At 64.5% G+C, this 96,515-nt stretch carries 98 protein-coding genes and 2 pseudogenes (1 of these 100 running past the window's edge); 52 read left to right on the top strand and 48 right to left on the bottom strand.

The annotated features are described in order from the left end of the window. Positions 1 to 116: 116 nt before the first annotated feature. Positions 117 to 530 (bottom strand): annotated as a pseudogene (locus ABLE85_RS21760) (recombinase family protein); the annotation flags it as partial. 172 nt (positions 531 to 702) lie between these two features. Between ABLE85_RS21760 and ABLE85_RS21755 the strand changes: the two are divergent. The 3 genes and pseudogenes from ABLE85_RS21755 to ABLE85_RS21745 all read left to right on the top strand — a co-directional run bounded on the left by ABLE85_RS21755 (position 703) and on the right by ABLE85_RS21745 (position 2,381). Further along, positions 703 to 1,041 (top strand): hypothetical protein, encoded by a 339-nt coding sequence (locus ABLE85_RS21755; RefSeq protein WP_348794803.1) that lies wholly within the window; start codon positions 703 to 705, stop codon positions 1,039 to 1,041. A gap of 128 nt (positions 1,042 to 1,169) precedes the next feature. Beyond that, positions 1,170 to 1,661 (top strand): annotated as a pseudogene (locus ABLE85_RS21750) (IS3 family transposase); the annotation flags it as partial. Between the two features lie 384 nt (positions 1,662 to 2,045). Further along, on the top strand, positions 2,046 to 2,381 hold the full coding sequence (locus ABLE85_RS21745; RefSeq protein ID WP_348794802.1) for a hypothetical protein: 336 nt from the start codon (positions 2,046 to 2,048) through the stop codon (positions 2,379 to 2,381). Positions 2,382 to 2,465: 84 nt separating this feature from the next. Here the strand turns inward: ABLE85_RS21745 and ABLE85_RS21740 are convergent, their stop codons facing one another. Next, positions 2,466 to 3,758, bottom strand: coding sequence for an NCS2 family permease (locus tag ABLE85_RS21740; protein ID WP_348794801.1), 1,293 nt, complete (start codon positions 3,756 to 3,758; stop codon positions 2,466 to 2,468). 383 nt (positions 3,759 to 4,141) lie between these two features. On the opposite strand from ABLE85_RS21740, the gene ABLE85_RS21735 reads away from it, so the two are divergent. Then, positions 4,142 to 4,342 carry a hypothetical protein gene (locus ABLE85_RS21735; protein ID WP_348794800.1) on the top strand — a complete coding sequence of 67 codons (201 nt, stop codon included), beginning with the start codon at positions 4,142 to 4,144 and terminating at the stop codon, positions 4,340 to 4,342. Between the two features lie 93 nt (positions 4,343 to 4,435). Here the strand turns inward: ABLE85_RS21735 and ABLE85_RS21730 are convergent, their stop codons facing one another. From ABLE85_RS21730 to hemC, 6 genes are all read right to left on the bottom strand, one after another. After that, entirely contained in the window at positions 4,436 to 5,155 is a 720-nt protein-coding gene (locus ABLE85_RS21730; protein WP_348794799.1) for a glutamine amidotransferase, read from the bottom strand. Positions 5,156 to 5,160: 5 nt separating this feature from the next. Further along, on the bottom strand, positions 5,161 to 5,646 hold the full coding sequence (locus ABLE85_RS21725; RefSeq protein WP_348794798.1) for a TerB family tellurite resistance protein: 486 nt from the start codon (positions 5,644 to 5,646) through the stop codon (positions 5,161 to 5,163). Between the two features lie 102 nt (positions 5,647 to 5,748). Continuing rightward, complete coding sequence (locus tag ABLE85_RS21720) at positions 5,749 to 7,323, bottom strand: heme biosynthesis protein HemY (RefSeq protein ID WP_348794797.1); 1,575 nt, start codon at positions 7,321 to 7,323, stop codon at positions 5,749 to 5,751. 13 nt (positions 7,324 to 7,336) lie between these two features. Further along, the gene (locus tag ABLE85_RS21715) at positions 7,337 to 8,710 is read right to left on the bottom strand and encodes a phage tail protein (protein WP_348794796.1); all 1,374 of its coding nucleotides are present in this window, start codon (positions 8,708 to 8,710) and stop codon (positions 7,337 to 7,339) included. A gap of 98 nt (positions 8,711 to 8,808) precedes the next feature. Then, a complete protein-coding gene (locus ABLE85_RS21710; RefSeq protein WP_348794795.1) occupies positions 8,809 to 9,534 on the bottom strand; it encodes a uroporphyrinogen-III synthase in 726 nt (241 codons plus the stop codon). Beyond that, entirely contained in the window at positions 9,535 to 10,464 is a 930-nt protein-coding gene (gene hemC / locus ABLE85_RS21705; protein ID WP_348794794.1) for a hydroxymethylbilane synthase, read from the bottom strand. A 103-nt stretch (positions 10,465 to 10,567) separates the two neighbouring features. Between hemC and tsaD the strand changes: the two genes are divergently transcribed. The 6 genes from tsaD to ABLE85_RS21675 are packed head-to-tail and all read left to right on the top strand — an operon-like array spanning position 10,568 to position 14,489. Next, on the top strand, positions 10,568 to 11,653 hold the full coding sequence (gene tsaD / locus ABLE85_RS21700; RefSeq protein ID WP_348794810.1) for a tRNA (adenosine(37)-N6)-threonylcarbamoyltransferase complex transferase subunit TsaD: 1,086 nt from the start codon (positions 10,568 to 10,570) through the stop codon (positions 11,651 to 11,653). Then, positions 11,650 to 12,633, top strand: coding sequence for an NAD(P)H-dependent glycerol-3-phosphate dehydrogenase (locus ABLE85_RS21695; protein WP_348794793.1), 984 nt, complete (start codon positions 11,650 to 11,652; stop codon positions 12,631 to 12,633). The genes tsaD and ABLE85_RS21695 overlap by 4 nt, the downstream gene beginning before the upstream one ends. 20 nt (positions 12,634 to 12,653) lie before the next feature. Continuing rightward, a complete protein-coding gene (locus tag ABLE85_RS21690) occupies positions 12,654 to 12,950 on the top strand; it encodes a YciI-like protein (RefSeq protein ID WP_348794792.1) in 297 nt (98 codons plus the stop codon). An 11-nt stretch (positions 12,951 to 12,961) separates the two neighbouring features. After that, on the top strand, positions 12,962 to 13,387 hold the full coding sequence (locus ABLE85_RS21685; protein ID WP_348794791.1) for an EVE domain-containing protein: 426 nt from the start codon (positions 12,962 to 12,964) through the stop codon (positions 13,385 to 13,387). Continuing rightward, positions 13,342 to 14,031, top strand: coding sequence for a methyltransferase (locus tag ABLE85_RS21680; protein ID WP_348794790.1), 690 nt, complete (start codon positions 13,342 to 13,344; stop codon positions 14,029 to 14,031). The genes ABLE85_RS21685 and ABLE85_RS21680 overlap by 46 nt, the downstream gene beginning before the upstream one ends. Positions 14,032 to 14,081: 50 nt before the next feature. Continuing rightward, positions 14,082 to 14,489, top strand: a complete 408-nt coding sequence (locus ABLE85_RS21675) for a DUF1761 domain-containing protein (protein ID WP_348794789.1) — start codon at positions 14,082 to 14,084, stop codon at positions 14,487 to 14,489. Between the two features lie 23 nt (positions 14,490 to 14,512). On the opposite strand, the gene ABLE85_RS21670 is transcribed toward ABLE85_RS21675, so the two are convergent. Then, positions 14,513 to 15,091 carry a L,D-transpeptidase gene (locus ABLE85_RS21670; RefSeq protein ID WP_348794788.1) on the bottom strand — a complete coding sequence of 193 codons (579 nt, stop codon included), beginning with the start codon at positions 15,089 to 15,091 and terminating at the stop codon, positions 14,513 to 14,515. A gap of 98 nt (positions 15,092 to 15,189) precedes the next feature. On the opposite strand from ABLE85_RS21670, the gene ABLE85_RS21665 reads away from it, so the two are divergent. Beyond that, complete coding sequence (locus tag ABLE85_RS21665; RefSeq protein WP_348794787.1) at positions 15,190 to 15,873, top strand: response regulator transcription factor; 684 nt, start codon at positions 15,190 to 15,192, stop codon at positions 15,871 to 15,873. 69 nt (positions 15,874 to 15,942) lie between these two features. Beyond that, the gene (locus tag ABLE85_RS21660) at positions 15,943 to 16,398 is read left to right on the top strand and encodes a cyclic nucleotide-binding domain-containing protein (RefSeq protein WP_348794786.1); all 456 of its coding nucleotides are present in this window, start codon (positions 15,943 to 15,945) and stop codon (positions 16,396 to 16,398) included. Positions 16,399 to 16,415: 17 nt separating this feature from the next. Here the strand turns inward: ABLE85_RS21660 and ABLE85_RS21655 are convergent, their stop codons facing one another. From ABLE85_RS21655 to ABLE85_RS21625, 7 genes are all read right to left on the bottom strand, one after another. After that, positions 16,416 to 17,222 carry an exodeoxyribonuclease III gene (locus ABLE85_RS21655; RefSeq protein WP_348794785.1) on the bottom strand — a complete coding sequence of 269 codons (807 nt, stop codon included), beginning with the start codon at positions 17,220 to 17,222 and terminating at the stop codon, positions 16,416 to 16,418. A 120-nt stretch (positions 17,223 to 17,342) separates the two neighbouring features. After that, positions 17,343 to 18,011, bottom strand: coding sequence for an outer membrane lipoprotein carrier protein LolA (locus ABLE85_RS21650; RefSeq protein ID WP_348794784.1), 669 nt, complete (start codon positions 18,009 to 18,011; stop codon positions 17,343 to 17,345). A gap of 117 nt (positions 18,012 to 18,128) precedes the next feature. Then, positions 18,129 to 20,780 (bottom strand): DNA translocase FtsK, encoded by a 2,652-nt coding sequence (locus ABLE85_RS21645; protein ID WP_348794783.1) that lies wholly within the window; start codon positions 20,778 to 20,780, stop codon positions 18,129 to 18,131. A gap of 253 nt (positions 20,781 to 21,033) precedes the next feature. Beyond that, complete coding sequence (locus ABLE85_RS21640; protein ID WP_348794782.1) at positions 21,034 to 22,173, bottom strand: porin; 1,140 nt, start codon at positions 22,171 to 22,173, stop codon at positions 21,034 to 21,036. Between the two features lie 455 nt (positions 22,174 to 22,628). Continuing rightward, complete coding sequence (locus ABLE85_RS21635; protein WP_348794781.1) at positions 22,629 to 23,984, bottom strand: ammonium transporter; 1,356 nt, start codon at positions 23,982 to 23,984, stop codon at positions 22,629 to 22,631. Positions 23,985 to 24,069: 85 nt separating this feature from the next. Then, on the bottom strand, positions 24,070 to 24,408 hold the full coding sequence (locus ABLE85_RS21630) for a P-II family nitrogen regulator (protein WP_348794780.1): 339 nt from the start codon (positions 24,406 to 24,408) through the stop codon (positions 24,070 to 24,072). 218 nt (positions 24,409 to 24,626) lie between these two features. Beyond that, positions 24,627 to 25,502 carry an acyl-CoA thioesterase II gene (locus ABLE85_RS21625; RefSeq protein WP_348794779.1) on the bottom strand — a complete coding sequence of 292 codons (876 nt, stop codon included), beginning with the start codon at positions 25,500 to 25,502 and terminating at the stop codon, positions 24,627 to 24,629. A gap of 103 nt (positions 25,503 to 25,605) precedes the next feature. Between ABLE85_RS21625 and ABLE85_RS21620 the strand changes: the two genes are divergently transcribed. Together ABLE85_RS21620 and ABLE85_RS21615 are read left to right on the top strand one after the other, a co-directional pair. Further along, a complete protein-coding gene (locus ABLE85_RS21620; protein ID WP_348794778.1) occupies positions 25,606 to 26,853 on the top strand; it encodes a ubiquinone biosynthesis hydroxylase in 1,248 nt (415 codons plus the stop codon). 102 nt (positions 26,854 to 26,955) lie between these two features. Beyond that, positions 26,956 to 27,393 carry an OsmC family protein gene (locus tag ABLE85_RS21615; protein WP_348794777.1) on the top strand — a complete coding sequence of 146 codons (438 nt, stop codon included), beginning with the start codon at positions 26,956 to 26,958 and terminating at the stop codon, positions 27,391 to 27,393. 167 nt (positions 27,394 to 27,560) lie between these two features. On the opposite strand, the gene ABLE85_RS21610 is transcribed toward ABLE85_RS21615, so the two are convergent. From ABLE85_RS21610 to ABLE85_RS21600, 3 genes are all read right to left on the bottom strand, one after another. Beyond that, the gene (locus tag ABLE85_RS21610) at positions 27,561 to 28,067 is read right to left on the bottom strand and encodes a hypothetical protein (protein ID WP_348794776.1); all 507 of its coding nucleotides are present in this window, start codon (positions 28,065 to 28,067) and stop codon (positions 27,561 to 27,563) included. A 112-nt stretch (positions 28,068 to 28,179) separates the two neighbouring features. Beyond that, on the bottom strand, positions 28,180 to 29,247 hold the full coding sequence (locus tag ABLE85_RS21605) for a TraB/GumN family protein (protein WP_348794775.1): 1,068 nt from the start codon (positions 29,245 to 29,247) through the stop codon (positions 28,180 to 28,182). 69 nt (positions 29,248 to 29,316) lie between these two features. Beyond that, a complete protein-coding gene (locus tag ABLE85_RS21600; RefSeq protein ID WP_348794774.1) occupies positions 29,317 to 30,258 on the bottom strand; it encodes a tyrosine recombinase XerC in 942 nt (313 codons plus the stop codon). Between the two features lie 115 nt (positions 30,259 to 30,373). Here ABLE85_RS21600 and rimM point away from each other — a divergent pair, with 115 nt between their 5' ends. From rimM to leuC, 8 genes are all read left to right on the top strand, one after another. Continuing rightward, entirely contained in the window at positions 30,374 to 30,994 is a 621-nt protein-coding gene (rimM, locus tag ABLE85_RS21595; RefSeq protein ID WP_348794773.1) for a ribosome maturation factor RimM, read from the top strand. Beyond that, positions 30,991 to 31,719 carry a tRNA (guanosine(37)-N1)-methyltransferase TrmD gene (trmD, locus tag ABLE85_RS21590; RefSeq protein WP_348794772.1) on the top strand — a complete coding sequence of 243 codons (729 nt, stop codon included), beginning with the start codon at positions 30,991 to 30,993 and terminating at the stop codon, positions 31,717 to 31,719. The genes rimM and trmD overlap by 4 nt, the downstream gene beginning before the upstream one ends. Before the next feature lie 193 nt (positions 31,720 to 31,912). Further along, positions 31,913 to 32,437 carry a 50S ribosomal protein L19 gene (rplS, locus tag ABLE85_RS21585; RefSeq protein WP_348794771.1) on the top strand — a complete coding sequence of 175 codons (525 nt, stop codon included), beginning with the start codon at positions 31,913 to 31,915 and terminating at the stop codon, positions 32,435 to 32,437. A gap of 87 nt (positions 32,438 to 32,524) precedes the next feature. Then, a complete protein-coding gene (locus ABLE85_RS21580) occupies positions 32,525 to 33,346 on the top strand; it encodes a class I SAM-dependent methyltransferase (protein WP_348794770.1) in 822 nt (273 codons plus the stop codon). Positions 33,347 to 33,472: 126 nt separating this feature from the next. Beyond that, complete coding sequence (locus ABLE85_RS21575; RefSeq protein ID WP_348794769.1) at positions 33,473 to 34,270, top strand: transporter substrate-binding domain-containing protein; 798 nt, start codon at positions 33,473 to 33,475, stop codon at positions 34,268 to 34,270. Positions 34,271 to 34,335: 65 nt separating this feature from the next. After that, positions 34,336 to 35,154, top strand: a complete 819-nt coding sequence (locus ABLE85_RS21570; RefSeq protein WP_348794768.1) for an amino acid ABC transporter permease — start codon at positions 34,336 to 34,338, stop codon at positions 35,152 to 35,154. Beyond that, positions 35,151 to 35,786, top strand: coding sequence for a class I SAM-dependent methyltransferase (locus tag ABLE85_RS21565; protein ID WP_348794767.1), 636 nt, complete (start codon positions 35,151 to 35,153; stop codon positions 35,784 to 35,786). Before ABLE85_RS21570 ends, ABLE85_RS21565 begins: the two co-directional genes overlap by 4 nt. Before the next feature lie 269 nt (positions 35,787 to 36,055). Then, positions 36,056 to 37,465 carry a 3-isopropylmalate dehydratase large subunit gene (gene leuC / locus ABLE85_RS21560; RefSeq protein ID WP_348794766.1) on the top strand — a complete coding sequence of 470 codons (1,410 nt, stop codon included), beginning with the start codon at positions 36,056 to 36,058 and terminating at the stop codon, positions 37,463 to 37,465. Positions 37,466 to 37,491: 26 nt separating this feature from the next. Here leuC and ABLE85_RS21555 read toward each other — a convergent pair whose 3' ends face one another. Then, on the bottom strand, positions 37,492 to 37,809 hold the full coding sequence (locus ABLE85_RS21555; RefSeq protein WP_348794765.1) for a hypothetical protein: 318 nt from the start codon (positions 37,807 to 37,809) through the stop codon (positions 37,492 to 37,494). A gap of 226 nt (positions 37,810 to 38,035) precedes the next feature. Between ABLE85_RS21555 and ABLE85_RS21550 the strand changes: the two genes are divergently transcribed. Next, complete coding sequence (locus ABLE85_RS21550) at positions 38,036 to 39,223, top strand: GGDEF domain-containing protein (RefSeq protein ID WP_348794764.1); 1,188 nt, start codon at positions 38,036 to 38,038, stop codon at positions 39,221 to 39,223. 15 nt (positions 39,224 to 39,238) lie between these two features. Here ABLE85_RS21550 and ABLE85_RS21545 read toward each other — a convergent pair whose 3' ends face one another. Further along, positions 39,239 to 39,586, bottom strand: a complete 348-nt coding sequence (locus ABLE85_RS21545; RefSeq protein WP_348794763.1) for a hypothetical protein — start codon at positions 39,584 to 39,586, stop codon at positions 39,239 to 39,241. Between the two features lie 144 nt (positions 39,587 to 39,730). Here ABLE85_RS21545 and ABLE85_RS21540 point away from each other — a divergent pair, with 144 nt between their 5' ends. The 7 genes from ABLE85_RS21540 (at position 39,731) to msrA (ending at position 45,331) form a co-directional block, all read left to right on the top strand. Beyond that, positions 39,731 to 40,105, top strand: coding sequence for a hypothetical protein (locus tag ABLE85_RS21540; protein WP_348794762.1), 375 nt, complete (start codon positions 39,731 to 39,733; stop codon positions 40,103 to 40,105). A gap of 288 nt (positions 40,106 to 40,393) precedes the next feature. Continuing rightward, positions 40,394 to 40,798 (top strand): succinate dehydrogenase, cytochrome b556 subunit, encoded by a 405-nt coding sequence (gene sdhC / locus ABLE85_RS21535; RefSeq protein ID WP_348794761.1) that lies wholly within the window; start codon positions 40,394 to 40,396, stop codon positions 40,796 to 40,798. Positions 40,799 to 40,800: 2 nt separating this feature from the next. Further along, the gene (gene sdhD, locus ABLE85_RS21530) at positions 40,801 to 41,184 is read left to right on the top strand and encodes a succinate dehydrogenase, hydrophobic membrane anchor protein (RefSeq protein WP_348794760.1); all 384 of its coding nucleotides are present in this window, start codon (positions 40,801 to 40,803) and stop codon (positions 41,182 to 41,184) included. A gap of 3 nt (positions 41,185 to 41,187) precedes the next feature. Next, on the top strand, positions 41,188 to 43,026 hold the full coding sequence (sdhA, locus tag ABLE85_RS21525; protein WP_348794759.1) for a succinate dehydrogenase flavoprotein subunit: 1,839 nt from the start codon (positions 41,188 to 41,190) through the stop codon (positions 43,024 to 43,026). Between the two features lie 15 nt (positions 43,027 to 43,041). Further along, positions 43,042 to 43,821 (top strand): succinate dehydrogenase iron-sulfur subunit, encoded by a 780-nt coding sequence (locus tag ABLE85_RS21520; RefSeq protein ID WP_280820935.1) that lies wholly within the window; start codon positions 43,042 to 43,044, stop codon positions 43,819 to 43,821. A 173-nt stretch (positions 43,822 to 43,994) separates the two neighbouring features. After that, positions 43,995 to 44,630 carry a DUF480 domain-containing protein gene (locus ABLE85_RS21515; RefSeq protein WP_348794758.1) on the top strand — a complete coding sequence of 212 codons (636 nt, stop codon included), beginning with the start codon at positions 43,995 to 43,997 and terminating at the stop codon, positions 44,628 to 44,630. An 86-nt stretch (positions 44,631 to 44,716) separates the two neighbouring features. Beyond that, on the top strand, positions 44,717 to 45,331 hold the full coding sequence (gene msrA, locus ABLE85_RS21510) for a peptide-methionine (S)-S-oxide reductase MsrA (RefSeq protein ID WP_348794757.1): 615 nt from the start codon (positions 44,717 to 44,719) through the stop codon (positions 45,329 to 45,331). Between the two features lie 59 nt (positions 45,332 to 45,390). Here msrA and lpdA read toward each other — a convergent pair whose 3' ends face one another. The 11 genes from lpdA to ABLE85_RS21455 all read right to left on the bottom strand — a co-directional run bounded on the left by lpdA (position 45,391) and on the right by ABLE85_RS21455 (position 58,292). Beyond that, on the bottom strand, positions 45,391 to 46,794 hold the full coding sequence (gene lpdA / locus ABLE85_RS21505) for a dihydrolipoyl dehydrogenase (protein ID WP_348794756.1): 1,404 nt from the start codon (positions 46,792 to 46,794) through the stop codon (positions 45,391 to 45,393). 21 nt (positions 46,795 to 46,815) lie between these two features. Then, positions 46,816 to 47,571 carry an SDR family oxidoreductase gene (locus tag ABLE85_RS21500; protein WP_348794755.1) on the bottom strand — a complete coding sequence of 252 codons (756 nt, stop codon included), beginning with the start codon at positions 47,569 to 47,571 and terminating at the stop codon, positions 46,816 to 46,818. Continuing rightward, complete coding sequence (locus ABLE85_RS21495) at positions 47,568 to 47,999, bottom strand: VOC family protein (protein WP_348794754.1); 432 nt, start codon at positions 47,997 to 47,999, stop codon at positions 47,568 to 47,570. The genes ABLE85_RS21500 and ABLE85_RS21495 overlap by 4 nt, the downstream gene beginning before the upstream one ends. A gap of 147 nt (positions 48,000 to 48,146) precedes the next feature. After that, a complete protein-coding gene (gene odhB / locus ABLE85_RS21490) occupies positions 48,147 to 49,397 on the bottom strand; it encodes a 2-oxoglutarate dehydrogenase complex dihydrolipoyllysine-residue succinyltransferase (RefSeq protein WP_348794753.1) in 1,251 nt (416 codons plus the stop codon). A gap of 30 nt (positions 49,398 to 49,427) precedes the next feature. Next, the gene (locus tag ABLE85_RS21485) at positions 49,428 to 52,418 is read right to left on the bottom strand and encodes a 2-oxoglutarate dehydrogenase E1 component (protein WP_348794752.1); all 2,991 of its coding nucleotides are present in this window, start codon (positions 52,416 to 52,418) and stop codon (positions 49,428 to 49,430) included. Positions 52,419 to 52,571: 153 nt separating this feature from the next. Next, entirely contained in the window at positions 52,572 to 53,474 is a 903-nt protein-coding gene (sucD, locus tag ABLE85_RS21480) for a succinate--CoA ligase subunit alpha (RefSeq protein ID WP_348794751.1), read from the bottom strand. Between the two features lie 4 nt (positions 53,475 to 53,478). Further along, complete coding sequence (gene sucC, locus ABLE85_RS21475) at positions 53,479 to 54,675, bottom strand: ADP-forming succinate--CoA ligase subunit beta (protein ID WP_348794750.1); 1,197 nt, start codon at positions 54,673 to 54,675, stop codon at positions 53,479 to 53,481. Positions 54,676 to 54,685: 10 nt separating this feature from the next. Continuing rightward, positions 54,686 to 55,654 carry a malate dehydrogenase gene (gene mdh, locus ABLE85_RS21470; RefSeq protein WP_348794749.1) on the bottom strand — a complete coding sequence of 323 codons (969 nt, stop codon included), beginning with the start codon at positions 55,652 to 55,654 and terminating at the stop codon, positions 54,686 to 54,688. A 228-nt stretch (positions 55,655 to 55,882) separates the two neighbouring features. Beyond that, positions 55,883 to 57,070: a cell division protein ZapE gene (gene zapE / locus ABLE85_RS21465; RefSeq protein ID WP_348794748.1), complete on the bottom strand. Its 1,188-nt coding sequence runs from the start codon at positions 57,068 to 57,070 to the stop codon at positions 55,883 to 55,885. Positions 57,071 to 57,150: 80 nt separating this feature from the next. Then, positions 57,151 to 57,696, bottom strand: a complete 546-nt coding sequence (locus tag ABLE85_RS21460) for a protease inhibitor Inh/omp19 family protein (protein ID WP_348794747.1) — start codon at positions 57,694 to 57,696, stop codon at positions 57,151 to 57,153. A gap of 155 nt (positions 57,697 to 57,851) precedes the next feature. Beyond that, positions 57,852 to 58,292 carry a hypothetical protein gene (locus ABLE85_RS21455; protein ID WP_348794746.1) on the bottom strand — a complete coding sequence of 147 codons (441 nt, stop codon included), beginning with the start codon at positions 58,290 to 58,292 and terminating at the stop codon, positions 57,852 to 57,854. 143 nt (positions 58,293 to 58,435) lie between these two features. Here ABLE85_RS21455 and ABLE85_RS21450 point away from each other — a divergent pair, with 143 nt between their 5' ends. From ABLE85_RS21450 to ABLE85_RS21420, 7 genes are all read left to right on the top strand, one after another. Continuing rightward, positions 58,436 to 59,485 (top strand): MBL fold metallo-hydrolase, encoded by a 1,050-nt coding sequence (locus tag ABLE85_RS21450; protein ID WP_348794745.1) that lies wholly within the window; start codon positions 58,436 to 58,438, stop codon positions 59,483 to 59,485. A 77-nt stretch (positions 59,486 to 59,562) separates the two neighbouring features. After that, on the top strand, positions 59,563 to 60,081 hold the full coding sequence (locus tag ABLE85_RS21445; protein WP_348794744.1) for a DNA starvation/stationary phase protection protein: 519 nt from the start codon (positions 59,563 to 59,565) through the stop codon (positions 60,079 to 60,081). 93 nt (positions 60,082 to 60,174) lie between these two features. Continuing rightward, the gene (gene dapF / locus ABLE85_RS21440; protein ID WP_348794743.1) at positions 60,175 to 61,059 is read left to right on the top strand and encodes a diaminopimelate epimerase; all 885 of its coding nucleotides are present in this window, start codon (positions 60,175 to 60,177) and stop codon (positions 61,057 to 61,059) included. Further along, entirely contained in the window at positions 61,059 to 62,342 is a 1,284-nt protein-coding gene (gene mtaB / locus ABLE85_RS21435) for a tRNA (N(6)-L-threonylcarbamoyladenosine(37)-C(2))-methylthiotransferase MtaB (protein ID WP_348794742.1), read from the top strand. Before dapF ends, mtaB begins: the two co-directional genes overlap by 1 nt. 11 nt (positions 62,343 to 62,353) lie before the next feature. Continuing rightward, on the top strand, positions 62,354 to 64,105 hold the full coding sequence (gene ftsY, locus ABLE85_RS21430; RefSeq protein WP_348794741.1) for a signal recognition particle-docking protein FtsY: 1,752 nt from the start codon (positions 62,354 to 62,356) through the stop codon (positions 64,103 to 64,105). A gap of 33 nt (positions 64,106 to 64,138) precedes the next feature. Further along, on the top strand, positions 64,139 to 64,786 hold the full coding sequence (locus tag ABLE85_RS21425; RefSeq protein WP_348794740.1) for a septation protein A: 648 nt from the start codon (positions 64,139 to 64,141) through the stop codon (positions 64,784 to 64,786). A 248-nt stretch (positions 64,787 to 65,034) separates the two neighbouring features. Continuing rightward, positions 65,035 to 65,196, top strand: coding sequence for a hypothetical protein (locus ABLE85_RS21420; RefSeq protein ID WP_348794739.1), 162 nt, complete (start codon positions 65,035 to 65,037; stop codon positions 65,194 to 65,196). Positions 65,197 to 65,263: 67 nt separating this feature from the next. On the opposite strand, the gene ABLE85_RS21415 is transcribed toward ABLE85_RS21420, so the two are convergent. The 4 genes from ABLE85_RS21415 to ccmA all read right to left on the bottom strand — a co-directional run bounded on the left by ABLE85_RS21415 (position 65,264) and on the right by ccmA (position 67,438). Then, positions 65,264 to 65,845: a DsbE family thiol:disulfide interchange protein gene (locus tag ABLE85_RS21415; RefSeq protein WP_348794738.1), complete on the bottom strand. Its 582-nt coding sequence runs from the start codon at positions 65,843 to 65,845 to the stop codon at positions 65,264 to 65,266. Next, a complete protein-coding gene (ccmD, locus tag ABLE85_RS21410) occupies positions 65,842 to 66,012 on the bottom strand; it encodes a heme exporter protein CcmD (protein WP_348794737.1) in 171 nt (56 codons plus the stop codon). The genes ABLE85_RS21415 and ccmD overlap by 4 nt, the downstream gene beginning before the upstream one ends. A gap of 155 nt (positions 66,013 to 66,167) precedes the next feature. Further along, positions 66,168 to 66,833, bottom strand: a complete 666-nt coding sequence (gene ccmB, locus ABLE85_RS21405; RefSeq protein WP_348794736.1) for a heme exporter protein CcmB — start codon at positions 66,831 to 66,833, stop codon at positions 66,168 to 66,170. Further along, entirely contained in the window at positions 66,833 to 67,438 is a 606-nt protein-coding gene (ccmA, locus tag ABLE85_RS21400) for a heme ABC exporter ATP-binding protein CcmA (RefSeq protein ID WP_348794735.1), read from the bottom strand. The genes ccmB and ccmA overlap by 1 nt, the downstream gene beginning before the upstream one ends. Positions 67,439 to 67,718: 280 nt before the next feature. Between ccmA and acnA the strand changes: the two genes are divergently transcribed. From acnA to ABLE85_RS21385, 3 genes are all read left to right on the top strand, one after another. Continuing rightward, a complete protein-coding gene (gene acnA, locus ABLE85_RS21395; protein WP_348794734.1) occupies positions 67,719 to 70,409 on the top strand; it encodes an aconitate hydratase AcnA in 2,691 nt (896 codons plus the stop codon). A 211-nt stretch (positions 70,410 to 70,620) separates the two neighbouring features. After that, positions 70,621 to 71,400, top strand: a complete 780-nt coding sequence (locus ABLE85_RS21390) for a DUF1223 domain-containing protein (RefSeq protein WP_348794733.1) — start codon at positions 70,621 to 70,623, stop codon at positions 71,398 to 71,400. 506 nt (positions 71,401 to 71,906) lie between these two features. Then, positions 71,907 to 72,296, top strand: coding sequence for a DUF2794 domain-containing protein (locus tag ABLE85_RS21385; RefSeq protein ID WP_348794732.1), 390 nt, complete (start codon positions 71,907 to 71,909; stop codon positions 72,294 to 72,296). A gap of 27 nt (positions 72,297 to 72,323) precedes the next feature. On the opposite strand, the gene ABLE85_RS21380 is transcribed toward ABLE85_RS21385, so the two are convergent. The 4 genes from ABLE85_RS21380 to ABLE85_RS21365 form a co-directional block, all read right to left on the bottom strand. Beyond that, positions 72,324 to 72,893, bottom strand: coding sequence for an N-acetyltransferase family protein (locus ABLE85_RS21380; RefSeq protein WP_348794731.1), 570 nt, complete (start codon positions 72,891 to 72,893; stop codon positions 72,324 to 72,326). A gap of 127 nt (positions 72,894 to 73,020) precedes the next feature. Next, entirely contained in the window at positions 73,021 to 73,800 is a 780-nt protein-coding gene (locus ABLE85_RS21375; RefSeq protein WP_348794730.1) for a Bax inhibitor-1/YccA family protein, read from the bottom strand. Between the two features lie 229 nt (positions 73,801 to 74,029). Continuing rightward, positions 74,030 to 76,579, bottom strand: a complete 2,550-nt coding sequence (locus ABLE85_RS21370; RefSeq protein WP_348794729.1) for an ABC transporter permease — start codon at positions 76,577 to 76,579, stop codon at positions 74,030 to 74,032. Positions 76,580 to 76,590: 11 nt separating this feature from the next. Next, a complete protein-coding gene (locus ABLE85_RS21365) occupies positions 76,591 to 77,292 on the bottom strand; it encodes an ABC transporter ATP-binding protein (protein WP_348794728.1) in 702 nt (233 codons plus the stop codon). Positions 77,293 to 77,353: 61 nt separating this feature from the next. Here ABLE85_RS21365 and ABLE85_RS21360 point away from each other — a divergent pair, with 61 nt between their 5' ends. Together ABLE85_RS21360 and thpR are read left to right on the top strand one after the other, a co-directional pair. Further along, entirely contained in the window at positions 77,354 to 77,995 is a 642-nt protein-coding gene (locus ABLE85_RS21360; protein WP_348794727.1) for an arylesterase, read from the top strand. A 105-nt stretch (positions 77,996 to 78,100) separates the two neighbouring features. Next, positions 78,101 to 78,697 carry an RNA 2',3'-cyclic phosphodiesterase gene (thpR, locus tag ABLE85_RS21355; RefSeq protein ID WP_348794726.1) on the top strand — a complete coding sequence of 199 codons (597 nt, stop codon included), beginning with the start codon at positions 78,101 to 78,103 and terminating at the stop codon, positions 78,695 to 78,697. Here thpR and ABLE85_RS21350 read toward each other — a convergent pair. Continuing rightward, the gene (locus ABLE85_RS21350) at positions 78,601 to 79,119 is read right to left on the bottom strand and encodes a low molecular weight protein-tyrosine-phosphatase (protein WP_348794725.1); all 519 of its coding nucleotides are present in this window, start codon (positions 79,117 to 79,119) and stop codon (positions 78,601 to 78,603) included. The genes thpR and ABLE85_RS21350 overlap by 97 nt on opposite strands. 53 nt (positions 79,120 to 79,172) lie before the next feature. Here ABLE85_RS21350 and ABLE85_RS21345 point away from each other — a divergent pair, with 53 nt between their 5' ends. From ABLE85_RS21345 to ABLE85_RS21325, 5 genes are all read left to right on the top strand, one after another. Beyond that, positions 79,173 to 79,469, top strand: a complete 297-nt coding sequence (locus ABLE85_RS21345) for a 4a-hydroxytetrahydrobiopterin dehydratase (protein ID WP_348794724.1) — start codon at positions 79,173 to 79,175, stop codon at positions 79,467 to 79,469. 60 nt (positions 79,470 to 79,529) lie between these two features. Then, positions 79,530 to 79,883 (top strand): YkvA family protein, encoded by a 354-nt coding sequence (locus ABLE85_RS21340; protein WP_348794723.1) that lies wholly within the window; start codon positions 79,530 to 79,532, stop codon positions 79,881 to 79,883. Positions 79,884 to 80,190: 307 nt separating this feature from the next. Next, the gene (locus ABLE85_RS21335; protein ID WP_348794722.1) at positions 80,191 to 80,694 is read left to right on the top strand and encodes an invasion associated locus B family protein; all 504 of its coding nucleotides are present in this window, start codon (positions 80,191 to 80,193) and stop codon (positions 80,692 to 80,694) included. A gap of 207 nt (positions 80,695 to 80,901) precedes the next feature. Then, positions 80,902 to 82,134: a 23S rRNA (adenine(2503)-C(2))-methyltransferase RlmN gene (gene rlmN / locus ABLE85_RS21330; RefSeq protein WP_348794721.1), complete on the top strand. Its 1,233-nt coding sequence runs from the start codon at positions 80,902 to 80,904 to the stop codon at positions 82,132 to 82,134. Next, complete coding sequence (locus ABLE85_RS21325) at positions 82,131 to 82,637, top strand: hypothetical protein (protein WP_348794720.1); 507 nt, start codon at positions 82,131 to 82,133, stop codon at positions 82,635 to 82,637. Before rlmN ends, ABLE85_RS21325 begins: the two co-directional genes overlap by 4 nt. Here the strand turns inward: ABLE85_RS21325 and ABLE85_RS21320 are convergent. Further along, positions 82,618 to 83,259, bottom strand: a complete 642-nt coding sequence (locus ABLE85_RS21320; RefSeq protein ID WP_348794719.1) for a LysE family translocator — start codon at positions 83,257 to 83,259, stop codon at positions 82,618 to 82,620. The two genes, ABLE85_RS21325 and ABLE85_RS21320, sit on opposite strands and share 20 nt — an antisense overlap. Positions 83,260 to 83,426: 167 nt before the next feature. Here ABLE85_RS21320 and ABLE85_RS21315 point away from each other — a divergent pair, with 167 nt between their 5' ends. Then, entirely contained in the window at positions 83,427 to 84,647 is a 1,221-nt protein-coding gene (locus tag ABLE85_RS21315) for an argininosuccinate synthase (protein ID WP_348794809.1), read from the top strand. Between the two features lie 111 nt (positions 84,648 to 84,758). On the opposite strand, the gene ABLE85_RS21310 is transcribed toward ABLE85_RS21315, so the two are convergent. Further along, a complete protein-coding gene (locus ABLE85_RS21310) occupies positions 84,759 to 85,574 on the bottom strand; it encodes a lytic murein transglycosylase (protein ID WP_348794718.1) in 816 nt (271 codons plus the stop codon). A 1,238-nt stretch (positions 85,575 to 86,812) separates the two neighbouring features. Between ABLE85_RS21310 and ABLE85_RS21305 the strand changes: the two genes are divergently transcribed. Together ABLE85_RS21305 and ABLE85_RS21300 are read left to right on the top strand one after the other, a co-directional pair. Beyond that, a complete protein-coding gene (locus ABLE85_RS21305) occupies positions 86,813 to 87,481 on the top strand; it encodes a TetR/AcrR family transcriptional regulator (protein ID WP_348794717.1) in 669 nt (222 codons plus the stop codon). Between the two features lie 256 nt (positions 87,482 to 87,737). Then, positions 87,738 to 87,998 (top strand): hypothetical protein, encoded by a 261-nt coding sequence (locus ABLE85_RS21300; RefSeq protein ID WP_348794716.1) that lies wholly within the window; start codon positions 87,738 to 87,740, stop codon positions 87,996 to 87,998. 107 nt (positions 87,999 to 88,105) lie between these two features. Here the strand turns inward: ABLE85_RS21300 and ABLE85_RS21295 are convergent, their stop codons facing one another. After that, the gene (locus ABLE85_RS21295) at positions 88,106 to 90,616 is read right to left on the bottom strand and encodes an EAL domain-containing protein (RefSeq protein ID WP_348794715.1); all 2,511 of its coding nucleotides are present in this window, start codon (positions 90,614 to 90,616) and stop codon (positions 88,106 to 88,108) included. 359 nt (positions 90,617 to 90,975) lie between these two features. On the opposite strand from ABLE85_RS21295, the gene ABLE85_RS21290 reads away from it, so the two are divergent. Together ABLE85_RS21290 and ABLE85_RS21285 are read left to right on the top strand one after the other, a co-directional pair. Then, the gene (locus ABLE85_RS21290; protein ID WP_348794714.1) at positions 90,976 to 91,884 is read left to right on the top strand and encodes a bestrophin family ion channel; all 909 of its coding nucleotides are present in this window, start codon (positions 90,976 to 90,978) and stop codon (positions 91,882 to 91,884) included. Positions 91,885 to 92,077: 193 nt separating this feature from the next. Next, a complete protein-coding gene (locus tag ABLE85_RS21285) occupies positions 92,078 to 92,956 on the top strand; it encodes an ADP-polyphosphate phosphotransferase (RefSeq protein ID WP_348794713.1) in 879 nt (292 codons plus the stop codon). Positions 92,957 to 93,062: 106 nt separating this feature from the next. On the opposite strand, the gene rpsP is transcribed toward ABLE85_RS21285, so the two are convergent. The 4 genes from rpsP to ABLE85_RS21265 form a co-directional block, all read right to left on the bottom strand. Continuing rightward, positions 93,063 to 93,443, bottom strand: a complete 381-nt coding sequence (gene rpsP / locus ABLE85_RS21280; RefSeq protein ID WP_348794712.1) for a 30S ribosomal protein S16 — start codon at positions 93,441 to 93,443, stop codon at positions 93,063 to 93,065. Positions 93,444 to 93,495: 52 nt separating this feature from the next. Further along, positions 93,496 to 93,831: a chorismate mutase gene (locus ABLE85_RS21275; protein WP_348794711.1), complete on the bottom strand. Its 336-nt coding sequence runs from the start codon at positions 93,829 to 93,831 to the stop codon at positions 93,496 to 93,498. Positions 93,832 to 93,839: 8 nt separating this feature from the next. Next, positions 93,840 to 95,435, bottom strand: a complete 1,596-nt coding sequence (gene ffh, locus ABLE85_RS21270; protein ID WP_348794710.1) for a signal recognition particle protein — start codon at positions 95,433 to 95,435, stop codon at positions 93,840 to 93,842. A 631-nt stretch (positions 95,436 to 96,066) separates the two neighbouring features. Then, a protein-coding gene (locus tag ABLE85_RS21265) for an aspartate-semialdehyde dehydrogenase (protein WP_348794709.1) crosses the window boundary here: on the bottom strand, positions 96,067 to 96,515 show its 3' end. The gene runs 586 nt beyond the window's last position; only the last 449 of its 1,035 coding nucleotides appear in the window; its start codon lies off the right edge, out of view — the gene reads right to left on this strand; it ends in the stop codon at positions 96,067 to 96,069.

Raw genomic sequence — 96,515 nt, 5'->3', positions numbered from 1 at the left:
TGAGACCAAAACCACGAAGGAGAAAAGCAGGACCTTGACCACCACCACCGAACCGAAACATACCTGAAAGGCGGGTCAATTCTCGGCGGAAATCCCGGGTCAGTTCCTGGCGGAAATCAACAGACACTTGACCGGCTCACCTGTAGCGCCTCGGCTATGGCGTCGGCGGACTTGCCCTGCGCCTTGAGAGCCAGGACCTCAGCCGATTTCCGGCGAGCGGTCGGCGCTCTGCCCCTGTATTTGCCGTCAGCCTTCGCCTTGGCGATGCCCTCGCGCTGCCGCTCAAGCATCAGGTCACGTTCAAACTCTGCAATGCCCGCCAACATCGTCAGCATCAGCTTGCCGGTGGCAGTGTTGGTATCCATCTGCATGGAGAGAATGCGCAGCGTTACGCCCTTGGCCTTCAGGCGCTCGGTGATGTCCAAGAGGTCAGCCGTCGAACGAGCCAAGCGGTCAGGCTTGGTGACGATCAGCGTGTCGCCTTCGCGCACATAGTCCAGTGCAGCCTCTACCCGCAACCGTCAGGTTTCCCCCCGCAGGCGACGGCACTCAAACATGCATGCGCTCTCTGTTTCCTCACATGTACAGGCGAGTTTATCCCGAATTGATTTTCACACTCGCAAACGCAACGATTAGCGCGTTGTGAATGCAGTCGCACCACAACAGTCCTCTCCTGATACTCGCTTCATGAAAGGGAACGTTATGAAAAAGCTCCTGCTTACAGCTACCGCACTTATCGCGATGACTGCTTTCGCTGCTGCCGGTGGTAGCGACAACGGCAACGGCAACGGCAACGGCAACTGGGGCTCCAACAACGGCAACTGGAACGGCAACTTCAACGACGGCAGCCACAACGGAAACGGAAACGGCAACGACAACTGGGGCTCCAACAACGGCAACTGGAACGGCAACTTCAACGACGGCAGCCACAACGGAAACGACAACGGCAACCACAACTGGGGCTCGCGCAACGGCAACTGGAACGGCAACGATAACTACGGCAGCCACAACGGAAACTACAACGGCAATCACAACTTCTAAGTCAGCTTACGAACGTGGCCGTCGTCCGGTTCCAGCCTGACGGCGGCCTCAGACCGGTAGTCATTGCATCCTTCGAATTCGCTGCCAGCCGTTAGGCGGCCGAGGCCCGGTGATTGGTTCGCCCTGGCGATCTGGACGTTCCTGAGAATGTCCTGCGCAAATGGGTCAAGGAATGTGGTGCTGATCCGACGCAGGCCTTGCCCGGCCATGGGCAGATGAAACCGGAGCAGCTTGAGGTTGAGAGGCTGCGCCGTGAGGCCGCGAAGCTGGAGGCGGAACGCGATATCCTAAAAAGGGCCGCGGCCTACTTTGCAAGGGACGCGATATGAAGTTCGCTTTATTGCAAAGCACCGTTCGATCTGGCCGGTGGCATGGCTCTGCGAAGCGCTGGATGTATTCTCGATGAGCCGATCCGGCAACGTCTGGGCCAACGCTGCCATGGAGAGTTTCTTCTCCTCGCTGAAAACCGAGAGGACGGCACGGAAGGTCTACAGACCCGCGACGACGCCAAGGCGGATATGTTCGACTACATCGAACGCTTCTACAACCCGAAGCGTCGCCACTCCACGCTGGGCTATCTCAACCCGAACGCGTTTGAAAACAAGGTGGGTTTAGCCTAACTCAGCGCCCGAAAAACCGGCAGCAGGCCATAGCAAAATCTATTTGAAATAGCGCAAGAAAAATCCTTTGAAGGATACCCCCTCCGCTCCACCAGCGGATCAAATTCTGTTCATGAATGTCACCTGCCAGACGCCAAGCAAGACTTGGCCGTCGCTATCGGCACGCCAAACTGAGCACTCATTACCAACCGAGACGAGACACCTGAAGTTTCGTTTACTGCCCCGCGCGTCGAGTGTGACAGAACTTCATAGACTACTTCGGAATGTTACTTGGTCAAAAAGGGGGCGTAGAGCTGGCTGGGACAATTTCATGCATTCATATTGTATTCATCTTCCGTCAGCATATAAGCAACCGGCCCAATTTCGGGTAGGAGCATGAATATTATGGGGTTTTTGAAATTTGCGGCGGTATTCGCCGCAGCAGGTTTTGTTTCGGTGGGGGTTGCCAAGGCTGACGATCTGGTCTTCACGCTCAAGAACGGCACCAACTCGGTGCTGACCGAGTTCTATACGTCTCCGGTCAACGTCAACGAGTGGGAAGAGGACGTTTTGGGCAGGGACGTTCTCAATCCCGGCGAGAGCGCGCGCGTGACCATCGCCGACGGCCGCAAGGTCTGCAAATACGATATGAAGTTCGAGTTCTCCGAGGATTCCGACCTGGACACGACCACCGATACGCAGGACCTCTGCGAACTCGGCGAATACACGATCACCGAGTAACGTGATCGGTCCGGCAGGATGACCAGGGGCCGCTTTGCCGGCCCCTTCTTAATTTGGCGCCTGCTTCGAGAGCTTGCCCCGCCCCTATGTCGGGAAAAATGCGAAGCGCACGATGAAAAGCGCCGCGACGAGCCAGGTCGCCGGATGGACCTGTGCGGGGCGACCGGTCAGGGTCTTCAGCGCCGCATAGCTGATGAAACCGAAGGCGAGGCCGTTGGCGATCGAATAGGTGAAGGGCATCACCATCGCCGTCAGCGCCGCAGGCGTGGCCTCGGTGATGTCGCCCCATTCCACGTCGACCAGCTCCCGCGCCATGAGGCAGGCCACGTAGAGCAGCGCCGGTGCCGTCGCATAGACCGGCACGTCCGCCGCCAATGGCGAGAAGAACAGCGAAGCCACGAAAAGCACCGCGATCACCAGCGCCGTGAGGCCGGTGCGGCCGCCGGCCTGCACGCCGGCAGCGCTTTCCACATAGGCGGTCGTGCTGCTGGTGCCCAGCAGCGAACCGGCCACGATGGCCGTGCTGTCGGCCAGAAGGGCGCGACCCAGGCGATTGGGCTTGCCTTCCTCGATCAGCCCGGCGCGCTTGGCCACGCCGATCAGCGTGCCGGTGGCGTCGAACACCTCCACCAGGACGAAGACCAGGATGACGTGCAGGAGCCCGGTGTGCAGCGCCCCGGGAATGTCCAGCTTCAGGAATGTCGGCGCGATGCTCGGCGGCATGGAGACGACGCCGTGGAACCCGCTTATGCCGAGCGCCATCGACAGCGCGGTGATCACCAAGATGCCGATGAGGATCGCGCCGCGCACCCTGAGGCCGTCGAGGGCGGCAATGATGAAGAAGCCGAGAATGGTAAGCAGGGGCCCCTTCTGGGTCACGTCGCCCAACGCCACGAAGGTCGCTTCGTTGGCCACGACGATGCCGGAACTCTTCAGCGCGACGATGCCCAGGAACAGGCCGATGCCGGCGGCAACCGCGCTGCGCATTGAGTGGGGGATGCCCGCGATCAGCCAGCTGCGCACGCCGGTAAGCGTCAGGATGAGGAAAATGACGCCCGAAATGAAGACCGCGCCAAGCGCCTGCTGCCAGGAAAAGCCCAGCCCCGCCACGACCGTGAAGGCGAAGAAGGCGTTGAGCCCCATGCCCGGTGCCATGCCGATCGGCCATTTCGGCAAGAACGCCATGATCGCGGAGCCGAGCGCCGCGGCAAGACAGGTGGCCACGAACACCGCGTTGCGGTCCATCCCCGTCGTGGACAGTATCGAGGGGTTGACGAACATGATGTAGGACATGGTCAGGAAGGTGGTGATCCCCGCGATCACCTCGGTCCGAATCGACGTGCCCTGCGCCTTCAGGTCGAAAAACTCTTCCAGCATGGCCTTCCCCTCCGTCGCGCCTGCCTGCCGGCCTTTGCCCAGATTCAAACCTGTTCGTTCAAAAGCGGCTGCCTGTTTTCGTCGGCCAGAGTCAGCCAACTGTAACCGAAATCGTCATGGTTGCGTAGCAATGCATAGGTCGAAGGAACTGCGAGCCATCTTTGCCAAGGGAACCCTTCGGACGCTCGCGGCTTATCTCTGCATTGGTGCGCCGGAATCATCCGCGTTGCTCGTGACGAGGAAGAGGAGGTCTCCGGCGGGACCTGTTGCTGGAGCTGATAGCACCACGATCCCGCGGACTCATCGAAGAAAATACTGCTGCCACGCCGCCGTCAGGACGCCGGGCCCAGCGCGCACCTCGGGAAACGCCAGAGGGAAAAGTCATGAACACGCTGCAGTTCGCTGTTTGCCTGATTGTTTGCGCGCTCGCCGGAACCGTCATCGGCATGGCCTTGAGCAGCCCCAATCTCGGCTTCGTCATCGGCCTGGCGACCGGTGCGGCGATCGCCGGGGTTCTCATCGCGCTCGGCGGCGACTTGGGCACTGATATCGATGGGAGCCAGCCACCCGACAGCATGCTTTAGAGCGAGATGCTTTTCCCTGGATCGCTATCTCGCTCCAGCTTTTTCAAACGCATGATCTTGCCCGGAAAGTCTGCACCTTTGCGGGATGATGCCTTAAGCCTGCTCAGGCCGACCGACGATCATGTGTAGGAACTCCGCCAGCCAGCGCTTCAGGTGCATGTCCCAGATCAGCCGGCCGCCAAGATGGTCGCGGCCTTGCTGCGCGCCCGGAAGCTCGAAGCGATGGGCCCCGTGCACCACCCAGCGATGCATCATGATGCGGGTGAGTTCGGCGTGAAACTGGATGCCCCAGGCGTTGCTGCCATAGCGAAACGCCTGGTTCGGATAGGTTTCGGCGGTCGCCAGCAGGGTGGCTCCCGAGGGCAGCGAAAAGCCCTCGCGGTGGAACTGATAGACCATCTCCGGCCAGTGCATCAGCTTCCTGCCCTCGTCGGTCGCTTTCAAAGGGTACCAGCCGATCTCAACCAGTCCCTCGTGATGTCCCTCGACCTTGCCGCCGAGATGGTTGACCAGCATCTGCGCGCCAAGGCAGATGCCGAGAAAGGGGCGGTTCTCCTTCAGAGGCACCGACAGCCAGTCCGTCTCACGACGGACGAATTCATCGCTGTCGTTGGCGCTCATCGGGCCGCCGAAGACCACGGCGCCGGCATGGCCGTCCAGCGTTTCGGGCAAGTCGTCGCCCAGCGCCGGCCGCCTGATGTCGAGATCGAACCCGTTTTCCAGAAGCAGATGACCGACCCGCCCGGGGCTGGAGCTTTCCTGATGCAGTACCACGAGGATTTTCGGTCGGCGGCTGGGATGCATGGGCGGCATGGAGACTATTCGTCCGACCTGCCGCTGGTAGCCTTGGCCGCTGTCTCAGCGACCTGCCGGCGCATGGCGATGCGGTCGTGTCGATCGACGCCGATCAGCTCTGCCACCCGCCAGATGACGTTGTCTTCCAGCTCGTGCAGTTCGCCGTCCGCATAGACGACCTCCCACATCAGCCGGATGAACTCGACACGGCCGGCCTCATCGAGATGCCGGTTGAGGACGCTGGTGAAAGCGTAGAGATCGATGGCCTCGTCGTCGGCCTGCTTTCCGGCCGCGACCAGCGCCGCGAGCTCATTGCCGCTGACGCCATAGGCTTCGGACAGAACCTGCTTCAGCCGCTCCCATTCGATGTCCTGGCTCACGCCGTCCGCGCTCATGACGTGATAGAGCAGTGCGGCGGCCGCCACACGCGGGTCATCGGCACTGAGCGTGACGGTTCCGGAGATTCCGGCAGGCAGGTCCTTCAGAAAGGACAGAATGCGTTCGAACATTCCTATTTCCCGTGAGTCGGCCCGAAGCTAGCGCGAGCCCAGCGCGCCTGTCCATCGCGACGCGAGGCACGAAGCGAAAATCCTGTCCGTGACACCCCGTCTTCAGAACAAACGGAAGCGCCGCTGCGATTGTTCCGCCTCCTCCGGGTTGACGCCCGGATCGTCGGGCAGCCGGGTCGGCCGCGGCTCTTCGTCCTCTGTCACGGCATCCGTCACCGGCGGGGCGGCGGCTTCCTGTCGCTTCCTCGGTTCGGCTTTGGGCGGTGGCGGCTTGCTCTCGCCCAGCTCGGACGCGAGCTCGACCATGTCAGCGTCCGGCTTGCTCGGAGCCTCGATCGCGGGCCGGACGGCCTGCGATACTTCCTCGTCCTGCTCGATCAGCTGGCCCAGCCGCTCGACCGGAACCCGCCATTCGAAAGCGTCGATCTTGCCGGTTACCGGCGAGGCCGGCGCCCAGCGCTCGGAGGCAAAGCCGTCGGCCACCCATGCCGGGTCGCGCGACGCCCGCATCGCCTTGGCAAGAAGCTGGCGCACCTTACCCTGATCGCTCGTCTCGGCCTCCTCGATGTCGGCCAGCAGCAGATAGGCGCTTTCGCGCGGCTGCATGCGGATAGCGGCCTCTGCCTCCTCGCGCGCAATCTTGTATTCGCCGGCATCGAGCGCGGCACGCGCCACGGCAAGAGACGATTCAGGGTGATTCTGCTTGAGCGACTGCAGCCGGCGCGCCCGCGACAGGCGGTCAAGCACGGCATCACCCGGACGTGCGTGGACGTAGAGATCGGCGAGCTCCGGATGCGGCTCCGCCTTCCAGGCTGTCTCGATGATCCTGGAGCCCTTGCGGATGTCGTCCTGCCGGAACAGTGCGCGCGCGGCAATCATGGCCGTCGGCGCGAACTCGGGCGCCAGCCGGTTGGCCTCCAGGGCCGCCTGCCTCGCTGCGGGGAGGTCCGAGTCTAGGGTGGACATCGCCTTGGCCGTGAGCAGCACCGCGCGGCGGCGATTGGCGGCGGACGGGTCGATGTGGCGGGTGGATTTCTGCGCCTCGACGAGCTTCAGGGCGCCGTCCCAGTCGCCGCGCTCGACCTTCTCCTCCTGCGTCGATTCCGACGCCCAGCCAAGCTGCGGCGCCACGTCGGCCGCGCGGCTGGCATAGTGCCTTGCCGCCTCGCGATGCCCCAGCCGCTCGGCCTCGAGATAGAGGCCGCGCAATCCGAGAAGCCGCATTTCGGGATCGTCCAGCATCATCTCGAACTTGCTGCGCGCCGCCTCGTGATCGCCTTCCAGAAGCGAAGCCTGCGCGTCGAGCAGCTGGACCAGCGGCTCCTGGTCGGAGCGGATCAGCTTGGCCGCCTGCCTGTTCATCTTGCGCGCCAGCGCGGCGTCTCCGGCCCCGGCCGCGATCATGCCGGTCGACAGAGCCTGGTAGCCGCGATCGCGGCGGCGCACGCGAAAATAGCGCGCAATGGTGTAGGGGCTGTTCCAGATCGACTTGGTCAGCCACCAGAGCAACATCATCGCCGCCACGATGGCCGTCACCGCAACGGCCGCGACGATGAGCTTCACTTCATACTGATAGCCGTTGAAGGTGACGATCATGTCGCCCGGCCGGTCGGCAAGCCAGGCAAAGCCCAGCCCCAGCAGGAACACGACCAGGAGGAAGAGGAGGATACGGATCATCGGCCTTTCTCCCCTAGCCCTTCATCGCGCCGGCAACCGCCTCGTCGACCAGCTTCTGCGCCTGGGCGCGGGCGCGGACCTTCTCGGCAAAGGCGGCGCCCGCCTCCTTGGCCGGCTCGGGCAGGGAGTCGTACTCGGCCAGCGCCTTGTCGAGCTCGCCCGACTTCAACTCGAATTCCATGCGCGCCGCCGTCTCCGGGACACCGCTGCCCTCGACCGGACCGACCGGCCGCACCGTGACCAGCGATTGGGCACTGTTGAGCAGCCTGTCGAACAAGCCTGCCTTCTCATCGACCGGCTTGCCGGCTGCGATCATCGCCTTCACCGCCGCATCGGCCTCGCCGAGGATTTCCGTCATCGTCGGCACGCCGGACTGCGCATAGGCACGCAGGGCGTCGAGGCCGGGCGCATTGGGCGACAACGCGGCAAAGGTCTCCAGCTCCGCCTCGAACGGCGCGCCGCGCTCGACCGCCGACTTGAGCGCCGAAGCGGCGATGGCCAGCGCCACCTTGGGCTGCCCTGCCTGCGCCTCGACCTTGCCGGACAGGTCGGTGACCTTCTGTTCCAGCGCGGAAAGCTTGCCATTGCTCGCGGCGATCGCTTCGCCATTGGCCTTTTCCAGCGCCTCGAGGCTGGCTATGCGCTCGCCAAGCGCGGTGATATCGCCGGAAGCTGCCTGAGCCGCACCCTGCTCGCGCAGCGCGGCGATCTCGGCCTCCATATCCTTGATGCGGCCGTCCAGCGCCTCCACCGCGTTCCCGCTGCCCGACGAAGCCTCGACAGACTGGCGCAGGCTGGAGATGTCCGCCTTCACCTCATCGAGCGACCTGGTCACCGCCTCGATCTCGCCGGTCGTACGCGCGTCCGGCTGGCCGGCGGCACCCTTCAGTGTGTCGATATCCTGACGCATCCCGGCAAGCTCGGCACGCAGCGCATCCAGCGCCGGGGCCGTCGCATCGCTCGTGCCGGGAGCCGGCAGCACGCCGCCATATTGCAGCGCTCCCGCACCGGCAACCGCGATCAGCCCTCCGACCAGGCCGGCGACCAGCGGCGGGAAGCCTCCGCGCCGGGTTTCCGGCTGCTCGACCGAAGGCCCTGCCCAGCGCCTTTCTCGCGCAGCTTCGCCGGCTTCCGGGGCGGCACTGGCGGCAGCGCGCTCGCTCGCAGGTGCCGCGGATTCGGTCTGCAGATCGGGCTTGCTCGGGGCGTCCGGCGCCTCGGCGGTCTTTTCAGCCATCGTGGAATCCTGTGTCGTGGGGGTCTCGGGCTGCGCCTTGGACGGCTCGTCCTGCGGGTCGGAAATGCGCGAGACCGCGCCCGGTTCCAGCTCGATTGTCACCGGTTCCCGATGCGTCTTCGAGTGCCGCGTACTCGGCGTCTTGACCATGTGAGAACTCCGCAATGATTGTCGATTTCAAAAATTCCCAGGCGCGAGACCGTGGAAGGGATCAGTACCACACCAGCGGGGCGTGAAAAGAGGCGCGGTCATGAAGCGGTCCCGCAGACGGCCGTCAGAAGCGCCACCAGCGCTTCCTCGGACGGCTCATCCGCCACGAAAATCCTGTCGGTCTGCGCGCCCTGCAGAGCATCGGCGACCCGGCCGGACAGGCACAGGCAGCGTGTCGACGTAAGCCGCGAATCGCCTTTCGCGAGAGCCGAAAAAGCCTCGGCGGCCTTGGCCGAATAGAGCAGAACCGCATCGACCGAACCATCCTTCGGAAGCACGGAAAGAGTTTCGGCCGACTGGTCGGCAAGGCAGGTGTCGTAGGTCTCGACGACATGCGGCCTGTATCCTGCCTCCGTCAGGCGCCGTTCGAAATCGGGCAGCCGCACGCGGCCGGTCAGATAGGCGATGCGTGCCCCCACGGGCAGTTCAGCGGCGATCATGGCCGCGAGGCCGACGGCGTCACCCGGGCCTTCCGTGACAAGCCGGAAGCCCGCCTCTCGCGCCGCCTTGGCCGTCTTTCGGCCTACCGCGAAGCAGCGCCTCGCACTCAGGGCGGCGGTCAGCTCAGCCGACGCATGCCGAACGGCATTGGCGCTGGTGACGGCAACTGCGTCTATGTGATCCGGGAGCGCAGTCGCGTCAACGGCAAGCGGCTGGGTCCGTGAAAGCGGAAGAACGATCGGCGAAAATCCCGCCGCTTCGAGCCGTCGCGCCGTGGCCGACGCGGCAGGCTCAGGCCGTGTCACGAGGACGCGGCCGCCCATTCAGCCCCAGCCCTCGAAGAAACGCGTGCCGGCCCTGTCGCGGACCTCTTCGCCAGCAGCGCGGCCGATCGCCTCGGCATCCGTCGCCTTGCCTTCGGCTCGCACCTCGTGCGCTTCCTGACCGTCGAGGGATAGGATGATGCCGCTGAAATACAGTCGGTCGCCGTCAACGACGGCATGGCCGGCGATGGGCGTGCGGCAGGACCCGTCGAGCACGCGCAGATAGGCGCGCTCGCAGGCAAGCGCATATCCGGTAGGTTCGTCATGGATCGGCGCGAGCATCTGCTTTACCCACGCATCCGCGGAGCGGATCTCGATGCCGATGGCGCCCTGGCCGGGCGCCGGTGGGAACATTTCCAGCGACATCAGGTCGGTGATGACATGCTCCATCCCGAGGCGGCGCAGGCCCGCATTGGCGAGCAGCGTGCCGGCGGCGATGCCCTCCTCCAGCTTGCGCAGACGCGTCTGCACGTTGCCGCGGAAGATCACCACATCGAGGTCGGGCCGCATGCGCCGGATCAGCGCCTGGCGCCGAAGCGAGGCGGAGCCGACGACGGCTCCATGCGGCAGTTCGGCAATGGAAGGCGCGAGCTTGCCGATGAAGGCGTCACGCGTGTCCTCGCGCGGCAGGAAGGTCGAAACCTCGAGGCCCTCGGGAAGAACCGTCGCCATGTCCTTCGAGGAATGGACGGCAATGTCGATTCGGCCGTCGAACAGGGCCTCCTCGAGTTCCTTGGTGAAGAGGCCCTTGCCTCCCACCTCAGAAAGCGGACGATCCAGGATGCGGTCGCCCGTCGTGGTCAGCGGCACGATCTCGAAGGCTTCTTCGCCCAGGCCGTGCGCGGCCATCAGCCTGGCGCGGGTTTCGGTTGCTTGCGCCAATGCCAGCGGGCTGGCGCGTGTTCCGATTTTCAAGGCTTTTGTTTGCATGGCGCTCGGTCCGTGATACCCACCCGGCGAACGGGAATGTTTCTTCCCCCAATCCTCCTATCGGGGAAATCACGGTCGGGCAATGCAACCAAATGACGCCATGATCCGCGTGCTCGGGATCGAGACAAGCTGCGACGAGACGGCTGCGAGCGTAGTCGCGCTCAGCGAAGGCTCGGCGCCGCGGATCTTGTCCAACGTCGTCCTGAGCCAGATCGAGGAGCACGCGGCCTTCGGCGGCGTGGTGCCCGAGATCGCGGCGCGCGCCCATGTCGAGGCGCTGGACGGCATCGTGGAGGCTGCGCTGGCCAAGGCGGGAACGGATCTGGCCGAGATCGATGCCGTCGCCGCCACCGCCGGGCCCGGGCTCGTCGGCGGGCTGATCGTCGGCCTGATGACCGCAAAGGCCATCGCCGCCGCTGCCGGCAAGCCGCTGATCGCGGTCAACCATCTCGAGGGCCATGCCCTGACGGCGCGGCTCACCGACCAGCTTTCGTTCCCCTATCTGCTGCTGCTCGTCTCCGGCGGCCACACGCAGATTCTGCTCGTGCGCGGCGTCGGCGACTACCAGCGCTGGGCCACGACCATTGACGACGCGCTGGGCGAAGCCTTCGACAAGACCGCCAAGATGCTCGGCCTGCCCTATCCGGGCGGCCCGAACGTGGAAAAGGCCGCGGCAAGCGGCGATGCCGCCCGCTTCGCCTTCCCCCGGCCGATGAAGGGCGAGGCGAGGCCGGACTTTTCGTTCTCGGGGCTGAAGACCGCGGTGCGGCAGGCCGCGACCGCAATCGCGCCGCTGACCGACCAGGATGTGGCCGACATCTGCGCCTCCTTCCAGGCGGCGGTTTCGGATGCGCTGGGCGACCGTGTCGGCCGGGCGCTGGCACGATTCCGCGAGGAATATCCCGGCGCGAAGACTCCGGCACTGGTCGTCGCCGGCGGCGTCGCGGCCAACCGGGCGATCCGGGCAACGCTGGAGACGCTTTGCCAGGATCACGGCTTTTCCTTCGTGGCGCCGCCGCATGAATTGTGCACCGACAATGCGGCGATGATCGCCTGGGCCGGCATTGAACGCATGCGTACCGGGCTGGTAGAGCCCGGAGCGATGGATTTCGTGCCGCGTTCGCGCTGGCCGCTCGACAGCGTGTCGGCGCCGGTGGTGGGCTCGGGCCGGCGGGGAGCAAAGGCGTGAAGGAATATCGCATCACGGTTCTGGGCGGCGGCGCCTGGGGAACGGCACTTGCCCTGACCATGGCCCGCGGCGGCAATGCGGTGCGCCTGTGGGCTCGCGACGCGGCAATGGTGGCGGCAATCCGGCAAGGCGAAAATCCTCGCTACCTGCCAGGAATGCGCCTCGAGCCGCCGCTGGATGCCACCACGGATCTCGACGAGGCACTGCGCGGGGCCGACTGCGTGCTGGTGGTCACGCCGGCGCAAGTTCTGCGCGCAGTTCTGACCCAGGCCAAACCGCATATGCCGGCCGGCGTGCCGCTCGTGCTCTGCGCCAAGGGCATCGAGCGCGACACCGGCACGCTGCTGTCGCGGATCGCGGAAGAGCTTGTCCCAGGCAATCCGGTCGCCGCCCTTTCCGGCCCGAGCTTCGCAACGGACGTGGCGCGCGGCCTGCCCACGGCAGTGGTGATCGCCGCGGGCGAGGAAAAGCTGGCGGCAGCACTTGCACAGCGCTTCTCGACCGAGAGCTTCCGCTGCTATTCGACCGACGATCTTGTCGGCGTCGAGCTCGGTGGTGCCCTGAAGAACGTTTTTGCCATTGCCGCGGGCGCCGTGACTGGGGCCGGACTGGGCGCAAGCGCCCAAGCTGCGATGGTGACGCGCGCCTTCGCCGAGTTGCGCCGCATCGGCGCGGCCTTCGGCGTGCGGCCGGAAACGCTGATGGGGCTTTCGGGCTTCGGCGACCTGATGCTGACCTGTTCGTCGGCGCAATCGCGCAACTTCTCCTACGGACTGGCGCTGGGGCGCGGCGAGTCACTTGCCGGCCGGCCGCTGGCCGAAGGCGTCGCCACGGCCGCGATTGCCGCGCGGATTGCCCGGGAGCTGGGCATCGACGCGCCGATCACCACCGCCGTTGCGCAGATCCTCGAAGGCGCGCTCACCATTCACGAAGCGGTCTCTGCGCTGATGTCGCGTCCGCTGCGCCCCGAAGCTGAGTAAGGAAACAGGAGCGGAATACCATGCTGTTTGCGTTCATCTGCAAGGACAAGCCGGACCATTTGCAGCTTCGGCTCGATGTGCGGCCCGATCACGTCGCCTTCCTGAACGGCCTCAACGCCGACGGCACGCTGAAATTCGCCGGCCCTTTCCTGGATGACGACGGGAAGCCCTGCGGCAGCCTGGTGGTGATCGAGGCCGCCGACAAAGCGGCCGCTGCCGACCTGGCGGCACGGGACCCCTACGCGAAAGCCGGGCTGTTCGATACGGTCGAGATCCGCCCCTGGAACTGGGTGTTCAACAATCCGGCAAGCGCCTGAGGACGCACGACATGAACTATTGGCTGTTCAAATCCGAGCCGTTCAAGTTCTCCTTCGACATGCTCAAGGCGCTTGGAGGCAAGGGCACCCAATGGGACGGGGTGCGCAACTACCAGGCCCGCAATAACATGCGCGCCATGCAGATCGGCGATCTCGGCTTCTTCTACCACTCCAACGAGGGGCTCAATGTCGTCGGCATCTGCGAGGTCTGCGCGCTTGCCCATCATGACACCACCACGGAAGACCCGCGCTGGGAATGCGTCGACGTCCGCGCCGTGCGTGATATGCCGCGGCCGGTGACGCTGGCCGACGTGAAGGCCAATCCGAAGCTTGAAAAGATGTCGCTGGTGACCTCGATGCGCCTGTCGGTGCAGCCGGTAACCGCCGACGAATGGCAAGAGGTCTGCCGTATGGGCGGCCTCGATCCCGCGCCGTGACGCCCGCGGAGGCCGAAAGATTCATCCGCGCCAACACCGAACTGATGGCGCCGCCTCACGTGCCCGAGATCCGGTTGCATCTCGCACACGAAGCGCATGAGCTGTGGGAAAAGACCGAGGAAGAGCTGGCCGAGATCGGTCTTCCTCCGCCGTTCTGGGCCTTTGCCTGGGCGGGCGGACAAGGGTTGGCCCGCTACATCCTCGACAATCCCGATTCGGTTCGGGGAAAGCGCGTGCTGGATTTCGCATCCGGCTCCGGCCTGGTGGCCATAGCCGCGGCCATGGCCGGCGCGCGCGAAGTGATCGCTGCCGACATCGACCGCTTCTGCGAAGCAGCCGTAACGCTGAACGGCGCGGCCAACGGCGTTTCGCCGCGTTTCGTCGGCAGTGACACGATCGGCACCGATGGCGGCTGGGAAGTGGTTCTGGCCGGCGACGTTTTCTATCAGAAGGACTTCGCCGAACGGCTGGTCGAATGGTTTTCCGCCCTGCGCCGACGCGGGGCCGATATTCTCGTCGGCGATCCCGGCCGCTCCTATCTTCCGAAGGAACGGCTCGACCCACTTGCCGCCTACCAGGTGCCGGTCACCCGCGCCCTGGAGGACGCCGAGGTCAAGCGCACCACGGTCTGGCGCTTCGGTTGACGGCCACTTCCAGACGGCGTTCAATCAAAATGCTGTAGCGGGAGGACATCATGAACTTTGCCGGCGTGAACTATCTGGCGATCCTTGTCGCGGCAATCGCCGCCTTTGCGTTCGGAGCGGTCTATTACGGCGCCTTGAGCAAGCCGTGGATGAAGGCTGCACGGATCGATCCGACGACGGCCAAGATGTCCCCGGCACTCTTCATCACCAACTTCTTTTGCGAACTGATCATGGCCTGGGTACTCGCGGGTGTCCTCGGGCACCTCGGTGCCGGTGAGGTCACTCTCCAGAACGGCCTGATTTCAGGCCTGTTCGTGTGGCTGGGCTTCATCGCCACCACGCAGGCGGTGAATCACCGCTACCAGGGATTCGGCTGGAGCCTCACGATCATCGACGGCCTTCACTGGCTCGGCGTCACCCTCATCATGGGCGCGATCCTCGGCTGGTGGGGCGTCTGAGCGTCCGGCCGGACTGCTTCGAGCTAACGCACCACCCTCAGCACTGTCCGGCCCGAAAGATACGGCAGCAGCCGTGCCATCACCCTGGCGGTCACCGCCACGCACCCCTGCGTCGGCGTGAAGCCGGGCCGGGCAAGGTGGAAGAAAATGGCGCTGCCGCGCCCGCGACGACGCGGGCGGATGTTCCAGTCGAGAACCAGGCAGGCATCGTAGAGCCGGTCGTCGCGCCGCATGTGCTCATGGCTCGCGGCATAGGGCAACCGGACGGGGCGATTGTAGTTGCGGTCGTCCGGCACCTCGCACCAGCCCAGCGAGGCATCGATCTCCTGCATCGCCAACCGCGTCCGCTTGCCCGTGAAATGGTCTCGCCGGAAATAACCCGACAGGATGCGCATCGCCGCCAGAGGCGTGCCGCCGTCGCCCTCGCGCTTGTTGGCCGTGATGCCCCCGCTCCCGAGCGCGCAGGGAAACACCGTGCCTGCGACATTCAGCAACCCCTGCGAAGGGTGTCCCGGGCGGGCGCGAACCGTCAGAACCCGGATTTGGTGCGGGATTTTTGCATATGCCTCATTGCGCTCATGTTTTTTGGAGTATGATTGCATATGGAACAAATCACCGTGATTGGCTGTTCTGGAGGCTAGGTTCCGCATAAACGATCGCTGGTCAACAGAATTAATCATTGAAAACAACGGATTGATCCATGAGCACGCGAACCATCCTCATCGTCGACGACGACGAAGACCTGCGCACCACCCTGGTCGAGCAACTTTCGCTCTACGAGGAGTTCGATGTTTTGCAGGAATCCGCCGCCTCCAAGGCCATTGCGGTCGCCCGTGGCGGCCTCATTGACCTACTGATCATGGACGTCGGCCTGCCGGACATGGACGGCCGTGAAGCAGTGAAAATCCTCCGCAAGGGCGGCTACAAGGCGCCGATCATCATGCTGACCGGGCATGATACTGATTCGGACACGATCCTCGGCCTGGAGGCCGGCGCCAACGACTATGTGACCAAGCCGTTCCGCTTCGCCGTGCTGCTTGCCCGCATCCGCGCGCAACTGCGCCAGCATGAACAGAGCGAGGACGCCACATTCTCGGTCGGTCCCTACACCTTCAAGCCCAGCCAGAAGCTGCTTCTGGATCAGCGTGGGGCCAAGGTACGCCTGACCGAAAAGGAAGCCTCGATCATCAAATACCTCTACCGCGCCGACCAGAAAGTCGTCACCCGCGACGTCCTGCTCGAAGAGGTCTGGGGCTACAATTCCGGCGTGACGACGCACACGCTGGAGACGCATGTCTACCGACTGCGCCAGAAGATCGAGCGCGATCCTTCCAATGCGGAAATTCTTGTGACAGAAAGCGGCGGATACAAGCTGGTTCCCTGACCGGTTTGCGGTTGGGGGGACCGCATAAACGTAAGCGGGGGAACGCCAGCCCGAGGACTTGGGGACGTAATGGCGCTGGATGACGACATCCGCACTCTCTCCAGCGTGAAGCTTTTCGAGGGCTTCACGCAGGAGCAACTGCGCCTGCTCGCCTTCGGCACCGAATCGATGCACCTCGCGGCCAACCGCAAGCTCTACCTCGAGGAAGACGAGGCCGATTCCGCCTATGTCGTCGTCAGCGGCAGCATCATCCTGTTTCGCGAAAGTGACGAAAATCGGACGCCGCTGGCGATCGTGAAGCCTGGCTCCATCCTGGGCGAACTGGCCCTGATCGCCGACACCAGGCGCCTGACCAGCGCGGCCGCCGCCACCGATTCGGAAGTGCTGCGGCTCAACCGGAAAATGTTTCACCGCATGCTCGAGGAATATCCCGAGCTCGCCATCCGCCTTCACCGGCACATAGCCGACGAATTGCAGGCGCTGATTCGGCGCATCGAGGAACTGGCGCCGCGCTTCACGCCCTGATTCGGGCTGGCCGACTGCTAGTCCAGATTGAAGCGCGCGATCACCGGCACATGGTCGGACGGCCGCTCCCAGCCGCGCGCCTCGCGCAGAATCTCGATGCCGTTCAGGCTCGACGCGAGATTTTCCGACGACCAGACGTGGTCGAGCCGGCGGCCGCGATCGGAAGCTTCCCAGTCCTGGGAGCGATAGCTCCACCAGGTGTAGATCTTCTGCTCATAGGGAACGTTCAGCCGCATCAGGTCGACCCAGTTGCCGGCCTTGCGCATCGCCTCGAAATTCTCAGTCTCGACGGGGGTATGGCTGACGACTTTCAGGAGCTGCTTGTGCGACCAGACGTCGTGCTCCAGCGGCGCAATGTTGAGATCGCCGACCAGGATCGAGCCGGACGTTTCGTCATGGTCGGCGCGGATCGCGTTCATCTCTTCGACGAAATCGAGCTTGTGGCGGAACTTCGGGTTGATCTCGGGATCGGGCTCGTCGCCGCCGGCCGGCACATAGAAATTATGCAGCAGCACATTTTTGCCGCCCGAGGCAAACCGCACCGACAGATGGCGACAATCGCCCATGGTGCAGAAATCGCGTTTCTCGACCAGCTCGATCGGCCGGCGGGCGACAGTGGCCACGCCATGGTAGCCCTTCTGGCCACTGATCGCCAAATGCTCATAGCCGAGCTTGCGAAAAGCCGCCGAGGGGAACTGGTCGTTCGGACATTTGGTCTCCTGCAGGCACAGGATGTCCGGCGCCTTCTCGAGCAGGAACCGCTCGACCAAAGGCATGCGCAGGCGAACGGAATTGATGTTCCAGGTGGCGATCGACAGAGACATGAAGAATCCGGTTTCGGGAAAGACGCTCCGGAAACTGGCAGGCAAGGCCGGCAATTACAAGCGCAGCCACCCTACAGCTTGGCGCAGGCGCTGCTGTCCACAGCTTCCGGCCGTGTCAGGTCACTGCCTGGTCTTGCGATTGACTTCGAGATTGCGCCGGTAGTCGATCTTGAACAGGGCCTCGTCGATCTTCACGCCCTCCTGGACATTGAAGATCATCACCGTGGTGTCCTTGCCCTGGGCGTCGGTGATGGTCCACTGGCGCAGCTCATAGCTCTTCGGATCGAACATCATCGTGATCTTCGAATTGCCGAAGACCGACTTGTCGGCGAGCTGGATCGTGGTCAGGTCGTCCTCTTCCTTGACGTTCTTGACCTTGTCGCCGGACAGGTCGATCCGATCGTCGAGCAGCAGCTTCAGCGGCGTCTTCGACAACGGATAGAGATCCATCGTGTTCATCTTCTTGTTGTCGAGAACGACCGACTCGCCGTCCGAAATGACCTTGAAGCCGGACGCGCCATCATAGTTGAAGCGAATCTTGCCGGGCCGCTCGATGTAGAACTTGCCGCCGGTCTGTTCGCCGCGCGGGCCGAACTGCACGAACTCGCCGGTCATGGTGCGCACTCCGGCAAAGTGATCGGCAATCTTCTGGGCCGTGTCGGTCGGCGTAGCCTGCGCGAGCGCATCGAAGCCGGGAAGCGCGGCCAGACAGAATGTGGCACTGGCGATGCAAAGGAACCGGCGGCGCGCCCTCTGCGTCCAGGTCGGGGTCAAAGCGTCTTTGGTCATGCCGGTCTTCACTTTCGATTGCGTCGTTACGTTCGACGACGGATAGCCGCGTAGTTGGGCTGAAGTTTGGCCTTTGCAAGGGCTGGCGGTCAAACTCGTTCAGCCGCCGGACCGGCTTCACATCTTGTCCTCATCCGTCGGGACCAGGATCTCGCGCTTGCCGGCATGGTTGGCCGGGCCGACGATGCCTTCCTGCTCCATCCGCTCGATGATCGAGGCGGCGCGGTTGTAGCCGATGCCGAGGCGACGCTGGATGTAGCTGGTCGAGGCCTTGCCGTCACGCAGCACCACCGCCACCGCCTGGTCGTAGGGGTCGTCCGAATCCTCGAAGTTGCCGCCCCCGCCGCCGCCCTTGGACGACGATTCTGCTTCGTCTTCGCCGTCGTCCTCGGTGATGGCGTCGAGATATTGCGGCACGCCCTGTAGCTTGAGATGCGCCACCACCTTCTCGACCTCGTCATCGGAGACGAAGGGCCCGTGCACGCGCTGGATGCGGCCGCCGCCGGCCATGTAGAGCATGTCGCCCATGCCCAGAAGCTGCTCGGCGCCCTGCTCGCCCAGAATGGTGCGGCTGTCGATCTTCGAAGTGACCTGGAAGGAGATACGGGTCGGGAAGTTGGCCTTGATGGTACCGGTGATGACGTCGACCGACGGACGCTGCGTGGCCATGATGACATGGATGCCAGCCGCACGTGCCATCTGCGCCAGGCGCTGCACGGCGCCTTCGATGTCCTTGCCGGCGACCATCATCAGGTCGGCCATCTCGTCGATGATGACGACGATGTAGGGCAGCGGCTCGAGGTCCAACTCTTCCGTCTCGTAGATCGCCTCGCCGGTCTGGCGGTCGAAGCCGGTCTGCACGGTGCGGCTGATCTGCTCGCCCTTCTTCTTGGCCTGCGCGACGCGGGCGTTGAAGCCGTCGATGTTGCGCACGCCCACCTTGGACATCTTGCGGTAGCGGTCCTCCATCTCCCGCACGGTCCATTTCAGCGCCACCACCGCCTTCTTCGGATCGGTGACGACCGGCGTCAGAAGGTGCGGGATGCCGTCATAGACCGACAATTCCAGCATCTTCGGGTCGATCATGATCAGGCGGCACTCTTCCGGCGTCATGCGGTAGAGCAGCGAGAGGATCATGGTGTTGATGGCCACCGACTTGCCCGAGCCGGTGGTGCCAGCCACCAGCACGTGCGGCATCTTGGCGATGTCGACGATGACCGCCTCGCCGTTGATCGTCTTGCCGAGCGCCAGTGCCAGCTTCGCCTTGGTCTGCTCGAAGTCGCGGCTGGCGAGGATTTCGCGCAGATAGACGGTTTCGCGCTTGGCGTTGGGCAGCTCGATGCCGATCGCGTTGCGCCCCGGCACGACGGCGACGCGGGCCGCGATAGCGCTCATCGAGCGGGCGATGTCGTCGGCGAGGCCGATGACACGCGAGGACTTGATGCCCGGCGCCGGCTCCAGCTCATAGAGCGTGACGACGGGGCCCGGCCGGACGTGGATGATCTCGCCCTTGACGCCGAAGTCTTCCAGCACGCCCTCCAGCAGCCTCGCATTCTGCTCGAGCGCATCCTGCGACAGGGTGGGGTCGCGCGAAATGTTCTTCGGTTCGGCGAGGAAGTGGAGCGACGGCATCTCGAAAGCATTGGAGCCGATCAGCGAAGCCTGCGCCTCGCGTTGCGCGCGCGCGCCCAGCGCCGGCCGCGGCGCGGGGCTTCCCACCCGAGCGCTCGCCATGGCAGGAGCGTTCGATGGCGAGCGGAAATGCTGCACCATCGTCGCCTGGGCGCGCGGCGCGGCGGCGATGATGCCGTCCGGCACGAAGTCGAGTTCGTCCTCGTCCTGCTCCTCGTCGTCGGAATGGGCGGCGGCCGCGCGGTCGGCGACCATGGAGGCAAAGAATTCGGGCTCCACGCGCGCCCTGCCCTGGGGGCTGACCCGCGCCTCGGCCCGTTCGGCAACCTCGACCCTCTCGGCGGCGCGGCGCCACGCGCTCTCCGGCTGCGGCGCGGCGCGGCCATAACCGTCGCGCGACCCGCGACGGGCCGAGTGGCGATGCAGGAATGCCCTGAACGACAGCCACCAGTGGGTGACCGCGCCAAGGGCCAGAATACCCTCGTCCTCATCGTCCTCGTCGACAAGGGATGCGAGGTCGCGCTCGCGCTGTTCCTTTTCGGCCTGCTCTTCAAGCGCAGAATCTCGCTGCCGCAACAGCAGCCCGGAACCATATCCGAAAAGCCACAGCGCCGGCACAGCCAACGCCGCAGCGACTGAAGTGCCCACCCATCCGGCCGGATAGCCGCCAGTCAGCATGCCCGGGATCTTCAGCACCATGTCGCCAAGCACCCCGCCGAGCCCGCTGGGCAGCGGCCAGGTCGGTGGCGGTGTGGTGCAGCCTGCAATTGCGGCCGAGAGAAGCGACGCGCCGAACCAGGCGAAGGCACGGCGCGGCATGCGGTCCACGCCGCGCGCTGTCATCAGCAGAAAGCCCCAGACCACCGCCGGCACCAGTGCCGCGACCGAGGACAGGCCGTAGAATTGCATGGCAAGGTCGGAGAAGACCGCACCCGGATAGTCCATCGCATTTGTGACGGGATTGTCGGTGGCGTGGCTGAAGCTCGGATCGGCCACGTTCCACGTGCCGAGGCTGGCAAGCGCGAAGGCGACGAAGCCGAACAGCGCCAGCCCCACCAGCCGCGCGGCCTGCCGCCACACGAAGTCCTTCAGGCCGTGCCCCGTGTCGGTCAGCGCCAATTGTGTGGCCGAACGCATGTTGCTTCCCCGTCCGAAATGAAGATGCCACGGCACGAACGCACCTTGGCCAGAGTCGGCCGTCAGATTACCGGCGGGAAGGTTAAGGCGGCATTAACCATGGGCGGAAACGATTTCCAGGCTGTGCCAGCGCGGTCTCACATCCGCGGCTTCAGGATCGCCGAGGGTCAGGCGGACCCCAACAGAACATTCTTGCAAACAAAAAAAACCCGGCGGTTGCCCGCCGGGTTTCTCCAACCGACTGATGAGTCGATTAGAACGAGCGCTGGAAGCGAACCATGCCGCTCCAGGCGTTTTCGTGCACGCGATCACCAGCGGCGTTATTCCAGCGATACCGCTTGTAATCCACTTCCGGGGTGATCGTGAGGCCCGGGACGATCGTGTAGGCGACGTTGGCAGCCACGGCAGTCTCCTGCGCGAGCGTCTCGCCGTCGTCGTTGGTCCACTTGTCGCTACCCTTGTCGTAGGACACCTGCAGGTTAGCCGCGAGCTTGTCGTTGAACTGGTAGGTGGCGCCGCCCCAGACAGCCCACTTGCCGTTCCACGACTTGTAGAAGCTGTTGGAGATGTTCTTCTCGGTGCCGTAGCCGCCCATCACGAAGAGCGAGAGCTGCTCGGTCGCGTTGACATCCAGGCGAACCTTGCCGGCCCACTCCTTGAACACCGAGTCATAGCCGACGACGCCGGAGACGCCGCCCCAGCCCTGGGTGTAGGAAGCGCCTGCGACCACGTGCGGAGCATAGGTGTCGAGCGTGTAGATGTCGTTGCCTTCTTCAAGAGCGACGGCAGCCGAGAAGCCGTTGCCACCGGTGAAGGTGTAGGCGATCTGGTGCGTGTCGAACGGGCCATAGGCAACCATGTCGTCGGCAATCACGCCGCCGGCATAACCGGTGAGCGTCGAGAACAGCGAGTCGGTCTTGCCGACGCGGAAGCCGCCGAGCTCGATGTAGGCGTGCTCGATGCCGAGGCCGGTGGCGGTATCGGTGACGCGATCCTCGCCAACAGCGATCGTCTTCCAGTCGTAGTCGACGTGCATGTAGCCGCGCAGGGTGCCGAGTTCGGTTTCCGAACGGGCATCGACCTTCAGGGCTGCACGGGCGCGCTTGTAGTAGGTGTCGTGGGTCTTGTCGCCATCGAGCTTGTCGATCACGTTGTTCAGACCGCCATAGCCAGTGCCGGACTTGCCGAGACGAGCGTCGTAACGGATGTAGCCGCCGACCTTGAGGCAGGTCTCGGTGCCCGGGATGTAGTAGAAGCCGGCGCCGTAGACGTCGCAAATGCGGACGTATTCCATCGGCTCGGGTTCAGCGACGACAACAGCGTCGGCGGCGCGAGCGCCGGAAACTGCGGCGAGAGCCGCAGCGGAGCCGAGAAGAAGACTCTTAATGTTCATTTCCGATTCCAATCAAAGTGCATTTCATAATTAGCCGGAGCCATGCCCTGGAGGACAACCTGACCCAGGCCGGTTTGGTGAGGAACGCCAGGGATGTACGCTCCTCGCGCCACAGATCGCCCGCCGCACCGGTGCACTCAACTCGCAAATGTGATTTTGGCCGCCACATTGAGGCCCTATCCGAGGCAACTGTTGCACAAATGTCATAATTCGGAGCTTGGCCGGGGGTGGTCGTTAACAATCATTAACGAATTTGGGCCTTCCGGCAGCCGAGCGCCACGTTCTGAGGGAGGCAACGGGGCGATTCGAATCGTCGGAATGACGGGAGCTCCCGCCATCGGGGACCGCGCGTCGCACAAACGGAGGGCCGGACCGACTGGAGCTCCAGGGCGTGGCAGGACCGCTGGGTGAGCCACGACGGGACTTTTTCCCGGCGGACAACCGCCGGGACGTTCTCACGAGTGGTAGGCCACCTCGCCATGCGACGACAGGTCGAGCCCCTGCGCTTCCGCTTCGGCACTTGGGCGCAGGCCGATAACCGTGTCGACGATCTTGTAGAGTATGAGCGAGCCGATGCCGCACCACGCGTAGGTGATCAGCACTGCCAGGATTTGCGTCGAGACCTGGCCGCCCATCGTCACCCCATTGGCATAGCCGACGCCGCCCAGTGCCGTGGAGGCGAAGATGCCTGTACCGATCGCGCCTACGGTTCCGCCAATACCGTGAACGCCGAACACGTCGAGCGAGTCGTCGTAGCCGGCCTTTACCTTCACGACGGTCACGAAAAAGTAGCAGCAGACGCTTGCGATGGCGCCAAGCACGATCGCTCCGACCGGGCCGACGAAGCCCGCCGCCGGCGTCACCGCCACGAGGCCGGCGATCATGCCCGAGGCCGCGCCCAGCATCGACGCCTTGCCGCGGACGAGCGCCTCGACCACCGACCAGGCGATGATTGCGCCGGCCGTCGCGGTAAAACTGTTGGCCATGGCAAGAGCCGCGCCGCCATTGGCCTCGAGGTTGGAACCGGCGTTGAAGCCGAACCAGCCCACCCACAGGATCGAGGCGCCGACCATGGTCAGCGTCATCGAATGCGGGGCCATGTTGTCGCGGCCGTAGCCGTTGCGCTTGCCCACCAGCAGGGCCCCAACGAGCGCGGCGATGCCGGCGTTGATGTGCACCACCGTGCCGCCGGCGAAATCGAGCGCGCCCCAGCCGAAGAGCAGGCCGTGCGAATCCCAGACCATGTGGGCGATCGGGAAGTAGACGAAGGTCACCCACAGTGCCACGAACAGCACCACGGCCGGGAAGCGGATACGTTCGGCAAAGGCACCGATGATCAGCGCCGGCGTGATGCAGGCGAAGGTCATCTGGAAGCAGATGTACACCAGTTCGGGAATGACGACGCCGTTGGTGAAGGTGGGCACCGTGCTATGGGGTGTGACACCTGCGAGGAACGCTTTGCCCAGCCCGCCCCAGAACGGGTTCGTTCCGCCGCCGAAGGCGACCGAATAGCCGTAGAGGACCCAGATCACGATGACGACGGCGACGATCATCGTGCACTGCATGAGCACGGAAAGCATGTTCTTGGCGCGCACCAGCCCGCCATAGAACAGCGCAACCCCCGGTAGCGTCATGAACAGCACCAGCACGGTCGCAGCCAGCATCCAGGCGGTGTCGCCCTTGTCGGGCACCGGCCCGGCGGCTGTCGCTGCCTCCTGCGCGAAGGCCGAATGCGTGCCCAAAGCGCCGAGCGCGAGCAACCCCAAGGCGGCAGTGCGCCCCAACTGCGCAAGGTAAGGTGGAATTTTCATCGAAATCTCCATCGGTTACGTGTTGGCGGGCGGAATTGATTTCGGGGCGGCCAGGCGACCCGTGAGGAAGGCGCGCTTCGAAAGCTCAGAGCGCATCGGCATCGGTCTCGCCGGTGCGGATGCGCACGGCCTGGTCTATGCCGAAGACAAAGATCTTGCCGTCGCCGATCTGGCCGGTCTTGGCCGCGGCGACGATGGCCTCGACCGTCTTGTCGACCATGTCGGTAGGCACCGCGACCTCGATCTTGACCTTGGGCAGGAAGCTGACCGCGTATTCGGCACCGCGGTAGATTTCCGTATGACCCTTCTGGCGTCCGTAGCCCTTGACCTCGGTAACGGTCAGGCCTTCGACGCCGACGGCGGTCAGTGCTTCGCGGACCACGTCGAGTTTGAACGGTTTGATGATGGCCATCACGATTTTCATCGGCTTCACCCTTTGCTGGTGCGGAGTTCCGCAGTTGCACGGCATCACCGGCTGGCCAGGCACAACCGGACGTACCCAGGGTAAATCAAGCTCCGTGCCAATTCGGCCAGCGCCCATCAAGTTATTGAAATCTATGGATATGGCATTCCATCGCCGCCGGAATCTGGAAAAGGGCGGCGGGAGCGATGCTTATAAATTAGGCGATATGAAAAAAGTGCCTATTTTGCAGGCGGATGTCGCAGCCGGATCAGGCCCTCCTGGGCCACCGAAGCAATCAGCGTGCCGTCCTGCCCGTAAAGCGCACCGCGCGTGAACCCGCGCGCGCCGGAGGTCGAAGGGCTGTCCTGGGTGTAGAGCAGCCAGCCGTCGAGCAGATGCGAACGATGGAACCACATCGCATGATCCAGGCTCGCGGCCTGGATGTCGCGATCGAAGACCGCCCGGCCATGCGCAAAGGTGGAGGTGTCCAGCAGCGTCATGTCCGACAGATAGGCCAGCACGGCCGCCTGGGTCGCGCGGTCGGCCGGCACCGGCCCCGTGGTGCGGATCCAGATCTTCTGCTCCGGCGCCAGCTTCTCGCGGCTGGTGTAGTGCTTCAGCATCACCGGCTTCATCTCGACCGGCCGGTCGCGCTCCCAATAGCGGCGGATTCCCTCCGGCACGGCGTCGCCGAACCTTGCGATCAGCTCCTGCTGGGTGCCGAGCGTCTCGGGCGCGGGGACGTTGAGCGGCATCGGCATCTGGTGATCCAGCCCGCCCTCGTCGAACTGGAAGGAGGCCTCCAGCGAGAAGATGGCCTGGCCGTGCTGGATAGCCACGACGCGGCGCGTGGCGAAGCTGGCGCCGTCGCGGATGCGGTCGACCTCGTAGACGATCGGCACCTTGGTATCGCCCGGCCGCATGAAATAGCCATGCAGCGAGTGGACGTGGCGGTCGGGCGCAACGGTGCGCTGGGCCGCAACCAAAGCCTGTGCGATGGTCTGGCCGCCGAACACGCGCTGCCAGTCCGATTGGGGGCTGCGACCACGATAGAGGTTGTGTTCCAGCTCCTCGAGGTCGAGAATGGCGAGAAGCTCTTGCATGGCCGCCGTCATGTTTCGCACCTTTCCCACACGCGAACGGGAACGGTTTCCAACGGACGTCCGGCCAAGTCAAGGCAACCGACAGATGAAGGCGCAAGACCCGGAGGACAGGGCGATGGTCGAGAGAGAATCAGCTGCCGCAAGGCACCCCATGCTCGATGTGCTGATCGCCGGTGCCGGCTATGTCGGCCTCGCGGCCGCGGTGTCGCTGAAGCAGGCCCGGCCCAACCTGGCCGTGGCCGTGGTCGACGCGGCTCCCAAGGACGTCTGGCAGCGCGACACCCGCTCCTCGGCGGTCGCCGCAGCGGCCTGCCGCATGCTCGGCCAGCTCGGCTGCTGGGACGAGATCCAGCCCGAAGCGCAGCCCATCACAGACATGCTGATCACCGATTCGCGCACCGCCGATCCGGTGCGCCCCGTCTATCTGACCTTCGACGGCGAGGTCGCTCCGGGCGAGCCCTTCGCGCACATGGTGGCCAACAAGGTGATCAACGCGGCTCTGCGCCGCCGCGCCGGCGAGCTCGGCATCGACATCATCGAGGGGGTGGCGGTCCAGGCCTTCGAGACCGGAATCGCCAGCGTCGCGATCCATCTTGCCGACGGCACCTCGCTCGACGCCCGGCTGCTGGTTGCCGCCGACGGCGTCAATTCCCGCTTGCGGGACATGGCCGGCATCAAGACGGTCAGATGGGAGTATGGGCAGTCCGGCATCGTCTGCACGGTCGCGCATGAGCGGCCGCACAACGGCCGCGCCGAGGAGCACTTCCTGCCGGCGGGCCCCTTCGCCATCCTGCCGCTCACCGGCAACCGCTCCTGCATCGTCTGGACCGAGCGCACCGAGGATGCCGACCGGCTGGTCGCCACGGATGAACTGGTGTTCGAAACCGAGCTCGAACACCGCTTCGGGCTGAAGCTGGGCGAGTTGCGCGTCGAGGGCAAGCCGCGCGCCTGGCCGCTCGGCCTGATGCTCGCCCGCGATTTCGTGGCGCCGCGCTTCGCGCTGGCCGGCGATGCCGCCCACGGCATTCACCCCATCGCCGGCCAGGGCCTCAACCTCGGCTTCAAGGATGTCGCCGCCCTCGCCGAAACCATCGTGGAAGCCGATCGCCTCGGACAGGACATCGGCGCGCTCGACGTGCTGCAGCGTTACGAGCGCTGGCGGCGGTTCGACACGGTGTCGATGGGTGTCACCACGGACGTGCTCAACCGCCTGTTCTCCAACGACTTCGGCCCGCTGCGCGCCATGCGCGACTTCGGGCTCGGTCTGGTCGACCGCATGCCGCCGCTGAAATCCTTCTTCATCCGGCAGGCGTCCGGCCTCACCGGCGACATGCCGCGGCTGCTCAAGGGCGAGGCGATTTAGACAAAAGAGCTTTCGCCAAAATCCTCATAGCCTCAGTCGCCGCAGGCCCTATATTCGCGGGGTCGCCGCACGCGCGGCCCGTCACAGAGAGGGAGGATAATCATGCATCGTCAAGCAACCGCCATCTGGAAAGGATCGCTGACCGAGGGAAGCGGCACGCTCGAAACCCAAAGCGGCGCATTCAACGTAGCACCCTATTCGTTCAAGGGCCGGTTCCAGGATGAGAGCGGCAAGTCCGGTACCAATCCGGAGGAACTGATCGCGGCCGCGCATGCCGGCTGCTTCGCCATGCAGCTTTCGTATTTCCTGGCAGAGAACGGCACACCGGCCGAGAAGCTCGACGCCAAGGCCGTGGTCAGCTACGGCCCGGCAGCGGACGGAGGCTTTGAGATCACCGAGAGCGCACTGACGCTGATAGGCACGGTGCCGGGCATCGACGCGGCGAAATTCAAGGAGCTCGCCGATCAGGCGAAGGCCGGCTGCCCCGTCTCCAAGGCGCTCGGCGCAATCAAGATCACGCTGGATGCGCGACTGGCCTGAAAATCATCTGGCATTTGCTTTTGAGGACGCCCGCAGGCGTCCTCATGGATATCCGCCGTGCAACCGGCCGAGAACAGGCGCGGTTCTTTCACAAGACGGCTTCCCGATAGCCATCGCGGCCCGTCAGACGACAGGCCGCGGGCTTCAGTGCTGCGCGACGCCCGGCATTACTGGGCCGGGGCTGGCTGCGTAGGTGACGGAGCCGGCTGCGCGGGTGTCGGGGCAGGCGCGGGAGCGGTCGACTGCGGCGCGGGCGCGGCCGGTGCCTCGGGAGCAGCCTGCGGCGTCGGCGTTGCCGGGGCAGCAGGAGTTGTCGCTTCGGGCGGCGTAGCCGGAGTTGCAGGAGCATTCGCGCTGGGAGCCGGAGCCGCCGGCGCCTTGGTCTCGGGCGCGGGTGCGGGTGCGGGCGCGGTCGTAGACTGACCCGTCGTCGGCTGGCCGGCCGGCTCGACGGGCGTATTCGACTTGCCGGGGAAGAATATGAAATAGGCAATCACGGCAAGCACGACCACGATCGCGGCGATCAGCGCCCCGCTGCCGCCGGAACCGGACGGTGTAGGACGGTCATCGAGCGGAGGCTCGGGCGAATTGCTCGGGTTCGATCGGGAGCCGCCGGGCGCGGGGGTCAACGGATCATTCAGACTTGGATCCGGAATACGGTCGGACTTAGCCATGATAGCTCTCCGTCAGTTGCACGGAGAATAAACGATCAAGGTGCGGTTTGGTTTCACTTCCGGGCCAGAGGGCCCCGATTCGCAAGCCGGGACGCGCCGATTTCGGCTGGCGTCAGTCGATCACAGTGACCTTGTAGCCGTCGTTGCGCAGCAGGGCGATCAGTCCGTCGGAGCCAGGCAGATGCATCGCTCCGACCGCGATGAAGGCGCTGCCGCGCGCAAGGATGGGTTCGGCGTGCTCCGCCATGGTCCGGTTGCGGGCCTTGATCATCGCCTCGTCGAAGGCAGCGTAACCGTCATCGCCGTTCGCTTCGTTCGGCAACACCGCGCGGAACAACGGCCAGAACATGCCCGTGTCGCCCCGCTCGTAGAGCACGATCATGGTCTCGATGACATCGTCCATCCGGTCGCCGAGTTTCAGCGTGTCGACAAGGCCCTTCATGTGAAAATCCATCGGCAGCGAGGCCATGGCTCGCAGCTGGTCGGCGACGGTCTCCAGCCCCTCGAGTTCCTTGCCGGAGGTTTTCGCATCCTGGGCGAGCTTGATGTCGAGAACGGGCGCCCCGGCAGCCTTGCGGGAAAACTCGCATGCGGGAAGCGCTACCATCGCCGACAGCATCCACGGCTTCATCTTGGAGACGCTTGCAGGCGGAATGCCGCGCGCGTCGAGCGCCTTGTCCACGAGCGCCGCGTCTTCCGGCGACAGCAGCGACGTCAGCGTCGTGCTGTCGGTGAACATGGTCAGGTCCGGTTCCTTCATGATGGCGGCCACCATCTTGGACTGGTCCAGCACTTCCGTCGTCTCGATGACCACCGTGCCCGACGCGTCGAAGGCTTTTTGCGCGGCCGGCGTAAGCGTGGTCACGCGCGGATCGGTCATGTGCATGGTGCCGAACAGGAAGGACGGTTTCTCATCCCCCTTCTCGATCTTCCACAACAGCCCCTTGCCGTTCGGGGTTTCGGCAGCCTCGGCCGCGATCTTCTCAACCAGCGCCGGATCGCTCTTCTGAAGCGCCGCCAGCATGTCGCTGCCCTTGCAGGCCGACGCCTCGGCATGCGCCTTGCCCATGGTGAGCATGATCATGACGAGGAAGGAAATGAAGAACAGCACGTTGAGCGCCGCAAGCAGCAGCAGGGCCTTGTGCGCGATACGATCAGCAATGGCGACAGCGCGTTTCATGCCTTGATCGTTAAACGCAAAATACGGCCAAACCGTTAACTGTCGCTGCCAAATTGTCGCGTAGCGCCATCAGGCGCGCGGGTGTGCGGCCTCGTAGATGTCGAGGAGCCGCGCGGTGTCCACGCCGGTGTAGATTTGGGTGGTCGACAGGCTGGCATGGCCGAGCAGTTCCTGGATGGTGCGCAGGTCGCCGCCGCGTCCGAGCAGATGGGTGGCGAAGGAATGGCGCAGCGCATGCGGCGTCGCCGTATCGGGCAGGTTGAGCGCAGGGCGCAACTTCTGCATCTCGCGCTGGATGATCGCCGGATTGAGCGGGCCGCCGCGCGCACCGCGAAACAAAGGCGCATCCGCTCCGAGGTGATAGGGGCACAGCTTCCGGTACTCGGCGACCGCCGCCAGCGCCACCGGCAGCACGGGAACAAGCCGCGTCTTGCCGCCCTTGCCGGTGATCCGCAGCACCGTGTCGTCGGGCACGTTGAGATCGCCGCCGCTGAGGCCTAGCGCTTCCGAGATGCGCAGGCCGCAGCCATAGAGCAGGGTCAGGACTGCTGCATTGCGGGCGGCTATCCACGGCTCATCTGCAAGCTGCTCGCCGGCGGACACGACGCGCTTGGCGTCCGACGCCGTCAGCGGCTTGGGCAATGATTTCGGCTGCTTGGGCGCGCGCAAGGCCGCCGCGCCCGCGGCATTGGCGAGGTTGCGGCGCTCCAGGAAGCGCAGGAACGAGCGCACCCCGGCAAGCCCGCGCCCCAGCGTGCGCGCACCGGCTCCGTCGCCGCGGCGCGCAGCCAGGAATGCGCGCAGGTCGGCGGGCCGCAATTCCTTGATGTCCGCAAGGCCGGGCGCGCCGCCGCAATGGCCGGTGAGAAACTGGAAGAACTGGCGCGTGTCGCGCTCATAGGCGTCCACGGTCAGGGCCGAAAGCCGGCGCTCATGCGCCAGCGTCTTCAGCCAGGTTTCGCGGGCCTGCTGAAGGTCTGGTCTGGCAGAGATAAGGAATTCCTGCTGCATGGGCTTCCGGAGAATCTGTTCGTGCCATGCTGAGGCCTGCCGGTTAGCAACGGGTGAAGGCGTCGTTGAAATCGGCGAACGGCAGGGATAGAGACGGGCAAAGGACAAAACACCCATGCCCAAGCCTGAAAATCCCATCCAGATGGCCGTGATCGGCGCCGCCCACGGCATCAGGGGCGAACTGCGCGTGAAAACCTTCACCGCCGACCCGCTGGCGCTCGGCGACTATGGCCCGCTCTACTCCCGCGACGGACGCGCCTTCGAAGTCATCGACATCCGGCCAGCGAACACCGTTGTGATCGTGCGTTTCAAGAACGTCAAGGACCGCAGCGCGGCCGAGGCACTCGCGGGAACCGAGCTTTTCGTCGACCGCTCCGCATTGCCCGATGACGAAGACGATGACGAGTTCTACCACGCGGACCTGATCGGCCTTGCCGTGCAGGACGAGACCGGCGCCACGATCGGCAAGGTCACGGCGGTGCATGATTTCGGCGGCGGCGACATCCTCGAGATCGTCCATGAGGGCAGGAAGGGCGTGCTTATCCCCTTCACCCAGGCGGCGGTGCCTGACATCGACGTGAAGGCCGGGTTCCTGCGCGTCGACACGGCCTGTGCCGGGCTGATCGAGGACGCCAGCGAAGAAGGCGCGGAACAGGGGCAGGACGCTTCGCCGAAGCACGGGGGCGCCGGAAAAGATCGGCCGCGCGGTCCCAAGGATGCCGGAGGCAACCGGTGAGCGGTTTCCGCGCCTCAGTCCTGACGCTCTACCCGGAAATGTTTCCCGGCGCGCTCGGCCTGTCGCTGGCGGGACGCGCGCTCGAGCGTGGCGACTGGTCGCTGGAGGCCGTGCAGATCCGCGATTTTGCGACCGACAAACACCGGACCGTGGACGACACACCGGCTGGCGGCGGCGCGGGCATGGTGATGCGCGCCGACATACTCGCCAAGGCGATAGACGCCACCGCCCCGTCTGACGACCCGCGCCCGAAGCTTTTGATGAGCCCGCGCGGAAAGCCCCTGACGCAGGAAAGGGTGCGCGAACTGGCGGCCGGGCCCGGCGCGGTGATTCTGTGCGGCCGTTTCGAGGGCGTCGACCAGCGCATCATCGAGGCGCGCGCCCTGGAGGAAGTGTCGATCGGCGACTTCATCCTCTCCGGCGGCGAACCCGCCGCGCTGGTGCTGCTGGACGCGGTCGTTCGGCTATTGCCTGGCGTGATGGGCAACAACAGCTCCGGCGACGAGGAGAGCTTCGAGAACGGTCTGCTCGAACATCCGCATTATACGCGCCCGCAGGAATTCGAGGGACGGACGATCCCGGAGGTGCTTACCTCCGGAAACCACGGCAAGATTGCCGCTTGGCGACGCGCCCAGGCCGAGCTTCTGACCAGTGACCGGCGTCCGGACCTGTTCTCGGCCCACGAAAAGGCCATAGAGGGCAAAAAACCTGCACCCAAGAGGTGACAATCCGCACGGAAGCGTGTATGTGCGCCCCGCAACTGGGAGTATGATACTCCTTTAGCCCGTCAACAAAGACGGTGAAATCGCCCCTGCCTCGGCTTCTCGGCGAGAAGCAAAGGCATAGCCAAGCGGTCTTCGAACTGGGTGGCAAGTGCCGGGCGCTCTGGCTGTTGAGAACGAAGAAGAGGTTACTGCGATGGATATCATCCGTCAGCTCGAGGCCGAACAGGCCGCCAAGATCGAAGCTAAGCGCAAGCTCCCCGAATTCCAGCCGGGCGACACCGTCCGCGTCCTGGTCCGCGTCACCGAAGGTACGCGCACCCGCGTCCAGGCCTATGAAGGCGTCGTGATCGCGCGTTCGGGCTCCGGCTTCCAGGAAAACTTCACAGTCCGCAAGATCTCCTACGGCGAAGGCGTGGAACGCGTGTTCCCGGTCTACTCGCCGATGGTCGAGGGCGTGGAGATCGTGCGCCGCGGCAAGGTTCGCCGCGCCAAGCTCTACTACCTGCGCGATCGTCGCGGTAAGTCGGCCCGTATTTCGGAAAACACCGGCGTGCGCGCCCGCAAGCTGAACGATGCCGAGCGCGAAGCGCTGAACGCCGAGAAGGCGCGTATCGAGGCCGAGAAGATCGCCGCCGCCGAGGCGCTGGCCGCCGAGAAGGCTGCTCAGGAAGCTGCCGAGAAGAAGGCTGCCGCCGAGGCCGAGAAGGCCGCCGAATAGTCTTCTGCGGAAGATTGTGGTTTTGGAAAAAGGCGGCTTCGGCCGCCTTTTTTCGTCTGACGCTCATGTCCAAGGGGGAGGAGAACGATGAGCGAGTTTGCCAAGGCCAATCTGCGCAACTGGGACAATCGCGCCGAGCTCCATTCGTCCGACAAGACCGGCAGCTACCGGATAGCCCGGGTCCTGGCCGGCGGCTCATCGCTGCATCCGCTGGAAGCCAGCGAGATCGGCGAAGTGACGGGCAAGGACATCGTCCATCTGCAATGCCACATCGGCCTCGACACGTTGAGCCTCAAGCACCTCGGGGCCGGAAGCGTGACCGGCCTCGACTTTTCGCCGAAGGCGATCGCCGCGGCACGAGCTTTCGCGGAGCAGGCGGGAACCGCAGCGCGATTCGTGGAGGCCTCCGTCTATGACGCACCGCAGGCGCTGGGCGAAACCTACGACATGGTCTTCGTCACCTGGGGCGCCATCAATTGGCTGGACGACATCTTTCGCTGGGCGGCGGTGGTATCGGCGCTGCTGCGGCCGGGCGGCCGGCTCTACCTGCTCGAGGGTCATCCGCAGCTCAATCAGGTCGAGGCGCGCAACGGCAGCCTTGAGCTGGCCTATCACTGGCGCACCCCTATGGCCGAGCCGCTCACCTGGGACGACGCCCAGACCTACACCGGCGACGACCGGCCGTTGACGCATACGCGCTGCTACGAGTGGATTCATCCGCTCAGCGACATCATCAACGCGCTGATCAGGGCCGGATTGAGCATCGACCACCTCAACGAACACGAGATCGTTGTCTGGCGGGCTTTCGCGGATGTGGTCGAACTGGGCGAAGACCAGTTCGGACTGCCGGACGGCTACCCGAAAATCCCGATGTCGTTCTCCATCGGAGCAACGAAGCGCGGGGGATAGCGAAACCTTTTCGTGCCCCTCACGGCACGAGAGCAAAGCCGTCTCTTGCAAGCCGTGGGCAGTTGGCTAATCTTGCGCGAAATCCTGCCTTTTCGATCCAAAAACATTTCCGAACTGGAGCGCCTCATGAACAGGTTCAAATTCGCACTGGCCGGGCTGCTGGCTTGCGTCCTCGCACCCGCGGCAGCAAACGCCGAAACGCTGCCCGATCTCGGCGGAAAGACGGTGACGGTGGTGACTGAAAACGCCTATCCGCCGCTGCAGTTCGTCGACCCCAAGACGGGCGAGCAGATCGGCTGGGAATACGACGCCATGAACGAGATGGCCAAGCGCCTGAACATCAAGGTCGAGTACCAAAACACCTCCTGGGACGCGATGATCCAGGCCGTGTCTGACGGGCAGTACAATATCGGCATGACCGGCATCACCATCAAGGAAGACCGCAAGGAGAAGGTCGACTTCTCCGATCCCTACATGCGCTCGCAGCAGTTCATGCTGGTGCGCGGCGACGAGAGCCGCTTCAACGACGCCAAGAGTTTCGCGGCACTCAACGACGGCCTGGTCGGCGCGCAGCCCGGCACTTCTCCCTTCTACACAGCCGTCTACGAAATTCTGGACGGCAACGAACAGAACCCGCGCATCAAGCTGTTCGAAACCTTCGGCGCGACCGTGCAGGCCCTGAAGTCGGGCGACGTCGACCTGGTGCTGACCGACAGCGTGGCTGCAAAGGGCTATGTCGATTCGTCAAACGGCGCCCTGAAGGTGGTGGGCGAGCCGCTCGGCACGGAGGATTTCGGCTTCATCTTCCAGAAAGGCTCCGACCTTGTCGCGCCGATCAACGCGGCAATCGCATCGATGAAGGATGACGGCACGATCGATGCCCTGAACAAGAAGTGGTTCCTCGACTACAAGATGGGCGAGTGACGGACCAAGCGAAGGCCGGGCGGTTTCGGCAAAGGCGCCGAACCTCCCGGCCTTCGCGTTTTCAGATGCATCTGCTCTCCACGACTTCGTCCGAGAAGAAAGAGTTCCCCTGGTGGCTGGCCATCGCGGCGGCGATCGCTGTCGCGGCGGCTATCTTCGTCGCCACCACCGAGATCTACAGCCAGGTCTTTTCGACGGTCGCCAAGGGTATCGGCATCACCGTCTTCGTCACCCTGGTCGGCTTCAGCCTTGCCTCGATACTCGGGCTCGGCATCGCCCTGATGGGCCTTTCGGGCTCCGTCTGGCTTCGTCAGATCTCCCGCTTCTATGTGGAGATCATCCGCGGCGTGCCGATCCTGGTGCTGCTGTTCTGGATCGCCTTCGTCGGAGCGCCGGCCTTCGTGGCCGGATGGAATGCCGCCATGGCCCCGTTGCACGAGGCGGGCCTAGGCTCACCGCTTCAGGTGCGCGACGTCTCGCTGCTCTGGCGCGCCATCATGGCGCTTACCATCGGCTACTCGGCCTTCATTTCCGAAGTGTTCCGCGCCGGCATCCAGTCGGTCGATGCCGGCCAGATCGAGGCCGCCAAGGCGCTCGGCCTGACACGTTTCCAGCGCTTCCGCCTGATCATCCTGCCGCAGGCGATCCGCACCATCCTGCCCCCGCTCGGCAACGATTTCGTCGCGATGGTCAAGGATTCTTCGCTGGTCTCCGTGCTGGGCGTGGCCGATATCACCCAGATGGGCAAGGTCTACGCCTCCGGCTCCTTCCGCTTCTTCGAGACCTATTCCATCGTCGCCTATATCTATCTCGTGCTCACCGTCGGCCTGTCGCTTACGTTGAGGGCGCTGGAACGGCGGATGCGCAAGGGGCACCGGACATGAGCCAACACCGCCACAGCGAAGGGCTGGAACAGGTTTACGCCGCACGCAACGAGGCCGAGCTGACGCAAGCCTACGCGGCTTGGTCGAGCGACTATGACCGAGAGACAGCCGCCTCGGGCTATTGCCTGCCATTCATGATCACCGCCTGGGTCGCCCGGCATGTGCGGCCGGCCGCCGGCCCGGTTCTCGATGCCGGCTGCGGCACCGGCCTCTCCGGCGCCTATCTGCAGGCGCTCGGCTATTGCGACATCGAAGGCCTCGACTTCTCGCAGGACATGCTGGCGATCGCGCGGGCACGCGGCGCCTATGGCGCGCTGACCGAGGCAGCACTTGGCGGCCCGCTGCCCTGGCGCGACGGCCACTTCGCCGCCTTCTTCTCGACCGGCGTCTTCACCGAAGGCCATGCCCCTGCTTCCAGCCTCGACGAGCTAGCGCGGATCACGCGCGCCGGCGGCCATGCCATCTTCACGGTGCGCGACGTGGTTCTGGACATGGGCGGCTTCCGCGCCAAGTTCGCCGAGCTGGAACAGGCCGGACGCTGGCGCCCTGTCGAGGAAAGCCCGTGGTTTCGCGCCTTCGCGGTCGACGAACCGGATGTCCTCGTCAAGGCCTTCGTCTTCGAGATCTTGTGAGGCGGGCGGCAAGTGCCGCGCTCGCGCCGACGTGACGAGGCTGCCAATTGCCGATCGGCCAAAATGTTGGTATGAGCGCGGCCATGGAAGAGCTCTTTGGAGATCCGGCCTACAAGGGTTTCGTGCTGCAGGACCACAAGCGCCTGCCGAGCCGATTCTTTGCGCGGATTTCCGGCGCGCAGACCAGCCGCCTATCCTGAGCGGACCAGGTTCCCGGCCTTTTGACGCCGGTTCATTCCAGTTTTCCGCTCTATCCAGGGATTTAGACAATGAGCGCACCTCGCACCCTCTACGACAAGATTTTTGACGACCACGTTGTCGACCGTCAGGACGACGGCACCTGCCTGCTCTACATCGACCGCCATCTGGTGCACGAAGTGACGAGCCCCCAGGCCTTCGAAGGCCTGCGCATGTCGGGCCGCAAGGTTCGCCACCCCGAGCGCACGCTCGCCGTCGTCGACCACAACGTGCCGACCTCGCCCGATCGCAAGAACGGCATCAAGAACGAGGAAAGCCGCATCCAGGTCGAGGCGCTGGCCAAGAACGCCGCCGACTTCGGCGTGGAATATTATTCGGAGAATGACGTCCGCCAGGGCATCGTCCACATCGTCGGCCCTGAGCAGGGTTTTACCCTTCCGGGCATGACCATCGTCTGCGGTGACAGCCATACCTCCACCCACGGCGCCTTCGGCGCGCTGGCGCACGGCATCGGCACCTCCGAGGTCGAGCACGTGCTGGCCACCCAGACGCTGATCCAGAAGAAGGCCAAGAACATGCTGGTGCGCGTCGACGGCCAGCTGCCGGCCGGCGTCACTGCCAAGGACATTGTGCTCGCCATCATCGGCGAGATCGGCACCGCCGGCGGCACCGGCTACGTCATCGAATATGCTGGCGAAGCGATCCGCTCGCTGTCGATGGAAGGCCGCATGACCATCTGCAACATGTCGATCGAAGGCGGCGCCCGCGCCGGCCTGATCGCGCCGGACGAGACCACCTTTGCCTATGTGAAGGACAAGCCGCGCGCCCCGAAGGACAAGGCCTGGGACATGGCGCTCGACTACTGGAAGACGCTGCACACGGACGAAGGCGCGCATTTCGACAAGGTGGTCGTGCTCGACGCCGCCAAGCTGCCGCCCATCGTGACCTGGGGCTCCTCGCCCGAGGACGTCGCTGCCGTCACCGGCGTCGTGCCGAACCCGGATGACATCGCCGACGAGAACAAGCGCAACTCCAAGAAGCGTGCGCTCGAATATATGGGCCTCACCGCCGGCACCAAGATCACCGACATCGCGATCGACCGTGTCTTCATCGGCTCCTGCACCAACGGCCGCATCGAGGATCTGCGCGAAGTGGCCAAGGTTGTCGAGGGCAAGAAGGTTGCTTCGACCGTTTCGGCCATGATCGTTCCGGGCTCCGGCCTCGTGAAGGAACATGCAGAAGCCGAGGGGCTCGACAAGATCTTCATCGAGGCCGGCTTCGACTGGCGCGAGCCCGGCTGCTCGATGTGCCTGGCCATGAACGACGACCGGCTGAAGCCGGGCGAGCGCTGCGCCTCGACCTCGAACCGCAATTTCGAGGGCCGTCAGGGCTTTAAGGGCCGCACGCATCTGGTGTCGCCGGCGATGGCGGCTGCAGCGGCAATCGCCGGCCATTTCGTCGACATTCGCGACTGGAACTGACCAGCGCCGACTCGCTCCGGGCGATGCTAGTCGCCCGGATCGAACCTTCTTACGAGTTCGTGGAACTCGTCGCGAATGCCCGGCTGGTCCTCGGGCACGATAAGCGCAAGATGGCGTTTGTCGAACAGCGCAAACCATTCATCCCAATCGATCAGTTCGATGCCGCCGGTCGCTTCGGAGCGTTCGGGTTGGTCTTCGTCCTCATAGGCGGATTGTCCGAATACGATGCGCAGCACCGGTTCGTTGCCGGCCGACGTCGCTTCCTGAAGCGCCGGGCTCCCGGCGCGGGCCGCAACCCAGTCCCGGATTGCCTCGTGATCGACAAGCATGACGGTCTTGGCCATGACAGGGTCTCCTCGTTCGACTCGCAACGCGGAGAGCCCGGGGCGGTTCCGACGATTTACCGTCGAAATTAGCTCGGCCGTTAACGGCTTTTTCGTGCAAATGTGATTGAGTGCCCCTTCCGATGCAGCCGCTCCGGCCACCTGATGCCGGCACGAGGCAGCACGGGAACACATGCTTTCGGTTCCTCGACGAGGAACGAAGCCGTGCGCTTAGGGGGCGCAGCCAATGAGCGGAGCAGTCGTTGTCCTGGCTGTCAATCTGATTGTCGCCGGCCTCCTGTCCGCCTCCTTTGCCATGGTCGCCGTCTACGATCGCAAGCAGTTCGCGGCTCGCTGGATGGCCGTCGCCTACGGGCTCGGCGTCATCTATTTCTGCACCGAATTCCTGATCGCGAAGCTGGGCGCGCCGCGCCCCGTCGTCGTCTTCTCCTTCTCGCTTTGCCTTGCGGCAATGCTGATGTTCAATGTCGGCATCGCGCGCAAATACCAGGTCCCAGTTCCCTGGCGGCTGTTGAGCGCGGTCTTTCTCGTTTCGGTCGTGGCCTGCGACGCCATACAGGACATGCCCCGCACGTCGTTCGCCCGGATGATGGTCTATCAGGCGCCCTATTTCGCGACTGAAGTCATCGGCGCCTGGATCGTCTGGTCGGCGCGTTCGCGCAGGTGGCTCGACACGCTCATGATGTTTCTGCTGGCCGCGAGCTCGCTGCAGTTCCTGAGCAAACCATTCCTCTCGGATATGCTGGGTGGAACGGGTGCCACCGCGCAGCACTATCTCGCCACCAGCTATGCGCTCATCTCGCAATCCCTAGGCACAGTGTTTGCCATCGCCAACGCCCTGCTTTTCCTGGTGATCCTGGCACGCGACGTGATTGCCGACGTCACCGTGCTGTCTGAAACGGATTCGCTTTCCGGCCTGCTCAACCGCGGCGGTTTCGAGCGCTACGCCAATGCCGTCCTGCGCCAGGAAGCACGAAAGGGGCCGCTCGCGCTGGTCATTTGCGACCTGGACCACTTCAAGGCTATCAACGACACCTTCGGCCATGCTTCGGGCGACAAGGTGATCAAGACCTTTGCGCGCTTCCTGCGCGCCGCCGCCGCCGATCACCACGTCGCCGGCCGCATCGGCGGTGAGGAATTCGCCATCATCCTGCCGGGCACCAACCTCACCGCGGCACGGTTGTTTGCCGAAGGTGCTCGAAGCGCGTTTTCCGCGTTGCCGGTCGACGGTTTGCCGGAAGGCCTGCGCTTTACCGCCAGCTTCGGCGTCAGCGAATTGGCGCCCGGCGACGATCTTTCGGAACTCCTGTCGCGTGCCGACAAAGCCCTCTACGAAGCCAAGAGGGATGGCCGCGATTGCGTGCGGACAACATCGCTGCCAGCCGACGGCCGGCGTGCGTTCAGGTCCTCTTGAGCCTGCCGGCCCCGATCAAAGGCAAGGGCCGCCCTGGAATGGAATGGCGCCCTGGTCGAAGCCGTACATGTAGCTGCGCCCTTTAATCAGGACAGGCCCCTGAAAGCACTCTTGCATCGCCAGCGCAGGATCAGAGTCCGGGTAGATCATCCCGGGTTCGTGTGAACGAGAGAATTGGGCAGCCTTTCGGGCGAGGTGCCCCTGTCCGACGACGATCCGCTTGTATCCGGCGGCGCTGTCGACAATCAGGTTGCCAAAAGAATCGGCATAGATGTGATCTCCCGCAGCCGCAGGCGCCGCAAAGGCGACCAGACCGGCCAGGACTGCAGGCATCAGGCTCGTTTTGATTTTGCTCCGACGCATGGGCGTAACCTCCCGCAATCAGCATCAACCATTTCTTAACCTTTGTTAAGCCCCTTGCATCGACAGCCCCTCGCCCGGAACGGATTCGAGGCGCTCCAGCCGTCGTGGTTGATCTGGCGCTGCCTAACCGGATAGTTTGCGCATATGAATCAGCGAAGACTCGACGGCGGCGCGATCCTGCGCTCGGCACTGGTCCTGAGCCCGCTTTTGCTCGCAGCCTCGTGCGTCTCGGAAAGCAACGCCGGCGGCGCAGCCCCCAAGGTGAGCGTTGCCTACGACGCCGACACGCCGCAGCCGAGCCACGCCACCTACAGTTGCGGCGCGGGCCGCGCTATCACAGTCGATAATTTCCGCACCTCGGTCCAAGTCGTCGACCCAGAAGGCGACAGCGTCGAACTGCCGGCATCTCCTGCCACCCAGCAGTCGCGCTATGGCCAGACGCCCTACGCGCTGGTTCTGGACGGGAACGAGGCGCTCTACATGAAAAGCGGCAAGCAGCCATTGAACTGCCGACGCTGACAGCACTGATTCGGGGCATGGAGTGTGCGGTGCAACACGTAGCCCGAAATCCGGCCGCATACTCTCGGGGATTTCGGCGCAACATGGGCCTTCCGCCCGCTTCAATCGATTGAAGCAAGCGCCATTGCTTGACCGTCTGGCGGTTTGAGCCAAATACGCGGCGTGAAACGATTATCCTACTTTGACGCGGTGCAAAAACCGCATTAGAACGCGGCTAACCTAAGTCGCATTCCGCGAAGGGCATGCCGTTTTTGCGCATCGGAATGTCCGGCGCCGGAAAGGGGAGCCATGAGCAAGATACCAGCCACCCAAGCAAGGCCTCTGTCGCCGCATCTGACCATCTACAAGCCGCCGATCACCATGACGACGTCGATCCTGCATCGCATCACTGGCGGCGCACTCTATGTCGGCACACTGCTGGTCGCCTGGTGGTTGATCGCGGCCGCGACATCGGAAAGCTATTTCGATTTCGTCAACTGGATCTTCGGCACCTGGATCGGCCGCCTCGTCCTGTTTGGCTATACCTGGGCGCTGATGCTTCACATGCTGGGCGGCATCCGCCACCTGGTCTGGGATATGGGCGCCGGCCTCGAAAAGCACACGGCTTCCAAGATCGCCTGGGCCACCGTCGTCGTGTCGGTCGTGCTGACATTGGCGATATGGATCATCGGCTACATGGTGCGGGGAGCCTGATCATGTCGGACATGCGTACTCCTCTCAAGAAGGTCCGCGGCCTGGGCTCGGCCCACGAAGGCACCGACCATTTCTGGCGCCAGCGGCTGACAGCGGTCGCCAACGTACCGCTTACGCTCTTTTTCGTCGGGCTTCTGATTGCGCTCAACGGCGGCGACTATGTCCAGGTGCGCACGGTGCTCGCCAATCCCTTCGTGGCGTTGATCCTGATCGCGATGCTGCTGTCGGCGCTCTATCACATGCGGCTCGGCATGCAGGTGATCATCGAGGACTATGTCCATGGCGAGGGCAGCAAGCTCGTCCTGCTCATGCTCAACACGTTTTTCACGATCGCGGTTGGCGTTGCTTCGGTTTTCGCCCTGCTCAAACTAGCATTCGGGGGCTGACCAGTGGCCAAGGACAACAAAGGCACGGCATCGGCAGGCAAGAACTACACCTATGTCGATCACAAGTTCGACGTGGTCGTCGTGGGTGCGGGCGGCTCCGGCCTGCGCGCAACGCTCGGCATGGCCGAGCAGGGACTGAAGACTGCCTGCATCACCAAGGTTTTCCCGACCCGCTCGCACACGGTCGCGGCACAGGGCGGCATTGCCGCTTCGCTGTCCAACATGGGCCCCGACAACTGGCAGTGGCACATGTACGACACCGTCAAGGGGTCGGACTGGCTCGGCGACGTCGACGCCATGGAATACATGGTGCGCCAGGCACCGGCCGCCGTCTATGAGCTCGAGCACTACGGCGTGCCCTTCTCGCGCACCGAGGAAGGCAAGATCTACCAGCGCCCCTTCGGCGGCCACATGCAGAATTTCGGCGACGGCCCGCCCGTGCAGCGCACCTGCGCGGCCGCTGACCGCACCGGCCACGCCATCCTGCACACGCTCTACGGCCAGTCGCTCAAGAACAACGCACAGTTCTTCATCGAGTATTTCGCGCTCGACCTGATCATGACCGACGGCGTCTGCACCGGCGTCGTGGCCTGGAATCTCGATGACGGCACCATCCACCGCTTCGCGGCCAAGATGGTCGTGCTTGCGACCGGCGGCTATGGCCGCGCCTATTTCTCGGCGACCTCCGCCCACACCTGCACCGGTGACGGTGGCGGCATGGTGGCGCGCGCCGGCCTGCCGCTGCAGGACATGGAATTCGTGCAATTCCACCCGACCGGCATCTACGGCTCGGGCTGCCTCATCACCGAGGGCGCCCGCGGCGAAGGCGGCTATCTGGTCAACTCCGAGGGCGAGCGCTTCATGGAACGCTACGCGCCGTCGGCCAAGGACCTTGCCTCGCGCGACGTGGTTTCGCGCTGCATGACGCTGGAAATCCGCGAGGGTCGCGGCGTCGGCAAGAACAAGGACCACATCTACCTGCACCTCGACCATCTCGATCCGGCGGTTCTTCACGAACGCCTGCCGGGCATCTCGGAGAGCGCAAAGATCTTTGCCGGCGTCGATGTGACCCGCGAGCCGATCCCCGTGCTGCCGACCGTGCACTACAACATGGGCGGCGTTCCCACGAACTATTGGGGCGAGGTGCTGAACCCGACCGCGGACAATCCCGATCGCGTGCAGCCCGGCCTGATGGCCGTGGGCGAAGCCGGCTGCGCCTCGGTGCACGGCGCCAACCGCCTGGGCTCCAACTCGCTGATCGACCTGGTCGTGTTCGGCCGCGCCGCGGCAATCCGCGCCGGCGAGGTGATCGACCGCGCCGCCCCCATTCCGGCGATCAACGAACAGGCCGTCGAGAAGATCATGGATCGCTTCGACCGGCTGCGCCACGCCAATGGCGGCACGCCGACGGCAGTGCTGCGCGAGAAGATGCAGCGCACCATGCAGGAAGACGCCGCCGTGTTCCGCACCCAGGAATCGCTGGAGCAGGGCTGCCAGCGCATGTCGGCGCTGTGGGGCGAGCTGAGGGACATCAAGGTCACCGACCGCTCGATGATCTGGAACTCCGATCTCGTCGAGACGCTGGAGCTGGAAAACCTCATGGCCAACGCGCTGCCCACCGTCTATGGCGCCGAGGCCCGCAAGGAGAGCCGCGGTGCGCATGCCCGCGAGGACTTCCCCTCGCGTGACGATGCGAACTGGCGCCAGCACACGCTGGCCCATGTCGCCGAGGACGGCAAGGTGACCCTGAATTACCGCCCGGTGCACACCGAGACGCTGCTGCCGGAATCGGAAGGCGGCATCAGCCTCGCCAAGATCGCGCCCAAGGCGCGCGTGTACTGATCGAGGGAGATCGAGATGGTTGAACTGGCTCTTCCCAAGAACTCCCAGATCAAGCAGGGCAAGACCTGGCCGAAGCCCGAGGGCGCGACCAACCTGCGCGAGTTCCGCATCTATCGCTGGTCGCCGGACGACGGCGAGAACCCGAGTATCGACACCTATTTCGTCGACATGGACGATTGCGGGCCGATGGTTCTCGACGCGCTTCTGTGGATCAAGAACAAGATCGACCCGACGCTGACGCTGCGCCGCTCCTGCCGCGAAGGCATCTGCGGTTCCTGCGCCATGAACATCGACGGCTCGAACACGCTGGCCTGCACCAAGGGCTGCGACGACATCTCCGGAGCGGTCAAGATCTACCCGCTGCCGCACATGCCGGTGGTGAAGGACCTGGTGCCCGACCTCACCAACTTCTACGCCCAGCACCGCTCGATCGAACCGTGGCTGAAGACGGTGTCGCCGGAGCCGGCCAAGGAGTGGTTGCAGAGCCATGAAGACCGCGCCAAGCTCGACGGGCTCTACGAGTGTATTCTGTGCGCCTGCTGCTCCACTTCCTGCCCGAGCTACTGGTGGAACGGCGACCGCTATCTCGGCCCGGCTACGCTCCTGCAGGCCTATCGCTGGCTGATCGACAGCCGCGACGAAGCGACCGGCGAACGCCTCGACAACCTCGAGGATCCGTTCCGCCTCTATCGCTGCCACACCATCATGAACTGCGCGCAGACCTGCCCGAAGGGTCTTAATCCCGCCAAGGCGATTGCGGAGATCAAGAAGATGATGGTGGAGCGCCGGGTCTAAGACCCACGCCCCCTTTCCGGCCGAGCGGCACGGATTTGAACCGATGAAGCGCGATGACCAACCGTCATCGCGCTTCTTTTTTGCCTAAGCACGATCCTTTCCGATAGCCGCAAGTTCTCGCTCGCTTTGCGACAACGTTGTTGCCAAGGCCATTTTGTGCCAATAGCTGCGGCATGGAACCCACGACAGACCTCCCCGTTCTTACCCCTATCGAAGCCCGCGTGCTTGGCTGCCTGATCGAGAAGAAGGAGCTGACGCCGGACGTCTATCCGCTGACCCTCAATGCCGCCCACGCCGCCGCCAACCAGAAGACGGCGCGAGAGCCGGTCATGGCGCTGGAGCAGGTAGAGGTCCATCGGGGGCTCAAGACCCTTGAGCAGAAGGGCCTGGTGCGCCAGGTCTTCGGCTCGCGGGTCGAGCGCTACGAGCATCTTGCAGCGCAGCGCTTTTCGCTGACTTCGCCGCAGATCGCCATTTTGGGCCTGCTGCTTCTGCGCGGGCCGCAGACTGCCGGGGAGCTTCTGGCGCGCAGCGAGCGCATGGCGCGCTTCCAGTCGATGGAAGATCTACGCCAGGAACTCGACATGCTGATTAGCAAGCGCCCGGCGCTGGTGCAGGAAATCGGCCGCGGCCCCGGCCAGCGCGAGGACCGCTATGCCCATCTCCTGAGCGGACCTATCGATGTTGCCGCCCTTGCGGCTCAACGCGGCCCGTCGGCCATGCCTGCGTCGGACATCGAGGCGCGGCTGCAGGCGCTGGAGGAAGAGGTCGCGACCTTGCGCGCTCGCCTCGACGCGCTGGGTGCCTGATCGGGCGCCACTCGACCGAATCACGCTGGCTTGATTTTGAAACCTCTTGCGGCTCGGCTACGTGTCAGCGCAGGAGGATTTTTTCGATGCTCGCCAAGTCCGTCATCCTCAGCGCCTTCGCTCTGGCCGCAGTGCTGGCGACGCCGGCCGATAGCGCCCTGGCGAAGACCCAGACCGCCATCTTCGCCGGCGGCTGCTTCTGGTGCGTGGAAAGCGATTTCGACCACGTGCCAGGCGTAGTCTCGACCACCTCCGGCTATATCGGCGGCTCCAACGACCATCCGACCTATGAGAACCACACCGCCGCCGGCCACCGCGAGGCGGTGAAGATCGAATTCGACGACTCGAAGACCAGCTACGCCAAGCTGCTCGACGCCTTTTGGCACTCGGTCGACCCGACCGATGCCGGCGGTCAGTTCTGCGACCGCGGCCACAGCTATACGACCGCGATCTACGCGGTCGACAAGGACCAACTCACGGAAGCAGAAAAATCGAAAGCCGCGATCGAGACTGAGCTCAAGAAGCCCATCGCCACCGAGATCGTCATGGCGCCGACCTTCTGGCCGGCGGAGGACTATCACCAGAACTATTACAAGAAAAACCCGATCCGCTATCGCTACTACCGCTACGCCTGCGGTCGCGATGCGCGCGTGGATGAGGTGTGGGGCAACGCCGCGCACCAGGGCATTGCAGTACACTGACCCGACAAATGAAAACGGGCGCCTTAGGCGCCCGTTTCATCTTCGCTCAATTTTTGCGATCAGATGTGGATCGGCTTGAAGAAGGTCGCCAGGGCGGCTTCCTTGACCGCTTCCGACATGGTCGGGTGCGCGTGGCAGGTGCGGGCAAGGTCTTCCGCCGAGCCGCCGAACTCCATCAGCACCGCCGCTTCGTGGATCATCTCGCCGGCGCCGAAGCCGACGATATGGGCGCCAAGCACCTTGTCGGTCGCCTTGTCGGCCAGGATCTTCACGAAACCATCCGTGTGCAGCATGGCGCGCGCGCGGCCATTGGCAGTGAAGGGGAACTTGCCGACCTTGTAGTCGACGCCGGCCTTCTTCAGTTCTTCCTCGGTCTTGCCGACGGAAGCCACTTCCGGGCTCGTGTAGACCACGCCGGGGATGACGTCGTAATTCACATGGCCGGCCTGGCCGGCGATGATTTCGGCCACGGCCACGCCCTCGTCCTCGGCCTTGTGCGCCAGCATCGGTCCGTCGATGACGTCGCCGATCGCATAGATGCCCGGCACGTTGGTCTGGAGATGCGCGTCGATCTTCACGCGGCCGCGCTCGTCCATCTCCACGCCCGCCTCCTTGAGGCCCAGCCCGTTCGTGTAAGGGGCGCGGCCTGTGGCCACCAGCACGACATCGGCCTCAATGGTCTCGGCGTCGCCGCCCTTGACCGGCTCGAAGGTCACGCTCGCGCCCTTGGAAGTCTTTGCCACGCCCGTCACCTTCGAGCCGAGCTTGAAGGTGAATCCCTGCTTGGCCAGCATGCGCTGGAACTGCTTTGCCACCTCGCCGTCCATGCCGCCGAGGATGGTGTCGAGATATTCGACCACGGTGACCTTGGCGCCCAGACGCGCCCAGACCGAGCCGAGCTCCAGGCCGATGACGCCGCCGCCGACCACGATCAGGTTCTCCGGCACCTTGTCGAGCGACAGCGCGCCGGTGGAGGAGACGATCACCTTCTCGTCGAAATCGACCTTGACGCCCGGAATGCCGGCGACGTCCGAACCGGTGGCAATGACGATGTTCTTCGTCTCGATCTCCTGCACGCTACCGTCTTCGTCAGTGACAGAAACCTTGCCGGCCGACACGACCTTGCCGGTGCCGCGGAAGCTATCGATCTTGTTCTTCTTGAACAGGAAGGCGACGCCGTTGACGTTGGCCGCCACCGTCGTGTCCTTGTGCGCCAGCATCTTCTTCAAGTTGAGCTTCGGCTCCACCTCGACGCCCAGCGTATCGAAGGAATGGCTAGCCTCGGCGAATATCTCGGATGCATGCAGCAGCGCCTTGGAGGGGATGCAGCCGATATTGAGGCAGGTGCCGCCGAAGGTTTCGCGCTTCTCGACCACGGCCGTCTTCAGGCCGAGCTGTGCAGCCTTGATGGCGCACACATAGCCGCCCGGGCCCGATCCGATCACCACAACATCATATGCCATTTCTTCTTCCTTCAGCTGCTGTCAGCGTCCGCCGCTTACGTTCAAAATTCCGCCCGTCGTGTAGGATGCCTCGTCCGACAAGAGCCAGAGCACGGCCTGGGCGACTTCCTCTGCCTTGCCTTCCCGCTTCATCGGTACGAAGCCGCGTATCGCCGCGATGCGATCCGGCTGACCGCCGGAGGCATGGATCTCGGTGTCGATGATGCCCGGCCGCACGGCATTGACGCGCACGCCCTCGCCCGCGACCTCGCGAGAAAGGCCGGTTGTAAAAGTATCGATCGCGCCCTTGGAGGCGGCGTAGTCGACATATTCGCCCGGCGAGCCGAGCTGTGAGGCGGCCGAGGAGATGTTGACGATCGCACCGCCCTCCCCGCCGTGCAGCGTCGACATGCGCTTCACCGCCTCGCGGGCGCAGAGCATAGAGCCGATGACGTTGATGCGCATCATGCGCTCCAGCCGCGCAGCACTCATCTCGTCGACGCGCGCTTTCATGTCGACGATGCCGGCATTGTTAACGAGCGCGTCAAGCTGTCCGAATGCACGGTCAACCGCCTCGAACATTGCGACGACATCGGCCTCGCTGCCGACATCACCCCGGATGGCGATCGCCTGGCCACCGCCGGCTTCTATCTCCCGGACAACCGCTGTGGCCGCAGCCTCGTTGGAGGCATAGTTGACCGCCACGCGGTAGCCTGCCTTCGCGGCCTGTCGGCAGATGGCCGCGCCAATGCCGCGCCCGCCGCCTGTCACCAGCAGAACCCGTCCCGTTGCCGTCATGACTGGGATGTTCCCAGCGGCGCGTTGAAGGCCCAGACATGACCGAAGGGATCGGTGATCTTGGCGTAGCGCGCACCCCAGAACATGTCGGCCGCTGGCATGGTCACCTTCGCGCCGGCTTCAACCGCCTGCTCGACCGCGCGATCGACATCGCCGGGCTTGGGCAGGTTGATGTTGATGGTCAGCCCCGCGCCGCCGCGGCTCGTCGGCGACAGCACATCGCTGGAAAACTCGGGGAACTCGTCGTGGAGCATCACTTCCGAGCCGAACATGGAGAGGTTGGCGTGCAGCACGCGCACACCGTCCTCGGCCATCTGCTCGTAGGTCTCGACCGCGTCGAACGCCTTCTCGTAGAAGGCAATCGCCTCACGACCACCCTTGACGCACAGATGCACCTGAATGGGGGGAATGTTCGGTTCGAAGGCCATGGGTCCGCTCCTTTCGGCGGCAGCCTAACGCATGGCCCCACAAACCGAAATCGGTTTTGCGCAAGGGAGCCATGCGCCGTTTCGAGATACGCAAGCGCCTCGATGCCCTGCATGACAAGGCATCCGCGCTTCGTAGGAAAGCGGAACTTAGAGGTCCAGCACCAGGCGTTCCGGATCCTCCAGGCTTTCCTTGACGCGCACCAGGAAGGTCACGGCTTCCTTGCCGTCGACGATGCGGTGATCGTATGAAAGCGCCAGATACATCATCGGACGGATGACGATCTGCCCGCCGACCACCATCGGCCGCTCCTGGATCTTGTGCATGCCGAGGATGCCCGACTGCGGCGCATTGAGGATCGGCGTCGACATCAGCGAGCCATAGACGCCGCCATTGGAGATGGTGAAGGTGCCGCCCTGCATGTCGGCGACCGAGAGCTTGCCGTCGCGCGCGGCGATGCCGAGGCGGCCGATTTCCTTCTCGATCTCGGCGATCGACATCTGGTCGGCGTTACGCACCACCGGCACCACGAGGCCCTTCTCGGTGCCCACAGCCACGCCGATATGGGCGTAGTTCTTGTAGATGATGTCGGTGCCGTCGATCTCGGCGTTGACCGCCGGGATTTCCTTCAGCGCATGCGTCACGGCCTTGGTGAAGAAGCCCATGAAGCCGAGCTTCACGCCGTGCTTCTTCTCGAACACGTCCTTGTACTTGGAACGCAGGTCCATCACCGCCTTCATGTCCACCTCGTTGAAGGTGGTGAGCATGGCGGCGGTCGACTGGGCGTCCTTCAGGCGGCGCGCAATCGTCTGGCGCAGCTTGGTCATGCGCACGCGCTCCTCGCGCACCTCGTCGCCGGCCGGCGACTGCGCACGCGCGACAACCGGTGCCGGTGCCGCTGCAGGGGCGGCAGGAACCGCCGTAATGCCCTTGGCGATCGCGTCGAGCACGTCGCCCTTGAGCACCTGTCCACGCTTGCCGGATCCGGCGATCTGGTCGACAGCGAGATTGCTTTCGGCGATCAGCTTGGCCGCGGCCGGCGCGGGCGGCATCTTGCGCTCTTCGATCGGGCTCGAGCCGGCGATCTTCGCGGTCTTTTCAACCGCTTCGCTCACGGTCGACGCCCCGGCCGCACCTGCGGCCTGCGCCACTGCGGCACCGCCATTTGCGGAAATCGTGCCGAGGAGCGCATTGACGCCCACTGTCTCGCCTTCCTTCGCAGCGATCTCCTGCAACTGGCCGGCAGCAGGAGCCGGCACTTCGATCGTCACCTTGTCGGTCTCGAGCTCGACCAGCGGCTCGTCGGCGGCGATCGCGTCACCCACCTTCTTGAACCACTTGCCGATGGTCGCCTCGCTGACGGATTCGCCGAGGGTCGGGACGCGGATTTCGGTAGCCATTTTTGCCTATCCGTTTTCTGAACTGAGAGATTATTCGCCGAGTGCGTCGTCGAGAAGCGCACGGAGCTGCTCGAGATGCTTGGACATCAGGCCGGTCGCCGGCGATGCCGATGCCGGGCGGCCGGTGTAGCGCACGCGCTGATGCTTGGCGTCGATATGCGCCAGCACCCATTCCAGATACGGGTCGATGAACGACCACGCACCCATGTTCTTGGGCTCTTCCTGGCACCACACCATCTCCGCGCCGCGGAAGCGCGAAAGCTCGGTGATGAGCGCCTTGGCCGGGAACGGGTAGAGCTGTTCGACGCGCAGCAGATATATGTCGTCGATGCCGCGCTTCTCGCGCTCCTCGTAGAGGTCGTAATAGACCTTGCCTGTGCACAGCACGACGCGGCGGATCTTCGAATCCTTCTGCAGCTTGATCGGCTGGTCCTTGAGGTACTGCGCATCGTCCCACAGCAGGCGGTGGAACGAGCTTTCGCCCGACAGTTCGGCCAGCGTCGACACAGCGCGCTTGTGGCGCAGCAGCGACTTGGGCGTCATCAGGATCAGCGGCTTGCGGAAGTCGCGCTTCAGCTGCCGGCGCAGGATGTGGAAGTAGTTAGCCGGCGTCGTGCAGTAGGCCACCTGCATGTTGTCTTCCGCGCAGAGCTGCAGGAAGCGCTCCAGGCGCGCGGACGAATGCTCCGGGCCCTGCCCTTCATAGCCGTGCGGCAGCAGGCAGACGAGGCCCGACATGCGCAGCCATTTGCGCTCGCCCGACGAGATGAACTGGTCGAACACCACCTGCGCGCCGTTGGCGAAGTCGCCGAACTGGGCTTCCCAGAGCGTGAGCGCCTTCGGATCTGCGAGGCTGTAGCCGTATTCGAAGCCGAGGACCGCTTCCTCCGAAAGCATCGAGTTGATGACTTCGTAGTTCGCCTGGGCGGGCGACAGGTTGTTGAGCGGGATGTAGCGGCTCTCGTCGCGCTGGTCGTAGAGCACCGAATGGCGCTGCGAGAAGGTGCCGCGCTCGGAATCCTGGCCCGAGAGGCGGACCGGGTTGCCGTCGAGCACGATCGAGCCGAAGGCCAGCGCCTCGGCCGTCGACCAGTCGAGCCCCTCGCCCGATTCGATCATCTTGCGCCGCGCGTCGAGGAAGCGGGCGATGGTGCGGTGCGCCTCGAAGCCGGCAGGCACCTCGGTCAGCTTCTTGCCGATCTCCTTCAGCGTCTTGACCGGCACGGCGGTCTTGCCGCGACGCAGTTCGTCCTGATTGTCGGCAGCCCTGAGCCCCGACCAGGCGCCGTCCAGCCAGTCGGCCTTGTTCGGCTTGTAGGCCTGGCCGGCCTCGAACTCGGCTTCGAGATTCGCGCGCCAGTCGGCCTTCATCTTCTCGACTTCGGCTTCCGTCACCAACCCCTCGGCGATCAGCTTCTCGGCATAGAGCTGCGTCGTCGTCTTATGGACGCGGATGTTGCGATACATGATCGGCTGCGTGAACGCCGGCTCATCGCCTTCGTTGTGCCCGAATCGGCGATAGCAGAGCATGTCCACAACCACCGGCTTGTGGAACTTCATGCGGAACTCGGTCGCCACCTTGGCGGCAAAGACCACGGCTTCCGGATCGTCACCGTTGATGTGGAAGATCGGCGCCTCGATCATCTTGGCCACATCCGACGGATAGGGCGACGAGCGCGAGAAGCGCGGATTGGTGGTGAAGCCGATCTGGTTGTTGATGATGACGTGCAGCGTGCCGGCGACCCGGTGGCCGCGCAGGCCCGAAAGCCCAAGGATTTCGGCAACCACACCCTGGCCGGCGAAAGCCGCGTCGCCATGGATGAGCAGCGGCAGCACCTGGGCGCGCACGTCCAGCGGCACGATTTCGTGGCGCGGGTTCCGGCCGTAGAGCTGGTCCTGCTTGGCACGCGCCTTGCCCATTACGACGGGGTCGACGATTTCCAGATGCGAGGGGTTGGCGGTCAGCGACAGGTGCACCTTGTTGCCGTCGAACTCGCGGTCGGAGGAAGCGCCGAGATGGTACTTCACGTCGCCCGAACCTTCGACGTCGTCCGGCGCGTAGGAGCCGCCCTTGAATTCGTGGAAGATGGCGCGGTGCGGCTTGGCCATAACCTGCGACAGCACGTTGAGGCGGCCGCGGTGCGCCATGCCCAGCACGATCTCCTTCATGCCGAGCTGGCCGCCGCGCTTGACGATCTGCTCCAGCGCCGGGATCAGCGACTCGCCGCCGTCGAGGCCGAAGCGCTTGGTGCCCTTGTACTTGACGTCGATGAACTGCTCGAAGCCTTCCGCTTCGACGAGCTTGTGCAGGATCGCCTTCTTGCCCTCGGCGGTGAAGGCGATGCCCTTGTCCGGCCCCTCGATGCGCTCCTGGATCCAGGCCTTCTCCTCGGGGTTGGAGATATGCATGAACTCGACGCCGATCGTCGAGCAGTAGGTGCGCTGCAGGATGTCGAGCATTTCGCGGATGGTCGCGTATTCCAGCCCGAGCACATGGTCGATGAAGATCTTGCGGTCGTAGTCGGCCTCAGTGAAGCCGTAGGACGCCGGCGAAAGCTCGTTGTAGTCCTCGATTGGCTTGGCGATGCCGAGCGGATCGAGCTGCGCGTGCAGATGGCCGCGCATGCGATAGGCGCGGATCATCATGATGGCGCGCACCGAATCGCGGGTCGCCTGCAGCACGTCGAGATCGGACAGGACCGCGCCCTTGGCGACGGCCTTATCCTTGACCTTCTTCTCGATGGTCTTTTCGACGAGGCCCCAATTGCCGTCCAGCGCGGATACCAGCTCGCCATTGGCCTGGAGCGGCCAGCTCGGCGTGGACCAGGACGCGCCGCGCGCATTCTTCCGGACATCGCCGGCATCGTCCTTCAGCGACGCAAAGAACTGCTGCCATTCCGGATCGACCGACGTCGGGTCTTCCTCATAGGCGGCATAGAGCGCATCGATATAGTCGGCGTTGCCGCCATAGAGGAACGAGGTGAGGGAAAATTGATCGTTGGCCTGATCTTGTCGCGCCATTTTATCTTCGGAGCCCCTGGCTCCGTCTCCTTGCCTTGCCTGCGGCGATGCCGCGAACGAACGGTTGCCCGTCCTTCCTTTCCCTCGAATGTGCCGGGCTGATGACCGTCCGGCACATTCGTTCAGCCCGTCGCTGTCGCTCGGGGCGTCCGCCTAGCCCTTGATCGCCTCGACCAGCGTGGTGCCGAGCCGGGCAGGCGACGGCGACACGCGGATGCCCGCGGCTTCCATCGCCGCGATCTTGTCTTCCGCGCCGCCCTTGCCGCCGGAGATCACCGCGCCGGCATGGCCCATGGTACGGCCGGGAGGGGCGGTGCGCCCGGCGATGAAGCCGGCCATCGGCTTCTTGCGGCCGCGCTTGGCCTCGTCGATCAGGAACTGGGCTGCATCCTCTTCGGCCGAACCGCCGATTTCGCCGATCATGATGATGGACTTGGTCTCATCGTCGGCCAGGAACATTTCGAGCATGTCGATGAATTCCGTGCCCTTGACCGGGTCGCCGCCGATGCCGACAGCGGTCGACTGCCCGAGCCCTGCATTCGTCGTCTGGAACACCGCCTCATATGTAAGCGTGCCGGAGCGCGAAACAACGCCGACGGAACCCTTGCGGAAGATGTTTCCGGGCATGATGCCGATCTTGCATTGGTCGGGCGTGACGATGCCGGGGCAGTTCGGCCCGATCAGGCGCGACTTGGACTTTTCCAGCCGGGCCTTGACCTTGACCATGTCGGCGACCGGGATGCCTTCGGTGATGCAGACGATCAGCGGGATCTCGGCCTCGATCGCCTCGATGATCGCGGCGGCCGCCCCTGCCGGCGGCACGTAGACCACGGAAGCGTTGGCGCCCGTGCGCTCCTTGCCTTCGGCAACGCTAGCGAAAATCGGCAGCGTCTCGCCCTTGGCGCCGGTCCAGTTCTCGCCGCCCTTCTTGGGGTTGATGCCGCCGACCATCTTGGTGCCGTGATAGGCCAGCGCCTGCTCGGTGTGGAAGGTGCCGGTCTTGCCGGTCAGGCCCTGCACCAGAACCTTGGTGTTCTTGTCGATCAGAATGGACATGGGCTCAGTTTCCCTTCACCGCCGCGACGATCTTCTTGGCGGCGTCGTCGAGATCGTCGGCGGAAATGACGTTCAGCCCACTCTCGTTGATGATCTTCTTGCCAAGCTCGACATTGGTGCCTTCGAGGCGAACGACCAGCGGCACCTTGAGGCCCACTTCCTTCACCGCCGCGATGACGCCCTCGGCAATGACATCGCACTTCATGATGCCGCCGAAGATGTTGACCAGGATGCCTTCGACCGCCGGGTCGGCGGTGATGATCTTGAACGCCGCCGTCACCTTCTCCTTGGAGGCGCCGCCGCCGACATCGAGGAAGTTCGCCGGTTCCGCGCCGTAGAGCTTGATGATGTCCATGGTGGCCATCGCCAGGCCGGCGCCGTTGACCATGCAGCCGATATTGCCGTCGAGAGCGACATAAGCGAGGTCGTACTTCGACGCCTCGATCTCCTTGGCGTCCTCTTCGGTCGTGTCGCGCAGCTCGAGCACGTCGGGGTGGCGGAACAGCGCGTTGTTGTCGAACGACACCTTGGCGTCGAGCACGCGCAGGCGCCCGTTGGTCATGACGATCAGCGGGTTGACCTCGAGCAGACTCATGTCCTTCTCGACAAAGGCCTTGTAGAGGGCCGGGAACAGCTTTTCGCCGTCCTTGGCCGCCTCGTCCGAGAGCTTCAGCGCTTCGTTCAGCGCCTTCACGTCGGCCGCGGTCACGCCCGTGTCGGGATCGATCGCCACCGTGATGATCTTCTCCGGCGTGTCGTGGGCCACCTGCTCGATGTCCATGCCGCCCTCGGTGGAAACCACGAAGGCGACGCGGCCGACGGTGCGGTCGACCAGGATCGAGAGGTAAAGCTCGCGCGCAATGTCGGCGCCGTCCTCGATGTAGAGGCGGTTGACCTGCTTGCCGGCCGGGCCGGTCTGCTTGGTCACCAGCGTGTTGCCGAGCATTTCCTTGGCGTTGGCCACCACTTCTTCGATAGACTTGGCGAGCCGGACGCCGCCCTTGGCGTCAGGCGAAAGCTCCTTGAACTTGCCCTTGCCGCGGCCGCCGGCATGGATCTGGCTCTTCACCACATAAAGCGGCCCGGGCAGCCTCTTGGCCGCAGCTTCCGCTTCATCGGCGCTGAAGATGGCAACGCCATCGGCCACAGGCGCGCCGAATTCCTTCAGCAGCGCCTTGGCCTGATATTCGTGGATGTTCATCGACCGACCCTTACTTGTTGCCGAGGTTCGGGGCGATCGCGACGCAGGCTTCGCAGAGCCCCTTCACTGCATCGACGGACTTCTCGAACATCTTCTGCTCGTCCTTGTTGAAGTCGAGCTCGACGATGCGCTCCACGCCGTTGGCGCCGATCACCACCGGCACGCCGACATACATGTCCTTGATGCCGTACTGGCCGCTGAGGTAGGCCGCGGAGGGCAGCACGCGCTTCTTGTCCTTGAGGTAGCTCTCGGCCATGGCGATGGCAGAGGCGGCCGGCGCGTAGTAGGCCGAGCCGGTCTTGAGCAGGCCGACGATCTCGCCGCCACCCTTGCGGGTGCGCTCGACGATGGCGTCGAGCTTTTCCTGGCTGGTCCAGCCCATCTTGATGAGGTCCGGCAGCGGGATGCCGGCGACGGTCGAGTAGCGCACCATCGGCACCATATCGTCGCCGTGGCCGCCGAGCGTCATGGCGCTGACGTCCTCGACCGAAACCTTGAACTCTTCGGCCAGGAAGTAGCGGAAGCGCGCGGAGTCGAGCACGCCGGCCATGCCCACGACATGGCTCTTGGGCAGGCCGGAGAACTTCTGCAGCGCCCAAACCATGGCGTCGAGCGGATTGGTGATGCAGATGACGAAGGCGTTGGGGGCATACTTCTTGATGCCGGCGCCCACCTGCTCCATGACCTTGAGGTTGATGCCCAGGAGGTCGTCGCGGCTCATGCCGGGCTTGCGCGGCACGCCGGCGGTAACGATGCAGACATCCGCACCCTCGATGCCGGCATAGTCGTTGACGCCGACATAGCTGGCGTTGAAGCCGTCCACGGGCGAGGACTCGGCAATGTCCAATCCTTTGCCCTGCGGGATGCCTTCCGCGATGTCGAACAGAACGACATCGCCGAGTTCCTTGAGACCGATCATGTGGGCGAGCGTGCCGCCGATCATGCCGGAACCGATGAGGGCTATCTTGTTGCGTGCCATGTGAGGATATTTTCCCTTTGCTGGACCGGACGCGACGGCGCCGGCGGAGAGCGTTTAGGCCAGATTGAACAGGGTTATGTAGCCAGAATTCCGACGGCTGAAATAGCCTCGCGGCTGAAAAAATTCAACCGATTATTTCGACCTCAAGTATTTCAATCGTTTAGAAGCAAATTGACTTACGTAAACGTCAAACTTTTACCCGATTTATTCGGTCGGAATTGCGAGGTTTTACCGGCTGGCCGCATGCGCTCCGCCCTGGGCATGGCGTGCAGCCCAGCCGTCGAGCCAATCGCGGCTCTGCATCTCCATCAACCGCGACACGGTGCGGTCGAACTCGAAGGCCTCGGTGCCGCGTTTGCCCGCATAAAGCGCATGCGGCGGCGCCGCGGCGCTGAGGACCAGCCGGATATGCTGATCGTAGAGCGTGTCGATCAGCAGAATGAAGCGCTTGGCCTCGTTGCGCTTGCCCTCGGCCAGCACCGGCACATGATCGAGGAAGATCGTCGAGTAGCGCCCGGCGATGGCCAGAAAATCGCGCGCGCCGTGCGGGTGCTCGCAAAGATCGGCAAAGGTGAAGCGTGCCGCATCATCCGTGGCCAGCGGCACCGGAATATGGCGCCCCTTGACCGTCAGCGTCGCCGGCGCGACCACGCGCCCCTGCGTGACCGCCTGCCAGGCCTCGTCCATCTGCCGGTCGGCCTGCACGCCTGCCGGCGTCAGGTAGACCGGCATGCGGTTGAGCTTTTGCAGGCGGTAGTCCTTGTCGGCATCGAGGTCGAGCACTTCGACATGCCGCTTCAGCAGGTCCACGAAGGGCAGGAACAGGCCGCGATTGAGGCCGTCGCGGTAGAGGTCGTCGGGCGCGACGTTCGAGGTCGCCACCAGAACCACGCCGTTGGCGAAAAGCGCAGAGAACAGCCGCGACAGGATCATCGCATCGGCGATGTCGGTGACGGTGAACTCGTCGAAGCACAGCACCCAGGCCTCTTCGGCCAGCGCCGCGGCCACGGGCGGGATAGGGTCGTCCTGCCTGGTCTCGCCGTTCTTGCGCGCCAGCCGGTGCTTCTGGATGCGGTCCTGCGCCTCGGTCATGAAGTCGTTGAAATGCATGCGGCGCTTGCGCCGCGCCGGGACGAGCTCGAAGAACATGTCCATCAGCATCGTCTTACCGCGGCCGACGTCGCCGTGGATGTAGAGCCCCTTCACATGGGCGTGGCTACGCTTCTTGCCGAACAGCCAGCCGAGGGCACTCGACTTCTGCGCCAGCCTCTTGGCGCAGAGCTCGTCGATCAGTCGATCGAGCGCCGCAACGATCCCCTCCTGCGCGGGATCGCGGGCAATCGCCTTCGTCTCCACAAGGTGGTCATAGCGCTGCCTGACGGTGGCACGCGTCTGAATACCGTCACGCAGATGCATCGATTACGTCTCTGAAGCTTGCTACCAGGTTGAGAACGGCGTGGCGAATGGGACGACAGCGCCCACGCCTCGCCTGTCCCTTATCTGCTCAACGAGACCGGAAGGCCGCTCTCGGTCTGGCCATCGAATTTTTCCGGACCCGACGAATAGAGCCGCGCCAGCGTACCGCCATTCTCATCATAGAGGGTAAGCTGCTTGCCGGATACGCTCCAGGACTTCACGCCATCGATCGGCGCGGGGCAGCGCAGCGGACCGGCGCGGTAACCCTGGCCGAACTTGGTCTGCGGGGTCGCCACCCGGCAGCTCTGGCCGCCGACGCTGGCGTTCCAGACGCCGGCGACGCTGCCGGCCGTCAGGTCGGGCGCATTTGAGGCGGAGCCGGAACTCGGCGGCAGGGCAGCCATCTGGGTGTCGTTGTCGGTGCCGGGTGCTGCGGGGAACTGCGAGGGATCTGCAGCGCCCGGAGACATCGGCGGCGGAAGCTGGCCGCTGGTCACCTGGCCGGCCGGTGCAGCTATCAGTGGCGCGGGCTGCGTGTCCACCGGAGACCATCGCGAACTTTGGCACCCGCTTGCCGCCAACGCTACCAGCGATACGGCCAACAGGCCAGTTCTCGAAAAAATCATGCCACACCTCCGTGGGAAACGGCCGTGCCGTCCATCAACTCATCACGCCACTCACATGACGATGTTGGCGATATTTCAACCGCATATGGTTAAAATACGGTTTGCGGAAGAGAACTGTTGCAAAAATGCCTCAACCTCCCCGCCCAGGAGGGCCGTTAAGCGCCGATCGGCAGGCTCGGCACGAAGACGTAGCCGCACGGTCCCACCAGATGGCATTCGCGCAGCCCGTGAGGCTTGTCGACAGACCCTGAGAGGACGATGTGGTCGTGCTGACGCGCCAAGGCTTCGGCCCGATCGGGATCAGTCCCGTAAAGCCGGATTTCCAGGCCCGCGCCCCGTGTTTCAACGCCTGCGATGACGCCGGTCATGGGATTGTCGCGATAGCTGTGGTCGGCATGAAGCATGAACACCGACCCGAGCAGCCGCACGGCCGCGAAATCCTCGTCGGAATAGACGAGGGTTGCGCCCAGCACGTCGCGGCAGAACATCGCCATCGGCTCGATCTCGTCGACCAGCAGGTTGATGCCGACCCCTGTCGGCAGGGAGCGGCCGAAATCGTCCGCTGCCATCCATGGTTCCTTGGTGCGCTTCTTCACCTTCCCTTTCCTTCCGGCATGTCGAGCACAGACTAGCAAATTCGGGCTGCCGTAATTGGTCTTTCCGCCTGCAAATGCTTGCGCCAGCGGCCGGCATCCCTATCTTTGGCTGCGAACCCGCCTCGGGCGCAGTGCCCGCGTGAATGACGATCGGTCCCGCAATGGCGAAGAAGCCGAAAGCCGCCAATCTTTACTACCAGGGCCCCGCGAGCGATCACTTCGACGGCCGCCGCTTCTTCAATCCCAACGGCAAAACGCCGGCCGGCTATTCGGCCTTGCTGAAGTGGCAGCTTGGCAAGCGCCGCACCAAGTGGCCGGCATCGTGGCCGAGCCCATTCGCAGCGGCAAAGCCCGAGCCGCAAATCAACGGCGGCGGCCTCCGGGTCACCATGGTCGGCCACGCCTCGCTGCTGATCCAGACCGCCGGCCTCAACATCCTCACCGACCCGGTATGGTCGGCCCGCGTGTCGCCCCTCTCCTTCGCCGGGCCGAAGCGGGTAAACCCGCCCGGCATCGCGTTGGGCGACCTGCCGCCCATCGACCTCGTGCTCGTCAGCCACAATCACTACGACCACCTCGATCTCGCCACGCTGAGGCGGCTGCATGCGGCTTACGACCCGCTGGTCATCACCCCGTTGGGCAACGACGCGATCATCCGTGGAAGGGTGCCCGACATGCGCGTCTGCACCGGCGACTGGGGCGACCGGTTCGAGCTGGACGGAGTCGCGATCCACCTCGAGCCAGCCCATCACTGGTCGGCACGCGGCACCAAGGACCGGCGCATGGCGCTGTGGTCCGGCTTCGTCGTCGAGACCTCGGCGGGCAAGATCTATTTCGCTGGCGATACCGGATTTCACGACGGTATCAACTACCGGCACGTCGCCGAAAAGCATGGCGGCGTGCGGCTGGCCATCCTGCCCATCGGCGCCTATGAGCCGCGCTGGTTCATGGCCCCGCATCACCAGAACCCCGACGAAGCGGTTCGCGCCATGCTGCTGTGCAACGCTGCCTTCGCCGCCGGCTGCCACTGGGGCACGTTCCACCTCACCAACGAACCGATCGAGGAACCCCGCGCCAAGCTGCTGGAAGCGCTCGACGCCCACGACGTTTCCCGCGAAAAATTCCGCGCCATGGTGGCCGGCGAGGTCTGGGATATACCGCTGGAAGAGAAAAGACCGCTCCCGGCAGGATGAGCTGGCTCCTCGCGGGAACAGACTTCGGGCGTCTGCATTTCTGGGTGGTAACGAACTCGCTACAGGGAGCGTCCACCATGCCGGAAGCCAGCACCGCCAAGACCCGCCGCAAGGCCCCGCTCACCACGCCGACCGGCCTCGGCGACAATGCGCGCCGCGACATCACCGGGGCGCTCAACGCGCTCGTGGCCGATGTCTTTGCTCTTTACCTGAAGACCAAGAATTTCCACTGGCATGTCAGCGGCCCGCATTTTCGCGACTACCACCTGCTGCTCGACGAGCATGCCGAGCAGATCTTCGAAATGACCGACGATTTGGCCGAACGCGTCCGCAAGCTGGGTGGCACCACGATACGCTCCATCGGCCATATTGCTCGCCTTCAGCGCATCGATGACAACGACGCCGACTTCGTCACGCCCCAGGACATGCTGAGCGAGCTGCGCGAGGACAACGAGGCCCTAATCGCCAGCATGCGCAGCGCCCATGAACTCTGTGACGACGAGCGCGACGTCGCCACGACGAGCATCCTGGAAACTTTCATCGACGAGGCCGAGCGCCGCACCTGGTTCCTGTTCGAGGCGAGCCGCAAAATATAGGCATGGCAAACAAGGCCCAGTGGAGGGCGCGGGATCAGGCCGGCCGCCCTTCTCCACTGGTAATTCGCCGTCGTTTCCGCCATATAGGCCGCAATGGATAATGGAACACCCTTCGCCAAGATGAACGGACTCGGCAACGAAATCGTCGTTGCCGACATGCGTGGCCGCGCGGATCGCGTGACACCGGCAGCGGCTGTCGCGCTGAACGCCAATCCGGCGACCAAGTTCGATCAGATCATGGCCATCCACGACCCGCGCACGCCGGGCACGCACAACTACATAGAGATCATCAATTCGGACGGCAGTCTCGCGCAGGCCTGCGGCAATGGCACAAGGTGCGTGGTGCAGGCGCTGGCCGCGGAGACCGGGCAGAAGATCTTCACCTTCGAGACCGTGGCAGGCATCCTCAATGCCGAGGAACATGCCGACGGGCTGATCTCGGTCGACATGGGTGTGCCGCGCTTCGGCTGGGAGGACATTCCGCTTGCCGAGGAGTTCCGCGACACCCGCATGATCGAGCTGCAGATCGGCCCCATCGATGCCCCGGTGCTGCACTCGCCCTCGGTTGCCTCGATGGGCAATCCTCACGCCATCTTCTGGGTCGATCGGGACGTCTGGTCCTATGAACTGGAGCGGTTCGGGCCCCTGCTCGAAAACCACCCGATCTTTCCCGAGCGCGCCAACATTTCCATCGCGCAGGTGACCTCGCGCGAAACGATGAACCTGCGCACCTGGGAGCGCGGCGCCGGCCTGACGCTGGCTTGCGGATCGGCCACCTGCGCCGCCGCCGTGTCGGCCGCGCGCACCGGCCGCACCGGCCGCGCCGTCACGGTTACGGTGCCGAGCGGCGGCAGGCTCAAGATCGAATGGCGCGACGACGACCATGTCGTCATGACTGGCCCGGCGGAATGGGAATTCTCAGGGACCTTCGACCCCGCCACCGGCGCGTGGCAGCGCGACCAGCAGGACGTCGCCTGATGGGTATCGACATCGTCACCTTCGGCTGCCGGCTCAACACCTATGAGTCGGAAGTGATGCGCCGCGAGGCGGAGGCCGCCGGGCTGGGCGCGCTGAAGAACGGCGCCGTCATCTTCAACACCTGCGCCGTCACGGCGGAAGCCGTGCGCCAGGCCAAGCAGTCGATCCGCAAGGCGCGGCGCGAAAATCCCGATGCGCGCATCATCGTCACCGGCTGCGCCGCGCAGACCGATCCCGACGCCTTCGCCGCCATGGGCGAGGTCGATCTCGTGCTCGGCAACGAGGAGAAGCTGAAGGCGCACAATTACCGCGCGCTGCCCGATTTCGGCGTCAACGACACCGAGAAGGCGCGCGTCAACGACATCTTTTCCGTGCGCGAGACGGCGTCCCACATGGTCGACGCCATCGAGGGCCGGGCGCGCGCCTTCGTTCAGGTGCAGAACGGTTGCGACCATCGCTGCACCTTCTGCATCATCCCCTACGGGCGCGGCAACTCGCGCTCGGTGCCGATGGGCGCAGTGGTCGAGCAGGTCAAGCGGCTCACCGGCAACGGCTATGCCGAGGTGGTGCTGACCGGCGTCGACATGACCAGTTTCGGCGGCGACCTGCCGGGCGCGCCAAAACTCGGCAAGCTGGTGAAGACGATCCTGCGCCAAGTGCCCGAGGTACAGAGACTGCGGCTGTCGTCCATCGATTCCATCGAGGCCGACGACGACCTCATGGACGCGATCGCCACCGAAAAGCGGCTGATGCCGCATCTGCACCTGTCGCTGCAGGCGGGCGACGACATGATCCTGAAGCGCATGAAGCGGCGCCATCTGCGCGACGATTCCATCCGCTTCTGCGAGGAGGTGCGGCGGCTGCGCCCTGACATCGTCTTCGGCGCCGACATGATCGCCGGCTTCCCGACCGAAACCGAGGCGATGTTCGAGAATTCGCTGAAGATCGTTGAAGAATGCGGGCTGACCCATCTGCACGTGTTCCCCTTCAGCCCGCGCGAAGGCACACCCGCCGCGCGCATGCCGCAGGTCGACGGGCGCGCCATCAAGGAGCGCGCTGCCCGGCTGCGCGCCGCCGGGGAAGTGGCCTATCAGCGGCATCTGGAAAGGCTCGTCGGCACAAGCCAGTCGATCCTGATCGAGCGCGACGGACTGGGCCGCACTGAAGGTTTTACGCTTGCGGCCATTGAAGGCGGCGCACCGGGCAGCATCCTCGCCACCACAATCACCGGCCAGGATGGCGCCCGGCTGATAGCCGCGCCCGCCGCGATGGCCGCGGCCTGAGAAGACACGACATGGCATTCGGCTTCATCAAGAAAGTCTTTTCCTTCGGCAAGAAACCGGCCGAGGAAGTCGAGGCGGAAGCCGCTGCAGTTCCGGCTGTCGAAGCTCGGGTTCTGGAGCCGGCGTCCGTCGAGCCCGCGCAGCCTCCGGCTGCTGAAGTGCCGGCGAGCGAGATTGCCCCTAGCCCCGCCGAAGAGCAGGCTGCCGAGAGGCCGGCTGAACCCGCCGCTCAGCCTATAGCACCGACAGCCGAAGCCGCCCCGCAGCCATTGCCGGCGGCGCCGCAGGAGCCGACGCCAGGCCCGCGACCGGACGAGCCGGCCCCCGAGCCCTCGCCTGCCGAGCCAGAACCGGAGCCTGTCGTTCCGGAGCCGGCACCGGTCGAGGTTCCCGAGCCGCCGTACGAGGTTCCCCCGGAGCCGGCCGAACTGCCCGAGACTTTTCCGGCCGAGATCCCCGCTTCGACGCTGGCCCCCGCCGAACAGGTTTCGGAACACGAGGCGGCCGTCGAGCCGCAACCTCCGTCGGAGGAGCTGAAGGCGGAACTGCCGTCCGCCGAAATCCTGCCGCCGCTGCGCCAGCCGTCGCCGGTGGAGATCGATCCGCTCCGCGACGAGGCAGCCCCGGAAATCACGCCGATCGAGATCTCGGCTGCGCTCGCCGAGGTCGAAGCCATCTCAGGCCCGCAGGAAGAAGCGCGCCCCGTTCCATCTTCCGAGCCGAAGGCGCTAGAGGCCGAGCCTACAACGGCCCAGCCTCTCCCGTCGGCTTCCGTCGGCAAGGTGACAGTGTCCAAGAAGGTCGAGCAGAAGGCCGAGCCCGTTGCGCCCGCTGCTCCCGAGCCCAGACTCACCTGGTTCCAGCGCCTGAAGCAGGGCCTGTCGCGCTCCTCGAAGGAACTGTCCGGCAGCATCGCCGGCGTCTTCACCAAGCGCAAGCTGGATGAGGACACGCTGGAGGAACTGGAGGACGTTCTGATCCGCGCCGACCTCGGCATGGAAACGGCTATCCGCATCACCGATGCGCTGTCTTCCAGCCGCTACGGCAAGGACGTTTCCGACACGGAAGTGCGCACCATCATGGCCGAGCAGGTCGAGAAGGTGCTGAAGCCGGTCGCCATGCCGCTCGAGCTCGACCTGTCGCACAAGCCGCATGTCATTCTGGTGGTGGGCGTCAACGGCACAGGCAAGACCACCACCATCGGCAAGCTCGCCGCCAAGCTGACCGAAGGCGGCCTCTCGGTAATGCTGGCCGCCGGCGACACTTTCCGCGCCGCGGCCATCGAGCAGCTGAAGATCTGGGGAGAGCGGACCGGCTCGCCGGTGATCTCCTCCAAGCTCGGCGCCGACGCCGCGGGCCTTGCCTACGACGCCTTCGAGAAGGCCAAGGCGGCAGGCTCCGACGTGCTGATCATCGACACCGCCGGCCGGCTCCAAAACAAGGCCGAGCTGATGGCGGAGCTGGAAAAGATCGTGCGCGTGCTCGGCAAGCTCGATCCGGAGGCCCCACACACCGTGCTGCAGACGGTCGACGCTACCACCGGCCAGAACGCGCTGAACCAGGTCGAGATCTTCCGCAACATCGCCGGCGTCAACGGGTTGGTGATGACCAAGCTCGACGGCACGGCGCGCGGCGGCATTCTGGTCGCCATCGCCGCCAAGCACCGCCTGCCTGTCTATTTCATCGGCGTCGGCGAGCAGGTCGACGACCTCGAACCATTTTCCGCAAGCGATTTCGCGAAAGCGATCGCTGGAGTAGCCTAGCCCGGATCCCGCCAGAGGATCTGAAAGGAAACCATGTCCGAGCCCGTCTTCGAACGCGACCCATCCGACCCCAAGAAGAAAGAAGTCAATCCGCTGCTCAAGCTGGCGCTCGAGCTGGGCCCGCTGCTGGTGTTCTTCTTCGCCAATGCACGGGGCGCCTGGCTGGTGGAAAAATTTCCGGTCCTCGGTGATTTCGGCGGCCCGATCTTCGTCGCCACCGGCCTGTTCATGATCGCCACCGCCGTCGCGCTCGCCGTCTCCTGGGCGCTGATGCGCACCCTGCCGATCATGCCGCTGGTGTCGGGCATCGTCGTCTTCATCTTCGGCGCGCTGACGCTGTGGCTGCAGGACGACGTCTTCATCAAGATGAAGCCCACCATCGTCAACACGCTGTTCGGCGTCACGCTGCTCGGCGGGCTGCTGTTCGGGAAGTCGCTGCTCGGCTATGTCTTCGACAGTGCTTTCCGTCTCGACGAGGAAGGCTGGAGGGTGCTGACGCTGCGCTGGGGATTCTTCTTCCTGTTCCTGGCGCTCGCCAACGAGGTTGTGTGGCGGAATTTCTCCACCGACACCTGGGTGGCCTTCAAGGTGTGGGGCATCATGCCCATCACGCTTTTGTTCACCTTCAGCCAGATGCCGCTGATCATGCGGCATTCGCTAGACGAGCGGTTCAAGAAATAGGCTTTTGGCAGGGGGGCACGCCGCCCATCGCAGACCGGGAGATTTCAGAAAAGTTCCGCAATTCGCGCCGGGGCATGACTCTCTGCGGCTCGCTTGCGCTCGGGCTTCGTTAATCGGAGATGCGCCCGCCACATTGCTGCGATGCAGCAATGCATATTGCAATGCAGCATAACCGTGGCAATCTTCAATCCGAACAGGGAGGAGCCGAACCGCCGCCGGAATGTGACGGCCCAGAAGGAGTACTCGCCATGAGCATAGCCAATGCCCACGCCAAGGACCGCATCGCCAAGCGCCGCCGCTACAACGCGCTGGTTGCCGAGATCCAGAGCCTGACCCCGCGCGACCTCGCCGACATGAACGGCAACCGCAGCGAATTGCTCTATCACGCCTACCGCGAGATCTACGGCTGAGGACCTTTCCGGGCCGCGAAGGCACCAGGCATTGCCGCACTCGTTAAGAACAGGGGCGGCCGCCTGTCTAAGAAGTCGGCGCAGCCAGCGCCTTTTCGATTTCGGGCATCAGCACGGTCTCAGCCGATTGCGGCGTGATGGGACCGACATGCTTGAAGGCCACCTTGCCATCGCGGCCGATGACGAAGGTTTCCGGCACGCCGTAGACGCCCCAGTCAATCGCCGTGCGGCCGGCCGTGTCCACGCCGACGGCGCTGTAGGGATTGCCGAGATCGCCGAGGAAGCGGCGCGCATTTTCGGGCTTATCCTTGTAGTTCAGCCCGACGACTTCGAAGCGCTTGTCCTGCGACAGCGCCAGCAGCACCGGATGCTCTTCCCGGCAAGGCGCGCACCAGGACGCGAAGACATTCACCAGCGTTACCTTGCCGGGGAAGGTGGAAGAATCGAGCCCCGGCAGCGAAATCCCGTCCAGCGGCGGCAGTTCGGTTTGGGGAGCCATGCGGCCGATCAATGCCGAAGGCACCGTGGAAATATCGCGGCCCGACAGAAGCTGGGTGAGGAACAGGCCAGCGAGCGCAAGGAACACCAGCAGCGGCAGCAGCACCAGCAGCTTGCGGCGCGGTTTGGGCTGTTGGCTCTCGACGGTCACGTAGCCGCTCCCTTGCGATCGGAGCGGCGGCGCGTGCCGCTTGCCTCAAGCTCAACCATCTCGCGCCGCCGGGCGCGCTGGTCGACAAGGATCCACACCACCAGCCCGGCAAGCGCCAGCGCCGAAATGCCGTAGGCGGCAAAGACGTAAAGCGCATGTGGGGTCATCAAGCCCTCCGGCCCGGTGCGCGGCACCGCGTGCATTCCGCACTATGAGAAACAGTCTTGCCCATCGCCGTTACATAGCCGCGACGGTGCGGCTCCGCAATCGAATCACCCTGCGACGAATTCGGGATGACCGGATCGTGGTGCCGCTCCGGCTTTCAATCCGCGCCAGAGCGAAGCGCGAGCGCCGCCGCCACCGGGCCGATCACCGCCAGAAACAGCGTCAGCGCGCAGAGGATGAGGAAAGGCTGCAGGAACGGGTTCGGGTAGTTCACGGCGCCATAGCTTGCCGAAATGCCGAAGATCAGCACCGGGATCACCAGCGGCAGCACCAGCACCGAAACCAGCAGGCCGCCACGCGGCAGCGCCACTGCCACCGCCGCTCCGGCCGCACCGATGAAAGTGATGGCCGGCGTGCCGACCAAGAGCGTCAGCGCGGCCGCACCGATGCCCAGCGGCTCCATGTTCATGAACAAGCCGAGCAAGGGGGCCGCCACCACCAGCGGCAGCACGCTCGCCGTCCAGTGCGCGAGGCATTTGACGAAGACCGTGAAGGCCAGCAGATGGCGATCGTGGTTGAGCAGCAGGAGGTCAAGCGAGCCGTCCTCGCGGTCGGCCTGGAACAGCCGGTCCAGCCCGAGCAGCGAAGCCAGCAACGCGCCGATCCAGAGTATGGCCGGGCCGATGCGCGCCAGCAGGTTGAGGTCGGGGCCGACGCCGAAGGGGATGGTGGCGATGACGGCGAGGAAGAACAGCACGCCGGTCAGCGCACCGCCGCCGGCGCGGATGCCGAGCCTGACATCGCGGAGGTAGAGAGCGAGCATCAGCGTCCCCCCATCCTGAGTTGCTGGACGCCTTCCAGCCCGAGCGGCAGGTGAGTCGCGGCAACGATCATGCCGCCCCCCAACAAATGCGTGCGCATCAGTTCCGAGAATTGCGTCTCGGAGCGCTTGTCGAGGCCAGAAGTCGGCTCGTCGAGCAGCCACACCGGGCGGTGACTCACCAGAAGCTTGGCGATGGACACGCGCCGCCTTTGCCCGGTCGACAGATAGCCGAAGGGCAGGTGGCCGATCGTCTCGAGCTCGACCATTTCCAGGGCTTCGAGAATCGAAAGGTGCGGCCGGCCGAAGAAGGCCTGCCAGAAGCCGAGGTTTTCCGAGACCGTCAGCGCTGTCTTCATCGCATTCTCGGGGCCGAGATAGTGGCAGGCCGAGGCCACGGAAGGAAAATCCTCGCCCCCCTCCTCCAGCGCCATTCGCCCGGCGGCGAGCGGAAGCAGCCCGGCCAGCACCCGCAGCAGCGTCGACTTGCCGGCGCCGTTCGGACCGGTGACGACGAGCCCGTCGCCCTCGCCGAGAGTGAAGCCGATGTCGAAGAAGACCGCTTCGCCGCCACGCCGCCCCTCGATATTTTCGGCGATCAGCCGCATCGAATCCCCTTTGTCCAACAGCCAGCTGCGACCGATGTGCGTTGCAGCAAATTTGCTCTTATCGCTCTAGAACTATTCCAGGAAATTCTCTATATGCCAGCCAACTACGCCAGCGGTCGGCGTGGTAACAATATTAGCGCCGAACCTGCTCGCGCGCCGCCTTGAACGGCCGGGATGCTTGGAAGCGGACAGCGGAAATGGCCGTACCCGCACCTTTGCGCGTGATTGCATGCACTGGCGTCCGTTTCCCCAATCGGCAACCGACAGTTAGGGATCGCACGTGTCCAAATCGCTCGACAGCTTCAATTGCCGCAGAACACTCAAGGTGGGTGATGCGGAATATGTCTATTACAGCCTGCCCGAGGCCGAAAAGAACGGCCTGAGCGGCATTTCCAAGCTGCCCTATTCGATGAAGGTGCTGCTGGAAAACCTGCTTCGCAACGAGGACGGCCGTTCCGTCACCAAGGAGAGCATCCAGGCGGTTGCCGGCTGGTTGGCCGACAAGGGTACCGCAGGCGTCGAGATCGCATATCGCCCGGCTCGCGTGCTGATGCAGGACTTCACCGGCGTTCCGGCCGTGGTTGACCTCGCAGCCATGCGCGACGGCATCAAGAACCTCGGCGGCGATCCTGAGAAGATCAATCCGCTCGTGCCCGTCGACCTCGTCATCGACCACTCGGTCATCGTCGACGAGTTCGGCACGCCGCGCGCATTCGCTCGCAACGTCGAGCTCGAATATGAGCGCAACGAAGAGCGCTACAAGTTCCTGAAGTGGGGCCAGCAGGCGTTCCGCAATTTCCGCGTGGTGCCACCCGGCACCGGCATCTGCCACCAGGTCAATCTCGAATATCTCGCCCAGACGGTGTGGACCAACACCGAGGACGGCGTGACCACAGCTTACCCGGACACCTGCGTGGGCACTGATTCGCACACCACCATGGTCAACGGCCTGGGCGTTCTGGGCTGGGGCGTTGGCGGCATCGAGGCCGAGGCAGCCATGCTCGGCCAGCCGGTTTCCATGCTGCTGCCGGAAGTCATCGGCTTCCGCCTCACCGGCAAGCTCAAGGAAGGCGTCACCGCCACCGACCTGGTGCTCACCGTCACGCAGATGCTGCGCAAGAAGGGCGTCGTCGGCAAGTTCGTCGAGTTCTTCGGCCCCGGCCTCTCCAACATGACGCTGGCCGACCGCGCAACAATCGGCAACATGGCGCCGGAATACGGCGCGACCTGCGGCTTCTTCCCGGTCGATTCGGAAACCGTCCGCTACCTCACCATGTCCGGCCGCGCTGAGAACCGCATCGCTCTGGTCGAAGCCTATTCCCAGGCACAGGGCATGTGGCGCACGGCCGAGTCGGCCGACCCGGTCTTCACCGACATGCTCGAGCTCGACCTCGGCGACGTCGTGCCGTCCATGGCCGGCCCGAAGCGCCCCGAAGGCCGCGCCGCGCTCGAAACCATCCCGGCCGGCTTCGCCAAGGCGATGGAGACCGAGTACAAGAAGACCGTCGACGTGGCCAAGCGCTACGCCGTCGAAGGCACCGACCACGATCTCGGCCACGGCGACGTGGTGATCGCGGCCATCACGTCGTGCACCAACACCTCGAACCCGAGCGTGCTGATCGGCGCGGGCCTGCTTGCCCGCAACGCCAACCGCCTCGGCCTCAGGCAGAAGCCTTGGGTGAAGACTTCGCTGGCTCCCGGGTCGCAGGTCGTGGCCGAATATCTGGAGAAGTCGGGCCTGCAGAAGGAGCTCGACCAGATCGGCTTCAACCTCGTCGGCTTCGGCTGCACCACCTGCATCGGCAATTCCGGCCCGCTGCCGGCGCCGATCTCCAAGACCATCAACGACAAGGGCCTGATCGGCGCGGCGGTGCTTTCCGGCAACCGCAACTTCGAAGGCCGCGTGTCGCCCGACGTGCAGGCGAACTACCTTGCTTCGCCGCCGCTGGTGGTCGCCTATGCGCTCGCCGGCACGGTCACCAAGGACCTCACCACCGAGCCGATCGGCGAGGACAAGGACGGCAAGCCGGTGTTCCTCAAGGACATCTGGCCCTCGACCCAGGAGATCGACGAGTTCATCGCCAAGAACGTCACGCGCGAGCTGTTTGCCCGCAAATATGCCGACGTCTTCAAGGGCGACGAGAACTGGCAGAAGGTGCAGGCCCCGAGCGGCCAGACCTACACCTGGGACGACGCCTCGACCTATGTGCAGAACCCGCCCTACTTCGTCGGCATGGGCGCCAAGCCCGGCGCGATCGGCAAGATCGAGGGCGCACGCGTGCTCGGCCTGTTTGGCGACAAGATCACCACCGACCACATCTCGCCGGCGGGTTCGATCAAGGCTGCTTCGCCTGCGGGCAAGTATCTCACCGACCATGGCGTGGCGGTTGCCGACTTCAACCAGTACGGCACGCGTCGCGGCAACCATGAGGTGATGATGCGCGGCACCTTCGCCAACATCCGCATCCGCAACCACATGCTGGGCGAGAACGGCAAGGAAGGCGGCTACACCATCCACTATCCGTCCAAGGAAGAGATGCCGATCTACGATGCGGCCATGCAGTATCGCGCCGAAGGCGTGCCGCTGGTCATCTTCGCCGGCATCGAATACGGCAACGGCTCCTCGCGCGACTGGGCTGCCAAGGGCACCAACCTGCTCGGCGTGCGCGCCGTGATCGCCCAGTCCTTCGAGCGCATCCACCGCTCGAACCTGGTCGGCATGGGCGTCATCCCCTTCGTCTTCGAGGAAGGCACCTCCTGGGCCACGCTTGGCCTCAAGGGCGACGAGACCGTGACAATCGAAGGGCTGGAGAACATCCGTCCGCGCCAGAAGATGATCGCCAAGGTCACCTTCGCTGACGGCAGCGTGAAGGACGTTCCGATCCTGTGCCGCATCGATACGGTCGACGAACTCGACTACTTCAAGAACGGCGGCATCCTGCAGTACGTTCTGCGCGACCTGGCCGCCTGAGGCCGATCGCAAACTAGGCTCAAGGCCGCCGGCGCAACCACGCCGGCGGCCTTTTCTTGTCCGCTACCGCCTGCGCAGCCCGTTCATGCGAAATTTGCGGATAGTGTCCCCAAATGTCACCGCAACGTGACTTCACGTTGATGGGGCCATCCGCCTATTGTTTCGGGCGGAGAACGGCCGGCCCAACCGGCCAGTCATCTTTGGAGCGGTCATGACATTGCGTTTGCTTTACCGGCTGGCGATCCTGGCGCTGGCACTGCCGCTCCTTGCGGCTCCGGCGCTGGCCGGCGACCTGACGCGCCCGCGCGGCGTCATCGAGCTTTTCACTAGCCAGGGATGCAGCACCTGCCCTCCCGCGGACAAGCTGTTCGAGAAATTCGCCAACGACGACAGTGTTGTGGCGCTTGCCTATCATGTCGACTACTGGGACTACCTCGGCTGGCGTGACACGCTGAGCAGTCCCGACAGCACCGACCGCCAATACGCCTATATGCGGGCCTTCGGCACGCGCTCCGTCTATACCCCCCAGGCTGTCATCAACGGCCGGGTGCATGTGAACGGCGCCAAGCACGCCGACATCGCGGAAGCGCTGGACCGGATGAACAAGTCCGGCGAGGGCCTCAGCGTCGACGTCTCGCTCCGGCAATCCGGAGACGGCCTGCTGATCGAGGCGGGTCCTGCTTCGCCCGGGGCCGCCCACAAGGCGCATTTGATCCTGGTCTATTTCGGTCCGCCGCAGTCGGTGGGCATGGAAGTGGGCGAGAACGAAGGCCGCACCATCACCTATTGGAACCCGGTGTCCGACGTGCAGACGGCCGGAGTGTGGCGCGGCGAGGCAATGAAATACGAGATTCCGATCGGCAACATTGCCCACAATGGCGGCTGCGCAGTGCTTCTCCAAAGCGTCAGCAAGGATGGGGTTCCCGGTCCCATCCTCGGCGCCGCAATCTATCGCAGGAAGGCTGAGCAAACGCAGCAGATTCGCGATTAGCGTGTCCCGAAAGCTGCAGATTTTTCGGGATCATGCTCAAAAACAAAAGCTTAGAGCGAGTTAGCCTTCTCGCTCCAGGACTGTCGCGCCGACAAAAAAACCGGCGCCTCTGCCGGCACCGGCTTCAGTTGATTGGGATCGTCGTACCCGGAGTTCCTGAAAGAAAACCGAGGTTGGTTCGATCCGACGCAGACCCGTGGGCGGGGGGCTTGGGGTTTACAGGCCGGTGCCGGACCGAACCGTCTCAGGCAACGCCTATAAGGTCGTCCGACAATGGGGCGCGAACGCGAGTAAAAGAGGGCGGAAATGTGGCGGGGAATCACCAATGAAAACAGGATGTACACGTTCGTGAGCGTCATTCGGGTCGCCGCCGGGCTTCCGGCGGCGGAGAAGCCGCGGGCAAGGACCACAAGCAGCGGTGCCGAGCAGGGCCTGTAAGGACTTGCAATTGCAGCGCGAAAGCGCGACCCTCCTTGTTGCCAAACTGTCATGAAAGGCGTTTGTGAATGTCCAATCGCGGAAATGCGGCGGAGGGTAGGGACGAATCCGCAATATTGATTCCCCTTCACGAGGCAAGACGCGAAAGGCAGGCTCAGCCGGTCTCCTTCGACCGGCGCGAACTCGACCAGATCCTCAGGGTGTACGGACGCATGGTGGCGGCCAATGAATGGCGCGACTACGCGATCGATCATCTCGCCGACCGGGCGGTATTCTCTGTATTTCGCCGCGCCAGCGAAACCCCGCTGTTCCAGATCGTGAAGGACCCGCGTCTCGCCAGGAGGCAGGGAGCGTTCAGCGTCATTGCCGCCGGCGGCCTCATCCTCAAGCGCGGGCATGAGCTGGCGCGCGTGCTCGGCGTCTTCGACAAGAGGCTGAACCTGGTCCACCAGGCCTGACAGGCTCGACTGTAGCCTTTCGGCCGGTCAGGCTTTTCCCAGAAATTTCCGTTCGGGAAACGACGCGGGGTCAGGCGCCGCGTCCCTGCCACCGTTCATCGCAAGCTGCATGAACACGGTATCCAGCCAGCGCCCATGCTTGTAGCCGGAGCCCTCCAGCGCCCCTGAGTGCCGGAAGCCGAGTTTTTCGTGCAGCCGCACGGATGGGCTCTGCGGCGAGCCGTCGCCGATCACCGCGATCATCTGGCGAAAGCCGAGCGCCATCGCCTCGGCGATCAGCCGCTCCAAGAGCAGCCGGCCGATCCCCTGCCCCTTGGCCTCCGCGGCGACATAGATCGAGTTCTCGACAATGAAGCGATAGGCCGGGCGGGGCCGAAACGGGCCGGCATAGGCATATCCCACGACGCTGCCGTCGCGCTCTGCCACCAGATAGGGAAACCCTTCGTCGCGCAGCGCAGCGAACCGCGCCTCCATCTCGGCGCGCGAGGGCGGCTCCAGCTCGTAGCTGGCCGTACCGTGCATGACCGCATCGGCGTAGATCGCAGTGATGGCGTCGAGATCATCGGCCTGCGCCGGCCGGATTTCGATATTGCTCATTTTTTGGGCACCATGGATTGATGCCTGAATTTAAGCAGGGCGTAGACCAAAAGAAAAGGGCGGCCTTTTGGGCCGCCCTCGGTCTCGTTGCTGTACCAGCCGCTTCCGGCCGGACGCCTCGCAGCGCTTATTCGCGGTTGCCGAGGAACTGCAGCAGGAACGTGAACAGGTTGATGAAGTCGAGGTAGAGCCTCAGCGCGCCCATGATGGCCTTGCGGCCAGCGACCAGCACGTCGTCGCCCTCGAAATACATTTCCTTGATGCTCTGCGTGTCATAGGCGGTCAGGCCGGCGAACACCAGGACGCCGATCGCCGAGATCGCGAACTGCAGCGCCGAGGACTGCAGGAAGAGATTGACCAGCATGGCGATGATCAGGCCGAACAGGCCCATCACCATGAAGGTGCCCATGGCGCTCAGGTCACGGCGTGTCGTGTAGCCCCACAGCGACAGCGCGCCGAAGGCAGCGGCGGTGATGAAGAAGGTCTGCACGATGCTCTGCGCCGTGAAGACCAGGAAGATCGACGACAGCGACAGGCCCATCAGGCCCGAAAACACCCAGAACGCGGTCTGTGCGCCCGAGACGGTCATGGTCTGGATGCGGGCGCTCAGGAAGAACACCATGCCGAGAGGCGCCAGCATGACCACCCACTTCAGCGGCGACCCGTAGAGCGCCACGCCGGCGCTGGTCAGCATCTTGCCGTTGGCCAGGGTGGCGACTGCCGTGGCCGGATCGTTGGTGGTGGCCATCATCATGGTGGCAAGAGCGGCCACGCCGGTGATTGCGAGGCCGAGCGCCATAAGGTTGTAAACCTTGAGCATATAGGCGCGCAGGCCCTCGTCGATGACACCGGCGGCGCGATCGTTCGCGGCCGTAACCCGTGTCTGATAATTGCGAAGGTCAGCCATTGATTTCCTCTGTTGCTTCTGCCCCGTCCGGTGTCGGACTCCTTACGAACCCAGGCGCCGCTGGCGGGACTCCAGCATGCCTCCGGCAAATATGATGATTCTTTTGGGCAAGAACAAGACCCGTTACAGCGCGAAACGCAACGTGATCGACCTGAAAAGCTTAGAAAAATCGTTTCCTTAACGATATTTAATCTGGTTGACCTGGAACGTGACGCCGCAGCTCACCGTCTCAGAGATTGCGCAGGACCGGCGCGGCCTTGTGGCCCAGCACGTGCCAGGTGCCCAGCAGCCCGATACCGACGGTGACCGCAAGCGCGATTAGCAGAGTGGCGACGGCGACCTCCGGCTGGAACGTCGACGGCAGTTTCATGATTCGTGCGACGACAAACCACGCCGCGACGCCGCCCGCAGCGAGCGCGAAAATGGCGGTGGCAAGCCCGATCAGCATGTATTCGAGCGAGAAGGCGGCAATCAGCGTGCGGCGCGTGGCGCCTAGGGTCTTGAGCACGACCGCGTCGTGGATGCGAGCGCGGTTGCCTGCGGCGAGCGCCCCTGCCAGCACCAGCACCGAGGCGATCAGCGCCACGCTGGCCGCCACCCGGATCGCCATGCCGAGCTGGCCGACGAGGTGATTCACCACCTCCAGCGCGTCCTTCACCCGCACGCTGGTGACCGCCGGGAAGGCCTTCGTGACGGAATTGAGGATGCGCGCCTCTTCGCTGACGGGCGCGTCCGGGGTCGAAAGCGTCGCCAGCCAGGAATGCGGCGCACCGGCGAAGGTGTTGGGCGAAAAGACCATCACGAAGTTGATGCCCATCGATTCCCATTTCACCTCGCGGAAATTGGCGACCCTGGCCGTGACATTGCGGCCGAGCACGTTCACCGTTACCGTATCGCCGAGCTTGAGGCCGAGTTCGCCGGCCTCCTGTGCCGCAAAGGACACGAGCGGCTCGCCCTGGTAGTCTTGCGGCCACCAGGTGCCGGCCGACAGGGTCGAGTTTTCGGGAAGGTTTTTCGCATAGGTCAGGCCGCGGTCGCCGCGCAGAACCCAGGCGCCGGCCGGCGGCACCTGCACTTTCTGCACATCGACCCCGTTCAGCGCCATGACACGGCCGCGCAGCATCGGCACCCGCACGAGCTTTCCGTCGGGTGCCTCCTTGCCGATCAACGCGGCGAAGGCATCGACGTCGTTGGGCTGGATATCGACGAAGAAGAAGTTGGGCGCATGCGCCGGCAGGCTGCCGGCGATCTGTCGGCGCAGGTCGCCATCGATCAGCGCCAGCGTCACCAGCAAGGTCAGGCCGAGCCCGAGCGACAGCACCACCGACGGCGTGAGCGCGCCGGGGCGATGAATGTTGCCGACCGCCAGCCGAAGCGCGGTCGAGCGCACGCGAGGGCTCTTTCGGGCGATCCACTGCACGGCCATGCCGACGCCACGCAGCACCACGAAGGCGAACACCATCGCGCCCACGAAGGTCGCGGCAATGCGGCGATCGCCGGAAAACCAGATCGCCAATCCGGCCAGCAGCAAGGCAAGCGCCAATGCCGCCGCCACATAGGGCAGGCGCGGCAAGCCGCCGCTGCCAAAACCCATTTCGCGGAAAAGCGCCGTTGCCGGCACGCCGCGCGCATGGCCCAGCGGCAGCAGCGCGAAGGCGAGTGTGACCAGGAAGCCGAACAGCGCCGCGATCGCGAGTGCGCCGGGATATATGCCTCCCTGGGCCGGCACCGGAATGATGGCCGACAGCGCCGCATTTGCCGCCAGAGGCATCAACGCACCGATGACCAGACCGACGGCAACGCCGATGGCCGCGATGATCAGGATCTGCACCAGATAGACGGTGAAGACGAACCCGCCGGATCCGCCCAGGCTCTTGAAGGTGGCGATGACCCCGCGCTTGCCGTCGAGATAGGCTCGAACGGCATTGGCCACGCCCACGCCGCCGACAACCAGCGCGGTGAGCCCCACCAGCGTCAGGAACTGCGAAAAGCGCTCGATATTGGCCGAAAGCGCCGGGGCCGCGTTGGTGCGCGTGCGGATGTTCCAGCCGGCCTGCGGGAATTTTTCGCCCGCCTGCTCGCGGATATCCGCGATCCGGGCCTCGCCGCTGCCCGCCGGCAGGCGCAGCTTGTAGGCGTATTCGACCAGGCTGCCCGGCTGCACGAGGCCGGAGGCGTGCATCCCTTCTATCGACACCATCAGCCGCGGTGCAAAGCCAAAACCTTCCGAGATCGCGTCCGGCTCGGTGGCGATCTTGGCGCGCAGCTGAAACGTGGCGGTTCCAAGCTGGATGCGGTCGCCCAGCTTGAGACCCAGGCGCTCGAACAGGAGGTCGGATGCCGCGGCACCGAATGCCCCATCCTTCTCGGCAAACATTTCTTCTCGGGGCAGCTGCGGATCGGTCTTCAGTGCGCCGAACAGCGGATAGGCGGCATCCACTGCCTTCACCTCGACCAGAGATTGGTCCGAACCGTTCTCCAGCCGCGCCATGGAACGCATGTTGATGCTTTCCGAAACCGTGCCCAGCCCGCGCAGGAAGGCCGCCTCGTCCACGCTCGCCTCGCGCTGGTTGAGCTGGAAACGCATGTCGCCGCCCAGCAGCGCCTGGCCCTGGTTCGCCACGCCGGCAGTGATCGAGCGCGCGACCGAATTGACGCCGCCGATGGCCGCCACGCCGAGCGTGATGCAGGTGAGAAAGATCAGGAAGCCGGAGAGCCCGCCCCGCATCTCGCGAAGCGAAAAGCGGATGGCCAGCCGAAGGGTCTGGGAAAGCGGCATTGGCAGGCGCCTCACGCCGAAACGACGGCGAGCGACGGCTCGGCGGCCTCGATACGCCCCGAGCGCATGGCCACCTGGCGCGTGCAGCGTGCGGCGAGTGCCGGATCATGCGTGACCAGCACCAGCGTCATGCCGCGCTCCTCCGCCTTGGCGAACAGCAGATCGGCGATCTGCCGGCCCGTCGCCTGGTCCAGGTTGCCGGTGGGTTCGTCGGCGATCAGGATGCGCGGCTCGGGCGCCAGCGCGCGGGCGATGGCCACGCGCTGCTGCTCGCCGCCCGACAATTCGCCAGGGTAATGGGTGACGCGGTCTGCGAGCCCGACCGCGGCAAGCTCGCGCTCAGCTACGGCAAAGGCGTCGCGCCGGCCTGCCAGCTCCAGCGGCACGGCCACGTTCTCCAGCGCCGTCATGTTGGGGATGAGATGAAAGGACTGGAAGACGATGCCGACATTGCGGCCCCGAAACGCAGCGACCTGGTCCTCGCTCTTGCCGTTCAAGAGCTCGCCGGCAATTCGTACCGTTCCCGAATCGACCCCTTCAAGTCCGGCCAGAACCATCAGCAGCGTCGACTTGCCCGAGCCGGACGGGCCGACGATGCCCGTCGCTTCGCCGGCCGCTACCGTCAGGCTGACACCCTTCAGCACATGTACGGCGGAGGCGCCGTGGCCCAGTGTCAAGGATACGTCTTTCAAGTCGATGACGGCTTCTGTCACGGCGTTACGATCCTATATGAGAGCAAAGGGGCAGAAGTTTTCGTCATATGGGATTTGCAACATGGCATTCAAACATCTGATTTCTGCACTTTTCATCGCATTCTTCTCGCTTCTGACGCTCGTACCGGCCAATGCCGATCCCTTCCGCATCGTCGGCTTCGGCGACAGCCTGATGGCGGGATTCGGCCTGGACGCGGGCCAAAGCTTCCCCGAAAAGCTGGAGGCGGCGCTACGCAAGGACGGTCACGATGTCGTGATCTCCAACGCCGGCGTTTCGGGCGACACGACCAGCGGCGGACTGTCGCGGCTCGACTGGTCGGTTCCGGACGGCACGCAGCTGGTCATCCTCGAGCTTGGCGCCAACGACATGCTGCGCGGCGTTTCGCCGGAAATCGCCGAGAAGAACCTCGATGCCATGATCGCCAAGCTGAAGGCGCGAAACATCTCCGTACTGCTTGCCGGCATGCGCGCCGCGCCCAATCTCGGTGCCGACTATGCCACGGCTTTCGACGCGATCTATCAGAAACTCGCAGAGAAGTACGGCGTCCCCCTCTACCCCTTCTTCCTGGACGGGGTGGCCACCGACCACAGCGCCATGCTCGAGGACGGCATGCACCCCAATGCCGCCGGTGTCGACCGCATGGTCGAGCGCATGCTGCCCATCGTGGAGCAGGCCATGGCCGCGCGGCCGAAGGGGGCATGAGGCCGCTGCTCGCCGGTACTTGAACAAGTGTGACAAACAAACAGCTTGCCCCCACCGGGGATAGATGATTCGCTATGCACAAGAGTTCGATTCGGGGAGGCTGAGATGCCGCGATTGTTCACCGCCCTCGAAATCCCGCGTGACGCAGCGCTTTCCCTCTCACTGCTACGCGGAGGCCTTCCGGGCGCCCGCTGGATCGACGTCGAAAACTATCACCTGACGCTCCGCTTTTTCGGCGATATCGAGGGCCATGTAGCCGACGAGATCGCCAATGCGCTCGACCGGCTGCGGCGCCCAGCCTTCCATCTCAAGCTGTCCGGCGTCGGCGCCTTCGGCTCGAAGAAGCCGCATGCGGTCTGGGCCGGCGTCTCGCCTTCGCCAGACCTGCAGGGACTTCAGGCCGAGATCGAGCGCACCTGCCAGCGCCTCGGTGTCCCGGCCGACCCCCGCAAGTTCATGCCGCATGTCACGCTGGCCCGCCTGCGCAACTCCAGCCCGCTGGACGTCGCAGGCTACTTGTCGGCCCGCGGCAACTTCTCGGCCGAACCCTTCAAGGTCGGCCGTTTCGTGCTGATGTCGTCGCGCGATTCGGTCGGCGGCGGACCTTACGTCGTCGAGGAAGCCTGGCCACTTTCGGGCGCGTCCTCGCGTGCCAACAGCTTGTCGGCCAGCGCCTCAGACGCGCTGCGGATCATGCGGTAGACTTCCAGGAAACCGTCAGGACCGCCGTAATAGGGGTCGGGAATATCAGCCGTCCGACCCTCCGCAAAGTCGAGGAAAAGGTGGATGCGGTGCCGTGCCTCCTCGGGCGCAATGTGCAGCAGGTCGTCCACATTGGCGCGATCCATGCCGAGGATCAGGTCGAAGCGGCGAAAGTCGTCGGCCGACACTTGGCGCGCCCGCAGCCAGGAAATGTCGAGGCCGTGACGCTCGGCAACGGCGATCGAACGCGGATCGGGCGCCGAGCCGAGATGCCAGCCACCCGTTCCGGCCGAATCGAGCAGAAACGCTTCTCCCGCCCCCTGTTCGGCAAGAACGGCGGCGAAAATTCCTTCCGCAAGCGGCGAACGGCAGATGTTGCCGAGGCAGACGAACAGGATGGACGTTTTGGACTTTGCGGTCATGATCCGAACGCTATGATCGACTTCCATTCAGGCCGGATAGCACGGAAACGCCGATGATCAGACAGAAACTTGACCGCAGCGCGGTGGAAACGGCCCTGTCCGGGCTCGACGGCTGGGAGCTCGACCGCGATGGGACCGCGATCTCGAAGCGGTTCGTCTTTGCCGATTTCAGCGCGGCCTTCGCCTTCATGACCCGCACCGCGCTCGCCGCCGAGGTCCTCGACCATCATCCGGAGTGGTCGAATGTCTACAAGACGGTCGACGTCACCCTCACCACGCATGCCACCGGCGGTCTCAGTCGCCTCGACTTCGAGCTTGCCGGCAGGATGGATGGGTTCGCCCGCGCCTGATCCCACGCCCTTGCACTCGGCGGCCCATTTTCCCACATGTCGCCGGACAGGAGAGACCTAATGACCCGGGCCGGGAATTTCGAGAGTTGCGATTTTGCCAGCGACGAGAAGGACGTGCGCGACAAGTTCTGGCGGACAGCCAGGAAAGCGGCGCGCCACATTCCCTTCATGGAAGACGTCGTGGCCGCCTATTACTGCGCGCTCGACAAGCAGACGCCGTTGCGCGCCAAGGGAATCCTGCTTGCCGCACTGGCCTATTTCGTGCTGCCCGTCGACGCCATCCCCGACATGATCTTCGGCATCGGATTCACCGACGATATTGCCGTGCTGACGGCGGCGATCGCTGCCGTGCGCAGCAACATCACGCCGGCCCACCGGCTTGCCGCGAGGGAAGCTCTGGCGCGGCTCGACTGAGCGCCGGCATCGATAAGCGCCGCAGTCGAGGCCGGCTTCCGCCCAGCCCTTCTGTCCGCTGACATGAACGTTGCAGGCTGAAACGAACAGTCAAATTCTTGCCGCTTTCGTGATCTTCAACCTGTTGCAGGGACGGTGCTTCCCCCTATTCGGGGGGCGTGCGAACGGCGGCGATACCATGGCGAAAATGAACCATTTTCAGATACATTCACGCTTTGGTAACCCAGATTAAATCAAATTGAACAACCTCGGGCAGCGCGAATCTGCCCGCTCTCGCATACTGCAAAGAACAGGGAACCAAAAAACAATGCGCCCATTCATTGCTCTCGCTTCGAGCCTGTTTCTGGTTGCCAGCGCCGCCCCCTCGCTTGCCCAGTCGGCCACTAAGATTGGCCAGCACAATGCATGGGGCACCTACAGCTATCAGGCCAACACCGGCAAGGTTTGCTACGTGCTGACGGTTCCCACCGACAAGCAGCCGGCCACGCTCGACCACGGCGACATCTTCTTCTTCGTCAGCCAGCGGCCGGGGCAGTCGGTTTCCTACGAGCCGCAGTTCATCGCCTCCTACGACCTGCAGGCCAATTCGAAGGTGACGGTGACCGTCGGCGACAAGAACTTCACCATGTTCACGCGCGGCAAGTCGGCCTGGGTGGAAAATGCCGCCGAGGAGCCGCTGCTGATCGCCGCCATGAAGAACGGCGCCGACATGAAGATTTCGGCAAAGTCCGGCCGCGGCAACCCCACCAGCTACACCTTCTCGCTGAAGGGCATTTCGGCAGCGCTGCAGTCGATCGCAGCCTGCAAGTAAGTTTGCCTTCCCTGCTTCTTCGAAAGGCCGGATCCTCGATCCGGCTTTTTTGTTTCATGAGGGCTAGAAGGCTCCGGAAGGGCACGCACCTTGGAATCGTCGACCGCCAGCCCCATCTCACAGGCCGTGACGCGGGCGCCAACTCGTGCTATGTGCGCGCATCCGGACCGCTGGAAGCGGCCGCCTCAACCCTGAAATTCCGGTACCATGGCTTTTTCGCTCGATCTCACCGCCGACAGCACCCGCAACGCATTGCGCCCCGGCGCCGCGCCGGAGAAGCCCTCGCTGATCGGCCTGACTCGCGCCGAGATGGCCGAGGCGCTGGTTGCCGCCGGCATCGTTCCGGAGCGCCAGGCCAAGATGCGCGTGCAGCAGCTCTGGCACTGGCTCTATGTGCGCGGCGTGTCCGACTTCGCGCACATGTTCAACATCTCGAAGGACCTGCGCTCGGCGCTCGCCGAACACTTCTCCATCGGGCGCCCCGAGATCGTCGAGGAACAGATCTCCAACGACGGTACGCGCAAGTGGCTGTTCCGCTTCCCGCCGCGCGGCGCCGGCCGCCCCGTCGAGATCGAGACCGTCTACATTCCCGAGGAAGGCCGCGGCACGCTGTGCATCTCCAGCCAGGTCGGCTGCACGCTGACCTGCTCCTTCTGCCACACCGGCACGCAGAAGCTGGTGCGCAACCTCACCTCCGAGGAAATCCTTGCGCAGCTTCTCTGCGCCCGCGACCGGCTGGGCGATTTCCCAGACCGCGACACGCCCGCCGGCGCCATCGTGCCGTCGGAAGGCCGCAAAGTGTCCAACATCGTCATGATGGGCATGGGCGAGCCGCTCTACAATTTCGATGCCGTGAAGAAGGCGCTGCTGATCGCCTCCGACGGCGACGGGCTGGCGCTGTCGAAGCGCCGCATCACGCTGTCCACCTCGGGCGTCGTACCGGAAATCTACCGCACCGGCGAGGAGATCGGCGTCATGCTGGCGATCTCGCTGCATGCTACCAATGACGACCTGCGCGACCTGCTGGTGCCGATCAACAAGAAGTTCCCGCTCAAGGAACTGATGGAAGCCTGCCGCAAGTATCCCGGCCTCTCCAACGCCCGCCGCATCACCTTCGAATATGTGATGCTGAAGGACGTCAACGACAGTCTCGAAGACGCCAAGGCGCTGGTGAAACTATTGAAGGGCATTCCGGCCAAGATCAACCTGATCCCCTTCAACCCCTGGCCCGGCAGCAACTACCAGTGCTCGGACTGGGAGCAGATCGAGAAATTCGCCGACTTCATCAATGCGGCCGGCTATGCCTCGCCGATCCGCACCCCGCGCGGCCGCGACATCCTCGCCGCCTGCGGCCAGCTGAAGTCGGAATCGGAACGCCTGAAGAAGTCCGAACGCCTGGCGCTCGAAGCCATGATGATCGCGGGGCACGGCGAGGCGTGAACGGCGTTCTCGCCATCATCTTCCGGCTGGCGGTCGTTCTCCTCGGCTATATCGGCGCCTCGCTTGCCTCGAGCGCCTTCATCAACATCCTGGCGCTCGGCGCGCTCGGGGCGGAGCCCGGCGACCCCATCGCCACTGCCTCGCTGGTGTTCATGATCCCCTTCATGGCGCTGTTCATGGCCTATTTCGCCTTTTTCCCGGCGCTGCTGGTCATCTTTTTCACCGAATACCTCGGCAAGCGCGATTGGCTCACCCATGCGCTCGGCGGCGGTGGCGTTGCGCTGGTCGTGATTGGTTTCGCGTTCGGCGGCGCCGATGTCTGGCGCGAGGGGCCCGGCGAGGGGTTCGAGCCCTATTGGCTGTCACTCGACGACCCGCGCATGGCGCTGCTGCTCGTCGGCGCGGGGCTGATCGGCGGCATTGCCTACTGGCTGATCGCCGGCCGGTCCGCCGGAAACTGGCGGCAGAATGCCGATCTGCCGCCTAGCGCACCTGCGCCGTAAGCATCTTCAACGCGAAGGCCGAGAACACGCCGGCAAACAGATAGTCGACCGCGCGCGTCACCCGCGGGCTCTTCTTGAGCAGGTCGGCGAACTTGTCTGCGGCGACCACCATGGGCACGGCGAGCGGCAGCGACAGCAGGATGAACAGCATTCCGAGGAAGAACAGCTTGCCCGGCGCATGCGGATCATGCGTGGAGACGAACTGCGGCAGGAACGTCATGAAGAACAGGATGATCTTCGGGTTGAGCAGGTTGATGCCCAGCCCGGTCGCCCAGTTTTGGAACAGCGAGCGCGGCGCGCGCCTGACCGTCTCCGGCGAGAAGGCCGAGCCGTTCCGGATCGCCTGACAGGCAAGCCAGACGAGATAGCCGGCGCCTCCGATCTTGAGGACCATGAATGCCTGCGGCGCGGCCACGATCAAGGCCGACAGGCCGAGCGACACCAGCGTCGTGTGGATGACGATGCCGGTGAAGGCACCGAACATGCAGGCGAAGCCGGCGCTGCGGCCCTCCGAAAGCGCGCGCCCGACAAACAAGGTCATGTCCGGGCCCGGTGTGATAGCGATGAGGTAGGTGGCGACGGCGAATTGCAGGAGGATGGCGGTTTCGGGAATGAAGGACATTTGCGCGGGCCCGGCTGAAATCGCGGCAGGTTAAATCGAATCCGCTGTCCTGCGCCAGCGGAAACCGGATCGCACAAAGCTTGCCCGCATCGCCGTTCCTGCTAAAAGTGCCGCCGGAAAGCGTGGTGCCGCAGGGGCGGCTGCGCGGCAACGGAACCGGATCGACAATGTCCAAGTGGAAAGACGTCAAAAAGGTCGTGCTCGCCTATTCCGGCGGCCTCGACACCTCCATCATCCTGAAGTGGCTGCAGACTGAGCTCGGCGCCGAGGTGGTGACCTTCACCGCCGATCTCGGCCAGGGCGAGGAACTCGAGCCGGCCCGCAAGAAGGCCGAAATGCTCGGCATCAAGGAGATCTTCATCGAGGACGTGCGCGAGGAGTTCGTGCGCGACTTCGTTTTCCCGATGTTCCGCGCCAACGCCGTCTATGAAGGCGTTTACCTGCTCGGCACCTCGATCGCCCGCCCGCTGATCTCCAAGCACCTCGTCGAGATCGCCGAGAAGACCGGCGCCGACGCCATCGCCCATGGCGCCACGGGCAAGGGCAACGACCAGGTCCGCTTCGAGCTGTCGGCCTATGCGCTGAACCCCGACATCAAGATCATCGCGCCGTGGCGCGACTGGGCGTTCAAGAGCCGCACCGACCTGCTCGACTTCGCGGAAAAGCACCAGATCCCGGTCGCCAAGGACAAGAAGGGCGAGGCGCCCTTCTCCGTCGACGCCAACCTGCTGCACTCCTCCTCCGAGGGCAAGGTGCTGGAAGACCCGGCCCAGGAAGCGCCGGAATACGTCCACATGCGCACCATTTCGCCGGAAGCCGCGCCCGACCAGGCGACCGTCATCAAGATCGGCTTCGAGAAGGGCGACGCCATGTCGATCAACGGCGTGCGCATGAGCCCGGCAACGCTTCTGGCCAAGCTCAACGACTACGGCCGCGACAACGGCATCGGCCGTCTCGACCTGGTGGAAAACCGTTTTGTCGGCATGAAGAGCCGCGGCGTCTACGAGACCCCCGGCGGCACGATCCTGCTGGCCGCGCACCGCGCCATCGAGTCCATCACGCTCGACCGCGGTGCCGCGCACCTCAAGGACGAGCTGATGCCGCGCTACGCCGAGCTCATCTATTACGGCTTCTGGTTCTCGCCGGAGCGCGAGATGCTGCAGGCGGCGATCGACCTCAGCCAGAAGAACGTCGAGGGCGAGGTGACGCTGAAGCTGTACAAGGGCAACGTCATGGTCATTGGCCGCGAGAGCGCGAAGTCGCTCTACTCCGACAAGCTGGTCACCTTCGAGGACGACCAGGGCGCCTACGACCAGAAGGACGCCGCCGGCTTCATCAAGCTCAACGCGTTGCGCCTGCGCACTCTGGCCGCGCGCAACCGCCGCTAGACCCGACGAAAACGGCCCAAAGAAAAACCCGGCGCAAAACGCCGGGTTTTTTGTTGGCCGCCGGAGCATGATCCCGGGCTTGCCGGGAGCATGCGCGGCAAAACCGGTCGATCAGTTGGCGATCTGGCGGGCGAAGGTCGACAGCGCCTGCTGGTAGATCGTGGCGCGGTTCCATTCGTTCCAGACGTGGTAGTTGGCCTCGCCGGGGCCGTAGCCGCCGCCGGCCTTCCAGCCGTGGCCCTTGAGGAAGTTCGCGGTGGAAGCGAGCACGTCGCCCCTCGAATGGATCAGGTCGCGGTGGCCGTCGCCGTCGAAGTCGACCGCGTACTGCAGATATTTGGAAGGCAGAAACTGGGTCTGGCCAAGCTCGCCGAAGCCCGCGCCCTTCATCTGGCTGGCGGAAATGTAGCCCTTCTGGGCAATTTCCAGCGCGGCGTCGAGTTCATTGGTGAAATAGGCCGAGCGGCGGCAGTCATAGGCAAGGGTCGCCAGCGGCTGGAACACGCTCTTGTTGCCGGAATTGGCGCCGAAGCCGGTCTCCATGCCCCAGATGGCCAGCAGGACCTCCGGCTGCACGCCGTACTGCTGCTCGATCTTCGCGAACAGGCCGGCATTGGCCTTCCACAGAGACTTGGCCTTCTTGACGTAGGAGGCCGGCGCGCGGCGCGCCATGAACTGGTCGAGCGTGCCCTTGAAGGCGCCCTTCTGGTTGCGGTCGATCCTGATGACGCCGGTGTCGTACTGCACGCCCGCGAGCGGCGAGGTGTCGATGCCCCGCGCCTTGGCTTCCACCTTGTAGCCCTCCAGCCAGGCGGCGAAGCCGCTGCTGTCGTTGCCGCACTGCGCCGCGTGCGCACTGCCGGCGGTCAGACCGAGCATGGCGACGGCGGCAGCCGCAAAAATATTTCCTTTGGCAATAAGTGCCATGCTGTTCTCCTCGTTGCCTAAATCGTAACGCTTGTTGCCAGCCGAACGCTTGGCGCACCATGGTTAAGATGTAGTTTACATTCGTGTATTCGGTGCGGGGGCCAAATTCCCTACGATCAAGGGCATAATGTGGCAAGTCGGGTTTTTACCCCCTGCCACAAGCCATGCGAGGCCACGGGTTCTCTCTGCCGCGCCCGATTTTCACCGTCTGGCCATTGAACCTGGGAAGACGGGCGGTCGTCGGACACGCTCATCTAAGCATTTTCTGCGGCCCTTCGACCGCCCGTTCGATGCTCTTGCCCCCGCTCCGGCCCTCCGCTAGGGCTCCGGGCGTTCGTCATTCGAAAAGCCAAATCGTTGGCTTTTCGTCCGCTTCGCGGACCATTCCTCACCCTCCACATTCGCGTGGCCAGCCGCCGCCAAGGCCCGGGCTTGGGGGCTCATCACCCAATGACGCCACCGTAGCGCCACCAGCCCGGACATCGCCTGCCTCCACGTCCATCCGGTTCATGACCCGTGTTCCCGTGAGGCCGATGCCACAGATTATGGAGTGGGCTGGAGGTGCGGGGAAAAACGGGACTCCAGTTTTCTTTAGGGGCTTGTGATTTCAATGGCTTGGTGCGGGCCACTCTCGGAATTCATCCACGCAGAACGACAGGCCATTTCTGTACCGCAGCGGCAGTTTCGGCGGAGCCGCATGGATCCCCGGAACCTTCGCACTTCGCTATCGCTCGTGCTCCGGCCCGAGGATGACGGAGTTAGGGGGACGCTCGCTGCTAGTCGCCAGCGCCGCGAAATCCCAGAAACCCCGCTTCGCTATCGCTCGCGCTCGGGGCGCGAGGATGACGACGGGATGGACGCCTGCGCGGACTTCGCGAGCGTTGAGGCGTTGCCGGATACCTTCAATCTCGACTTGTTGGCTGCTGCGGTCGACGTCGAAGGTTTGTCGGATGCTTTCAATCCGTCGTCCTCGGGCCGAAGCACGAGCGCAGCGAGATGCGGAGGTTCCGGGGACCCAGGCCTCGGACTCGCAACCGGCAGTCCAACGCAGGTTCGGCGTCAGCAAACTCTCCCGGGGAAGTCAGTCCAGCTTTGATACGCTACTTTTCCAGCGCATTCCGGCAAAACGAGCAACGCAACCGACAGCCGGAACCATCCCAGTCGACGGCAGTCCCCAAATGCACAGAACCCGGGCCGTTCTTGAAGGCTCGTCATACGGTGTATAGGATGCCGCCATCATGACCCAGACCACACCCGCCCAGAGCCGCCGCGAGCGCCAAAAGGCTTTGCTGCGTGCCGAGCTGCTCGAGGCCGCGCACGAGCTGGTGAAGGAGGAGGGCTATGAGGGCCTGACCATCCGCAAGCTGGCCCAGCGCGTCGGCTATGCGCCGATGTCGGTCTATTCCTATTTCGCCGACAAGCACGCCATCCTGCTGGCGCTGGCCGAGGATGCCTTCGAGACGCTGGCGCGGCGCATGGAGCAGGATGTGCCCGCCGAACCGCTGGCGGCCTTGCGCAAGATCATGGAGGAATATGCGGTTTTCGCGCTTGAGAACCCCAACGAATACCGCACCGTCTTCATGACCTTCATGACCCGCGACCCTGAGGAACTCGGCGGGCGGAACGCGACCGAGATGGAAGAGCTCGAGAGCAGGAACCCGGCGTTGCGCATCCTGCTGAAACGTGTGCAGGCCTGCATCGACGCCGGCATCTTCAAGGGCGATGCCCATGCCATCTCCACCCTTTTGTGGAGCTGCAGTCACGGCGCCATTTCCCTCCAGATCACCCGTCCCTCCTACCCGTTCGGCGAGCCCGGAAAATTTCTCAGGACGGCGATGAAAGTGACACTGGCCGGACTGATGGCACAGGACGTCGAGGCGCTGGTGCCACCTGAAGAGCGTCGCTAGCCGCCTTTTCCTCGAACAGTTCTCATAGAGCGCTCGCCATCTCGCTCTAGCCACGCACAATGGCTTTGGCCCGCCCGCGTTTCGTCCGGCGGGCGCGTGTGCACGCGCCACCGCACTTCCTCGCAAGGCCCCCTTCCAGTTCAACAAATCGTGAGCGGTGACAATTTCGTACGCGTACGAATTTTACTTGCGGAAGCGCAGCGTGCTTCGTATATGTACGACGCATTATACATGTACGAGCTCATGGAGATTGATCATGAGAAAGACCCTCATCGGCCTCGCTGCCCTTCTCGCCCTGTCGGGAACCGCCCTTGCCGGCGATTTGGCCAACTCGCACTATCCGAAGTCCCCGCGCGACGAAGCCGCGGCTCCAACGTTGGATCATTCCACGACCCGTTCGATCAAGAGCTATGCCGCTGACAAGCAAAGCACGCCAGCGCCGGCACCGGTGTCCTCGCGCCAGATCTATGGCGACAGCGCCGACGGCGTCATCCTACCGGTGGGCAACACGCGCTAAACCTCCTCCCAGGACAAGCGCAAGCAAATGGGCGGCGGAGTTTTGGCTCCGCCGCCCGTGTCGTATCTGGCCCCGAACTTGCCGATCGGGATCGGCTTCTGCGAGGCTCAAGCGACCAGGTCGGCGGACTTGTCGAAGAATGTTTCGATGATGTGGCGGACGCGGTTGCCCGCCACCGGGGGACTGAACAGGAAGCCCTGAAGCTCGCCGCACTGCTCCTTCTGCAGCGCGTGGAGCTGTTCCACGGTCTCCACCCCTTCGGCGGTGGTGTCGATGCCGAGACTGGCGCCAAGCCCGATGATGGCGCGCACGATGGCCAGCGATTCCGGGCTGGCGTCGATCTCGCGGATGAAGGAACGGTCAATCTTGAGCCGGCTGAACTGGAATTGCCGCAGATAGCTCATGCTCGAATAGCCGGTGCCGAAGTCGTCCAGCGCGATGCGCGCGCCGAGGCCGCGGATGCGGCGCAGCGTAGCCAGGTTGGCCTCCGTGTCGGCGAGCAGGACGGATTCGGTGACCTCGATCTCCAGCCGCGTGGGCTGCAGCCGCGAGAGCGACAGCGCCTCGCCGATGGTGGCGACCAGCTCGCCGCGGCGGAACTGCACCGGCGAGACGTTGACGGCCACCACGAGCTGCTCCGGCCAGCCGGCCGCGTGGCGGCAGGCCTCGCGGAGCACCCAGCGGCCGAGCGCGTCGATCATGCCGGCTTCCTCGGCCAGCGGAATGAAGACGCCGGGCGAAACCATGCCGCGCTTGGGGCTGTTCCAGCGCAAGAGCGCCTCGAAACCGCGCAGTTGGCCGGTCTTGACCGCGAAGATCGGCTGGAAGTGCAGCTCGAACTCCTTGTCGATGTCGGCGCCGCGCAGCTCCATCTCCAGCGCGCGCCGCTCGCGCACCTGGCTGTCCATCTCCGGTTCGAAGAAGCGGAACGAGCCCTTGGCCCCGTTCTTGGCCCGGTAGAGGGCAAGGTCGGCGCATTTGAGCAGGCTGTCGGTATCGGCCGTGTCCTGCGGCGAGAGCGCTGCGCCCACGCTGGCGGTGACCGAGACCTCCGCGCCCTCGAGGGTGCGGATGGCGGCGATGTCGTCCAGCAGCCGCGCGGCCAGCGAGCCGACCACTGCACGCGAGGAGGCCCCCGGCAGAAGCACGGCGAACTCGTCGCCGCCGAGGCGGGCGACGAGATCGGAGCGGCGCAGCTGCTTCTGCAAGCGCGCCGCAACCTCGACCAGCAGCGCATCGCCAGCGGCGTGGCCGAGCGTGTCGTTGACGATCTTGAAGTCGTCGAGGTCGATGAGCAGCACGGCGAAGGCCGTGCCCTGGGCGGCGGCGCGGGCCAGCTCGCGCGTGAACAAGGTGCGGTTGGCGACGCCGGTCAGCGGATCGTGCAGGGCCAGGAAGGTGACATGCTCCTCGGCGCGCTTGCGCTCGGTGACGTCGACTATGGTCGACAGCGTGGCGGGCGCATTGTCCACGACGATGCCGCGCGCATATTCGACCACGTCGAGCAGGCGGCCGTCGGCGGTCACGTGGCGGCAGCTCGTCTCGCCGGCCGGCTGCTGCTCGGCGTCGTCCGCATCGGCCCAGAGGCCGGCCAGACCCTGGGCGAAAAACGCCTCGCGGTCATAGCCATAAAGGCGCAGCGCCGCGTCGTTGACGTTGAGAAACGTCGCGCCGCTTTCGTCGCGCACATACATGGGCACCGGGTTCTCGTCGAACAGCGAGCGGAACAGCGTTTCGCGCGCCTTCAGCTCGCCGACATCGGTGAGCGTGACGGCGAGTATGTCGTCGGCGATTGCCACGCCGACCTGCAGCGAGACCTGCTGGCCGTCGAGCATATATTCGAGCCCGAAGCTGGTGGCGCGACGGTGCTCCGCCGCCTCGCGGAAGCGCGCGAAGGCATCCGACAGGCCGGGGCCGGCAAGCGCCTCCGACAGCAGCGTGAACTGCAGCAGGTCGGCGCGCGAGCCGAGATGGCTGGCGGCCGCCTCGTTGATGCTGAGGATGGAGAAGTCGCGCACAGCCCCGTCGCGCATGATGGCGCTGAGCGCGATGATGCCTTCGCGCGTGGCGTTGATGAGCAGGCGGGCGAGGTTGAGCTGGCTGCGGCGCGGCCGCAGGAAGAGCAGGAAATAGTCGCCGCGCCAGCGGCAGGCGAGCGGCAGCGCCAGCGTCTCGACGGTGGAGACCATGCCGTCGACCAGCGCGCGGCACAGCACCAGGCGCGGGCTGGCAGCCTCGTGGGCGGCCGTCAGGGCTTCGCCGACGGCAAGCGCGTAGGAGGCGGCGAGGTCCGTGGTCGCGCGGCCGACGCAGGCGTCGCCAATGATCGCCTCGAAGCGCGGGCCGGCGCGCAGGATGACGGGCTCGCCGCCCTCCATGCGCCGCACCACGGCCATCTCGTCGGCGAAACGGCCGACGCTGCCCAGCGCCATCTCCTCATATTGCGGCAGCGCATTCGCGGCCGGCCGGGCGGACTGCCAACGGCGCAGGATGAGCCGCACGTCGTCGAACTCGGTGTCGATGTGGAGCGGGTCGCGCTCGACGGCTTCGCCCTCCACGGCCGGGTCGGCGCCCCGGATCTGGCGGTCGGCATGCGGCAGGCGCTGGCTCATCGACATGGGTACTCCAGGCAATCAGCTCCGAAGAGGCCGCGTGCAGGCGCGCCGCCTCGATGGACGTCGGAAAGTCGCCGTGACGGCGAAAGTCGGTGGCTGGGGTTTGCATTCCGGGCTGGCCGGCAAGGCGACGCGGCATCATGCCTCCGCGCCGTTTCTTTTCGCGCGTGCTGCCTGAGCGGGACCCTATGCGGGCCCGCTTACCATTCGATTAAGTGAAGCGTCACACTTCAGTCATATTGCTCGCGCCTTCGAGCGCAGCGCGATCATCGGCGACAACAAGCGTCGCGCATCGTGCTATGCCGCGTCCATTCCGTCGGCAATCATGCCGGCCCATCCGCATGTGAGGGAACCCGCCGCCGATGATCATTCGTCCCCGTCCCGGATTGCTGAAACTGTTCTTCGTCATGCGCGGCTCGATCGTGCCGCGCATCACGCCGCACATCATCGGCTTCGGGCTTTATGCCACGGCCGTGGTGGCGGCGATCAAGGCGCTGGGGCTGGACTTCGGCAATTACGGCTTGGCGCCGTTCGGCCTGCTCGGCGTGACGCTGTCGCTCTATCTCGGCTTCCGCAACAACGCCGCCTACGACCGCTGGTGGGAGGCGCGCAAGCTATGGGGTCAGCTGGTCTTCGAGATCCGCAACCTGTCGCGCGCCACGCTGGCGCTGGTGCCAACCGAGAGCGGACAGGCGCGGTCGCTGCTGATGGAGGCGCTGGCCTTCTGCCATCTCCTGCGCGGCCAGCTGCGCAAGGTCGACGCCGCGCCCGAGGCGCGCGCCCTTATCGGCTCGGAGGCGGACGGCCTTCGCGACGTCGCCAACAAGCCCGACGCGATGGTGCGGCGCATGGGCCGACGCCTCGGCGCGCTCAAGGCCGCCGGCAAGATCGACGCGATGGACTTCCGCATCCTGGACGAGCGCCTGGCGTCGATCACCGCGCTGCAGGCGGGCTGCGAGCGCATCGCCGGCACGCCCCTGCCCTTCGCCTACACGCTGCTGCTGCAGCGCTCGGCGCATATCTTCTGCCTGCTGCTGCCTTTCGGGCTGGCGTTTTCGGCCGGCTGGGGCACCCCGCTGTTCACGGCTCTGATCGCCTATTCCTTCTTCGGCCTCGACGCGCTGTCGGAAGAGCTGGAAGACCCGTTCGGCACCGAGGCCAACGATCTGGCGCTGGATGGGCTCTGCCGCGTCTGCGAAATCTCGGTGTTCGAGGCGCTGGGCGAAACGCCGCCTCAGCCGATCGCACCCGAGCGGTTCTACTATTCGTGAGGCCTTCCCTCCCGGGGACAGCCGCGCGCGCCGGTTTCAGCAATGTGACGTCGAACCCTCGATATTCCCGCGGCCAACCATAGCTAAGGTGGTCAGGGAGGCCGCCAGGCCCGAGGGAGTTGCCCATGATGTCCGCAGACCTGCGCACGTCGTGCAGCCGGAGAGGCTCGTCCAGCTACGGGTGGGTCGGGCGATGAAGATTCGATCGAAGGACTTTTGCGTCAAGGAAGGCAAAAAAGTCGATCTCGGCGAATGGCCGACGCGAACGGAGCCGGCCTACAAATCCAAGCAGGATTACCAGGACCTGCTGGCGAAGCACGTGGCGGAGCTCAGCGAGCAGCAGCAGTTGCTCTACGCCTCCAATCAGCACGCGGTCCTGCTCATTTTCCAGGCGATGGACGCTGCGGGCAAGGACGGCGCCATCAAGCATGTCATGTCGGGGGTCAATCCCCAGGGCTGCCAGGTGTTCAGCTTCAAGCATCCCAGTGCGGCGGAGCTCGAGCACGACTTTCTCTGGCGGACGACCCGTGACCTGCCGGAGCGCGGGCGGATCGGCATCTTCAACCGGTCCTACTACGAGGAGGTCCTGATCGTCCGCGTTCATCCCGAACTCCTGCTCGAGGAAAGGCTTCCGAACAGGACAATCCATGACGGGAACGGCATCTGGAAAAGCCGCTATCGTTCCATCGTGGGCCTGGAACGGCACCTGCACGACAACGGAACCCGTATCGTGAAGTTCTTTCTCCATCTTTCGAAGGAAGAACAGCGCACACGCTTCCTGGCGCGCATCGACGAGCCCGAGAAGAACTGGAAGTTCAGCATGGCGGACGTCCAGGAGAGGCAATTCTGGAACAGCTACATGAAGGCCTATGAAGAGTGCCTCAGCACAACGAGCACGCGCGAGGCTCCGTGGTACGTCGTCCCGGCGGACGACAAGGAGAATGCGCGGCTGATCGTGTCCCGGATCATCCTGGACACTTTCGCCGAGCTCAAGATGAGCTATCCCAAGGCGAGCCCGGAGCGCCGACGGGAGCTGGAGGAGATCCGCAAGCAGCTCGCAAACCCGGAATGAGGCAGCCGGCTTGGCGTGGTGACAGTCCGGCGTCCGTTGCGTGTCCCCAGAAACGAAAACGGCGGGCCGAGGCCCGCCGTCCGCATTCCGGCCGAAGCCGAAAAGATTACTCGGCCGAGGTTTCCTGGGCAGCGGCCAGCGCAGCAGCAGCGGCTTCCTGCGCCTGCTTGATGGCAGCGGCGCGTTCCTGCGCCTTCTTGCCCGGCTCGCCCTTGCTCGGGTTGTTGCGGGCTTCGCGCTTGGTCAGGCCAGCGGCGTCGAGGAAGCGGGCAACGCGGTCGGTCGGCTGGGCGCCGTGGCCGAGCCAATGCTTGACGCGGTCCTCATCGATCTTCACGCGGTCGCCGTCCTTGGGCAGCATCGGGTTCCAGGCGCCAACCGTCTCGATGAAACGGCCGTCGCGCGGCGAACGCACGTCGGCGATGACGATGTGGTAGTAGGGGCGCTTCTTGGAGCCCGCGCGGGCCAGACGAATCTTCAGTGACATTTTCTTCTCCTAGGTGTTTCGTCGTGTTCGGTTAGGTCTGTAGTCCGCCGTTTCAAACGGTCGAATTCTTCTCCACGCCATTCTTGGCTTCGCTGCTGGAAGCGGCGATGGCCTCGTGATGGCGGATCACTTCGCGGATGATGAAGTTCAGGAACTTTTCCGCGAAATCGGGGTCGAGCTGCGCGTCGTCGGCAAGGCGGCGCAGGCGTGCGATCTGGGCCTGCTCGCGCGCCGGATCGGCCGGCGGCAGGCCGTGGGTGGCCTTGAGTACACCCACCGCCTGGGTGCAGCGGAAGCGCTCGGCCAGCATGTGGACCAGCGCGGCATCGATGTTGTCGATCGAGGCGCGATACTGGGCAAGCAGGTTCTTGACGTCGGCGTCGTTCATCACAGCACTCATTTCTTCTTACCCACCCCCGGAAGACCGCCGCCGCCAAGACCGGGCAGCTTCATGCCGCCGGGCAGGCCCGGCAGGCCGCCGCCGTTGCCAAGACCCGGAAGACCGCCGGGAAGGCCCTTGCCGAGGCCGGCGGCTTCGGCCTGCTTCTTAAGCGCCTCGAGCTGCTTGGGGTCCATCTTGGAGAGGTCGGGCATGCCACCCGGCATACCGCCGAGTCCACCGGCGAGACCGCCAAGGCCCATCTTCTGCGCCATGCCGCCCATCAGGCCGCGCATCAAGCCGCCGCCTTTTCCCTTGCCGCCCATGGCCTTCATCATGTCGGCCATCTGGCGATGCATTTTCAAAAGCTTGTTGATCTCGGCCGCATCGGTGCCGGAGCCGGCGGCGATGCGCTTCTTGCGGCTGTGCTTGAGCATGTCAGGGTTGGCGCGCTCGGCCTTGGTCATCGAGGAGATGATGGCGAGCTGGCGCCCGAACATCTTGTCGTCGAAGCCGGCGGCGGCGATCTGGTCCTTCATCTTGCCCATGCCGGGCATCATTCCCATGATGCCGCCCATGCCGCCCATCTTCTGCATCTGGCCGAGCTGGTCGGCGAGGTCGTTCAGGTCGAACTTGCCCGACTGCATCTTCTTGGCCATCGCCGCGGCCTTTTCCGCGTCGATGGTTTCGGCGGCCTTCTCGACCAGCGAAACGATATCGCCCATGCCGAGGATGCGGTCGGCGATGCGCTTGGGATAGAATTCCTCCAGCCCGTCCATCTTCTCGCCGGTGCCGATGAGCTTGATCGGCTTGCCGGTGACGGCGCGCATGGAAAGGGCCGCACCGCCGCGGCCGTCGCCGTCCATGCGGGTCAGCACCAAGCCGCTGATGCCGACGCGCTCGTCAAAGTTCTTGGCGAGGTTGACGGCGTCCTGACCGGTGAGGCTGTCGGCGACGAGCAGGATTTCGTGCGGATTCGAGGCCTTCTTGATGTCGGCCATCTCGACCATCAGCGGCTCGTCGATATGGGTACGGCCTGCGGTGTCGAGGATGACGACGTCATGGCCGCCAAGCTTGGCTGCCTGCACGGCGCGCTTGGCGATGTCGACCGGCGTCTGGCCGGCGATGATGGGGAGCGTGGCGACCTTGGTCTGCTCGCCGAGTTGGCGCAGCTGCTCCTGCGCGGCCGGGCGGCGCGTGTCGAGCGAGGCCATGAGCACTTTCTTGCCCTGGCGCTCGGTCAGCCGCTTCGCGATCTTGGCGGTGGTGGTGGTCTTGCCCGAGCCCTGCAGGCCGACCATCATGACGACGACCGGAGCAGGCGCGTTGAGATCGATGGCCACGCCCTCGGCGCCAAGCATCTCGATCAGTTCGTCATGGACGATCTTGACGACCATCTGGCCGGGCTTGATCGACTTGAGCACGGCCGCGCCGACGGCCTTCTCGCGCACGCGGTCGACGAAGGAACGCACGACCTCCAGCGCCACGTCGGCCTCGATGAGGGCGCGGCGCACCTCGCGCAGCGCAGCCGAAACATCGGCCTCCGACAGCGCGCCACGGCCGGTCAGGCCGTTGAGAATGGAGCCAAGTCGCTCTTGCAGCGAATCGAACATCGTTCTTCCTTCTGTCTCTGACTGGTTTCCCCGCCAGAGGTAATGGTTCCGCACACAAGAGCCAAGCAATTCGAGCCGGGCAAATGCCCAAAGCCGAAAAGCACCCGGGGGCGCATCGCGCTGCCGGGTGTTGGCCTCCGGGATCGTTTTATACCGCTATGGGTCCCGGTCGGCTGCTCGGAGTGTACTACTCGTCGCGGAATTGTGGGCGTGTAGACAGGAAAACGGGGGCCGAGTCAAGGCAAACCGCGCATTTGCGGGCCTTGGAGACGAGAAAACCGGCGCGCGGCGCCGTCGGATCGTTCGGAACCAAATCTGGCGGCGCGACCGTCGAGGCCTGGATCCCCGGAACCTCCGCACTTCACTGCGCTCGTGCTCCGGCCCGAGGATGACGGAGGTGTTGCGACTTGCGGACAACCTCCGGCGTCGACGCTTCGGGCTGGCGATTGGGGCTGACGATTGAATGAGACCGATGCCCAACCTCGTCATCCTCGCGTCCTGAGCGCGAGCAAAGCGAGCAGGCGAAGGATCGCGGGGATCCAGGCCTCGATCTCTCAACCGGCAGTCCGGGGCCAAGCGGGAATAACGCAGCGCGCCGGATCAGGGCGCGCTGCGGGGACAGGAGGAACGATCAGGCCGCCCGCTTCTTGGGCGTGATCAGGCCGCGCGCGACCAGAAGCTCGGCGATCTGCACCGCGTTGAGGGCCGCACCCTTGCGCAGGTTGTCGGAGACGATCCACATGGCCAGGCCATTCTCGACGGTGGCGTCCTCGCGGATGCGCGAGATGTAGGTAGCGTCCTCGCCGGCGGCCTCGATCGGCGTGGCATAGCCGCCGTTCTCGTGCTTGTCGATGACCAGGCAGCCCGGCGCCTCGCGCAGAATCTCGCGCGCCTCTTCCGGCGTGATCGGGCTCTCGAACTCGATGTTGACGGCTTCGGAGTGGCCGATGAACACCGGAACGCGCACGGCAGTGGCGGTCAGCTTGATCTTGGGGTCGAGCATCTTCTTGGTTTCGGCCACCATCTTCCACTCTTCCTTCGTGTAGCCGTCCTCCATGAACACGTCGATGTGCGGGATGA

Source organism: Mesorhizobium sp. KR1-2 (assembly GCF_040045035.1).
Classification (GTDB): Bacteria; Pseudomonadota; Alphaproteobacteria; order Rhizobiales; family Rhizobiaceae; genus Pseudaminobacter.
Note: the sequence above shows the minus strand (reverse complement) of the source record. Positions and strands in the feature narration are given on the sequence as shown.

Bases quoted from the DNA above. Each gene is read 5' to 3' on its own strand.
- ccmB (WP_348794736.1), bottom strand. From the start codon at position 66,833: ATGCTCGCTCTCTACCTCCGCGATGTCAGGCTCGGCATCCGCGCCGGC.
- ABLE85_RS21650 (WP_348794784.1), bottom strand. From the start codon at position 18,011: ATGACCAAAGACGCTTTGACCCCGACCTGGACGCAGAGGGCGCGCCGC.
- ABLE85_RS21725 (WP_348794798.1), bottom strand. From the start codon at position 5,646: ATGTTCGAACGCATTCTGTCCTTTCTGAAGGACCTGCCTGCCGGAATC.
- ABLE85_RS21690 (WP_348794792.1), top strand. From the start codon at position 12,654: ATGCTGTTTGCGTTCATCTGCAAGGACAAGCCGGACCATTTGCAGCTT.
- ABLE85_RS21495 (WP_348794754.1), bottom strand. From the start codon at position 47,999: ATGGCCTTCGAACCGAACATTCCCCCCATTCAGGTGCATCTGTGCGTC.
- ABLE85_RS21295 (WP_348794715.1), bottom strand. From the start codon at position 90,616: ATGTCGATGAGCCAGCGCCTGCCGCATGCCGACCGCCAGATCCGGGGC.
- ABLE85_RS21675 (WP_348794789.1), top strand. From the start codon at position 14,082: ATGAACTTTGCCGGCGTGAACTATCTGGCGATCCTTGTCGCGGCAATC.
- ABLE85_RS21670 (WP_348794788.1), bottom strand. From the start codon at position 15,091: ATGCAATCATACTCCAAAAAACATGAGCGCAATGAGGCATATGCAAAA.
- ABLE85_RS21425 (WP_348794740.1), top strand. From the start codon at position 64,139: ATGTCCGAGCCCGTCTTCGAACGCGACCCATCCGACCCCAAGAAGAAA.
- ABLE85_RS21390 (WP_348794733.1), top strand. From the start codon at position 70,621: ATGACATTGCGTTTGCTTTACCGGCTGGCGATCCTGGCGCTGGCACTG.
- ABLE85_RS21555 (WP_348794765.1), bottom strand. From the start codon at position 37,809: ATGGCCAAGACCGTCATGCTTGTCGATCACGAGGCAATCCGGGACTGG.
- sdhD (WP_348794760.1), top strand. From the start codon at position 40,801: ATGTCGGACATGCGTACTCCTCTCAAGAAGGTCCGCGGCCTGGGCTCG.
- ABLE85_RS21420 (WP_348794739.1), top strand. From the start codon at position 65,035: ATGAGCATAGCCAATGCCCACGCCAAGGACCGCATCGCCAAGCGCCGC.
- ABLE85_RS21645 (WP_348794783.1), bottom strand. From the start codon at position 20,780: ATGCGTTCGGCCACACAATTGGCGCTGACCGACACGGGGCACGGCCTG.
- ABLE85_RS21620 (WP_348794778.1), top strand. From the start codon at position 25,606: ATGGTCGAGAGAGAATCAGCTGCCGCAAGGCACCCCATGCTCGATGTG.
- thpR (WP_348794726.1), top strand. From the start codon at position 78,101: ATGCCGCGATTGTTCACCGCCCTCGAAATCCCGCGTGACGCAGCGCTT.
- ABLE85_RS21320 (WP_348794719.1), bottom strand. From the start codon at position 83,259: ATGTCCTTCATTCCCGAAACCGCCATCCTCCTGCAATTCGCCGTCGCC.
- hemC (WP_348794794.1), bottom strand. From the start codon at position 10,464: ATGCAAACAAAAGCCTTGAAAATCGGAACACGCGCCAGCCCGCTGGCA.
- ABLE85_RS21610 (WP_348794776.1), bottom strand. From the start codon at position 28,067: ATGGCTAAGTCCGACCGTATTCCGGATCCAAGTCTGAATGATCCGTTG.
- ABLE85_RS21710 (WP_348794795.1), bottom strand. From the start codon at position 9,534: ATGGGCGGCCGCGTCCTCGTGACACGGCCTGAGCCTGCCGCGTCGGCC.
- leuC (WP_348794766.1), top strand. From the start codon at position 36,056: ATGAGCGCACCTCGCACCCTCTACGACAAGATTTTTGACGACCACGTT.
- ftsY (WP_348794741.1), top strand. From the start codon at position 62,354: ATGGCATTCGGCTTCATCAAGAAAGTCTTTTCCTTCGGCAAGAAACCG.
- ccmD (WP_348794737.1), bottom strand. From the start codon at position 66,012: ATGACCCCACATGCGCTTTACGTCTTTGCCGCCTACGGCATTTCGGCG.
- ABLE85_RS21580 (WP_348794770.1), top strand. From the start codon at position 32,525: ATGAGCGAGTTTGCCAAGGCCAATCTGCGCAACTGGGACAATCGCGCC.
- ABLE85_RS21565 (WP_348794767.1), top strand. From the start codon at position 35,151: ATGAGCCAACACCGCCACAGCGAAGGGCTGGAACAGGTTTACGCCGCA.
- ABLE85_RS21615 (WP_348794777.1), top strand. From the start codon at position 26,956: ATGCATCGTCAAGCAACCGCCATCTGGAAAGGATCGCTGACCGAGGGA.
- mtaB (WP_348794742.1), top strand. From the start codon at position 61,059: ATGGGTATCGACATCGTCACCTTCGGCTGCCGGCTCAACACCTATGAG.
- ABLE85_RS21290 (WP_348794714.1), top strand. From the start codon at position 90,976: ATGATCATTCGTCCCCGTCCCGGATTGCTGAAACTGTTCTTCGTCATG.
- rimM (WP_348794773.1), top strand. From the start codon at position 30,374: ATGCCCAAGCCTGAAAATCCCATCCAGATGGCCGTGATCGGCGCCGCC.
- ABLE85_RS21635 (WP_348794781.1), bottom strand. From the start codon at position 23,984: ATGAAAATTCCACCTTACCTTGCGCAGTTGGGGCGCACTGCCGCCTTG.
- ABLE85_RS21315 (WP_348794809.1), top strand. From the start codon at position 83,427: ATGTCCAAGTGGAAAGACGTCAAAAAGGTCGTGCTCGCCTATTCCGGC.
- ABLE85_RS21655 (WP_348794785.1), bottom strand. From the start codon at position 17,222: ATGTCTCTGTCGATCGCCACCTGGAACATCAATTCCGTTCGCCTGCGC.
- ABLE85_RS21305 (WP_348794717.1), top strand. From the start codon at position 86,813: ATGACCCAGACCACACCCGCCCAGAGCCGCCGCGAGCGCCAAAAGGCT.
- ABLE85_RS21755 (WP_348794803.1), top strand. From the start codon at position 703: ATGAAAAAGCTCCTGCTTACAGCTACCGCACTTATCGCGATGACTGCT.
- ABLE85_RS21345 (WP_348794724.1), top strand. From the start codon at position 79,173: ATGATCAGACAGAAACTTGACCGCAGCGCGGTGGAAACGGCCCTGTCC.
- zapE (WP_348794748.1), bottom strand. From the start codon at position 57,070: ATGCATCTGCGTGACGGTATTCAGACGCGTGCCACCGTCAGGCAGCGC.
- ABLE85_RS21340 (WP_348794723.1), top strand. From the start codon at position 79,530: ATGACCCGGGCCGGGAATTTCGAGAGTTGCGATTTTGCCAGCGACGAG.
- ABLE85_RS21730 (WP_348794799.1), bottom strand. From the start codon at position 5,155: ATGCCGCCCATGCATCCCAGCCGCCGACCGAAAATCCTCGTGGTACTG.
- ABLE85_RS21680 (WP_348794790.1), top strand. From the start codon at position 13,342: ATGGCAAGAGGTCTGCCGTATGGGCGGCCTCGATCCCGCGCCGTGACG.
- ABLE85_RS21605 (WP_348794775.1), bottom strand. From the start codon at position 29,247: ATGAAACGCGCTGTCGCCATTGCTGATCGTATCGCGCACAAGGCCCTG.
- ABLE85_RS21520 (WP_280820935.1), top strand. From the start codon at position 43,042: ATGGTTGAACTGGCTCTTCCCAAGAACTCCCAGATCAAGCAGGGCAAG.
- ABLE85_RS21500 (WP_348794755.1), bottom strand. From the start codon at position 47,571: ATGACGGCAACGGGACGGGTTCTGCTGGTGACAGGCGGCGGGCGCGGC.
- ABLE85_RS21350 (WP_348794725.1), bottom strand. From the start codon at position 79,119: ATGACCGCAAAGTCCAAAACGTCCATCCTGTTCGTCTGCCTCGGCAAC.
- ABLE85_RS21720 (WP_348794797.1), bottom strand. From the start codon at position 7,323: ATGATCCGTATCCTCCTCTTCCTCCTGGTCGTGTTCCTGCTGGGGCTG.
- ABLE85_RS21370 (WP_348794729.1), bottom strand. From the start codon at position 76,579: ATGCCGCTTTCCCAGACCCTTCGGCTGGCCATCCGCTTTTCGCTTCGC.
- ABLE85_RS21450 (WP_348794745.1), top strand. From the start codon at position 58,436: ATGACGATCGGTCCCGCAATGGCGAAGAAGCCGAAAGCCGCCAATCTT.
- ABLE85_RS21600 (WP_348794774.1), bottom strand. From the start codon at position 30,258: ATGCAGCAGGAATTCCTTATCTCTGCCAGACCAGACCTTCAGCAGGCC.
- dapF (WP_348794743.1), top strand. From the start codon at position 60,175: ATGGATAATGGAACACCCTTCGCCAAGATGAACGGACTCGGCAACGAA.
- ABLE85_RS21640 (WP_348794782.1), bottom strand. From the start codon at position 22,173: ATGAACATTAAGAGTCTTCTTCTCGGCTCCGCTGCGGCTCTCGCCGCA.
- ABLE85_RS21745 (WP_348794802.1), top strand. From the start codon at position 2,046: ATGGGGTTTTTGAAATTTGCGGCGGTATTCGCCGCAGCAGGTTTTGTT.
- ABLE85_RS21380 (WP_348794731.1), bottom strand. From the start codon at position 72,893: ATGAGCAATATCGAAATCCGGCCGGCGCAGGCCGATGATCTCGACGCC.
- ABLE85_RS21485 (WP_348794752.1), bottom strand. From the start codon at position 52,418: ATGGCGCGACAAGATCAGGCCAACGATCAATTTTCCCTCACCTCGTTC.
- ccmA (WP_348794735.1), bottom strand. From the start codon at position 67,438: ATGCGGCTGATCGCCGAAAATATCGAGGGGCGGCGTGGCGGCGAAGCG.
- ABLE85_RS21385 (WP_348794732.1), top strand. From the start codon at position 71,907: ATGTCCAATCGCGGAAATGCGGCGGAGGGTAGGGACGAATCCGCAATA.
- ABLE85_RS21660 (WP_348794786.1), top strand. From the start codon at position 15,943: ATGGCGCTGGATGACGACATCCGCACTCTCTCCAGCGTGAAGCTTTTC.
- ABLE85_RS21515 (WP_348794758.1), top strand. From the start codon at position 43,995: ATGGAACCCACGACAGACCTCCCCGTTCTTACCCCTATCGAAGCCCGC.
- ABLE85_RS21550 (WP_348794764.1), top strand. From the start codon at position 38,036: ATGAGCGGAGCAGTCGTTGTCCTGGCTGTCAATCTGATTGTCGCCGGC.
- ABLE85_RS21285 (WP_348794713.1), top strand. From the start codon at position 92,078: ATGAAGATTCGATCGAAGGACTTTTGCGTCAAGGAAGGCAAAAAAGTC.
- ABLE85_RS21310 (WP_348794718.1), bottom strand. From the start codon at position 85,574: ATGGCACTTATTGCCAAAGGAAATATTTTTGCGGCTGCCGCCGTCGCC.
- ABLE85_RS21360 (WP_348794727.1), top strand. From the start codon at position 77,354: ATGGCATTCAAACATCTGATTTCTGCACTTTTCATCGCATTCTTCTCG.
- rpsP (WP_348794712.1), bottom strand. From the start codon at position 93,443: ATGTCACTGAAGATTCGTCTGGCCCGCGCGGGCTCCAAGAAGCGCCCC.
- ABLE85_RS21545 (WP_348794763.1), bottom strand. From the start codon at position 39,586: ATGCGTCGGAGCAAAATCAAAACGAGCCTGATGCCTGCAGTCCTGGCC.
- msrA (WP_348794757.1), top strand. From the start codon at position 44,717: ATGCTCGCCAAGTCCGTCATCCTCAGCGCCTTCGCTCTGGCCGCAGTG.
- ABLE85_RS21625 (WP_348794779.1), bottom strand. From the start codon at position 25,502: ATGACGGCGGCCATGCAAGAGCTTCTCGCCATTCTCGACCTCGAGGAG.
- odhB (WP_348794753.1), bottom strand. From the start codon at position 49,397: ATGGCTACCGAAATCCGCGTCCCGACCCTCGGCGAATCCGTCAGCGAG.
- ABLE85_RS21335 (WP_348794722.1), top strand. From the start codon at position 80,191: ATGCGCCCATTCATTGCTCTCGCTTCGAGCCTGTTTCTGGTTGCCAGC.
- ABLE85_RS21275 (WP_348794711.1), bottom strand. From the start codon at position 93,831: ATGAACGACGCCGACGTCAAGAACCTGCTTGCCCAGTATCGCGCCTCG.
- ABLE85_RS21575 (WP_348794769.1), top strand. From the start codon at position 33,473: ATGAACAGGTTCAAATTCGCACTGGCCGGGCTGCTGGCTTGCGTCCTC.
- sucC (WP_348794750.1), bottom strand. From the start codon at position 54,675: ATGAACATCCACGAATATCAGGCCAAGGCGCTGCTGAAGGAATTCGGC.
- rplS (WP_348794771.1), top strand. From the start codon at position 31,913: ATGGATATCATCCGTCAGCTCGAGGCCGAACAGGCCGCCAAGATCGAA.
- sdhC (WP_348794761.1), top strand. From the start codon at position 40,394: ATGAGCAAGATACCAGCCACCCAAGCAAGGCCTCTGTCGCCGCATCTG.
- ABLE85_RS21540 (WP_348794762.1), top strand. From the start codon at position 39,731: ATGAATCAGCGAAGACTCGACGGCGGCGCGATCCTGCGCTCGGCACTG.
- ABLE85_RS21630 (WP_348794780.1), bottom strand. From the start codon at position 24,408: ATGAAAATCGTGATGGCCATCATCAAACCGTTCAAACTCGACGTGGTC.
- ABLE85_RS21665 (WP_348794787.1), top strand. From the start codon at position 15,190: ATGAGCACGCGAACCATCCTCATCGTCGACGACGACGAAGACCTGCGC.
- ABLE85_RS21715 (WP_348794796.1), bottom strand. From the start codon at position 8,710: ATGGTCAAGACGCCGAGTACGCGGCACTCGAAGACGCATCGGGAACCG.
- lpdA (WP_348794756.1), bottom strand. From the start codon at position 46,794: ATGGCATATGATGTTGTGGTGATCGGATCGGGCCCGGGCGGCTATGTG.
- ABLE85_RS21445 (WP_348794744.1), top strand. From the start codon at position 59,563: ATGCCGGAAGCCAGCACCGCCAAGACCCGCCGCAAGGCCCCGCTCACC.
- ABLE85_RS21735 (WP_348794800.1), top strand. From the start codon at position 4,142: ATGAACACGCTGCAGTTCGCTGTTTGCCTGATTGTTTGCGCGCTCGCC.
- ABLE85_RS21375 (WP_348794730.1), bottom strand. From the start codon at position 73,800: ATGGCTGACCTTCGCAATTATCAGACACGGGTTACGGCCGCGAACGAT.
- mdh (WP_348794749.1), bottom strand. From the start codon at position 55,654: ATGGCACGCAACAAGATAGCCCTCATCGGTTCCGGCATGATCGGCGGC.
- rlmN (WP_348794721.1), top strand. From the start codon at position 80,902: ATGGCTTTTTCGCTCGATCTCACCGCCGACAGCACCCGCAACGCATTG.
- ABLE85_RS21570 (WP_348794768.1), top strand. From the start codon at position 34,336: ATGCATCTGCTCTCCACGACTTCGTCCGAGAAGAAAGAGTTCCCCTGG.
- ffh (WP_348794710.1), bottom strand. From the start codon at position 95,435: ATGTTCGATTCGCTGCAAGAGCGACTTGGCTCCATTCTCAACGGCCTG.
- ABLE85_RS21685 (WP_348794791.1), top strand. From the start codon at position 12,962: ATGAACTATTGGCTGTTCAAATCCGAGCCGTTCAAGTTCTCCTTCGAC.
- ABLE85_RS21460 (WP_348794747.1), bottom strand. From the start codon at position 57,696: ATGATTTTTTCGAGAACTGGCCTGTTGGCCGTATCGCTGGTAGCGTTG.
- ABLE85_RS21300 (WP_348794716.1), top strand. From the start codon at position 87,738: ATGAGAAAGACCCTCATCGGCCTCGCTGCCCTTCTCGCCCTGTCGGGA.
- sucD (WP_348794751.1), bottom strand. From the start codon at position 53,474: ATGTCCATTCTGATCGACAAGAACACCAAGGTTCTGGTGCAGGGCCTG.
- ABLE85_RS21740 (WP_348794801.1), bottom strand. From the start codon at position 3,758: ATGCTGGAAGAGTTTTTCGACCTGAAGGCGCAGGGCACGTCGATTCGG.